Genomic DNA, 109628 nt, shown 5'->3' on the forward strand with positions numbered 1-109628 from the left:
TACATTCCGAACCCGGAAGCTAAGCCTTTCAGCGCCGATGGTACTGCAGGGGGGACCCTGTGGGAGAGTAGGACGCCGCCGAACTATTATTACGGGAAAGCCCCGTGCCCTTGTGGCACGGGGCTTTTCTGCGTTCACCGCCCACATCGGCCGCATCGGCTAGCGCGCGTTCACCATGCGGGTGTCGTACGCCAGGATGACGGCCTGGATGCGGTCCCGGGACCCCGTCTTGGCGAGGATGCGGGTCACATGCGTCTTCACCGTGGATTCGGCGAGGTGGAGGCGGGTGGCGATCTCGGTGTTCGTCCAGCCCTGGCCGATGACCGTGAGGATTTCCCTCTCCCGTTCCGTCAGTGACGTGATGCGCGGGTCTTCCGTGGCGGGTGTGCCGCCGGGTGCGGCCGGCAGGTGATGGGCGTAGGCGTCCAGGAGCCGGCGGGTGAGGCTCGGGGCGACGACCGCGTCGCCGCTCGCGACGGCCCGGATGCCGGAGAGGAGCTCCTCCGGCAGGGCGTCCTTGACGAGGAAGCCGCTCGCGCCGGCCCGGAGGCCGTCGTACGCGTACTCGTCCATGTCGAAGGTCGTCACGATGAGGACCCGGGTGGGGGCGCCGGACGTGATGATGCGGCGTGTGGCCTCGATGCCGTCGAGGCCCGGCATGCGGATGTCCATCAGGACGACGTCCGGGTGGTGGCGGGCGACCAGGCCTACCGCCTCCGTGCCGTTGGCTGCCTCGCCGACGACCGTCATGTCGTCCTGGCTCTCCAGCAGCATGCGGAAGCCGAAACGCTGCATGGCCTGGTCGTCGGCGATGAGTACCGTGGTCACGGGGGTGCGTCCTCCAGAGGAAGGCGAAGGCGGGTGTGCCAGCCGCCGGCGGGGAGCCGGGCCGCTTCGAGTGTGCCGTTGTAGAGCGAGGCGCGCTCACGCATTCCGCTGATGCCCCGTCCGGTGCCGTGGCTCTCCCCTTCCGGGGCCGGCGTACCACCGCCCGAGTCCGTGGCCCGCACTTCGAGTCCGGTGGGCGTGTACGTGAGGGTGACCTCGGCGGTGGCCTCGGGGCCCGCGTGCTTGAGGGTGTTGGTGAGGGATTCCTGGACCACGCGGTAGACGGCGAGCTGACGTCCGGGTGAGGCGGCGTCGGGCGGCGGGGTGCCGTGGACCGTGAGGCGTACGGGCAGGCCTGCTTCCCGTACGCCGGTCAGCAGGGTGTCCAGGTCCGCGAGTGAGGGCTGGGGCGCCAGGTCGGCCGCCGGGGCAGGGTCGCGGAGGACGCCGAGTACGCGACGTAGCTCCGCCAGGGCCTGGCGGCTCGTGGTGCCGATGGCTTCGAGGGCCTGGCCCGCACGTTCCGGGCTCTTGGCCGCGGCGTACGCCCCGCCGTCGGCCAGGCCGGTGATGACGGACAGGTTGTGGCCGATGATGTCGTGCATCTCGCGGGCGATACGGGCGCGTTCGGCGGCTGCCGCGAGCTGGGTCGTCTGGTCACGTTCGCGTTCGAGCCGGTGGGCGCGTTCGACGAGGGCCTCGGTGTACTCCCGGCGGGTGCGCACCACGATGGCGAGCAGTGTGACGAAGACGAATCCCCAGATGTAGGAGACGAGTTGCCGGTCCGCGGTCCCGGGAATGAGGATCGCTCCGGCGGCGGCGGGCATGCACAGCAGCAGACCTGCCCGGGCGAGGGTATTGAAGGGCAGCCGCAGGGCGATCGTGTAGGCGGGAATCAGCTGGAGCAGGGCGGCCTGCACGACTGCGCCCGTCCAGATGTTGAGCATGGAGACCGGGGCCATCAGGACGAGTACGGCCATCGGCCGGCGGCGGCGCCACAGCAGGGGCGCGGAGAAGCAGAGGCTCATCAGCAGGACGAGGGGCTCAGGTGCCTCCACGTTGCGGGCGACGTTGCGCCAGCCGCCGGTGCTGTAGTCGAGCACCGCGACGACGACCCAGAAGCCCGTGACCGCCATGTCCCAGAGCATCGGCCGACGGAGGTCGAGGGCGCGGAGCCGTTGAAGGAGGTTCTGGATGTACAGGGTCAGCGGGGCGGTGCCCGGCGTCTGGTGCCCCGGGTGCGGGTCCTTGTCGTCGCTCATCCCGTCCGCCCTCCGTCCGTCCGTCACCGTGCCTCCCGTTACGCGTCCCTGCGGCGCAGGAGCACTGCGCCCGCGCCCAGTGACGCCCCCGCCCACAGGCAGAGGGCGAGCAGAGCCGCGCCGGTGCTCGCGGCGTCCGGGAGCGGGGTGGCCGAGCCGAGCGCCCCGGCGGCCTGGGTCGGGAAGTACTTCAGAGCGCTGTCCACGGCATCGTACGGAAGCATGCCGAGGACTTCGGGAAGGATCAGGACACCGCCGATGTACGCCCCGATGCTGCCGGGCACGGAGCGGAGCGTGGCGCCCAGGCCGAGGCCGATCAGGCTGAGCAGGGTGATGGCGACGGCGTTGCCCGCGACGGCTCCGAGGACGCCCGGGTCGGTGAGCCCTGCGGCCTTGTCGGTGTCGCCCAGGAACAGTTGCGCGGCGCGGAAGGTGATCAGCGCGGTGGCGAACACCGAGCTGAAGGCGGCGACGGTGAAGACCGTGGCCTTGGCCCACAGGACGGGAAGCCGGCGCGGTACGACGGTGAGCGAGGCGCGGATCATCCCGGTGGAGTACTCGCCGGCTGTGACGAGGATGCCGAGGACCGCGAGGCACATCTGGCCGAGCTGGCTGCCGTAGAGGACGAGGACGACGGTGTCGATGTCGGCGTCGCCGCCGCCCGACGTGTAGGTGGCGCCCATGATCAGCCCGATCCCGAGCACCAGCACCGCTGCCGACAGGAGCGTGATCCAGGTGGAGCGCAGGGACCAGAGTTTGTGCCACTCGGAGCGCAGCACGTGGCGGGGGGTGACGCGGTACGGGGAGGGTGCGGTGGCGGTGGTCATGCGGTGGCTCCCGTCAGGGGTGCGGCGGTCCGGTACTCGACGGATTCCTGGGTGAGGTCCATGAAGGCCTGCTCCAGGGAGACGGTCTGCGGTGTGAGTTCGGTGAGCGGGACGGCGTGGTCGGCGGCGGTGCGGCCGATGTGCGCGGAGTCGGCGCCGTGGACGGTCAGTTCGCCGACGGTGCCGGTGGTGATGTGTACGCCGGGCCCGGTGAGCAGGGAGCTCAGCCTGTCGGCCTGGGGGGTGACGACCTTGACGGAGGCGCCGCCCGCGGTGCGGATCAGTTCGCCGACGGTGGTGTCGGCGAGGAGCCGGCCGCGGCCGATGATGACGAGGTGGTCGGCGGTGAGCGCCATCTCGCTCATGAGGTGCGAGGAGACGAGGACGGTCCGGCCCTCCGCGGCGAGGGACGTGAGGAGGTTGCGGATCCAGAGGACGCCTTCGGGGTCGAGACCGTTGACCGGTTCGTCGAGGATGAGGGTCGCGGGGTCGCCGAGGAGCGCGGCGGCGATGCCGAGGCGCTGCCCCATGCCGAGGGAGAAGCCCTTGATCCTCTTGTGGGCGGCTCCGGTGAGGCCGGCGAGGTCCAGGACGTGTTCGACGCGGCTGCGGGGGATGCCGTGGGTGTGGGCGAGTGCCATGAGGTGGTTGAGGGCGGTGCGCCCCGGGTGGACCGAGCGGGCTTCCAGGAGGGCTCCGACCTCGGTGAGCGGTGCGGGGTGGGTGGTGTAGTCGCGGCCGCCGATGGTGGACCTGCCGCTGGTGGGGGCGTCCAGTCCGAGCAGCATGCGCATGGTGGTCGACTTGCCTGCTCCGTTGGGGCCGAGGAAGCCGGTGACGGCGCCGGGGTGGACGGTGAAGTCCAGGCCGTGGACGACGGTTGAGCTCCCGTACCGCTTGGTGAGTTCGTATGCCCTGATCATGTGGTCGACGCTACGGAGCGGGCGCGTGGCGGTCGTCCGACCTCGGGCTGGACGTGGGGACGGGCGTAGTACCGGGGTACGACGCGGAGGGCGGCTCCCGGACAGAGCCGTCCCCCCTCCTTCACCTGGGCCCTCAGCCGAACCAGCGGGCGAGGGCCGTGTCGAGCGGGGTGCCGTCGGTGTCGGTCCAGGCGAGGTAGCCGTCGGGGCGGATCAGGACGGCTCCGGCGCCCTCGACGTCCTCGTCGGTCTTCGCCGTGACGTGCTCGACCCGGTCGGACCGGTCGCCCACCGCCCGTTGCCCGTCGTCGAGGGAGAGCAGCAGGCCCCGGCCGGAGTGCATCAGCCGGCTCGCCCGGGTCGGACCGTCCTGGGTGGTCAGGTCCATGTCGATCAGTCGGGTGCCGGCGCGGGGGTACTGGAGGTCCAGGCCGGACATCATGCCCGAGATGTATCGGTTGGCGTCGGGGAGGCGGAGCAGCTCGGTCACGAGCTCGCGGACCGCGCCGATCTCTTCGTCCCTGTCGACGTTCATGATCACGCGCTGGGCGCGGGTGTGGCGCAGTACGGCTGCGGCGACCGGGTGCCGCTCCTCGTGGTAGGTGTCGAGCAGACCGGCGGGCGCCCAGCCACGGATGGTGCCGGCGAGCTTCCATCCGAGGTTCATCGCGTCCTGGACGCCCAGGTTGACGCCTTGGCCGCCGATCGGCATGTGGATGTGCGCCGCGTCCCCGGCGAAGAGGACCCGGCTCTCGCGGTAGCGCTCGACCTGGCGCACGGCGTCGCCGAAGCGGGAGGCGGCGCGGAGTTCGCCCAGTTCCGCTTCGGGGCCGTACACGGCGTGAAGCGCTTCGCGGACCTCGTCGGCGGAGACGGGCGCCGCGCGGTCCGGGCTCTCCCCGGAATCCTTGCCGAAAATCATCCGGTACAGGTCCGGGGCGATGGGGTGCAGGATCGCGTAGAAGCCGTGGGCCGACCGGGTGTACTCGCTGAAGTGCCCGGGCCGGGTGGGGACCGTCTCGGACCGGGAGGCGAGGGTGAGGTCCGCCACCACGGCGGACATCCGGCGCTTCTGGCCGGGGAAGGGGACGCCGAGCAGCCGGCGGACCGTGCTGTGTCCGCCGTCGCACGCGACGAGGTAGCTGCCCCGGATCTCACCGCCTCCGAGGGGGCCGTCCGTGTGCCACTGGGCCGTGACACCTTCCGCGTCCTGTGCGACCGCCGTCACTTCGCGGCCGCGGAGCACGGGTACGCCCCGCTCGCCGAGGAGCCGTTCGAGGTGGGCCTCCAGCCGGGCCTGCGGAACCCCGACCGGGTGGGGGTACCGGGTGCGCCAGGGCCGGCAGTCCAGCTCGACCGGCAGGATGGCGAAGTGCCCGCCGTGGGTGTTCTCGAACATTTCCTGGGTGAGCAGCGGTTCCAGCAGCCCGCGCAGATCGAGCACTTCGGCGGTGCGCGGCTGGAGGCTGCCTGCCCGGGACTGGGGGTCGCGGGTGTGCTGCTTCTCCATGACGACGACCGGTATCCCGGCCAGCGCGAGCTCGTACGCCAGCGTCAGCCCGGTCGGGCCCGCTCCCACCACGATGACCTCGGTCCGCATGACAACCTCCTGAAGAGTGAGACGTAGTGCAATTATGCACTGAGTCTCCCAGGTAGACTCAGTGCATGGATCAGCGGATGGGCCTGCGGGATCGCAAGAAGGAACGCACCCGGGAGACGATCGCGGCGACGGCGATCCGTCTCTTCCTCGACAAGGGCTTCGACCGGGTGTCGATCACCGAGATCGCGGAGGCGGCGGAGATCTCCCGGCGGACCCTCTTCGCGTACTTCGCGACGAAGGAGGACCTCGTGCTGCACCGGTTCGCCGATCACGAGAGCGAGGCGGCCCGGACCGTGCGCGCCCGTCCGGCCGGACAGCCGCCGCTGGAGGCGCTGCGGGTGGCCGCCGTCGATGCCCTGACGCACCGCGACGCGAACACCGGCCTGTGCGACGACCCCGAGGTCATGGCCTTCTTCCGCATGATCCTCGACACCGAGAGCCTGGCGGCGCGGCTGACCCGCTACCTGGCGCGCGGCATCGACGCGCTGGCCCAGGCGCTGCGGGAGGCGGACGTCGATCCGCTCGCCGCGCGTCTCGTGGCCGCCCAGGTGATCGTGGTGCAGGGGGAACTGGCGGGCATGAACCAGGAGGCCCTGGCGGGCGGCGAATCCGCCGACGACCGCTACCCGGAGGCCGTCCGCGCGGCCGAGCGGGCGTTCAGCCTGCTGCGCGACGGGCTGGGCCGGCCACCGCAGGAACAGCCTGCCGCCGGACGCTGACAGCTGGCGTATCCCGTTTGCCGTGGTGGGGCGCGGCAGGGCACGATCGGCCGATGGACTACGTGGTGCGTGCGGTGCGGGCAGAGGAGTGGGAGCGGGCCAAGGAGATCCGGCTGGCTTCGCTGCGGGACCCGGTCGCCTCGATCGCCTTCCTGGAGACGTACGAGAACGCGGTGGCCAAGCCGGATGTGTTCTGGCAGGAGCGGACCGCAGGAGGTGCCGCGGGGGAGCACAGCCGTCAGTTCATCGCCGAGGCGCCCGACGGGCAGTGGGCGGGGACGGTGACGGCACTCGTCGAACGGCCGGCGGGCGAGCCGGGTTTCGGGGAGGCGGCCGAGGTCGATCAGGCCCACCTGGTGGGCGTGTTCGTACGGCCTGAGCATCGGGGGAGCGGGGTGGTGGACGCGCTGTTCCGCGAGGCCGTCGACTGGGCCTGGTCGTTGACCGGGCCGCCGCTGGAGCGGGTGCGGCTGTACGTCCATGAGACCAACGCGCGGGCCCAGGCTTCCTACCGGCGGACCGGCTTCGGGCCGACCGGGCAGACGCTGCCGATGCAGGGTGATCCGACGTCCCTGGAGCTGGAGTTCGAGCTCCGCCGCCAGAAGTAGGAGAGGCGGTCGCCGCTGTCAGCCCGGCCCGGGCGCCGGCAGGCGTTCCCGCCAGCGGGCGCGGGCCTGTTCCTCGGAACGGAGCAGGACCAGGGCGGGCATCCCCTGGTCCCGGCCGGCCGACAGGAACTCCGGGAGTTGGGGGAGCGGAGCCACGGCGGCGACGTCGTCGAGGACGAGCGACATTGGTGGGTCGAGCCGACCGTCGGTTGACCGTGCGGCCATGCGGCGGCCGTGCTCGACCACGTGCGAGGCGAGTGCGGTGAGCAGCGGCATCGCACCGGGGTGGTGGCGAGGGTCCTCGATGGGTTCACCGACCACATAGAGCGTTCCCCCTTCGCGTGCAAAAGAATCCAGTACGAGCGCATCTGCTCGGTTGGGTGTGCACGCCTCACGGATGTGGACCGAGGAGAGCGCCTCGAAAGCACGCACCGTCAGTTCCTGGGCCACCTCCCGGCGTTCCGGATAGGCGGTGAGGGCGGACTCCAGCAGCCCGGCGAGCCCGGAGGCCGCCTTGGGGTGGGTGCGGAGCACCCTGACCGGTTCGTGGCCGCCTGAGCCGGAGGCCCAGCGGTGGACCTGCCGGAAGGGGCGGCCGTCGACGGCGGCGGCGTGCAGCCAGCACTGGAGCATGGTCCCGGCGGTGTCGGCGACTGCTGTGTCGGCCCTGGCCAGGGGGCGGACCGGGGTGAGGAGCGCGGTCGCCCGGGAGGCCGCGACGGCGGGGTCCTCGCAGCCGGCGACGGGCGACCAGTGGAGCCGGGCCGGGGTGTCGCAGAGGTGGCCCGGGTCGTAGACGAGGACGGGGCCGAGCTTGCTGCGGGCGTCCTTCGTCTCCGCCCAGACGGAGGGGTCCGAGGTCACCACGAGCGCGGGGCCGTCGGCATCCCTGATGGCCTGGACGACGGCGGGGCGGTGGGTGGCGGAGGCGCCGTAGAGCACATGGGGCGTACGGGGAGTGGGGACCAGCGGGGAGGGTTCGCGCGCGTACGCGGCGGTGGCGGGCTCCGGCTCGGCAGCCGGGGCCGGGGCGGGGGCCGCAGGGGTCGGAGCCGGGGCGGCGGACGCGGGGGCCGCCTCCCCGGCCGGCGCGGTTTCGACGGGCACCGGAGCGGCCGACGGGGGCGCTTCGGCTGCCGTCGCCTGCCAGGACGGGTCCTGGACCGCCGACCGGGTGCGTACGGGATCCCGCTCGGGTTCGTACGGCGCCGTGCCCACGCTCTTCTGCTTCCGGACCAGCCGCCAGCGCGTCACCACACCCACCGCGAACACCGTCAGGACCAGCAGCACCATCACCTCGCTGATGAACAGGCCCCAGAACAGCCCGTGTCCGGAGAGCTCACCCGGCGGGGTGCCCGGCCAGGCACCCGGCAGGTCCGTCGGCGCGACGGCCAGGGCGCGCAGCGCCAGCGGCGTCCGGGCGAACGTGACGCCCTCCGGCCAGCCTCCGTGGGCGAACAGCCCGGCCAGGCCCGTCGCCGTCCACGCCAGGACCGTCACCCCGAAGAGGAAGACCAGGAGGCCGATCAGCAGCCCGTCCGGAACACCGCCCTGGCCTTCGCCGCCGCGGGCCGGACCGGATGGTGCCTGGCGTGCCATGTCATGCCACCGTTGACTCGGACGACTCGTTCAGCCGTTGCTGGTGTTCGATCCGCGCCGCCCGCTGTTCCGCCTCCAGCTCCGCGGCCCGTACGTCTTCGGGGAGCATGTCCGAGGTGGACCCCTCCGTCATCGCGCGGTCGGTGAAGACCAGGGGGCGTTCCGCCTCGGTGATCAGGTGCTTGACGACCTGCACGTTGCCGTTGACGTCCCATACGGCGATGCCCGGGGTCAGCGTCGGGATGATCTCGACCGCCCACCGTGGCAGCCCGATGACCTTGCCCGTCGCTCTGGCCTCGTCGGCCTTCTGGGCGTAGATCGTGCGGGTGGAGGCCATCTTCAGGATGGCCGCCGCTTCCTTCGCCGCGGCTCCGTCGACGACGTCGCTGAGGTGGTGGACGACCGCGACGAAGGAGAGCCCGAGGCGCCGTCCGAATTTCAGCAGACGCTGGAAGAGCTGTGCGACGAAAGGCGAGTTGATGATGTGCCAGGCCTCCTCGACCAGGAAGATGCGCTTCTTCCGGTCGGGCCTGATCCAGGTGTGTTCCAGCCACACGCCGACGATCGCCATGAGGATCGGCATGGCGATGGAGTTCCGGTCGATGTGCGAGAGGTCGAAGACGATCAGCGGTGCGTCGAGGTCGATGCCGATCGTGGTCGGGCCGTCGAACATGCCGCGCAGGTCACCGTCGACGAGCCGGTCCAGGACGAGGGCGACGTCCAGGCCCCAGGCCCGTACGTCGTCTATGTCCACGTTCATCGCCTCGGCGGACTCGGGCTTCGGGTGACGCAGCTGCTCCACGATGTCCATCAGGACCGGCTGGCGGTCGACGATGGTGTTGGTGACGTACGCGTGTGCGACCTTGAGCGCGAATCCGGACCGCTCGTCGAGGCCGTGACCCATGGCGACCTCGATGATCGTACGGAGCAGGGCGAGCTGCCCGGTCGTGGTGATCGACGGGTCGAGCGGGTTGAGGCGGATCCCGTCGTTCAGCGCGGCGGCCGGGTCGAGTCGGATGGGCGTGATGCCCAGCTCCTCGGCGATGAGGTTCCACTCGCCGACGCCGTCCTCGCCCTGGGCGTCCAGGACGACGACCTGGCGGTCGCGGAAGCGGAGCTGGCGCAGCACATAGGTCTTCTCCAGCGCCGACTTGCCGTTGCCGGACTCGCCGAGCACCAGCCAGTGCGGGGCGGGGAGCTGCTGCCCGTACAGCTGGAACGGGTCGTAGATGTAGCCCTTGCCGGAATACACCTCACGCCCGATGATCACGCCGGAGTCGCCGAGACCCGGCGCGGCGGTCGGCAGGTAGACGGCCTGGGCCTGGCCCGTCGACGTACGCACCGGCAGCCGGGTCGTCTCCACGCTTCCGAAGAGGAAACCGGTGAAGGCATCCGACAACGCGGACAGCGGATCTCGCATGGCGTGACTGCCCTCTCGTTAGCGACGGATGCCGGTGGCGAACGGCAAGGTGTTCACAAAGGCGCGGTGGTGCTCCCGGTCGCACCACTCCAGCTTGAGGTACGACTTGCCGGCCGAGGCCCGGATCGTCCGCTTGTCGCGGGCGAGTGCCTCGGGGGACCGGGACGACACGGTGATGTACCCCACCAGATTCACTCCGGCCGCGCCGCTCGCAAGATCTTCACCCCGCTGGTCGAGCCGCCCGTGGGCGGCGATGTCGCGCGGGTCGACCGTGCGGTTCATCTTGGCCTGGCGGCTCGCCTCGGCGTCGTCGTTGGTCTTCTCCGTGAGCATGCGCTCGATGGCGATCTCGGTGGGTTCGAGGTCCATGGTGACCGCGACCGTACGGATCACGTCGGGCGTGTGGACGAGGAGGGGGGCCAGGAAGTTGACGCCGACGGGAGTCATCGGCCACTCCTTCACCCAGGCCGTCGAGTGGCACCAGGGGGAGCGCGTGGTCGACTCACGGGTCTTGGCCTGGAGGAAGGTCGGCTCGACCGCGTCGAGCTCGGCCGGCCAGGCGTTGCGCTTCGTCATGGCCTGGATGTGGTCGATGGGGTGGTCCGGGTCGTACATCGAGTGCACCAGGGACGCCAGCCGGCTCTGGCCGAGCGGCTGCCGGACCCGGATGTCGGCCTCGGCGAGCCGCGCGCAGATGTCGGTCAGCTCGCGTGCCATGACGACGGCGAGGCCCGCGTCCCGGTCGACCCGGCGGCCTCCCTTGGGACGGGCGGCGCGGGCCATGGCGTTGGCCTCGGCCGCCAGGTCGCGGCTGTAGTGCATGCAGGCGACGAGGTAGGCGCGGTGCTGCTCGCTGGAGGTCGACACCATCGACTGGAGCTGGTCGTAGGACTCCTGGAGCCAGCCGGGCGCGGACCGGTCACCGCGCTGGGCGACGTCCTTGGCGTGCGCGTCGGGGTCGGCTGGCAGCGTACGGGCCAGCATCTGAAGGCGCGTCACGAAGCCGTCGCCGTTGGCCACGTGTTTGAGCAGGGTGCCGAAGCGGTCGACCAGGGCCTCCTGGTCCTCGCTGTCGCGCAGGCCGACCCCGGGGCCCTCGATCTCGATGGCGGCGGTGACCGTACGCCGGTCGGCGTGCAGGAGCACGGCGATCTCGTCGGGGCCGAAGGGCGCGGCGAGCCAGCTGATCCGGCCGATGCCGGGCGGCGGCCCGATCTCCACCTCGCGCCCGTCGGCGCTGACCCCGGCCTCCATCGCGGAGGAACGGTAGGCCGTGCCGCGGCGCAGGGTGCGCTTGAAGCTGCGGTTGATCTCGAACCATTTGTAGAAGGTGCGGCCCTTGTAGGGGAAGTACACGACGGCCAGGGCCAGCATGGGGAAGCCCACGAGCGACACGATCCGCAGGGAGAGAACGGGGACGAGGAGCCCGCTCATCATGCCGAGGAACGCTCCGGCGATGATCAGGGCGATCTCGCCCGTCTCACGGTTCTTGCCGACGATCGCGTTCGGCCGGGCCCGCCCGATGAGATACGTACGGCGGGGCGCCATCGTGTGTGACTGTGTCGTCAACGCCCTCCACCTCCTGTGCTCGTGTTACCTGTGCTGCCTGAACCGCCTCGTGGCGTGCGGCTGCTGTGGGGGGTACCGGAGGTGGGCCCGGACCCGCTACGGGGCGAGGGTGCGCTTCCTCCGCCTCCTGGGTTACGGGAGCTGTGGGCGGCCACACCGCCACTGACCGGGTTGGCGGGCCGGGCACCGCCGCCTCCGCCACCGCCTTCACCGCCGCCGCGGCCGCTGTGCGTCTTGATGCCCTGGGAGACGAGAGCGGCGGGCGAGCTGATCATCGCGGCGGCCTGGGAGCCGTCGGTGGCCTGCTTGCGGTTGGTGCGGGCGCCCTGGATCTCGTCGCCGAAGCCGGGGACGAAGCGGTAGATCATCGCGGAGGCGAAGATGGCCAGCAGGATGATGGCGAGGCCGGACACGACGGCCGAGAAGGCGTTGGGCCCGTCGTCCGCGGAGAGCGCCCCGGCGAGCCCGAGCACGATGACGATGACGGGCTTCACCATGATCACGGCGATCATGATGCCCGCCCAGCGGCGGACGTGGCCCCACATGTTCTTGTCGACGAGCCCGGAGTACACGACGACGCCCAGCAGGGCGCCGACGTAGAGCAGGGCGGCCCGGATCACGAGCTCCAGCCACAGGATGCCGGCGGCGAGGATCGACACGAGCGAGACGACGATCAGCATGATCGGGCCGCCGCCGATGTCGGTGCCCTTCTTGAGCGCCTCGGCGAACGACCCGAAGAAGACATCGGTCTGCCCGCCTGTGGCCGCGGAGATGACCTCGGTGACGCCGTCGGTGGCCGATACGACCACGTACAGGATGAGCGGGGTGAAGGCGGAGGCCAGGACCGTGAGCCAGAGGAAGCCGATGGCCTCGGACATCGCGGTGGTGAACGGGACGCCCCTGACGGCACGCTTGGCCACGGCGAAGAGCCACAGGACCAGGGTGAGGATCGTGGAGGCGGCAAAAACGACGGAGTACTGCTTCAGGAAGGTGGGATTGGTGAAGTCGACGGTCGCCGTGCCTTCGACGGCCTCGCTCAGCTTCCCGACGATGTACGCGGCGGCGTCGGCGCAGCCGCGGGCGAGGGAGGTGAGGGGGTCGAGGGCGTCGTCGGTGATGGGGGGTGTGCTGCGGGCGCCTGAACCGGCCTTTTCGCCGTCCTCGCAGTAGTCCTTGGCGAGCCCGACGATGAGGTCGCAGGGGTTGTCGCTGGTACTCGGCGACGGAGTCGGCGTGGGCTCAGCGTAGGCACGAGATGACAGGGCGACCATCGCGGCCGGGAGGCTTCCCAGGATTCCGGCAAGCGAGAGGGCTCGGAACCGGCGGCTATCGGGCATAGGTGAAGCCTCCGTATCCATCAACCGCACCGGCGATGTCGTCCGCAGTCGAGGCCCGGTTGTCGCCGCTGACGGGTGTCGGCCCCTCTGCCTGGTTCGACGACTCGATCTTCCAGTCGTCACCGACCCACTTGAGCTTCTCGCTGATGGTGAACCACGTGGCGGTGACAGGCTTGGTGGAGCCCTGGCCTGCCATACCGACGAGTCCCGTGCACCAGACCTCCACGGTCGCGGTGTCCGTTCCCTGGGCCGTCACCTTCGTCCCCACCGGAATGGTTCTGGAGACGAACGTCAGGCCGCTGGGCGTGCTGCCGTCCTCGTTCAGCCCGACGTTCGCGAGGAAACTGGGGGAATACGCCTTCCCCATGTCCACCTGGAGGGTCGCTACGACGGCAGGGTCATGCGTGGCCTGCAGGATGCCGTCCCGCTTCGTCTTGTCGAACATCTCCGCAGACCCCAGCGCCACCGCGTAATTCGCCGCAGCGCTCTGCGCCCCCTGTTCGTCATGTGCGAAGCCCGAGGCGATCGTGCCGTTCTTGCCCTGGACCGGCTTCGTGCCCGTCGCGGCCGTGGGGCCCGCCCCCGCCCCCGCAGCCTCCGACTTCTTCGCGCTGTCGTCGCCCGAGGCCCCGCCCCCGCCCTGGTTCGCGAACGCGATCGCCGCGATCAGCAGGACCACCACGCCCACCACCATGATCAGCGAGCGGGAGTTCCGGGCGGGCCGGCGGCCGTAACCCTCGCCGTCGTCGCCGCCGGGCAGGCGCGTGCGCGTCTGGCGTGTCCCGCCGAGGGTGCTGTACGCGTCGTCCGGGTGGCCCCCCGGCTCGTTGCCGCCGTATCCACGCTCGTCGCCCTGGCTCATGCCGCGTACGCCCCCTCAGCCGTGTGAAGTTCCGCGTAGTACGACGGTAGCGGTGCTGGTTTCCGCGTGGGCGCGGTGTGGTGACTCGACATCAGGGGACGCAACCTCTGCCGGTGGGCACGACGGACGGATGGTGGGGGACGGACGGGTCGGGGCCGTTGGCAGGGCGGTGGACTGACCGCCGGTCAGACAGCCATGCCGTACACAATGGTGAAGAGCGTGCCCAGTGATCCGATGATGAAGACCCCGGTCAGCCCTGCCACGATGAGGCCCTTGCCCTGTTCCGCGCTGAAGGTGTCGCGCAGCGCCGTCGCGCCGATGCGCTGTTTCGCCGCACCCCAGATCGCGATCCCGAGACAGAGCAGGATGGCGACCGCCATCACCACCTCGATCATGATGCGCGCCTCGTTGCCCAGGGTCCCGAACGGCCCCCAGTTCGGGGCGATTCCGCCGATGATGGTGGTGATGTCGCCCTTTTCCGCTGCCAGGATCATGTAAGTCACCGCCCCTGTTGGGTAGTTCGCAGCCCGCGCCGTGCGACACGGGTCAACCTCTATCTTCGCTGATGAAACCGGCATCGCACGACGCCTTCCCGGGTCTCTTTACCCGGATCTCGCACGTTTGACCGGAGAAGCCGCCCTGACCTGCGGCTCGCGTAGGGATCCATCCGCATATGCATGGTTACTCTGTGTATCACGCGCTGTGACGGCTAGCAACGACGGTGGCCATGGGTTCCGGGTGCGGTGGATGCGTTCACGGGGGCCGAAGCATTCGTACGCGCTGTTCGAGAGCCGCTCGTACGCCGGTGGCTTCCGGCCGACGCGTCATCAGGCGCCCTGTGGGGAAGGCCTCGCAGCGTCCCGGGGCGGAGCACGGTGCGTACGGGCGCCGGGCGCCGGGGCGGGGGCGGGGGCGTCCAGTGGGACGGTGGCCTGAAGTCGCTCCAGGTTCCGTCGAACGGGCACGTCCTCGACTCCGCGAGACGGACCACGCGTTCCCTCTCGGTGCGGATCGCCACCGCCTGCTCCGCCGGCCAGTAGGCGGGGTGCCCGGTCTTCTCGGCGAACGACCGCTCGTCCTTCCATCGCCGGCTGCGGTCCGCCGCGACGGTGACGTCCAGCTCGTGATCGGTCACGTCGATGTCCTCGCCGTGGTGGTTCCGGTGCTCCAGAGGCGTCGGCCCCCGCCCCGCGCTCGGGCCCGGTCACGGTGTGAGCAGGGCCAGGCCCTCGGCGCTGAGCTCCAGCGCCCCGGCGGCCACGTTCTCGACGAGGTGGTCCGGGTTGCCGGTGCCGGGGATGGCCGGCACGTGCGGCCCCTGGTGGAGTGTCCAGGCCAGCCGTATCTGTGCGGGTGTCACACCGTGGCGGCGGGCGGCGTTCGTCACGGCCTCGCTCCGGTCGCCGTTCGATCCCTGCTCACGGCTGATGCGTGGATCGTTTCCGATGGTGGGGGCATCATCGGAGTGTTCCACCCGCCGGGCTTCTCCCTCAGGCGGTCGGTTCGCCGACGGGCGGCGGATGCGGCGCGCGGAAGGTGAACGCCCCGGGTCCTTCACCGTTCTCCCGGAGCGTCGCGACGCGGTCCATCGCCTCGTCGACGCCGGGGCGGTGCCCGGCGGGGACCCACCACAGCGCGTGGTGGAAGTCGGCGAGACGCTCGAACCACTCCCGGCGGCGGGCCAGCACCTTGAGGTGCCCACTGCGATAGGTGTAGTCGCGCAGAGCCTCGACCGACTCCCAGACCGAGCAGTTGATCAGCAGGAGGGCGTCGTCGTCCTCGGGGCGCAGGCCCGTCGAGTCGGCTCCGCCGTCGTCGACCATGCGCCAGACGAAGCCGGGAGCCTGGTCGGCCAGGGCGTTGATCTCAGGGAGTTGTGCGACGAAGTCTGCCAGTTGGGGGCTGTCGAGCGGGGCGATGATGCGCCCGACGTTGACCTGGGCGAGGTGGAAGTCGTTCACGGGGCCAAGCATGCCCGGGTGAACCTTCTAAAGTCAATGGATGCTGTTTTTAGAGTTCTTCGGTCATCTCAAGAGCGACGCAGCACCCCCGCGGAAGCGGATCCATCGACGCGCTCCAGCCCTGACCGTCCGGCAGCCCGGCGAGCAGGCCCTCGATCCCGGCCAGGTTCATCCCGCAGACCAGGGCGGGGAACTGGTCCGACAGCGCGTGGAACGGGCAGTTGTTCAGCCGCAGTTTCCCGCCGTCCCAGAACGGTTCGTAGCCCCGTGCCCGCAGGACCTCGACCGGATCGGCCTCTCCGTCCGAGTCGCCGCCCTCTGACTCGCCGGCCGCCCTCGCCGCCGCCTGGAGGGCCCCGTCGAGCCCGGCCTGCTCCACCACCTCGGCGAGCAGCCGGCTCGCCGTGTCGTACGCGCGGGGCGGTACGGAGACCGCGTGCTCGCCCTCGGCCCGCCGGTACATCTTCGAGGGCCGCCCGGCCCCGGGGCCGCTGCGCCCCGAAAGCCTCCGGAAACACACCTCGAGCAGCCCGGCCTCGACCAGCTTGTCCAGGTGGAACGCGGCCAGCGAGCGGGAGATCCCGGCCGCCTCGGCCGCCTCGTTCCGCCCCATCTCGCCCGGGGTCCCGATGACGAGCCGGTACAGTCCACGCCGCACCGGATCGCCCAGTACGACCAACGCCTCAAGGGCGGAATCCTCACTGCTGCTCACGGCACGACTCTATAACCAACGGTGGTTGGTGCTCCCGGTCGGCGCTTCCGGGATGCGGCGCCCCCATGGACGGGCGAGTCCGTCAGGGCCTCTCGGTCAGCGTCGCCGTGAGGCTGCGGCCGTAGGCCTGGTGGGTCGTGACGTCGAGGCGGGTGCCGCCGGGGACATGGCGGACGCGGACTCCGGCATCGGCCGAGACGCGCCGCAGCGGCCGCCCGTGGAGGGTGACCGACACGGTGCGCCGCGTGGTCGTGGGGTCGGACACCGCGATGGAGTATGCGCCGCCTCCGGTCCGGCGCAGCATGACTGACGCAGGGCCGTCGATCGAGAGCCGTCCCGCCTGGTGCGTTCCCTGGGTGAAGGAGTTGGCGGCGGTGATGCCGAGGTGGCTGTGCACGGCGGCCTGCAGGCGGACCGTGTTGGACAGCACGGAGAGCGGGCCGTGGGCGTAGGACGCCAGCTGCCGGGCGGAGGCGTTCGGGACGAGGGCGTGTGCCATTGCGGTGGGCCGCTCGCCGGGTGCCTGTTCGTAGGACAGGGTGAAGACCTGCTTGGTCACCGCCGTGTCCGCGTTGGCGAGCCGTACGAGACGCCGGCTGCGCGTGACCGTGTCGAGTGCGGCGACCGGGGGCGGGCCGGACAGGAAGACGTAGCCGACGGCGGTCCTCTGCCCTTCGTCGGCGTACCGCAGCCAGGCCGGCGGGGCGGTCCCGGTCCTCTCCCAGGGCGATCCGTCGCGGAGGCCGCCCGTGAGGACGACGGGGGACGAGGGGTCGGCGATGCGGCTGTCGACCGTCGTGGTCACCGCGCGGCCCGCGTGACCGGTCACGCCCGCGGAGAGTACGAGGATCTCGTCGTCGAACATGAACCACGACCTGGTGGCGCCCGCCGCCCGGTAGGTGACGAAGTCCTCGGGCAGCGTGCCCGCCTGTCCGGCGGCGTACGCGGCGTCGTCGGACTGCACGAGACCGGTCACGCCGTAGGCGCCGAGGCGGGCGCCGCCGGAGAACGCCTGGGTGCCGCGGGGGAAGTAGACGTATGTGTTCTGGGACTCGGAGGACGAGGTGAAGCCGCGCTCGGGGTTGTCGTACCAGGGGGTGCCGTAGAGCTCGGGGACGGTGCGCCGTGTCTCGACGGGGGCGGTGACGCCCGCGAGGCGGTGGGGCGGGACGGCGGTGAAGTAGTCGATGCCGAACGCCTCCCGCTGGTCCGCGCCGGAGAGGTAGAGGTAGTGCGCGCCGTCCCCCTGGAACCAGGGCATCAGGTTCTCGCCGCTCATGTACTCGTACTTGCTGATGCGTTCGGAACTGCGGGCGAGAGCGAAGGCGTAGCGGGGCCGGCGGTGGACGGTCCGGCCCATGGCGTTGTACGCGGCGTGGGAGGCGGCGGGGCCGAGATCCCTGGCGGGCGCGGGCGAGTCCAGGATGTCGGCGTAGCGGGCGATGCTGACGGGGGAGACGAAGGCGGTCGTGTCGAGGCCGGCCTTCGAGGTCTCCCGGACGTGCTTGACGTACCCCTCGAGCGCCTCGGTGTCGCTGCCCGACGTGTGCGAGGAGAGGTCGACGACGGCTTCCACGACGGCGGTGACGTCCGCGTACCCGGTGCCGGTCCGTGAGACCGCCCGTCCCTTGACGATCTCCATCAGCCAGCCCTCGAAGACCAGCGGGGCGAAGCCGTCGGCGATCCAGCCCTGCACGACGCCGACGAGGCCCTCGTCGGGGAGATAGCCGGTGCCGTCGAGGATCTTGACGGTCTGGACGCTCCGGGTGAGCAGACCCTTGCCGTAGGAGCCGGTGTAGGCGACGGAGGAGTGCTGAACAAAAGAACCGTCGGCGTAGAAGCCGTCGGTGACCCCGTGGCGTGGCTGATAGGGGTCGATCGTCGAGTAGACGGTGAACTGGTCGGCGAGGGCCTTGGTGATGCGGGCCTCGTCGCCGAGCAGAGCGCCCTGGAGGATCCGGTTCGTCGTGATGTCGGCGAGGTTGGCGCCGGTGTGGAAGCGGGAGTCGAGATCGACGTCGCCGTCCTTGCCGTTGCGGAGGTAGGCGTCCATGGAGGCGATGTACGTCGCCGTGAGCTCCGGCCGGTACGTAGTGAGCTCGTCCCGGAGGAGGACCAGGGTCTTGGTCACGTAGGCCGGGATGCCGATCTCCCAGTGGAACCAGTTGCCGTAGTAGCCCTTCGACTGGTCGCCGAACCAGCCGTCGTGGAGCCGGGCCAGGCCGTCGAGGACCCGGCGCCGTACGGCTGGTCCGTCGTCCGGGCCGGGGGTGCCGGGGAGGCAGGTGGCGAGAGCGATCTCGTAGAGGTACTGGTACGACGCGCTCAGGTTGGGATCGCTGGTGCCGAGCGGCAGGCCCTCGAAGAGCTCGTCCTGCCCTGCGCCGTCCATCGCGGCGAGCCGGGCCTGCGCTGTCGCCCGCAGGGAGGCGAGCTTGGGGGCGACCTCGGGGCGGGCGTTGGATTCGGCGGTGCCGGCGAAGAGGGCGACGGTGTTGCTGAGCAGGGCGGCCGGCACCCTGTCGGCCGGACCTGGCCCGGCCGCCGCCTCCGCCCGCAGGGAGCGGGACAGCGCCCAGAGCGTGGCGGCGGGGATCACGGACAGTGCGGAACGACGCGAGAACTCCACCACTACGCTCCAAAGTCCGGCCTGTAAGCGCTTGTTCCCCGTGTGCCCCAGCCAAGCAACGGGCTCTCGCCGGTGTCAACGGCCCGGACCGTTGTGGGGCCCCGATCTTCCGTACCCGGCCCCGCGCACGTCTCATGGGGCGCCGTTACGGGCCCGCCCACGCGCTGCCGCGCCGGCCAGCAGATTCCCTGACGGTGCGGATGAGGGCGGCCCAGGCGGTGGGGCTGGTCCGGAGTGTCGCGCCGCTGGGGTCGCTGCTCTCGGTGAGGGCGACCGATCCCTGGTCGGCGGCGATGTGTATGCAGGCTTCGCCTTGCGCGCAGTACGAGGACTTCTGCCAGTCGGGTGTGGTCATCTTCGTTCCCTCACAGTTCAGCGAGGCGTACGGGTCCCGGGCCCTGACGCTTCCGTGGAGTCGGCGGCATCAATCCTGCTAGGGATTGGTTCAGTCGGCGTCGATTTCGGCGAAGTGGTCGAACTCGCCGGCCACGACGCCCTTGGTGAACGCCTCCCACTTCTCCACGGTGGTGGTGACCACCGTGTCGGGGTCGCCGGTCTCGCGGAGGTGGACGAGTTCTTCGGGGCCGAACGCGATCTCGATCCAGGGGCCGGGGCCCTGTGCGTCCTCGGGGGCGGCGCGGGTCCAGGTGAGGTCCGGTGGGAGGTCAGCCACGGTCGTGGGTCTCCTTGACAGTGCGGATGAGGGCGGCCCAGGCGGTGGGGCTGGTCCGGAGTATCGCGCCGCGGGGGTCGCTGCTCTCGGTGAGGGCGACTGATCCCTGGTCGGCGGCGACGTGAACGCAGGATTCCCCTTGCCCGCAGTACGAGGATTTCTGCCAGTGATGGGAGGGCATGTGGGTCTCCTTCACAGTTCGTTGGCCAAGTTGACGACGAAGTCCCTGGACTCCGACGGCGTGAGAGCGACTGCTTCCATGCGGCCCAGCAGGAGTCGGTATGCGGCCAACTCGGCTTCGGCGTCGACGAGGGCAGGGCCGTGGGACTGGTCCAGAGAGACGGTGTCGAGGCGGGGAGAGAATCCCTGCACATACAGGATCGTCTGACCTGAGCCGGGATAAGCGCCGATTCGGAACGGGATCACTTGGACCGTGATGTGCTCGCGCTCGCTTTGCTCCACCAGGTGGCGGAGCTGGGCCTTGGCGACGCGGGGGCCACCGACGGGGACGCGGAGGGCTGCCTCGTGAATGACTGCCTGAAAGGGAGGTGGAGTGGGGCGGTCGAGGACAGCCTGACGTCGGAGCCGGAGGCTGACCCGATGTTCGATGTCCGTGCGGGAGAACTCGGGAACGACCTGCCGGAAGATCTCGCGGGCGTGATCTGTGGTCTGGAGCAGGCCCGGGATATGGGCGGTGTTGGCCGACTGCAGCGCAGTGGCGTGGTGTTCGAGCTCGGCGATGTCGAGTAGTGGTGTGGGCAGCACTTCCCGGAAGGTCTCCCACCAACCGCCCTTGCGCTCCCCGGCGAGGTCGAGCAGGCCTTCGATGTAGGCGTTGTCCGAGCAGCGGTAGTTGCGGGCCATGGCCTGGAGGCGCTCGGAACTGACCCCGAAGCGGCTCGCTTCGATGTTGCTGAGTTGGGCTTGGCTCACGCCGAGCAGGCGTGCGCTTTCAGTGGCTGAGAGCCCAGCGCGCTCTCGCAGGCGTCGGAGCTCGGTTCCGAGGCGTTGGCGGCGGACGGTCGAAGTACCTCTGGGAGTCACGCGTCAACCCTCCTTGCCGGACACGCCTGGGGCACTGTCACCCACAAGAGTGCATACATCAAGTGATTGGCGGTATCGCAAATACTTTATGTCGCCAGGCGCTGGCTTGAGACCCAGGCCACCCGCCCGGAAGTACCCCGCTCGACGGAGCGGCCTCGTCACCGGGCCATGCGACACACACATCCCAACGCTCCTCCCTGAACGGAGACTTCCATGGCTCTGGCCACCGTAGCGCCGCCCTGGGCGTACACCCTTCAACTTCCGCAGGATCCCCGTGGGCCGGGGATCGCGCGGGCGACTCTGCGGACCGTGCTGCTGGTGCACGGGATGCGGGATCTCGTCGACACCGCCGAGCTGTTGGCGAGTGAGCTGGTCACCAACGCGTACCGGCATTCCTCAGGCCCGTACTCGCTGCGGCTGCGTGGGGCGGGGCGGAGCCGGGTGCGGCTCGGGGTGTGGGACAGCAATCCGGAGATTCCGGCACCGTTCGGCGGTGGTGTCCTGGCCGAGCCGCGCGCCCTGGCCGAGCGGGGGCGCGGGCTTCAGCTCGTACGGGAGTGCGCGGAGAGCTGGGGTGCGTACCCGATCAGGGGTGGGCTGCCGGGGCAGGGCGGGAAGGTGCTGTGGGTCGAATGTGCATGGAAAACGGAGTGCCAGTGGGAGGACCTGCCATGACACGCGGCAGTGAAAGCCCCATGGCGTCGCCATCACCGCCGCGCCGCCCTCGCGCAGCGGTAAGCACGCAGGGGCCGTCAGGCGGCTGCGCCTGCAGTTGGACCCGGAGCCGCCCACCGGCCTCGCAGCGTACGAAGTGACCTCGGTCGCGATGCCGGTGACCTCGACGACTACGCCACGCCGGATCTCATCGTGCTGCCCGAGGCGTGGGGCGACGATGACAACTGGCTGGCCGATCCTGCGGTCGTGGAGCCGGCCGTGGAGGTCATCTCCCGTTCGGAGAAGGCCAGAGACATCGCCCAGAAGTGCGACTGGTACGCGGTGGCTGGGGTGCGGATGCTTCTGGTAATGGACCCACGGCACGGCACGGCACGTGGGCGTTGCGCACGCGGCCCGGCAACGGCAGTTACCAGGAGACGCGTCGCGGCAAGTACGGGGAAGCCGGGCGTCAGCCTGCGGGGCAGAGCATGTCCTTGGCGGGCATCCGGCCCTCGACCAGGAAGCGCGTGGTGGTGTTCAGCGCGCAGGGGTTGTCGCCGAGGACGTAGGCGCCGTGCCCGCCGTCGTCGATGCTGAGCAATCGGGACCGGTCCGCGAACTTCTGGCGCAGCATCTTCCCGCCGGCGTGCGGTGTCGACGGGTCGCGCAGGTTCTGTACGAGGAGCACGTTCCGCGGTCCGTCGTCGTTGACGGCGACCGGCGGCTCGGCCGGGGCGTGCTGCCAGAAGGCGCAGGGCGTGATGTTGGCGGTGGCGGCGCCGAACAGCGGGTAGCGCTCGCGGTCCTCGGCGACGCCGTTCCGGTAGGTGCCGACGTTCCTGGGCCACTCGATGTCGTTGCAGGTCACGGCGAGGAACACCGACAGGGAGTTGTCGAGTGCGGCCGGCGCTTCGGCTGCGGTGGCCTTCTGCGACAGCAGGCGGCGGGCCGCAGTGCCGTCGCCGTCGGCCAGTGTCTGCCACTGCTGAGCCAGCTTGGGGTACTGCAGCTTCTTGAACAGCTGGCCGAAGGTGGAAAGCCGCAACAGGTTGCCGTCGATGCCTGCCACCGGGGCCTTGTCGAGTTGCTCGGCGAGCGTGAAGTAGGTCCTGCGGACCTGCGCGGGCGTGCGGCCCAGGCCGTAGCTGTCGTGCCGTGCGGCTGCCCACTTCGCGAAGTCGGGGAACGCCTGCTCCATCCCGAGGGCGTAGCGGCGCATGCCGTCGCGGTCGAGGTGGGTGTCACCGATGTTGCTGTCGAGCACGATGCGGTCGGAGCGCTCGGGGAACATCGACGCGTAGGCGGCGCCCAGTGCCGTGCCGTAGGAGTAGCCCAGGTAGCTGGTCTTCTCCTCGCCGAGCGCGGCCCGGATGCGGTCCAGGTCGCGGGCGGTGTTCGCCGTGGTCAGGTGGCTCAGCATCCCGTCGCTGTCGTGGTCCGCGCACTGCTGGGCCACCTGCTCGGCGATCTTCGCCTGCGCGGTGACCGCCGCGTCGTCGGCCGCGTAGGGCGGAATGTTGGCGAAGTAGGGGCCGTCCGGCGCGAGCCCGCACGAGACCGGTGCCGAGTGGCCGATGCCGCGGGTGTCCATGCCGATCAGGTCGTAGCTGTCCAGCACGTCGGCGGGCACCCCCTGGGCCACCAGCAGCGCGGGCAGCGCCAGTCCTGACCCCCCGGGGCCGCCCGGATTGAGCATGAGCGTCCCGCGTCGCTTGTCAGGGGCGGTGCTGGCCAGCCGGGAGATCATGAGGTCGATCCGGGCGCTCCCGGGGTCGGCGTAGTCCACCGGCACGGGCACGGTGGCGCACTGGAGCTCGGTCGGAGCCGCTTCGGTCACGACGTCATCGGGACAGGTACCCCACCGCACCTGCGGCGCACGTGGCCCGTCCGCGACGGCGGGCGCCGCGAGCAGCGAGCCGCTGAGGCCCAGGACGACCGCCAGGGCCGAGCTCCGGCCGATACCGCGTTCTCGTTTCATGTCCGGTCTCCGCATCCCGTTTACAGCTGTGGTCGCCGCCCATCGCACTCCATGCCCTTGGGGCATGGTCAAGACAGCTCGCTCGTGTGAAGGGACCGGTGCGGTCGGGGGTTGACCGTGCCCCTGGGGCACGGTCTTGAATGGACCGTGCCCCCTAGGGGCGGAGCACCTCAGGAAGGGGCTGCCGGTGGCGTGGAGCACAAGTCAGCTGGCCGAGCTCGCCGGTACGACGCTGAAGACGGTCCGGCACTATCACGAGGTCGGTCTGCTGGACGAGCCGGAACGAGCGTCCAACGGCTACAAGCGGTACGGCATCAAGCACCTGGTCCGACTGCTGCGCATCCGCAGGCTGGTCGACCTCGGCGTGCCGCTGTCGGACATCCCCTCGTTCGAGGCCGGCGACGAGAGGGGGGAGCCAATCCTGCGTGCCCTGGACGCTGAACTCGCGGCGAGCATCGAACGCCAGCAGCGGATGCGGCAGGAACTGGCGGCGATCCTGGACAACCGGGCCTCGGTCGACCTGCCTGCGGACTTCAGGGCCCTGGATCACGACCTGCCGGAGGCCCAGCGGTCTTTCCTGCTGGCGTACTCCAGCATCCTCAACCCCGCGGCGATGTCCGCACTTCAGGAGCAGCTCGCAGCGCCTCGCAGCGACGTCGCCGCCCAGTTCGAGGGCCTCGCTGCGGACGCTCCCGAGGACGTGCGGCAGCGGATCGCGGAACGCCTCGCGCCCGAGACCCGCCAGCAGCAGGAGGCCCACCCGTTCCTGAGCGACCTGGAGGCCTCCTCCCGGCGGGAAGCGGCGATCACCCAGTCGGTCGTCGTGCACGCATTGGTCGAGTTCTACAACGGGGCCCAGCTGGACGTCCTGCGACGCGTCAACGCGTTGCTTTCTGAGGACGACGCCGCCGGGGCGTGACCAGGGCCTAGACGGGCTGGATCCGGGTGCGCAGCAGGCAGAACTCGTTGCCTTCCGGGTCCGCCAGGACGTGCCAGTTCTCGTTTCCGCTCTGGCCGACGTCGGCGGTCCTGGCGCCGAGGGCGAGCAGGCGCTCCAGCTCGGCGTCCTGGTCGCGGTCGGTTGCGTTGACGTCGATGTGCAGCGGGAGCTTCGCCGCTCGCGGGTCGCTGCTGGGGCTGAGGACGAGCGTGGGCTGCGGCCCACCGAAGCCGGCGTCGGGCGGCCCGATCTCGATGCTTCCGTCGTCCTCCCGGCCGAGTTCGACGTAGCCGAGGACGTTGCTCCAGAACGTGGCGAGCAGTTCGGGGTCCGCGGCGTCGAGGACCAGCTCACTGATGCGGCATGCCATGCCCGGCAGTGTACGTAGGCGATCGTGTTCCGGCTTCCGGGCCGGCCCCGAGGCGTACGTAGAATCAGTCGACCGTGCATGACAGCCGTCGGCGCCCGGCGTCCCGCCCAGTAAGGAGGCCCTCATGAGTGAGCCCTACTCACCCGTCCCGGAACTCAACTTGCTCAAGGAGTTCTCGGACCGGATCGGCCCGGTCTACTACTCGGACGGTTTCGAACTGCGCGAGTACGGTGCGGACGCAGGTCTTCATACATGGTCGGAGCATCCTGAATTCCTGAGCCGCTTCGTCCCCTTCGCGCAGGCGAACGGTTCCGGCTCCGACTACGCCCTGTGGCGGTGCGACGATCGGACCGATCTTGCGACTCTGCCCGTCGTTCTGGTCGGCGACGAAGGCGGTCTCCATGTGATCGCGCGCAGCCTGACGGAGTTGTTCCAGCTTCTCGCCCTCGACAGTGAGCCCTTCTCGGACGGCGGATTCCTCGATGCCGAGAGCGTCGAGGAGCACAGCGACGGGCATCACGAGTTCCTCGCCTGGCTGGACCAGAACTTCGGACTCGGGCCGCCGGAGGGCCTGGACGCGCTCCGGGCTGAACAGAAGCCGCTCGACGACCGGTTCAGGACGTGGGCGAGCCGGTACGTCGATCTGGGCGATCACTGAGGGCGCGCTGAAGGCCGGCGGGGCGGGGGAGTGCCGCGAGTGCGGTGCACGGCCCCCGCCCCTGATCGGGTCCGGTCCGGTCCGGTCCGGTCCGGTCAGGTCAGGTCAGGTCAGGTCAGCCGGCGTACCGGGCTTCGAAGGTGCGGAAGGACCGCTCCTGGCGCAGCTCCAGGCCGGCCTTGGGGTTCCGGTCGGTGAACCGGGCGCAGCGCGCCGATTCCAAGGTCCGGCACTCCTCGACCGGGCGGAAGCCCTGGCGCACCGGGTCGGAGCGCCACAGACTCCGGCCAGGCAGGAAGCTGTACTCCAGGGAGGCCCGGGCCAGGTCCTTCAGCTCCGCGTAGCCGAGTCCGTACGTACGGGCCGCGCGGCGGTACTCCTGGCCGATGTCACCGCGTGAGACCCCAGGGTCGTCGGTGGACAGGACCACGGGGACTCCGTACTTCCGGTAGACGGGGAACGGGTGCTCGTCGCCCTCGACCTGGAGGATCTGCGCGTTGCTGGTGAGCGGTACCTCGACGGCGATCTGGCGGCGTGCCATGTCGCGGGCGAGGCGCTGCCAGCGGTCCTCGTGCACGAGGTCGACACCGTGGCCGATGCGCTCGGCCTGGCCGGTGCGTACGGCGTCGTCGATGTGGAAGGTGAGGTCCTCGGGCTTCACCAGGCCGGGGACGAGCTCGCCTGCGTGCAGGGTGATGTGGGCGGCGGGGTAGCGGCCGTGCAGGTAGTTCAGCATGCGCATGTGGAGGCGGTAGTCCCGCACGGAGATCTCGCCGTCCTCCGGCTGGACCAGGTTCACGGCGACGAACCGCTGGTCGCGTTCGGCCAGGCGGAGCCCCAGGGCGATCTGGGTGAAGACGCGCTCCGGGGCGCTGTTGCGTGACACCTGCGAGACCCAGCGCACCGTGATCCGGCATGCGGGACCGGGGGCGGCGGTCGCGCAGTCGGCGGTGTCGCGGAACTCGGCGTCGGCGGTGTCGGCCTCCTGCTTCGCGGTCGTCACCAGCTGGTCCAGCCGGCCGCCCGCGAGCAGCTTGCGGTGCAGGGCGGCCAGGTCGGCGTCCCAGCCGACGTCCGTGGCCAGCTGCTTGGCGCCCGCCGAGGCGGGGCTGACCATGGTCTCCAGATACGTCTGGTTCTGTGCGGCAGCGGTGCCCGCCACATCGGCCAGCATCTTCCCTCGGTTCGAGGTCGCGGCGCCGAACTTCCCGAACGTGGCGAAGAAGTGGTCATGGCCCGACTCGCCCTGCGGGAAGTCCTGCATGGACCAGGCCCGGACGATCTCCTGCCGGAAGCTGCCGTCCGTGAGGGCGTCGGCGGCCGGCCGGGTGCCGTTGCCGCACGGCGGGGCGACGGCGGTCATCGTGGCGTCGATGCAGAGGCCGTCGTCGGCCGCGAGCTTGATGAGGTACTCGGTCCTCACCGCGCCGGACAGGTGGTTGTGCAGGTCACCCCCCTTGGGCAGGTCCCGGAAGAAGCTGCCGGTCTCCTTCGGGTGTGCGTCCAGCCAGGCGGCTGTGCGGGCTTCGGCGGGGGTGGCCGTGCGGGGTTGCGGTGCGGATGCGGAGGCGGACGTGGGGGCCTGCGCCGATGCCGTCCCTGCGGGCAGAGATGCGGCCAGGGCCGCCGTGGCGAGGCCTGCGGCGGTCAACAACCGGCGGGCACGCGATGAGTTGTGGTGTACGGAGATCACGCCTTGCATGATCACGAAGAGCGGACCGCCTGACCCCGGACCGCGAGGGCGGTGCCCCGTAAACCATCCGTCCGGGGGACAAGCGGGTGCCCGGACCGGCTCGGGGGGCCCGGCTCATGCCCGTAGCTCGGGTGGGAATCCGGTCCAGCGGAGGTCCGCCGGGAGGTGGCCCATGTCGTTGACCATGACCAGCGCCGCGGGCCTGCCGGGCGTGTACCGGATGACGGTCAGCGCCGCGTTGGCGTGGTTGAGGCCCAGCCAGCGCCAGGCGGGGGCGTCGAGGGCGTCCCGTACCAGCCAGGCGGCCAGGAACGCGTGGGTGACGACCAGTTCGTGGCGAGGCTCCTCACCCTCCACCGGCCCGGTGAACCGTTCCCGCGCGGCTCCGGCCAGCCCCGGGCCCCGGCTGCGTTCGGCCTCCGGGAACTGCTCGACGAACCCGAGGAGCCGGTCCGCCGACTCCTCGGGGAGCTCCTCCCGTCGCGGGAGGTACGGAACGTAGTCCCCGGCCGGCTCCGAGACCTGGAGGGGGATGCCGGCCCCGGTCCCGAGCTGCTCATGGACCAGCCGGGCGGTCTGCGCGGCCCGGGGAAGCGGGCCGTGGTGCACGGCGGAGAAGGGCACGTCCCGTAGCCGCTCGCCGAGGAGCACGGCCTGGCGCCGGCCCCGCTCGGTCAGTTCGGTCTCGTCCGGGGACGCCTCGCCGTGCCGGGCGATGTAGAGGAAGCGGGTCGCGCGCGCGGTCATGGGGTGGCCCTGGTCCTGTGGGGTGTGGGGGCGGTGGCCCGGCCGGGCCACCTGGGGATGCCCTGGTGGACGGTGTTTCCGCTACGGCGGTTCCGGCGGGATCGCCTGGCTGGGTGGACGGTGAGCTGTCAGAGCCCTGGGGCCGGCCGTGCGTCGGCGATGCTCCGGAGTAGGGCGGCGCTGTCGGCGTCCGCCGGGTAGTAGGACTCGATCGAGATCTCGTCGAGCGTGATGTCCTGTGGCGTTCCGAACGTGGTGATGGTGGAGAACAGCCTCAACTCCCCCTCCGGGAGCCGGAAGATCATAGGAATCGCGACCTCGTCCGACGCCGCCCGAGGCTCTGGCCCGTCGGACTCCTGGCTCGCGAAGAACTCGTCGTACAGGGCCTGCACCACAGCGTCCCCGGTCCTGGCGACCTGGCGCGCCAACCGCGTACGGAAGAACGTACGGACCTCGGCCAGATTGACGATGAGGGAGGCGAGGCCGCGTGGATCGAGTCCAAGCCGCACCAGGTTGACCGGAGGGGCGAGCAGATCGGGATCGACGTGGGTGAGCAGATGCTCGACCGGGGCGTTGGCCAGCACGAGGTTCCACCGTCGGTCCACGACCAGCGCCGGATACGGCTCGTGCGCACGCAGGACTCCGGCCACGGCGTCCCTGACGGCAGCCATATCCGGACCGTCGAGAGGGCGTTCGCGGTACCGAGGTGCGAATCCCGCCGCCACCAGGAGACGATTGCGGTGCCGCAGCGGGACGTCGAGCTGGTCCGCGAGCCGAAGCACCATGTCGGCGCTGGGCCGGGACCGGCCCGTCTCGACGAGGCTGACGTAGCGCGGTGAGATCCCGGCCGTGAGGGCGAGGTCGAGCTGGCTCAGCCGCCGACTGTGCCGCCACTCGCGCAAAAGGCCGCCCACGGTCTCCACGGTTCCGACCCTAGCGCCGCCCTCGGCCGTGGTCGATGAACTCCGAGTTCATCGACATTTCCCCATCCGCGCGACCACGCTTTGCGTATGAGCAACGACCACAAGGAAAAGGTTCTCACCTGCCTGGAGCTGTTCGGCAAGGGTGACTTCGACGCCGTCGCACCGCTCCTGCGCGATGACTACATGGACCACGGGCTGCCGTTCCGGACGTCCACCAGAGCGGACTGGATCGCGGCGGCGCGCGATCTGCACCTCACCGAGATGCAGATCAAGATCAGCCGTCTGGTGGCAGAAGGCGACTACGTGACGATGTTCTCGCGGCGCCGGCTGCCCGCCGCCGGGCTGGACATTGCGGTGGCCGACGTCTTCCGCTTCCAGGACGGCCTGATCGCCGAGCGATGGGAGGTCGTCGAACCGATCCCGGCCGCCGACGCCCCGGACCCGGTGGCGGCTCTCTGAGCCGAATCGCTGGAGCGGGGCCGCCTCCCCGTCGGAGAAGTTCGCGCGTCGCACTTTCGGGTGATGTCGGCGGCAGCCGATTCCTTCCGGGGAACGGGCACCGGCATTCGTCACCGGTCCGCCGGGCGTGTCGCGGACGCCCGGTTTGACACAGTGCCGCTCCGTGATCGAGGAGCGGGGAGCGGCATGACCGTGGTGCTGGGGACGAGTGAACCGGCGGGACCGGCGAGCGGGGGCGACTGCGGCCGGAGGCTGAGGCACAGCGACGGGCCGTGGCTGCGGGCCGCCGGGGGCGCGGACGAGCTGGCGACCCACCTGGCGCCGGTACGCGGCGAGTTGGGGCTGGCGCACCAGGGGCTCATGGCGGGGGCGGGCCGGCTGACCGCGCTCGCGGAGCTGGCGGCCGTACGGGAGTCCTGGGAGCGGCGGATCCAGGCGGCGCAGGGCGAGTGCGGAAGCCTGGCGTCCAAGCTGCGGGACGTCGCGCGTACGCAGGGCGCCACGAACGAGGCCGTCAGGTCGTCCTTCGCCTCGGTCAAGCCGTGCGGGGGTGACGAACGGTGACGTCGACGCTGACCTGGGCGGAGTTACGGGACCTGAGGTGCGCCGAACTGGAGGGCGCGGCCGACGGGTGGGGCAGGTCGAGCAACCGGGCCGACGCGGCACGCGACCGCATCGAGCAGCAACTGCTCACGGGGCTCCGCGAGACGCAGGAGGGCGAGGCGGCGCAGGCGGCGGTCGCACGGCTGCGGCAGCTGGGGCGGAACTTCCAGTACGTGTACACCGAGTGCGGGCTGCTGCGTACGACGCTGAACTCCCTGGCCCACGAGATGAAGACCCAGCAGCGCGCGCTGAAGGAGGCGCTGGACGATGCGGCCGCGCTGAAGTTCACGGTGCACGCGGACGGCTCGGTGACGTACCCGGCCGCCGGCGAGGCGCTCCTCGACGGCGCGGCCGTCCGGGGCGGTACGGCGTCGTCGGGCGGGCTTCCCGGGCTGGTGCCGCCGTCGGGCCTGTCCGCGCCGAACCCGCACGTGGCCAGGGCGCAGGACATCGCGGACCGGGTGACGGGGGCGGTGCGGGCGGCGGCCGAGATCGACTGGCGGTATGCGGGGATCCTGCGTCGGCTGAAGGCGGAAGAGGGCCTGAAGGTCCCGGACTCCACGTGGAGGGACGCTGCGGGTGACGCGGCGGCGGTGCGGGGTGCGGCGGGGACGTACCTCAAGGACGCCATCCCGCACGATGCGTCTCCGGCGGAGCGGCGGGACTGGTGGGCGGGGCTGACCCAGGAACAGCGCGAGGAGTACCTCGCGGTGTACCCGGACCAGATCGGGAACCTGGACGGCATCCCGGCCCTGGTCCGCGACGCGGCCAACCGGGACAACCTGCGGCTGCTGATCGGGGAGCTGGAGGGGCGGGACGACGGGAAGTCGGTGACGCAGCTGGCGGGGCTGCGGGAGATTGACCGGCAGTTGGGGGCGGGGACGCAGCCGCCCATGTTTCTGCTCGGCATCGGGGATGAGGGGAACGGGCGGGCGATTGTCTCGTTCGGCAACCCTGATACGGCAAAGAATGTGGCGGCGTATGTGCCGGGGCTGGGGACATCGCTTGACAGGGAGTTCGCGGACGGCGACCTGAAGCGTGCCCGAGATATGGCAATCGGGGCTGCAGAGATGGACCCCGATTCTCCGACGGCATCGATCGCGTGGCTTGGGTATGACGCTCCGCAGATCGGGCTCGGCGATCCGGCGGCAAGTCTGAACGTGGCCGGAGAGGGTAAGGCAAGGTCCGGCGCGGATGGATACAACGAGTTCATGGCAGGGCTGTCGGTAACTAGCCAGTATGAGGATCCGCACGTTACAGCGGTCGGTCATTCCTACGGTTCGCTCACGGTTGGCCTCGCCGCCCAGGAGCGAGATGGAATTCCTGGCGCAGATGACATCATTTTGGTGGGGAGCCCCGGCACCGGTGCACGATCTGCGGATGAACTCGGGGTGGGGAGAGGGCACGTTTTCGTCGGAGCAGCTGAGAATGACCCAGTGACAAAACTACCCAACAGTCGGGAGGCCAGTGGTCTGGGAAGCGGTGTTGCGGGTGGAGCCTCGACCGGCTTCGTTCTCGGCGCGAGCGTCGGCCCCGCAGGCGCCGTTGTGGGCGGCGCACTGGGAGGAGTCGCGGGTGGCGCTGCTGGCTATTTCGCGCAGGATGCGCAGTCCAAGGAGAGCGACGTGTGGTTCGGTACCGACCCTGCGCATCATGATTTCGGGGCAAGCCGCTTCAAGGTCAGTGAGGGGCCGGAGCTGTTGCAACGTGGGCACGAACCCGTGGAGGCGCATTCCAACTACTTCCATCCGACCAAGGATCAGATGTCGGCAGACAATATTTCACGCATTGTTGCAGGAAAATCTGAAGATATTATTCGGGAGGGCTCGAGGTGAAAGTTCGTAATTCTGCTGCACTGATGGCCATTCTGTTGATGCCGGGGTGTGGCATGGATCGTTCGGCGGGGTCAGAAGCTAGGGATGGTGGTGGACGTATGAACATGCAGGAAGCGGCGGATAGGGCGGATGCCATCCTCGATGCGACGTTTTCTGGTATCAAGCCGGCAGTTGAGTGGGTACACGGAGAATCGACGGAGGGCAGCTGCGACATTTCACGCAGGCGAGCTGTCCTGACTGTGATTTCAGAGCAGCGGCGAGGTGGGTTTCTTGGCGTCGTGGAGCGCGGTTGGAAGGATGCCGGATACCGCCAACTTGGCGTGAACGCGAGTGTTGCGAGTCCCGCGACTTACTTCGAGACGGCGGACGGGTTTCGTGTGAGGCTTCTCATTGGCGGGGGCGGGCAGGCTTTCTTTGAGGTCGCCACGCCGTGCGTCGAAAAATCTCAGGTGGCACCGCCGAGCGTGCCGCCGGGGAACGTGAGCCGTGTCGGTGACCCCATCCCCCGCCCCAACATCCGCTCATCCTTCTGGTCCGCCGGCGCCCCCTGACCCCCCGCGTCCGCCCCTGACGCCCCCTCATGCCTCCGCCCACCCGTACACACCAGCGAATCGCGTCGTGAACCGCGCCCGAATGGGGGATGGTTGAGGCGTGCGGAAATACTGGGTGTTCGCTGGCGGTGGGATCGGGCTGGGCCTGTGCTTCATCGCCCTGCTCGTCGTCGGTACGTACTCCGCCGCCGCCGGGATCTCCGGGGCGGCGGGTGGGGCCGTCGGGCTGGCCAAGGGCGCCGTGCCCGCGAAGTATCAGCCGCTTGTGGAGAAATGGGGCAATCTCTGCCCCGCCATCAACCCCGCCCTGCTGGCGGCGCAGCTGTATCAGGAAAGTGGCTGGAATCCGCGCGCCCAGAGCCCCGCCGCCGCGCAGGGCATCGCGCAGTTCATCCCCGGGACCTGGGCCACGCACGGTGTCGACGGGGACAAGGACGGGGACCGGGACGTATGGGACCCCGCCGACGCGATTCCGTCCGCAGCGTCCTACGACTGCGAGATCGCGGGGTACGTCAAGAAGGTGCCTGGCGACCCGACCGACAACATGCTCGCGGCGTACAACGCGGGTGCCTACCGGGTGATCCGGTCGGGCGGCGTGCCCGCGATCAGCGAGACGCAGAACTACGTCAAGATCATCCGCTCCCTGGAGAAGAGCTTCGCCAAGCCGGTCGGCCGGGTCCAGCCGTCGCAGCAGGCTGCCGGGGCGATCTACTTCGCGCAGAAGAAGCTGGGCACCCCCTACCTCTGGGGCGGGAACGGGACGGCTGACCAGGGAGGCCGGTTCGACTGTTCCGGGCTGACCCAGGCCGCGTACCGGACGGTCGACATCGAGCTGCCCCGGGTGGCCAACGACCAGTACAACGCCGGAGCGCACCCTTCCAGGGAGGAGCTCCTCCCCGGCGACCTGGTGTTCTTTTCGGATGATCTGAACAACTCCAGGGCAATCCACCACGTGGGGCTCTATGTCGGTGGCGGCTACATGATCAACGCCCCTTACACCGGTGCGGTGATCCGGTTCGACAAGATCGACACACCCGACTACTTCGGTGCGACAAGAGTCACGAAGGACGGTGCCGCGGCGCTTCCCACCGCGCTCCCGGAAAGCTGACACGCAGTCGGCGATGGCCGGAACTCTCCGTGAAGCCCGGGCCCTGAGCTGCGACGATGAGTCACTCTTCGATAACGTCATGGTGATCATTCGGTGGAGAGCGGAACGTAGAGAGCTGACAGGCCGTTCCCTGGACTGGGACAGCATGCGCACATGACCATGCGCGACTGCCCGGACCGGTCAGGCGTGACGGCATCATGGCGTGGCGCGGCACTGAATCCGCACCGACCACGGGGGTCAGACCAAGGCGACGCACGCCGTTGTGCGCCGCAGCAGCAGACAAGGCAAGGGGCCGCGGCAGATGGCTGGACTCGCACTCGATGGGTCGAACCCCGATGTCAGCCTGCTCTACGACATCAATGGGCTGGCGAAGGCGGCTCCGACCTGGTTCGACCGGGTCATGGAGTTCGTCGGTGAGTTCGGGATCATGTTCGGCATGGTCCTGGCGGTCCTGTGGTGCTGGTGGAGCGTTCGCCGGCGCGGGACGGCCGAGGAATCGGTGACGGCGGTCGCGGGGCTCGTGTGGGCGCCGCTCGCCGCCGGGATCGCGTTGCTCATCAACATCCCGATCAGGGGCTTCGTGGAGCGGCCGCGTCCGTTCTTCGACCACAAGGGCCTCGAAGTCCTGGTGAAGGGCAAGACGGACTTCTCCTTCGTGAGCGACCACGCGACGATGGCGATGGCGATCGCCGTGGGTCTCTTCGTGGCCAACAGGAAGTTCGGCCTGGTGGCGATCGCGCTGGCGCTTCTCGAGGGTTTCTGCCGTGTCTACATGGGCGTGCACTATCCGACCGACGTGATCGGCGGCTTCGCCCTCGGCACGGCCGTGGCCCTGTTGCTCGCCCCGCTCGCGATGATGCTGCTGACGCCTCTGGTGGGGGCCGTGGCCCGCGCAGGAGCGGTCGGCAGGCTCGTCCGCTCGCGGAGCGCGGCCGCCGAGGCCGACGACCGGGGCGAGTCGCGCGGGATTCCCGAGCCGCGCCCGGGTGCCGGCCGTGGTGGTTCGCCGGGCGACAGGGACCTTGCCGCGTAGGCGGATGGGCAGAGCGGTTCGAGGGGGTGTCCCGGGAGGGCCACCCCCTCACGCATGTTCGGAGTGGGCCCATGGCGCTTCGTGGTCACTTCCGTCGTTCCGTTCCCGGGCCCCCGACGGCGGGGCATCATGTCCGGAGATCCGGGGGCGGTGGTGCATGTGGCCGGTCGGCGGCCGACACGGCAGGAAGTGAATCGGCGGCGCGAGCGTACGGGGTTCGTGGGGCGCCGCGGTGAGCTGGCGGTGTTCCGGGAGACGTTCGCGCGCGATCCGGAGGAGGCCGACTTCCCGTACCTCTTTCACGTGCGGGGGAACGGGGGCGTGGGCAAGTCGACCCTCGTACGGCAATGGGAGTCCACCGCCCGTGAGCAGACCTCCGTCGTCACGGCGTTCGTGGATGACGACGTGCAGGACGCGATCGAGGCGATGGAAGCCGTCAGCGCCCGGCTGGGCCGGCAGGGGCACCCGCTGAAGAGGTTCGACAAGCAGCTGGCCACCTATCGCCAGCGCCGGCACCAGGCCGAGAGCGCGGCCCCGCAGCCCGCCCCGGGAGATCCGGGAGCGGCGGCAGCCGGGCCGTCGCCGTCCAGCATGGTCGTGGCCCAGGCGGGGCTGGCCGGGCTGGGCGGGCTGGTGCCCGGCGCCGGGGCGCTCGTCGGGGCCATCGATCCGCAGCAGGTGGCGCTGGGGGCGGACCGGGTGCGGTCGATGCTCAACACACGTCTGCGCAGCCATGACGACGTACAGCTGGTGATGAATCCGCTCGCGGGCCTCGCCCCCGTGTTCCTCGACGATCTGGCCGACGTCGCGGAACGCTGCGAGCGGGTGGTGCTGTTCTTCGATGTGTACGAGAGGACCGGGCCGGCCCTCGACGCCTGGCTCCGGACCATCGCCTTCGGGGAGGAGTACGGCAGCCTGCCCGTCAACGTGCAGATCGTGCTGTCCGGGCAGCTGCGTCTGGACGCCCGGGTCTGGGGCGACCGGCTGGGCCAGGTCACCGAGGTGTGCCTGGAGGTCTTCTCCGAGGAGGAGGCCCGCACGCTGCTCGCCACCCACGGCGTCACCGACGACCCCAGCATCGACCTGGTGCTGCGGCTCTCCGGCCGGCTTCCGCTGCTGGTCGACATGCTGGCCCGGAGCGATCCGGGAGACGGCGCGGGCATCGGCGACCCGTCCGAGACGGCGGTCGAGCGGTTCCTGAAGTGGGAGCCGGACCCGGAACGGCGCGAGGCCGCGCTGGCCTGCGCGCTTCCGCTGCAGATCGACGAGGACATCTACCGGGCGGTCGTCCCCGAGGCCGCCACCGAGAGCTATTCGTGGCTGCGCGGCCTGGCCTTCGTCTCCCCGCAGGCCGGCCGCTGCCGCTACCACGACGTCGTACGCGCCGCGATGCTGCGCCTGCAGCGGACCCGGTCGCCCGCGCGGTGGCTGCAGGCACACACCCGCCTGGCCGGCCTCTTCCAACAGTGGAGGCTCGCGGTGGAGGCGGATCTCGGACCCGATCCCGAGGATCACTGGAAGGACGCCGGCTGGCGGGAGCACCAGCTGAACGAGACGTACCACCGGTTGTGCGCGAATCCTCGTACCGCCCTGCCCGACGCGCTCTGCCAGAGCGCCCACGCCGTCGGCTGCGACGCGGCCACGCTCCGCCGCTGGGCCCGGATCCTCGTCCGTGCGGGACGCGACACCGACGTGGCGGCCCTCACCTCGTGGGGGCATCGGCTCGAGGGCGCGGCGGAACAGGAGAGGCCGGGCGTGGTCGCGTTGACTCTCCTGCTGGGCGCAGCCGAGCTCAGCCCGCCCGGACGGGCGGCGGCGTACACCGTCCGCGCCGTGGAACACCGGGCATCGGGTGACTTCGAGAGAGCGCTGGCGGACTGCGCGGCGGCCGTCGCCCTCACGCCGGACGCCGCCCGCCCCTATGCGGGACTCGGGGAGACCTTCCGGCTCCTGGGCCGCTACGAGGAAGCCGTCACAGCCTGCACCCGCGCGGTGGAGATCGACCCGCTGCAGGTCATGTCCTTCGGCAGCCGCGGTGACGCCTACCGGAGTCTGGGGCGCCACGACGAGGCCTTCGACGACTTCGCCAGGGCCGTCGAGATCGATCCGCACTACGCCTGGGCCTACGGCAGCCGGGCGCGGGTGTTCGAGGCCACGGGCCGCCAGGAGGAAGCCCTGGCGGACTACGGCCGTGCCATCGGGATCGACGCGCGGTACGAGTGGGCGATCGGGAGCCGGGGGCAGCTCTACGAGCGGATGGGGCGCCATGAGGAGGCTCTGGCGGATTACGACCGTGCGATCGAGATCGATCCCCGATACGACTGGGCGATCGGAAGCAGGGCACGCCTGTACGAGGCCATGGGCCGTCAGGAGGAGGCTCTGGCGGATTACGACCGTGCCATCGGGATCGACGCGCGGTACGAGTGGGCGATCGGGAGACGGGCGCAGCTCTTCGAGCGGATGGGCCGCCACGAGGAAGCGCTCGCGGACTACGCCCTGGCCGTCCGGATCGATCCGGAGTACGCCTGGGCGTACGGGAGCCGGGCGCGGGTCCACGGGGTGATGGGCCGTCATGAGGAGGCGCTCGCGGACTGCACCCGGGCTGTCGACATCGATCCGTCCTCCGGCTGGGTTCTGAGCATGCGTGCCCAGATCCATCTGCGCCTGGGCAGGCACGAGGACGCTGCCGCCGACTGTGCCCGGGCCATCGAGTTGGGCCCGGAGGACGGCGGGGACCGGCTGCTGTACGCCATCGCGCTGCGTGGCGCGGGCAACGTCCAGGAGGCGGAGGTCCACTTCGCGCATGCCATGCGCATCATCACCGCTCTCCAGGACGAGGACGAGGACGGTGACAAGGCCGCAGAGTCCCTCCAAGGACTGCTCATCCTCTCCTGTGCCGTGCTCGACGGTGACAGGGCTGCCGCCCGGTGCGAGGAGCTGATCGCGCTCGCGCCAGGGGAGAGCGTGATCAAGGACACGATCGAGGAACTCTCGATCCTCCACGACATCTGCCCGGAGGCGTGCCCAGGCGTCGAGGCCGTCCTGCGGCGCCTTCGGGAGGCGCTCTAACGCGGTTCGCCCGGGGACGAGCGGTGCTGCTCGGCGTCGGTGCGCGCCCGGTCGCGGGCGCGCCGGGCCGGTCCCGACCAGCCGCAGACGCAGCGGGCCAGACAGAACGAGCCCCGTTCGACGGTCGTGGTGCTGTGTGCCGGAGGGGCGCTGTCGACGGGGGAGTCCGAGGAGTCCTGATACACGCGTCCACGGTACCGGCGACGCCGTACGGCAGTCAGGGTGTGGGCCGATCGGCTTCCGGAAGGGCCCCCGTGGCGTGACGAGGTGCCCCGGCCGTCGTTAGGCGAGGCGGGCGGGAACTCGGTCAGGTGCACGTCGTTGGGGGTTGGCAGGCGATGGTGGTGCAGCAGCACAGGTGCGGAGGCGGGGCACTGGCTGTGGTGGCCCTGGCTGTCGCGAGCGTGATGACGGTGGGCAGCGGATGCTCCGGCACGGGCGGTGAAGCGGCCGGTGAGCGCGTCGCACGCGCCGGCCCGGCCGGCAGCCCCGTGACCGTGGTGCACGGGGCGGCCGAGGCGCTGGCCGGTGCGGGCAGCGCCGAGACGCACACGTCGATGGAGACCGCGGCCGGCGGGACCCGGGTGACGATCAGAGGCCAGGGGGAGTACGACTTCCGCAGACAGCTGGGCCGGATCAAGGTCGTCCTGCCGAAGGACGCCGCCGGGGCCGACGAGCACCGGCCGATCACGGAGCTGCTGGCACCCGGTGCGCTGTACATGAAGAACCGTGGTGCCGGGGTGCCCGACGACAAATGGGTGCGGATCGACACGACGACGCTTGAGGACGGCAATCTGGTCACCGGTGGTGTGACCGATCCGACGACCGCGGCGGAGCTGCTGCGCGGCGCGGGCGAGGTGACGTACGTCGGGCGGACGGAGCTGGCCGGAGTGGCGGTCCGGCACTACCGGGGAACCGCGGACCTCGGGCGGGCGGCGCGGGAGGCGTCGCCGGCCTCGCGCGGGGCGCTGGCCGCCGCGGCGAAAGGGTTCAGCACGGACACGGTCCCCTTCGACGCCTATCTGGACGACGAGGGCCTGCTGCGGAAGGTGCGGCACCACTTCACCTTCGCGACCGAGGGGCCGGGGGTGTCGGTGGTCTCGACGCTGCTGCTGTACGGCTTCGGGGCGCCGGTCTCCGTGGAGCTGCCCCCCGAGGCGGACATCTACACGGGGAGGATCCAGCAGGGCGGGAGTGGCCCGGAAACGCCGTAGGGAGGGGGCCGAAATGGTCCGTCCGTGCCATGCGCGGTGCGTGCCGCGCTCCCTACGCTAGGTCCGGTGCGCCAGGGGTCGGCCGGCGATAGCAGAGAGAGGTGACGCAGGTGGTGACGCTCAGCGCTCCGAACGCTCAGGACGGTGTGGCCCTCGCCGAGATCGAACTGTGCGGCGAACTCATGATCGCGGCGGCCGGCGCCCTGGAGGACCGGCTCAGCCCTGACCGTATCGACGAGGTGCTCAACGTCAGGGTGGTCTCCCCCGAGCCGGTGCCGACGATTCCTCGGCAGTGCCGCCACCGGGGATGACGCGTCCCTCCCCGGCCCACGGTCATGTCCGCAGAAGGCGGGCGATCGCCTTGGTGGCCTCCTCGACCTTCGCGTCGATCTCCCCGCCGCCCTTGAGGGCCGCGTCGGCGACGCAGTGGCGCAGATGCTCCTCCAGCAGCTGGAGCGCGAAGGACTGCAGGGCCTTCGTGGACGCCGAGACCTGGGTGAGTATGTCGATGCAGTAGACGTCCTCGTCGACCATCCGCTGGAGGCCGCGGACCTGGCCCTCGATGCGGCGCAGGCGCTTGAGGTGCTCGTCCTTCTGGTGGTGGTACCCGTGGATGCCGCGGTCGTGGTCGGTGACGACCTCTTCCGTACCGGATGCGTCGGCGGCCTCGGTGGTGGTCATGGGGTCCTCCCGTTGTCCTCGTGGCCTGCGGTGAGCGTGCCGTTCTGTGCTGTCTGTATACCCCTGCCGGGTATATCGTAACGAATCCAGCCGAAACGTGACCGGGGGGCCGTGCTGATCACTGTGCCCGATGCGCGACACTGAAGAACGCCGGTTAGCCGTGGCCGGATGATGCACCTAGCATCAGCCTGACCGAATCCAAAGCACCCCGAGGACCCCACGTGCGCTTTCGTCTGACCCCCAGGGAGACGAGCTTCTACGACATGTTTTCCGCATCCGCGGACAACATCGTCACGGGCTCGAAGCTCCTGATGGAACTGCTCGGGGCGGATTCTGCCTCCCGAGTCGAGATCGCGGAGCGTATGCGGGCAGCGGAGCACGCGGGGGACGATGCCACCCACGCGATCTTCCACCAGCTGAACTCCTCCTTCATCACGCCGTTCGACCGCGAGGACATCTACAACCTCGCCTCGCAGCTCGACGACATCATGGACTTCATGGAGGAGGCCGTCGACCTGGTCGTTCTGTACCAGGTCGAGGAACTCCCGAAGGGTGTCGAGCAGCAGATCGAGGTCCTGGCCAGGGCGGCGGAACTCACCGCCGAGGCCATGCCGAGTCTGCGGACCATGGCCAACCTCACCGAGTACTGGATCGAGATCAACCGCCTGGAGAACCAGGCCGACCAGATCCACCGCAAGCTGCTGGCGCACCTCTTCAACGGCAAGTACGACGCCATGGACGTGCTGAAACTCAAGCAGATCGTGGACGTGCTGGAAGAGGCGGCTGACGCGTTCGAGCACGTCGCCAACACCGTGGAGACCATCGCGGTCAAGGAGTCCTGAACCTCGTGGACACCTTTGCGCTGATCGTGACCGTCGGCGTCGCGCTCGGCTTCACGTATACGAACGGCTTCCACGACTCGGCGAACGCCATCGCCACCTCGGTCTCCACCCGGGCGCTGACCCCGCGTGCGGCTCTGGCGATGGCCGCTGTGATGAACCTCGCAGGCGCCTTCCTGGGCCAGGGGGTCGCCAAGACCGTCAGCGAAGGCCTGATCGCCACGCCCGAAGGCCAGAAGGGGATGGGCATCCTCTTCGCGGCGCTGGTCGGCGCGATCATCTGGAACCTGGTCACCTGGTACTACGGTCTGCCGTCGTCGTCCTCGCACGCCCTGTTCGGTGGCATGGTCGGCGCGGCGCTGGCCGGCGGGACGATGGTGCACTGGGACGGGGTGCTCGAGAAGATCGTCATCCCGATGTTCCTGTCGCCTGTCATAGGCCTGGTCGTCGGCTATCTGGTGATGGTCGGCATCATGTGGATGTTCCGGAAGTCCAACCCGCACAAGGCCAAGCGCGGCTTCCGTATCGCGCAGACGGTCTCGGCGGCGGGTATGGCGCTCGGGCACGGTCTGCAGGACGCGCAGAAGACGATGGGCATCGTGGTGATGGCCCTGGTCATCGCCGATGTCGAGGGTCCGAACGACGAGATCCCGGTCTGGGTGAAGATCGTCTGTGCGCTGATGCTGTCCCTCGGGACGTATGCCGGTGGCTGGCGCATCATGCGGACGCTCGGCCGCAAGATCATCGAGCTGGATCCGCCGCAGGGCTTCGCCGCCGAGACGACCGGCGCGTCGATCATGTTCGGCGCGGGACTCATGTTCCACGCACCGATCTCCACGACTCATGTGATCACCTCGGCGATCATGGGTGTCGGCGCCACGAAGCGGGTGAACGCCGTGCGGTGGGGGGTGGCCAAGAACATCATCCTGGGGTGGTTCATCACCATGCCTGCGGCGGCGTTGGTGGCTGCGCTGGCCTACGGGATTGTTGTGCTGCTCTTCGGGTGAGCGGGTGGGGCGGCCCGTGGTCGCGGTGTCCTCAATCGCCGGACGGGCTGGGTTCGCCCTCAAATGCCGGGCGGGCTTGAAAAGATGCCCTCAATCGCCGGGCGGGCTTGATTTTGCCGGGCTCGGCTGAAGGTGCTGGGTCGGATTGTGCTGGCCTGGGCTTGAAGGTGCTGGCTTGGATCGTGTCGGTCCGGGTTTGATCTGCTGGGCCCGGTGGTCGGTCGCCCTGTTGTCATGGGTCCGCCCCTGCTCTCCTGTGGAGAGCGGGGGCGGGCCCTTCGCCTTGTGGTGGCACCGCCATGCAGCACCCCAAGGCCGATTGTGGTTATCCGAAGCGGCCCGAGATGTAGTCCTCGGTGGCCTGGACGGAGGGGTTGGAGAAGATCCGTTCCGTCTCGTCGATCTCGATCAGCCGGCCGGGCTTGCCCACTGCCGCGAGGTTGAAGAACGCCGTACGGTCCGAGACGCGTGCCGCCTGCTGCATGTTGTGCGTCACGATGACGATCGTGAAGCGCTCCTTCAGCTCGCCGATCAGGTCCTCGATGGCGAGGGTCGAGATCGGGTCGAGCGCCGAGCAGGGCTCGTCCATCAGGAGCACGTCCGGCTCGACCGCGATCGCGCGGGCGATGCACAGGCGCTGCTGCTGGCCGCCGGAGAGGCCGGAGCCCGGCTTGTTCAGGCGGTCCTTGACCTCGTTCCAGAGGTTGGCGCCCTTGAGGGACCGCTCGACGATGTCCGCCAGCTGGCTCTTGCGGTACGAGCCGTTCAGCCGCAGGCCCGCCGCGACGTTGTCGAAGATCGACATGGTCGGGAAGGGGTTCGGGCGCTGGAAGACCATGCCGACCGTGCGGCGCACGGTGACGGGGTCGACGCCGGAGCCGTAGAGGTCCTCGTCGTCCAGCAGCACCTTGCCCTCGACGCGGCCACCGGGGGTGACCTCGTGCATGCGGTTCAGGGTGCGCAGGAAGGTGGACTTACCGCAGCCGGACGGGCCGATGAAGGCGGTCACGGAGCGGGGTTCCACCGTCATCGAGATGTCCTCGATGGCCTTGTGGGATCCGTAGAAGGCGGAGAGGCCGCCGATGTCGATGCGCTTGGCCATGTGGAATCAACTGCTTTCTGCTTGGCCGCCTCAGCGGCCGGCCACGCGGCGGAGCCGCATATTCAGTGCTGTGGGGCCTTCCAGCGGGCGATGCCGCGGGCCACCAGATTGAGGATCATGACGAAGGCGATCAGCACCAGTGCTGCGGCCCAGGCGCGGTCGTAGGACGCGACCTCGCCGACCTTGTACTGCTCGTAGATGTAGAACGGCAGTGAGGACTGGGCGCCTTCGAAGGGGTTGGTGTTGATCAGCTGGCTGCCGAAGACCAGCAGCATGATCGGCGCGGTCTCTCCGGCGATACGGGCGATGGCGAGCATGACGCCCGTCGTGATGCCGCCGATCGCTGTCGGGAGGACCACCTTCAGGATGGTGCGCCACTTCGGGATGCCGAGGGCGAGGGAGGCTTCCCGGAGCTCGTTGGGGACGAGCTTGAGCATCTCCTCGGTGGAGCGGACCACGACCGGGATCATCAGGATGGTCAGGGCCAGCGAGCCCATCAGGCCGGAGTAGTCCAGCTCCGCCATCAGCATGATCGACAGGATGAAGAGGCCGGCCACGATGGACGGGATGCCCGTCATGACGTCGACGAAGAAGGTGACGGCCTTGGCGAGCGCGCCCTTGCCGTACTCCACCAGGTAGACCGCGGTCAGCAGGCCGAGCGGGACGGAGATCACCGTGGCGATCCCGACCTGTTCCAGGGTGCCGATCAGCGCGTGGTAGACGCCGCCGGTGTGCTCGTAGCCGAGGACACCGGCCATCGAGTGGGTGAGGAAGTAGCCGTCGAGGCGCTCGACGCCGCGGCTGATCGTGGTCCAGAGCAGCGAGGCGAGCGGGACGACGGCGACGAGGAAGCAGACCCAGACGACGCTCGTGGCGAGGCGGTCCTTGGCCTGGCGCTGGTTCTCGACCGCGGTCGTCGCGACGTACGAGATGGCCAGGAAGAACAGGGCGGAGACCAGGCCCCACTGGACGCGGCTCTGCCAGCCGGCCGCCAGGGAGATCCCTATACCGAGCGCGATCGCCACGACGGCGAAGCCGATCGGGGACCAGCGGGGGAGGCTGCGGCTGCTGAGTGGGGTCCTGCCGGGGGCCGGCGAGACCTCAGGACGGTCGTCCTGGATGTCGGTGGTGGTGGCGTTGCTCATGCGTTGGCCCCCGAGTACTCCTTGCGGCGGGCGATGATGAGCCGGGCCGCGCCGTTGACCAGCAGGGTGAGGACGAAGAGGACGAGGCCCGAGGCGATCAGGGCGTCACGCCCGACGAACTCGTCGGCCTCGCCGAACTTGGCGGCGATGTTCTGTGCGAAGGTCCCGCCGCCGGGGTTGAGCACGTGCAGGGAGATCAGGAAGCTCGGGGAGAGGACCGTGGCGACGGCCATCGTCTCGCCGAGCGCACGGCCCAGGCCGAGCATCGACGCCGACATGATGCCGGAGCGGCCGAAGGGCAGGACCGAGAGGCGGATGACCTCCCAGCGGGTGGCTCCGAGGGCGAGCGCCGCCTCCTCGTTCATCTTCGGGACCTGGAGGAAGACCTCGCGGCTGACGCTGGTCACGATCGGCAGGATCATGATCGCGAGCAGGATGCCGACGGTGAAGAGCGAGCGGGGGACGCCGATCTCGGTCTGGTCGAAGACGTACGTCCAGCCGAAGAACTGGTCGAGCCAGAGGTTCAGGCCCTCCAGATACGGGACGAGGACGAGTGCGCCCCAGATGCCGTAGATGATGCTGGGCACCGCGGCGAGCAGGTCGATCACGAAGGCGATGGGGGCGGCCAGCCTGCGCGGCGCGTAGTGCGAGATGAAGAGGGCGATGCCGACAGCGATCGGAACCGCGATGACCATCGCGATGATCGAGCTGACGACGGTGCCGAAGAGCAGGACCGCGATGCCGAAGACCGGCGGGTCACCGGCCGGGTTCCAGTCGAAGGTGGTGAGGAAGTTGCCCTCGTTCTGCGATATCGCGAGGTAGGAGCGGTAGCTGAGGAACACGGCGATCGACGCCATGACCACGAGCAGCAGAACGCCCGAGCCGCGTGAGAGGTTCAGGAAGATCTTGTCGCCTGCGCGCCCGGTGGACTTGGGGCGACCGCGTGTTTCCGGCGGAGCCGGTGGGTGATCGAGCGGTGTTGTGGAAGCCATGGTCTTTCCGGTCTGTGTGGGGGAGCGGCTGGCTCCCCTGGCGGCGGTGCACCGGATGGGTCGGGCGGTGGGGGCCGGTCCGGAGGGGTGCGCCGGACCGGCCCGCCGTGCGTGCGTGTCGTGCGGTGCCGGCTACTTCAGGCCGGCGACGGTCTCGCGGACCTTGGTGTTGATCGCCTCGGGGATAGGGGCGTAACCGGCGTCGGTCAGGACCTTCTGGCCGTCCTCGGAGGCGGTGTAGGTCAGGAAGGACTTGACCGTGCCGAGGGTGTCGGCCTTGTTGCCGGTGTCGCAGACGACCTCGTACGTCACCAGGACCAGCGGGTACGCGCCCTCGGCCTTGGTGGTGTAGTCGAGGTCGAGCGCCAGGTCCTTGCCGGTGCCCTTGACCTTGGCGGCGGCGATGGCCTTGGAGGCGTTCTCCGAGGTGGCCTCGACCGGGGCGGCGCCACCGGTGTTGATGTCGACGGTGGTGACGTCCTGCGACTTGGCGTACGACAGCTCGAAGTAGCCGATGGAGCCGTTGACGGCCTTCACCTGGCTGGCGACGCCGGAGGAGCCGGACGCGGCCTGGCCACCGGGGGCGGGCCACTTCTTCTCGGCCTCGTACTTCCAGTCGCTCGGCGCCGCGGCGTTCAGGTACTTGCCGAGGTTCTGCGTGGTGCCGGAGTCCTCGGAGCGGTGGAAGGCCTGGATGTCCGTGTCCGGCAGCTTGACGCCGTCGTTGAGCTCGGCGATCGCCGGGTCGTTCCACTTCTTGATCTTGTTGTCGAAGATCTTGGCGAGCGTGGAGGCGTCCAGCGTCAGCTTGTCGACGCCCTCGACGTGGAAGCCGACCGCGATCGGGCCGCCGACCATCGGGAGGTTGATCCCCTGGCCGGTCTTGCAGATCGCCTTCGACGCGGTGACCTCTTCGGGCTTCAGGGCGGAGTCCGAGCCGGCGAAGCCGACGGTGCCCTGGTTGAACGCGACGATGCCCTCACCGGAGGAGGAGGAGCTGTAGTTGATCTCCACGCCGGAGCAGGCGGCCATGTAGTTCTTGACCCAGAGGTCCATGGCGTTCTTCTGGGCGCTGGACCCGGAAGCGCGCAGCTGGCCCTCGGCGCCGTCGCACTTGATGTCCGACGCGGCGGCGGTCGTCTTGCCGCCGTCCGCGTCGGCGCCGGTGTTGTCGTCCGAACCGCACGCCGTGAGGACCAGGGCGCCGGAGACGGCGAGGGCACCGAGCGCGGTGGCACGAAGCCGGTTCTTGCGCTGAAGCTTCACTTTCGGGGTGTTCCTTCCAGGAGCCGCCGCGGCTGGTGGGGACGAGGCGGCGTGCGATGAGGAGTGGTGCGGCGGCTTGGCGCCGCGCACCGTGTACGTCCGAAATTAGGCAGAACAGGTGAAGCGGCCTACGGGGCAGGATGAACGGAAGGTGAACCGTGTCGGGCGGGCTGGTTCCACGGGTCCGCCGCGGCATGCCAACGGTGGTGAGGGCGTGCCTGAGGGGCGTACTCACAGGTCCGGAGCGTGGGACGGGCCCCGGTGACGGCCCCTCGGACGCTCAGGCGCCGTGCTCCAGGAAGGCGTCCAGCTGGACTCGGTCCCCGGGGCGGCTCAGGCGGGCCCGGGCGGAGCCGGGGGAGAGCCACGCCAGCCGGTCGACCTCGTCGTTGGGCACGAACGCGCCGCCGGCCGCCTCGGCCGCCCAGTAGCTGACCTCCTTGGGCCGCCCGTTCGCCGTGTACAGGGCCGTCGGCAGAACGGCGCCCGGCACGCAGCGGTGGCCCGTCTCCTCCAGGACCTCGCGCAGCGCGCCCTCCAACGCCGTCTCGCCGCGCTTCAGCTTGCCTTTGGGGAACGACCAGTCGTCGTAGCGGGGTCTGTGGACCAGGCAGATCTCCAGGCCGCCGTCCGCGGACCGGCGCCAGAGCACACAGCCGGCGGCCAGGACGGGCGTATCGCTCATGGCGCGGTCACGGCCGCGGCGTACGGCCAGCTCTCCCGGAACACTGCGCGCGACGCCTCCACCTCGTGCCGTTGGTCGGCGTGGAGCACTCCCAGGGCGTACGCCGTCGCGGGCGCGATGCGCGGGGTGCGCGCCGCCGCCGCTGCTGCCTCCGCTGCCTCCGCGGCGTCCCGGTGCAGGTCCAGCGCGTGGCCCGGCCCGGCCAGCACCGGATCGGGGGCGCCCCGCAGCATCTCCTGTGCGTACCGGTGGAGCCGCAGCAGCAGGCGGGCCTGCTGCCAGAGGGCGTCGTGGCCCTCGTTGTAGGGATCCACCGCCTCGTCGGGCGGCAGCGCGGCCACCGAGTCGAGCATCAGCTGTTCGGCCAGCTCGGCCGGGGCGTGCAGCACCTCGTCCGCCGGTCCCGCCGCCGCGGACGACAGGGGGACCTCCGAGGCGAGCAGCGCGACGGCGTCGGCGACGGCGTGGAAACGGGAGGAGCCGAGCGCCTGGAGCGCCGCCGAGTGGGCGCGGGTCCGGGCGAGGGTCAGCCGGCGCTCCAGGAGTGCTCCGGCCCTGGCCGCGCCGACGCCGAGCGCCGCCCGCTCCTTGTCGGCCCCGTCAGGGCCGTCCCCGGGGGCGGGCCGGGCCGCCGGGAGCGAGGCGCCGGAGAGCTGGTGCAGTGCCTCCAGGAGCCGGCCGAGCCGGGTGGCGTACGCGTGCTCGCGGGCCAGGGTGCCGGAGAGCCAGGCCAGTTCGGCACGGAGCTGGTCGGCCCAGGCCGGATCGAGCGCTCCCCGGAAGGTGTGCAGCGTGCCGCTGATCCGGCGTGCCGCGTGGCGCAGCGCGCGGGCGGCGTCGTCGGCGCTCTGCGTGCCGGCGTCCGCGGGGGCGCTGTGCTCGCGGTGCAGCCGCAGGCCCCGCAGGAAGCAGGCGGCCTGTTCGCGCAGGTAGGGCGCGAGGACCGCTTCCGCGGAGAGGGTCGTCGTCTGATGGTCAGGGCGTCGCACGCCGGCGCCTCCGGGCGTCAATGAGCATCTCTTGTACGTGCCGCAGCGGCTGCCCGTCCGCGTCCGTGGAGTGCCGGGTCCAGTTTCCGTCGGGGCCCAGGTGCCAGGAGGTGGTGGTGTCGGACATCCCTGTTTCCAGGAGCCTGCTGAGGGCTGCGCGATGCGCGGGGTCGGTGACGCGGACCAGTGCTTCGATCCGGCGGTCGAGGTTACGGTGCATCATGTCGGCGCTGCCGAACCACACTTCGGGCTCGCCTCCGTTGCCGAAGGCGAAGACCCGGGAGTGTTCGAGGAAGCGGCCGAGTATCGAGCGGACCCTGATGTTCTCGGAGAGGCCGTTGACGCCGGGGCGGATCGCGCAGATGCCGCGCACCCAGATGTCGATGGGCACGCCTGCCTGTCCCGCCCGGTAGCAGGCGTCGATGACCGCTTCGTCGACCATCGAGTTGACCTTGATGCGTACGTAGGCGGGCCTGCCCGCGCGCTGGTGGGTGACCTCCTTGTTGATACGGGCGATCAGCCCGTCGCGCAGGGACTTCGGTGCGACCAGCAGCCGTCGGTAGGTCTCGCGGCGGGAGTAGCCGGAGAGCCGGTTGAAGAGGTCGGAGAGGTCCGCCCCGACCTGCGGGTCCGCGGTCAGCAGACCGAGGTCCTCGTAGAGCCGCGCCGTCTTGGGGTGGTAGTTGCCGGTGCCGACGTGGGAGTAGCGGCGCAGGGTGTCGCCCTCCTGGCGGACGACGAGCGACAGCTTGCAGTGGGTCTTGAGGCCGACGAGGCCGTAGACGACATGGCAGCCGGACTCCTCCAGCTTTCGGGCCCACTTGATGTTGGCCTGCTCGTCGAAGCGCGCCTTGATCTCGACGAGGACGAGGACCTGCTTGCCGGACTCGGCCGCGTCGATGAGGGCGTCCACTATCGGTGAGTCGCCCGAGGTCCGGTACAGGGTCTGCTTGATCGCCAGTACGTCCGGGTCGCCCGCCGCCTGTTCCAGGAAGGCCTGGACGGAGGTGGAGAAGGAGTCGTACGGGTGGTGCAGCAGCACGTCGCGTTCGCGCAGCGCGGCGAATATGTCGGGCGCGGACGCGGACTCGACCTCGGCGAGATCGCGGTGGGTGCCGGCGACGAACTTGGGGTACTTCAGCTCGGGCCGGTCCAGCGAGGCGATGCCGAAGAGCCCGGTGAGGTCGAGCGGGCCCGGCAGCGGGTAGAGCTCGGTCTCGGAGATCTTCAGCTCGCGTACGAGCAGGTCCAGGACGTACGGGTCGATGGACTCCTCGACCTCCAGGCGGACCGGCGGGCCGAAGCGGCGCCGCATGAGCTCCTTCTCCAGGGCCTGGAGCAGATTCTCGGCGTCGTCCTCCTCGACCTCCAGGTCCTCGTTCCTGGTGACCCGGAACATGTGGTGGGCGAGGACCTCCATGCCCGGGAAGAGCTCCTCGAGGTGGGCCGCGATGATGTCCTCTATCGGGACGTAACGCTGCGGGGACGCCTCCAGGAAGCGGGTGAGCAGCGGCGGCACCTTGACGCGGGCGAAGTGCCGGTGGCCGCTGACGGGGTTGCGCACGACGACGGCGAGGTTGAGCGAGAGCCCGGAGATGTACGGGAACGGGTGCGCCGGGTCGACGGCCAGCGGGGTCAGCACGGGGAAGACCCGCTGCCGGAAGAAGGTGAACAGGCGGGCCTGTTCCTTCTCGGTCAGATCGGGCCAGCGGACCAGCTGGATGCCCTCGTCGGACAGGGCCGGCGCGATGTCCTGCTGGTAACACGCGGCGTGGCGGGCCATGAGCTCGCGGGAACGGGTCCAGATCAGGTCGAGGACCTCGCGCGGCTGCATTCCGGACGCGGAGCGGGTGGCGACGCCGGTCGCGATACGGCGCTTGAGACCGGCGACCCGGACCATGAAGAACTCGTCCAGGTTCGAGGCGAAGATCGCGAGGAAGTTAGCCCGTTCGAGCAGCGGTGTGGCGGGGTCCTCGGCGAGCTCCAGAACGCGTTCGTTGAACGCGAGCCAACTGCGCTCCCGGTCGAGGAACCGTCCCTGCGGCAGCTCGTCGCCGTCCGCCTCGGGCTCGTAGGCGTCCGGGTCGTTGTCCAGATCGGGGTCCAGGTCGGCGGCTGTGGACAGACCTACGGGTACCGCGCCCGCGACCGCGTGGGGCCGGTGGGCGGCCAGGGAACCGACCGACGGCTGGGTGGGCTGGACCGGGACCTCGGAGCTGGGCTGCTGGCTCATGGACCTATTCTTCCGCGCGTTCGGCTCCTGGGGCGCGTCGGAGCCCGTAAAGATCGCGGAAGGAGCGGAAGTGGCCCCTGGACCGGGGCCACTCCCGTTACGGGGGGTGGGCACAGCTGGCTGCATCCCGTGAGGGTCGCAAGCCCGTCTGAATGGCCGGTAACGGTGACATGACGTACAGGAAGCGGTGTGGCTGCGGGTGCCGTCCTCTCCTCACCGTAGGTGAGCCTTCCGCCCGGGGTCCCCCGGGGCCCGGGCGGAAGGCAGCCCTCAGGCGGTGCGGCGGCGCAGGACGCGGAACGCGACGGTGACGGCCAGGGCGGTGAGGACGAGCACGATGCCCGTCTCGACGAGCTGGAGGGGCCAGAGGTGGGAGGGCGGGTGGTGGTCGACGAACCAGCCGGTGATGTCGCGCTCGGCCATGCACCGGCCCTCCTGCGCCTCGCTCGCGCCGCCCCGCCAGCACACGTCGGTGGGCAGCCGGTCGCCGCTCGCGGTCACGCGGCCGAGGTCGAGCACCCAGGAGTCCATGGGGACGTCCAGGTGTCCGTCGGTCGTGCCGATCGTGGTCCGCAGGGGCCAGAGGCTGCTTCGCAGGGTCACGAGCACGGCCATCACCGCGCCGGTGACGACGACGGCCACCGCCATCGCGGCCACGGTGCGGTGCACGAGCAGGCCCGTGAGCGCGCCGACGGCGATGCCGAGCAGGGTGTAGCCGATGACCATGGGGAGCGTCGCGCCGAAGACCGGGGCGTCGAACCAGTCGACCGTGTAGTCGGTGGCCGTCCGCGTCTGTGCCCAGGCGAGGACGGCGGACAGCACGGTCACGCCGGCGACGAGGAGCACGGTGGGCACGGCGAGCTTGGCCACCAGCCAGCGGGTGGGCGTGACGGACTGCGTCCAGGCCACGCGGTAGGTGCCGCTCTCCAGCTCCCGGGCGATCAGGGGGCCGGCGACGAACGCGCTCACGACCCCGGGCAGGACCGTCAGGACCAGGGCGGCCCACGTGAGCCCGCGCTGGAAGAAGGACATCGACCCGCTGAAGTCCACGATCCGCTGGTCGCACGCGGGGCCTGAGAGGCCCGAGGCCTCGCAGGAACCGGCCTCGAAGCTGTCGATGACGTGGGACGCCCACAGAGCGAAGCCGATGACGGCGACGGCTCCCGCCAGGGCGAGCAGCCCCGCGACGCGCAGGGTGCCGCGGTGCTGGCGTACGACGACGCGGGCGGGGCCGCGCAGGGGGGTGAGAGTGCTCATGCGGCTGCCACCGTCCGGGCCGGTTCGTTGGACGCGCTGGGGGTGAGCAGCGGCGGTGCCTCCGGGGAGCGGAGGTGGGCGAGCAGCAGCTCCTCCAGGGAGGGTTCCGTGACCTCCCAGTCGGCGAGGTCCACCGGGCCCTCCCTCCTGACCAGCGCGGTGAGCTGACGTCCCGTCGTGCGGGACTCGACCACCGTGTGCGGGGCGAGCTCGCGGACCTGGCCGGTCACCAGGGCGTGCGCGGCGACGATGTCCTCGCTCTCACCGCCGAGGCGGACCCGGCCGCCGTCGACGAACAGCAGGTAGTCGCAGGAGCCTTCCAGCTCGGCGAGGATGTGCGAGGACATCACGATGGTGGTGGCGTTCTCGGCCGCCTCGGCCATCAGGATGCCCATCAGCTCGTGCCGGGCGAGAGGGTCGAGGTCGGCCATCGGCTCGTCCAGCAGCATCAGTTCGGGTCGCTTGCCCAGTGCGAGCGCGAGGGCGAGCCGGGTGCGCTGCCCGCCGGAGAGCGTCCGGACCTTCGCGTCCTGCGGGAGCGGTCCGGCGACCCGGCCGGCGGCCGCGCCGTCCCAGGTGGCGGGGTTGAGCTGCCGGCCGGCCCAGAGGGTGTCGGCCACGGTGAGCTGCGGGTACAGCGGCTTGTCCTGGGAGACGTACGCGATGCGGGGCCGCGCCTCTCCGGGGGCGGTGCCGAGTACGCGTACGGAGCCCTCTGCGGGCCTGAGCAGGCCGGCTGCCAGGGCGAGAAGCGTGGACTTCCCTGCCCCGTTGGGCCCGACGAGGGCACAGATCCGTCCGGCGGGCAGCCGGAACGAGCAGTCGCGCAGGGCCCACCCGCGCTTTCGTCCGTACGTCATGCCGAGGCCGTTCGCCTCGATCGCGGCGCCTGTCATCAGTCCTGGTCCCCCTTGAATGTGCTGTCCAGTACGTCGGTGAAGAGCGCGCGCACGTCGTCCTTGTCCAGTCCGGCGGCGCGGGCCCTGCGGGTCCACTCGGTGAGTTCGGCGCGCAGGGGCGCGTCGGTGGTGACCGCCGCGCTGCCGAGGGTGCGGCGGACGAAGGTGCCGAGGCCCCGGCGGGCCTCGACGAGGCCTTCGCGTTCCAGCTCGCGGTAGGCCTTGAGCACGGTGTTGGGGTTGATCGCGGTGGCCTCGACGACCTCACGGGCCGTGGGCAGCCGGTCCCCGGGCTCCAGCACACCGAGGCGGAGCGCCTGCTTGGTCTGCTGCACGATCTGGAGGTAGGTGGCGACGCCGCTGCGCCGGTCGATACGGAACTCGACAGCTGCGGATCCTGCCATGTGCACCACCCTTTCACTAATTGAGTAGTGAAAGGGTGGCGTAAGGATGGGGCGGCGTCAAGTGACGCCGCCCCTGCGTGGGCCGGATGCGGTCAGGACTCCGTGCGGTACATCAGGTCGGTCTCGTGTGTGGCGAAGCCCATCCGCTCGTACACCGCCAGGGCCGCCGGGTTGTCGGCGTCCACGTAGAGCATCGCCGTCGGCAGTCCCCGGGAGGCCAGATACCGCAGCCCGATCGCGGTCAGCGCCTTGCCGAGGCCGCCGCCCTGGGCGTCCGGCCGGATGCCGACGGCGTAGACCTCGCCGAGCTCGTCGTCGGCGTGCACCTTCGTCCAGTGGAAGCCGATGATCCCGCCGTCGCGCTCCGCCAGGAAGAAGCCCTTCGGGTCGAACCAGGGCTCGGCCTCGCGGTCATCCAGATCCCGCTGGGTGAGGGACCCCTGCTCGGGGTGGTGGGCGAACGCGGCGCTGTTCACGGTGAGCCAGGCCGCGTCGTCCTGCCCCGGGACGAAGGTGCGGACGGTGACGCCCGGAGGAAGCGCCGGTTCGGCGATGTCGAGGTCGGTCAGGGAGCGGCGGAGCTGGCGCAGCTCGCGGAAGAGGGAGAGGCCGAGCACCTGCGCGAGGTGCCGGGCCGCGGACTTGCCGCCGTGCGCCCACACCCGCAGCCGCTTCCCGGTCGCGGCGAGCAGGGCGGCGCCCAGGGCGCGTCCGTGTCCGCGTCCGCGGTGGGAGGGGTGGACGACGAGTTCGGCCGCGGGTGCCTCGACCGGGTCGGTGTCCTCCAGCTGCGCGTATCCGGCGAGGGCCCCGTCGGCGATGAGCAGGAAGTGCCGGACGCCCTCGCGCTGCCCACCCCGGAGCTGGAGCCGCCCCTGCTCCGAGACCGCCTGCCGGCCGTCGGCCTCCGCGGCTTCGGCGAGGAGGGCGGACACCGCCTGGGCCTGCTCGGCGGTGAGCGCGTCGAGGGTCTCGATCTCGCGCCCGGGGGAGGGGAGGGGTGCGTCAGTCGTCATGGGTACGAGCGTACGGCGCGGGGGCGGAGCGCGGTCCGCGCCGTCAGCCGGAGCCCGGCCCCGCCGCGCGGTGCAGGACTTCACGGGCGACGCGGGAGAGGTCGTCCGAGGTGGGCATCAGCTCCCGTACGCCTGAGGGAAGGGCTGCGTACGTGCTGACCGCGAGGGGTTGGTTCTGCGACTGGAGGGCGAATTCGACGGTCGTCTCGTCCTGGCTCTCCGCGATGAGGATGCCGAGTGTCCGGTCGTCCCGCTCCGGGTCGCGGAGGAGGCGGTCCACCGCTGTGACGTAGAAGCTGAGCTGCCCGAGGTGGGAGGGCTGAGCCTTGGTGGTCTTCAGCTCGACCACCACGAAGCGGTGCAGCCTGAAGTGGTAGAAGAGCAGGTCGATGCGGAACTCCGTGTCTCCCACGGTGATCGGGTACTGGCGTCCGACGAAGGCGAAACCGAAGCCGAGCTCGGTGAGGAACTGCACGATCCTGGCCGTGAGCGAGTCCTCGAGTTCGCGCTCCGCGGCGGTGTCCGACAGCTGGGTGAACTCCAGGCGGTACGGATCCTTGAAGATCTGCGTGGCGGCCTCGGACTGCTCCGGGATGGTGACGTCGAAGTTGTTGGCGGCCGCGCCCTGGGCCAGGTGGAGTCCGCCGCGGATGTGCGTCGTGAGGCGGTCGCGGGACCAGCCGTGGTGGACGGCGTGCTGGGCGTAGAAGTCCAGCTCGAAGCGGGTTTTGCACTTGTCCATGAGGAGCTGGAGATGGCCCCAGGGCAATTGTGCAGCAGCTTGCTGCGCAAACTGTTCGGTCCATGTTCGAGCCATCTGCTGCATGTACTGCAGATTGCGCGCGCCGAACCCCCGCTGATTCGGGAACTCGGTCCGCAGCTCTGTGGCGATCCGGCCGACGACCTTCGTTCCCCACTTCTCCTCTCCCTGGCGCTTCAGGATCGTCCGCCCGATCTCCCAGTACATCTGGAGCATCTCGGTGTTCACCTTGAGCTGTGCGCGCACATGTGCGCTCCGCACGATCGACTTGAGGTCGTCGAGCATCTCGTAGAAGCCGGCGGGCAGTTCGGTCCGTTGCTGGGCCGGCACCACTGCCCCGACCGTGAGTTCCTTGTCCACGAGGTACAGGCTGCCGGTGCGTATGCGCGCGGTGACGTTTCTGCTCGCATATGTACTTCCAACGGGTGATCAGACCCTTTCTGAGCGCGCGGCAACCAGTTCGTAACCCCGGAGATCTGTCGCGCTACGCGCGTTGACTCTAGGCTGCGGCACGCAGGATTTAGAGACTCGAAAGGGACCGATGTCAGCGACTCCGCATCCGCAGAAGAACCGTGCGCCCCGGCGTGTGCTCGCCGCCGCGGCCGGGCTGGCCACCGTCGGCGCGCTCGTCGCCGCGATGCCGGCCGGTGCCCACGACCGGGGGCACGGGCACGGCAGGCCCTCCCGCACCGTCGACGTGCAACTGCTCTCCTTCAACGACCTGCACGGCAACCTGGAACCGCCGGCCGGTTCCGCCGGTACGGTCAGTGAGACGCAGGCGGACGGCACGGTGACCTCGGTCCCGGCCGGAGGTGTCGAGTACCTCGCCACCTCACTGCGCACCGCGCGCAAGGGCAACCCGTACTCCGTCACCGCGGCCGGCGGCGACATGGTCGGCGCGAGCCCGCTGCTGTCGGGGCTCTTCCACGACGAGCCGACCATCGAGGCGCTCAACGGGCTCGACCTCGACGTCACGACCGTGGGCAACCACGAGTTCGACGAAGGGGCCACGGAGCTGGCCCGCCTCCAGAACGGCGGCTGCCACCCGGTCGAGGGCTGCTACGAGAAGGGCAAGAAGTTCAAGGGCGCGGACTTCCCCTACCTCGCGGCCAATGTGACGGACGAGAAGACCGACAAGCCGATCCTCAAGCCGTACACGGTCTGGAAGAAGAACGGCGTCAAGATCGGCTTCATCGGGGTGACCCTGGAGGGCACGCCGAACATCGTCACGGCCAACGGCGTCAAGGGCCTGAAGTTCCACGACGAGATCGAGACGGTCAACAAGTACGCAAAGGAGCTCGACCGGCAGGGCGTCAAGTCCATCGTCGCGCTGATCCACGAGGGCGGCGACCCGGCCTCGGCCTCGTACAACTACGACTGCGACAGCCCCGGTGCCGGTGACGGCATCTCCGGGCCGATCACCGACATCGCCAAGGGCATCACGCCGAAGGTCGACGCCCTGGTGACGGGCCACACCCACCAGGCGTACGTCTGCACGATCCCGGACCCGTCGGGCAAGCCGCGCTTGGTCACCTCCGCGTCGTCGTTCGGCAAGCTCTACACGGACACGACGCTCACCTACGACCGCCGCACCAAGGACATCGTGCGTACGTCGGTGGAGTCGGCCAACCACGTCGTCAGCCGGGACCAGGCCAAGGCCACCGACATGACGGCGCTGATCGCCCGCTGGAACACCCTCGCCGCCCCCATCGCGGGCAGGCCGCAGGGCTTCATCTCCGCCGACATCAACGGCCGCGGCTCCACGGCCATCGAGAAGCCGCTCGGCAACCTGATCGCCGACGCGCAGCTGGAGGGCCTGGCACCTGAGGACAAGGGCGGGGCGGACGTCGCCTTCATGAACCCGGGGGGCATCCGCTCGGACCTGGTGTACGGGGCGTCCGGCAGTGAGGGCGACGGGGTGGTGACGTACGGCGAGTCGTTCACCGTCCAGCCGTTCACCAACATGATGAACGTCGTCGACCTGACCGGCGCGCAGCTCGTCGCCGCGCTCCAGCAGCAGGTCAGCGGCTCCAACGAGGCGTCCCCGAAGATCCTCCAGGTCTCGAAGGGCCTCACCTACACGCTGGACATGACGAAGTCGGGCGCCGAGCGGGTGGTCGCGGACACGATCCGTCTGAACGGTGAGGCGATCGACCCGGCGAAGACGTACCGCGCCGCGATGAACGAGTTCCTCGCGGGTGGCGGCGACGGCTTCGCGGCCCTCGGCGAGGGCACGAACAAGCTGGTCGGCGCGTCCGACCTGGACGTGTTCAACACCTACCTGGCGGCACACTCCACGGCCGACGCTCCGCTGGCCCCGCCGGCCACGGACCGGATCACGATCGTGCAGTAGGACCCCTACGCGCCGGCGCCGTCCGCCCGGACGGGGCCCTGAGGCCAACGGCCCGCCACGCGAAGTGGCGGGCCGTCGGCTTGTTCAGGCCGGTCCGGGGACGAAGATTTCGTGTCCCCCCACGCGGCGCCACAGGATGTGCGTTTCCCCTGGACGGACTTCGTCCCCGTACTGCCAGGTGGCACGACCGTCGGGCGCCCACGTCATCTCCATGACGGGGCGTGCGCCCCGAGGCATGGAGATGCCCTGAACCGGCTTGACCCGGAGCCCGGGTCGGAACTGCCCTCGCTCCACATCCGGGACGAACTTCTTCCGGATGACTTCTTCGAAGCGCTTCTGCTCCTCAGGCTTGAGGGCCTTGAAGTCGCGCTTGAAGTGGGCAGTCGTCTCAGAAGTCGGCAATCGGGCCTCCCGGGGTCAGGGGTCAGTCTTCTTCGAGGTGCGCGAACATACTGTCCGCGTCCTCGTGGACGGCGGTGCGCCCGGCAGCGATGTCCTCGCTGGCCCTGCGCTCGCCCTCCTGCCACTCCGGTGTCCAGAACCAGGCCTGGTCGGAGCGGATCTTGGTGAGTCCGTGCACCGTCACTTCGCCGGCGCCGGTGATCTCGAACTCGAGCTCGTCGCCCTGGTCCACTCCGAGAGCGGCCCGAATGGCCTTGGGCAGTGTGACCTGTCCGTTCGTGCGCAGTGTGGCCGTAGTGCCAGCCATGTGATGACCTCCTACCTCTGTCGCCATCCTCGCCAAGGTATCACGCATTAGTGTAAATTGTAAGTTTGCGAAATTCGTAATCTTCGCCGTGACGAGTCTGCTCTGCCGGACGGGGGTGGAGGGGGGTGGAGGGGGGTGGAGGGGGGTGGAGATGGCGTGCGTGGACCGTCAGTGGTGGCAGGGACCGGGCCCTGTTCCAGTTTTGAGGTGTGCGCGACATAATCCAGGCCTCCCCCACAGCCGACGGAGGCCTTTCCCGTATGAGCCCGTACACCACCACGCGCCGGACCTTCCTCACCGGCGCCCTCGCAGCCACCGCCGGAGTCCTGATCGGCGGGACGCCCGCTCTCGCCGCCTCCGCCCAGGTCCTCGGCACCCAGGACTGGATGGGCGCCATCCCCGACGGCACCCCGCTGCAGCGCCTCACGATCCCAGGAACGCACGACTCCGGGGCGCGCTTCGGCGGTCCCTGGACGGAGTGCCAGAACACCACGATCGCCGAGCAGCTCGACAGCGGTATCCGCTTCCTCGACATACGCTGCCGGATCAGCGGCGACGCGTACGCCATCCATCACGGGGCCTACTACCAGCACCTGAACTTCGACGACGTCCTCGGCGCCTGCCGGGACTTCCTGGCACGGCGGCCATCGGAGACCGTGCTGATGCGGGTCAAGCAGGAGTACTCCGAGGAGAGCGACGCCGCGTTCCGGCGGATCTTCGACATCTACCTCGACGGCAAGGGCTGGCGCTCACTCCTCCGCCTCGACTCCACGCTCCCGGACCTCGGCGGGGCACGCGGCAAGGTGGTGCTGCTCGCGGACAACGGCGGGCTCCCGGGCGTCCGGTACGCCGACTCCGCGCTCTTCGACATCCAGGACGACTACATGGCGGAGCCGTTCGCCAAGTACCCAAAGGTCGAGGCGCAGTTCCGCAAGGCGTCACAGCAGCCCGGCAAGCTGTTCATGAACTACGTGAGCACCGCGGCCCTGCTGCCGCCCCGCTCGAACTCGGACCGGCTCAACCCGCAGGTGCACGCGTTCCTCGACGGGTCGGAGGCCTCGGGCTGGACCGGTCTCGGCATCGTCCCGCTGGACTATCCGGCGACCCGTTCCGGCCTGGTGGAGTCCCTGATCCGGCACAACCCGGCGGGCTGAGGCGCCGGTCCTGGCCGCCCCGGGATCAGGTGGTGCATGCTGCCCGCTTGACGGCGTATGCGCACAGCAGGGTTCCGTAGAGGTCCAGGGCGTCGTCGGGGTCGGCGTCGTAGTGGGCGGCGACCTCGGCCCACTGGTCCCACGCGTAGAGCCGGGCGTGGCGGCGGTCGTCGTCCGTACGTGCCGGGGCGTCGGCCCGGCGGCTGTCCAGCCACTGCTGCCACGCCCGGTGAGCGGCGGGGTCGGCCGTGAGCTCCTCGTCCGTCCGGCGGGCGGCTTCGGGCCGTCGGTCCCGGGTGAGGGCGGCGGTGATGTACGCGGCCGGCCGTGCGGGACGCCAGTCGACGGCCAGGCCGATGAGTTCGGCGGCGATGTCATGGGCCTCAAGACCCCGGTCGATCAACGGGCGCAGCGCGAACGCCAGACGGCGCAGCCCTTCCCCCTGGGCCCAGCCGACGAGCGGCCGGACCTGCCGGGCAATCCTGATGTCGTGGGCCACCTGCCACGGGCTTCGGGCCGACGAGGCTCTTCCGCAGCTGGCCCTCCTGGCGCCCCGGCGCGCCCGGCCGCCGCTTCCGTGGCTGCTCTGCGACACGTGCGTCGACGCCTTTGCGCGCGTCGCGCGCTGTCGCGTTGTGTAGTTGAACTCCCCACTCATATCAGCTGTAGGTACGAGGGGGTGGGGCCCAGGAGAATGGGGTGCACGCTTGCTGTCCACGGGGCCTGCCTGCTTGTGGACGGTAGCCTCGTCGAACACGGCCGGGATCGTCGCCGCGTAGATGGTCGCCGTAGCTGTGTACGGGCGCCCGGGGAGCCGAAGGTTCTTCTTCGTTCCATGCCGGTGCCACGCCAGCGCACCGAGCTCCCGCAGCACCCGGACGTGACGCTTCACCGTCCCCGTCGACACCGCGCAACGGGCGGCGGTGCCTTCGAGGTCGTACAGGACGAATCCCAGTCGGTAGTCCATCCGCGCCGCGAGGTCCCGGGCCACGGTCAGCGTCGTCTCCCCTGCGCGCGGGTGCAGGCCTGCGCCGACCAGCCACGTCACGGCGCGCAGCCACGCGCGCGGCTGGGCGCGGCGAGCGGAGGTCGCGTCGACCTCCTGGAAGGCGCGGGGAACGGGGGCCCACGTCGGATCAGGGCAGGCCGGAGAAGCGCAGCGCGAAGCTGCGCCGGTGGTACGGCGCATCAGGGTCCGTAGAGGTGGGGCGGGCCGTTGGCAGGGCCTGCCGGTGCATCACGGCGAGCGGTCAGGCCTGCACCGCCGTACGGGCGTGAGAGAGCCGAGCCCTACGCGGCGACCCTCGCGTCAGCGGTGAGGGTGAACCACACCGCCTTGTGGCCGGGGTTGCAGCAACGGCAGACGTCCGACCCCCACGCCAGGGCGAGCTCCTCCAGGAGGAGCAGCCCCCGCCCGCACTCCTGCGCGGGACCGGTACGGATCCCGCCTGGTGCGGGCACGCTCCAGGGGGCGTCATCGGCGACGGAGACGGTCACCTGCTCCAGGCCGACCGTCACATGGACCCGGATCAGTGAAGTGCGTGTGTGGCGATGGGCGTTGGCCACGACCTCGGTGACACAGAGACGGGCGTCGTCGACGATGCCGCTGTGCGGGGTGCCGGTGAGCAGCGACGTGACGAAGTGCCGGGCGATCCCGGCGGAGCGCGCGGTGTTGGGCAGGGAGAGCCGGTAGTCCTCGCCGCCCTGATCGTGCGGTGATGCGGAGGGTGCGGTCGTGCTGGCGCTGGTCATGTCGTTCTCCCCACGTGATGCGATCCGAACTGGCGCGGTGCTCGTTGACCGTGGTGGCACCAGTACGGGCATGCCTGTATCAAGGCGTGGCCGTGCGAACGCACTTCAAGTCGATGGCAATGCGGCACGGTGATCGAGTACCGCTTCCGATTACCTCACGTGTTGGGTCGATGTGGGTAACGTGATGGGTAAAGTGAACCCTGTCGGGTGACGGGTCACACTGAGGCCCGATAGGGATGGGGATCTGATGGCGTCGAGGAAGGCACCCACAGCGCGCCAGCGCAGATTGGGCATCGAGTTGCGCAAACTCCGGGAGCGCACCGGCCTGTCACTCACTGAGGCGGCTGCCGTGCTGGGCACGGACCGCACCACTGTCAGCAACAGTGAGGCAGGACGATTCGGAGTGAGCGCTGTGCGGGTGCGCACGTGGGCCGGTATTTACGAATGCCCGGACGCCGCATATGTCGACGCCTTGGCCGGCATGGCTGAAGAACGTACGAACGGGTGGTGGGAGGACTACAGGGGTGACCTTGTCAGTGGGGCGCTCGATCTTGCGGAACTTGAGCATCACGCCGTGGCCATCAGATCGGTGCAGATCATGCATGTGCCGGGGCTGTTGCAGACCGAGGAGTACGCTCGTGCCGTGTTCTCAGAGGCCGTACCGCCTCTGAGTCCGGAACGCCTCCGCCGCCTGCTCTCGCACCGGCTGCGACGCCGCGATGTGCTGGACAGCGAGCAGGCGCCTGCCTGCGCGTTCCTCATCCATGAGGCCGCGCTGCGGATGACGTACGGAGGCTCCGGTGTGGTCCGCAAGCAACTCGACCACCTGCTGGCGGAGTCGGAGCGCGCCAATGTCACAGTCCGGGTGATCCCCTTCGAGGCGGGTGGTTTCCCAGAGGTCGGCAGTTCGGCACAATACGTCCACGGTCCAGTCCAGCAGCTCGACACCGTCCAGACGGACACGGCGACGGGCCCCGCGTTCGTCGATGCCGAAACTCGCCTCGTGAACTACAGGGCCGTGTTGGACCGGGTCGAGAGCCGTTCCCTCGATCCGGAGAGCTCGCGGGACTTCATTCGCGGAATCGGACAGAACGTGAAGGCGTGAGGATCATGGAAATTCAGTGGCGCAAGTCCTCGAAGTCATCCGGCGCCGAGGGCAACAACTGCCTCGAACTCGCCGAGCACGACGGCGAGATACTGCTCCGCGAGAGCGATCACCCGGATGTGGTCGTCCGCACCACCCGTGGCAAGCTTCGTGCCTTCCTCGGTGGCGCGAAGGAGGGTGAATTCGATGATCTGGCCTGAGCGGCGCGGTGTCCACGACCCGTGCGGAATGTGTCCGCGCGCCGCGTGACCTGCATGGTCTGCTGGACAGGCTGGATGCCGGCGGCGCCCCGCAGTTCGCTGCCGAATACCGTCGCCGACTCTGAGCTGCCCCGCCCTCACAACCCCGGCGGCGGCGTCGGCGCCCCCGGCACGCGGATCGAGGCGACCGTGCCGCCGCCCTCCGCCGGGAGCAGGGTGATCTCGCCGCCGGCCTGCTGGACCGTGCGGGCCACGATCGACAGGCCGAGGCCGGAGCCCGGGAGCTGGCGGGCCGAGGGGGAGCGCCAGAAGCGGTCGAAGACGTGCGGGAGCTCCTCGGCGGGGATGCCGGGCCCGTGGTCCCGCACCGTCAGCTCACCACGGTGCAGGGCGACCTCGACCGTCCCCCTGTCGGGGCTGAACTTCACCGCGTTGTCCAGGACGTTGACGACCGCCCGCTCCAGCGCGGCCGACTCGGCGCGTACGTACCAGGGGGCCAGCTCGGCCGTGATGGTCAGTTCCGGTCCCCGCAGCCTGGCGCGTTGCAGTGCGGTACGCGCGATGTCGTGCAGCGCGACCACCTGGAGGGGGCCGGGCTGGGCGGCGTCCGGGCGGGAGAGCTCCTGGAGGTCGCCGATGAGCGCGGCCAGCTCCGTCATCTGCGCCTTGACCGAGGACATCAGGGCCTTGCGGTCGTCGGGCGGGATGGCACGGCCGGTGTCGTCGCTGCGGGCGAGCAGCTCGATGTTCGTACGGAGTGAGGTGAGCGGGGTGCGCAGCTCGTGCCCGGCGTCCGCGATGAGCTGGGACTGGCGGTCGCGGGATATGGCCAGGGAGCTGGTCATGGAGTTGAAGGAGCGGGAGAGCCGTGCGATCTCGTCCTCGCCCTCGGCGGGGATCCGGATGGTGAGGTCCTCGGTCTCGGCCACGTGCGCGACGGCGTGCGCGAGGTCGTCGACCGGGCGCAGCCCGGTGCGGGCGATCCACAGGCCGGCGGCACCGGCACCGACGACGCCGATACCGGCGACGAGGACCAGCACCCAGGCGAGGGTGGAGAGCGGGTCGGTGACCTCGCTCATGGGGCGGGCGAAGGTGACTGCCAGGCCCCCGGGCCCCGAGCCGGGGGACCGGCGGATGTCCAGCGGGGAGGTGTAGACCCGCATGTCCGCGCCGTCCTCATCCGTTTCCGAATGCAGGGTGTAGGAGCGCTGCCGCTCGGTCACCTCCAGGTCCTTGCCACTCACCGGCAGCTTGGCCGTGTCGGGGGCGATGCAGACGGTGCCCTGGGAGTCGATCAGCTGGACCGTCCCGCCGGTGAAGGGCGGGGGCGGCAGCGAGGTGCCGCCCTTGCAGTACGTGTACAGGGTCGTCAGGTACTGCTCGTCCACCTTGGAGCCTCGCAGAGACTCGTCCAGCTGGTGCTCCAGCTGCTCCCGCGTCACGAACCAGCACGCCGCCGCGACCGCCGCGACCGCCACCGCGACCGCCATGGCGACCAGCAGGGCGAGCCGTGAGCGGAGCGGCAGCGCGCGGAGCCGGCGGGGGAGGCCGGTCACCCGTCACCGCCGCCGGAGCGCAGGGCGTACCCGACGCCCCGGACCGTGTGGACCAGGCGTGGTTCGCCGCCCGCTTCCGTCTTGCGGCGCAGGTACATCACGTACACGTCCAGGGAGTTGGAGCTGGGCTCGAAGTCGAATCCCCAGACCGCCTTGAGGATCTGCTCCCGGGTCAGGACCTGCCGGGGGTGGGCCAGGAACATCTCCAGGAGGGTGAACTCGGTGCGGGTCAGCTCGACCCTGCGGGTGCCACGGGTGACCTCGCGGGTGTTGAGGTCCATGCGGAGGTCCGCGAAGGACAGCACGTCGTCGTCGGGGAGGGGGCCGCCCGCCGCGACCGCGTAGGAGCTGCGGCGCAGCAGGGCGCGGATGCGGGCGAAGAGCTCGTCCAGTTCGAAGGGCTTGACGAGGTAGTCGTCGGCGCCCGCGTCGAGTCCGGTGACACGGTCGCCGACGGTGTCGCGGGCGGTGAGCATCAGGATGGGCGTGGTCGACCCGGTGGACCGGATGCGCCGGGCGGCGGTGAGGCCGTCCATGCGGGGCATCTGGATGTCCAGGACGATCAGGTCGGGGGCGTACGACTCGGTCTTGGTGAGGGCGTCGTAGCCGTCCACGGCCACCTCTGTGCCGTACCCCTCGAAGGCGAGGCTGCGCTGCAGGGCCTCGCGCACGGCGGGCTCGTCGTCGACGATCAGGACACGCTGCGGATCGTCTTCGGCGGGGCTCATCGCTTCTTCGTCCTCTTCCTTCGTACCGGGTGCTGCCTGCTCGGCTCTCAGCCTCGCACGGCCGCCGCACGGCGTCGCGCGGCGCGGCGCTCGCGGCCGGTGCCGGTGGTGCGGACCTCCGGCGGGCGGGGCCCGGCCGTGGTGGCGGCCGAGGCGGCCAGCTCGGCGGCCAGGGCGAGAGGGAGTGCCAGGCCGGAGGGGCCGGCGGCCACGGGGGCGGTGTCGGGGTTCATGGGTACCTCCTCGTCAGGAGCCGTCGCCGGAGCGCAGGGCGTCCAGGTCGGCCTTGACCGTGTCGACCGGGATGGCGAAGCCGAGGCCCACGCTGCCCGCTGCCGAGCTGCCCGAGGTGCTGGACGAACTGGGGGAGTACATAGCGGAGTTGATGCCGATGATCTCTCCGTTCATGTTGATCAGCGCGCCGCCGGAGTTGCCCGGGTTGAGCGAGGCGTCGGTCTGGATCGCCTTGTACGTCGTCTGGGACGAGCCGGTGTCGCCGTTGAACTGCTGGCCGCCGAACTCGAAGGGCCAGTTCTGGTCGCCCTGTTGCTGCTGTTGCTGTTGCTGCTGTTCCTGCCCGTCTTCCTTGGCGACCGTGACATCGCGGTCGAGCGCCGAGACGATACCGCTGGTGACCGTGCCGGTGAGGCCCTCGGGCGAGCCGATCGCCACGACCTGGTCGCCGACCTTCACGGAGGAGGAATCACCGAGCGAGGCGGTCTTCAGCCCGCTCGCGCCCTGGAGCTTGATGAGGGCCAGGTCCTTGTCGGGGTCCGTGCCGACGGTCTCGGCGGTGTACGTCTTGCCGGTGCTGAGGGTCACCTTGATCTCGGAGGCACCCGAGATGACGTGGTTGTTGGTGACGATCTCGCCGTCCGCGGTGATGACGACACCGGAACCGGTGGCCTCGCCCGCCGAGGACGTCGCGCTGATCTCGACTATGGCCGGCGACACCGCCGTCGCCACACCGGAGACTGTGCCGGCGCTGCTCTGCGAGACGGTGGTGCCGCTGACGACGCCGGAGCCGGAGCTGCCGGACCCGCCGTTCGCGAGCTCGCCGATGAGGGTGGCGGTGCCGCCGCCGATCGCGGCGGCGGCGATCGCCACGGCCGCGAGCAGTGCGAGAGGCCGCTTGACGCGGCGCTCGGCCTTCGGGGCCTCCGCGGCCGGGACGGGCTCGGGGGCCGGCGCCGGCCAGGCGTAGGAGGGGACCACGGCGGTCGGCTGCCCGGGTCCGTAGGCCGGCGGCGGCGGGTAGGCCGCCTCGCCACCGCCGTACGAGCCACCGCTGTACGAGCCACCGCTGTACGAGTCGGTGCCGGGTGAGCCGGTGCCGTACGAGTCCGTGCCGTACGAGCGGTTGCCGTACGAGCCGGTGCCGTAGGAACCGTCGTCGTGCGTACCGTTGTCGTGCGAACCGTTGTCGTGTGAGGGGGACATCGGGTACTCGCCGCTCGGGCGGTGGCTGTCGGTCATGTCTACGAGAGTGGCCAGCGAACATGAGAGCAGCCTGAGTACCCGCTGAGAAGCCCGGCAGAACCGCGTATGCCCGATATAAGCAAGCGCCCCGCTACGGCGCGGTGACCGTCGGTTCGCCGCAGCCGCAGGACCGGCGCACGACCAGTGCCGAGGGGAACTGCTTCAGCCGCTCGCGCCGCGACCCCGAGACCCGCAGCGAATCGTCCAGGACCAGGTCCACCGCCGCCCGGGCCATCGCCGGACGGTCCGAGAAGACCGTCGTGAGCGGCGGATCGGTGAGACCCGCTTCCTTCACGTCGTCGAAGCCCGCGACCGCCAGCTCACCCGGTACGTCGATCCGCAGCTCGCGCGCGGCCCGCAGCACCCCGATGGCCTGGTCGTCCGTGGAGCAGAAGATGGCCGGGGGCCGGTCGGGCCCGGCGAGCAGCTTCAGAGCCACCTGGTAGGCGTCGTAACGGTTGTACGGGGCGTGGAAGAGCCGGCCCTCCGTGGGCCGCCCGGCCTCCTGCATCGCCCGGCGCCAGCCCTCGATGTGGTCGGCGACCGGGTCACCGACGACCGGCGTCGACTCCATGCCGCCGAGGCACGCCACATAGGCGTTGCCGTGCTCCAGGAGGTGGCGGGTGGCGAGCTGGGCGCCGCCGACGTCGTCGGTGACGACCGCGACGTCGTCGATCGCCTCGGGGCGCTCGTGCAGCAGGACCACGCGGGCGTCCCAGGCCTCTATCTCGGCCGCCGCGCGCTCACTCGGCCCCTGGCTGACCAGGATCAGACCGGAGACCCGCATGCCGAGGAAGGCCCGCAGATAGTGGACCTCGCGCTCGTCGCGGTAGTCCGAATTGCCGACGAGCACCATTTTCCCGCGCTCCGCCGCCGCCTGTTCGACCGCGTGGGCCATCTCGGCGAAGAAGGGCTGCCGGGCGTCCGGCACGATCATCCCTATGAGGTCGGTGCGCCGCGAGGCCATCGCCTGGGCGACCCGGTCGGGCCGGTAGCCCAGCTCTTTGATCGCGGCGAGCACCCGCTCGCGCGTGGCCGGGGCGACCGGCCTGGGTCCGTTGTTGATGACGTAGCTGACGACCGCTGTCGAGGTCCCCGCCAGTCTCGCCACATCGTCCCGCGTCACCTTGGCCACGCGCGGCAGTCTACGCGGATCGACCTACCGCTTGGCAGGCCGGACCGGGCCCTCTTCCGCGATCTCGGCCCTCACGGGCTGCTCCGAACGGGTGACCTCCTCGTCAGCGGGCTCCGACGCGGCCTTTGCCCTGGCCTCCTCGGCTCCCCGGTCGCTCTTCTCGGCTCCCCGGTCACCCTTCTCAGGGGTGACGAAGCGGTAGCCGACGTTGCGGACGGTGCCGATCAGCGACTCGTGCTCGGGGCCGAGCTTGGCCCGCAGCCGCCGCACGTGGACGTCGACCGTGCGGGTGCCGCCGAAGTAGTCGTAGCCCCAGACCTCCTGGAGCAGCTGGGCGCGGGTGAAGACCCGGCCCGGGTGCTGCGCGAGGTATTTGAGCAGCTCGAACTCCTTGAAGGTCAGGTCGAGGACCCGGCCCTTGAGCTTGGCGCTGTACGTCGCCTCGTCGACGGACAGATCGCCGTTGCGGATCTCCATGGGGGAGTCGTCGGTGGTGATCTGCTGACGGCCGGTGGCCAGCCGCAGCCGCGCCTCGACCTCTGCTGGACCCGCGGTGTCCAGCAGGACGTCGTCGATGCCCCAGTCGGCGGTGACGGCCGCGAGGCCGCCCTCCGTCACGACGAGTATCAGCGGACAGCCGGGCCCGGTGGACCGCAGCAGCTGACAGAGGGAGCGCACCTGAGGGAGGTCACGCCGTCCGTCGATGAGAATGACGTCGGCACCAGGGGTGTCGACGAGGGCTGGTCCCTCGGCGGGGGCGACCCGCACGCTGTGCAGCAGAAGGCCGAGGGCGGGGAGCACCTCCGTCGACGGTTGAAGGGCATTCGTCAGAAGCAGCAGTGAACTCATCGCCGCCCACCTGCCTGGGTCGTCGGTCGATCGTGCACGTTCAGCTCGCCCATTACGTCGGTCCTCCTCGTTCCCTGCGAGAGGGGCACTCCCGGGTCGGACCCGGGGGAGTATGCGGCACTGCTTCGTACGCCCGTACGACCATGATTCGCGACGGCCGTCATACGGTTTTTACTGTGCGGTCCCGCGCCCGGAGACCGCTGAGCTTGTGGAAACGCTGCCGTAACAACGCTCGGAAAGCACAAAAGGACCCGGGGGCTGCTTTGCCCGGATCCTCTTCGCAGCAGAATAGCCCACATGAGTTCTGTGTCCGAGGGTCGATTCCCGAGTTCTTCTGTTCCCTCGATCACGCCGACCCCGCGGCGCACCACGTTGCTGACCGGTGACGGGGTCCGTATCGAGGCGGTGTACACCCCGTGTACGGCGGGTTCCGGGGCTGTCGGAGGCGGTGCGCCGGAAGGGACCGCCGTCGTCCTCGCGCACGGTTTCACCGGCTCCGTCGACCGGCCGGCCGTACTGCGCGCCGCAGAGGTGTTCGCCCAGCGTGCGGCCGTGATCACGTTCTCTTTCCGGGGTCACGGAAAGTCCGGCGGACGGTCCACCGTGGGCGACCGCGAGGTGCTCGATCTGGCGGCTGCGGTCTCCTGGGCGCGCTCTCTGGGACACCGGCGCGTCGTTACGGTCGGCTTCTCGATGGGGGGTTCCGTGGTGCTCCGCCACGCCGCGCTGTATACGGCGCCGGAAGCCGGTGAATCCATGAACGAGGAATCGGAAACACCGGGGGCCGAACGGGTGGAGCGGCGCACTGGGGCGCATAAGGCGCACGGGGAGCGCGCGGAGGCGCATACAGGCGCGCATACGGATGCGGTCGTCTCGGTGAGCGCGCCCGCCCGCTGGTACTACCGGGGCACGGCCCCCATGCGCCGCCTGCACTGGGTCGTCACCCGGCCCACCGGCCGGCTCGTCGGCCGCTACGGCTTCCGCACGAGGATCCACCGCGAGGACTGGGACCCCGTGCCCCTCTCCCCGGTGGAGGCGGTCCCGCTGATCACCGTGCCCCTGCTGATCGTGCACGGCGACCAGGACCCGTACTTCCCCGTCGACCACCCGCGGATGCTGGCAGGGGCCGCGGGGGACGGGGCGGAGCTCTGGCTGGAGCACGGCATGGGCCACGCGGAGAACGCCGCGGACGAGAAGCTGCTGACCCGTATCGCCGACTGGACGGACTCGGCGTGATCCATGATGGACAGCCGACGTACGACGAAAGGGGTGCCGCCATGGCAGCGGGGACCATCCGCTACTGGGCTGCGGCCAAGGCCGCCGCGGGGACCGCGGAGGAGCGGTACACGGCGGAGACGCTCGCCGAGGCGCTCGACGGGGTGCGCGAGCGGCACCCCGGTGAGCTGTCACGCGTACTGCTCAGATGTTCGTTCCTGATCGACGGGAATCCTGTGGGGACCCGTGGTCATGAGACCGTACGGCTTGCCGAGGGCGGCACGGTCGAGGTGCTCCCGCCGTTCGCAGGAGGGTGAACCGCAGACCATGAGCAACAGCGATCAGCAGTATCCGTACGACCCGGGACACGGGCAGCAGCACCAGGGGCAGGAACCCTACGACCCGGCGTACGCGCAGCAGCCGTACGACCCGGCGTACGGACAGCAGGACCAGCAGCCGGCTTACGGACAGCAGCAGCCCGTGTACGGGCAGGAGCCGGTGCAGCCGGGCTGCGGGCAGGGGCCTGTGCCGCCCGCGTACGGGCAGCAGCAGCCCGCCGTGTACCCGGAGCAGGGCGCACCGCAGGCGCCCGCCGGCCAGGGCGCGACCCAGACGTGGCAGGGGCAGACCTGGGACACCCAGTACCAGCCGACGATCCAGTCGCAGCACCAGGCCGAGCCCGCCCCGGCGCAGGGGACCGGGCAGAGCGCCCCGGGCGCCTACCCGCTGCCGCCCGAGGCCCCGGCGGCCCCCGCTGCCCCGCCCGCCCCGGATGCTCCGGCAGCCACGCCCGACGGCTCCGGCTACAGCGCGCCCACCACCGTGGGCAACACCCGGGTCACCGACGCCCAGCGGGCCCGTGCCGAGGGGCGTTCGCCGATCATCGCACCGGGGATGCAGCCCGCCGCGATCACGGCGGGCCTGGGCCTGCTCCTCGCGCTCGGCGCCGCGATCGGCCCGTACGCCCTGCTGGTGCCCCTGGTCCTGCTCCAGGCCGTCACCGCCGCGGGGTGGTTCCGGCTCAACGGCATGTGGCCGGCCAGGCAGGGCATCGCCCTCGCGTTCGCCGGCGGTGTGGTGGCCGATGCCGTGCTGCTCGCGGCCGGCCGGAGCAACGCCCCGGCGGCCATCCTCGGCACGCTCGGTGTCTGGGTACTGCTCACCCTGGTCCTCCAGCTGCGCAGCCGTGCGGGTGCCGACGAGCGGATGTACGGCCTGACGGCCACCGTCGCCTCGGCCGCGCTCGCCGTGCTGGCCGCCGGACACCTGGCGGCCGTCCCGGACGCGGTGACGGTGGGCGGCATCGCGGTCGCCGTGGCCGTGCTCGTCAGGGCCCTGCCGCTGAACGGACCGGTCTCGGTCGTCGTGGCGCTGCTCGCCTCTGCGGGCGCAGGCCTGGCCGCCGGAGCGTTCACGGACTTCGGTGCGCAGGCCGCGTTCCTCGGGTTCGCGGCCGGCGGCTGCGCACTGATCGGGCTGCGGGTCGCGAGCTACGACTACCCGTCCCGCTTCGTGCACATGACGGCAGGAGTGGCGCTGCCGCTCACGGCCGCGGCGCCCGCCGTCTATCTGATCGGCCGTGCGATCGCCTGACGTTCCGGGACGTTCCTGACGTTCCCTCACTCGCACTCCCCGCACCGGGGAACCGGCGGGGCCTTCCGCTCGTCGATCACTCCGGGCCCGCCGCACAGCGGCAGTAGGCTCACACGCACGGGGGTCCGGGTCCGAGTGGGGGAACAACAGGCATGCGAGCACTGCGAATACTGCTGATCATCGCCGTGGTGCTGGGCGGCGTCTTCGTCGCCGCGGACCGCGCCGCCGTGTATTTCGCGGAGACGGAGGCCGAGGACCGGATCGCCTTCGGCGGCGCCGAAGCAGGTTCGATCAGCATCTCGATAGACGGCTTCCCGTTCCTGACCCAGGTGGCCAGGTCGGAGTTCGACCAGGTCGACGTCACCGTCAAGGACGTCGAGGCCGGAGCGGCCGGGCGGCAGATGCGGATCAGGGAGATCCAGGCCCAGCTGCACCAGGTGAAGGTGGGCGACGGCTACACCACCGCGACGGCCGCCCGCGCCACCGGGACGGCCTTCCTGTCGTACGAGGCCCTCACCGCGGTGGCCGACGAGGACGTCACGGTCGCCTACGGCGGCGACGGCAAGGTCAAGGTCACCGGCTCGGTCCGGATCCCGCTGACGGACCAGGCGGTCACGCGCAGCGTGCTCTCCACGGTCACCCTGGTCGACGGCGACACCGTCAAGGTGCACGCCGACGAGGTCCCGGGCGAGGGCATCCCCGGCCTGGAGGGCCTGGTCAGGAAGAAGACCGACTTCGAGCGCGGGATCGGCGAGCTGCCCGGGGGCCTGAAGATGGAGAAGATCGAGGTCGCGCCGGCCGGACTGGAGATCTCGATGACCGGATCCGACATCCGGCTCGCGGGATGACGACCCGGCGCCGGCGGTCATGGATAGCCGCGGGCACGGTGGGGTATGGGTCCGCGAGGGTGGGGCCGGACACCGGATCCAGATAATGAGACGAGTGCGTCCGTCCCGCAGATGACCGCTGCCCGTGAGCCGCCCGGTTCCAGGCCCCGGGAGGGTCCGGCGACACTCTCGTCCCACATCGCGGACGATCGTGTCTCATTATCCGAAACGACGGTGGCATCTCCGCCCGTACCTCCCTACGATCGGACGCATGAAGCGACAGGCGGACCTCACGAAGCGGCGGGCAGTAGACCTGTGCCGCGTCGCCGCCATGCTCTGTCGCACCTTCTGAGCGGGACCTTCTCCCGTTTTCCCCGGCCCTTCGACGATGTCAGGGCCGAACCCGTGCCTTCCGTACGCGTTCCGCTCCAAGCACCTGCGCGTACACCTCGCACTCCGCACACCGCACCACCCCGCCGCAGACTGCCCCGGAGGAGAAACACATGAGCCGCGCAGACGTTCTGGTCGACGCCGACTGGGTCGAGGCCCACATCGACGACCCGCAGGTCGCCATCGTCGAGGTCGACGAGGACACCTCGGCGTACGAGAAGAACCACATCAAGAACGCGATCCGGATCGACTGGACCAAGGACCTCCAGGACCCGGTCCGCCGTGACTTCGTCGACCAGGCCGGCTTCGAGAAGCTCCTTTCCGAGAAGGGCATCGGCAACGACACGCTGGTAGTCCTCTACGGCGGCAACAACAACTGGTTCGCCTCGTACGCGTACTGGTACTTCAAGCTCTACGGCCACGACAACGTCAAGCTGCTCGACGGCGGCCGCAAGAAGTGGGAGCTCGACTCCCGCGACCTGACCGACGCCGTCCCGGCGCGCCCGGCCACCCAGTACAAGGCCAAGGCCCAGGACGAGTCGATCCGCGCCTACCGCGACGACGTCGTGAAGGCCATCGGCAGCCAGAACCTCGTCGACGTGCGTTCGCCCGACGAGTTCAGCGGCAAGCTGCTCGCCCCGGCGCACCTCCCGCAGGAGCAGTCGCAGCGCCCCGGCCACGTGCCGAGCGCCCGCAACATCCCGTGGTCGAAGAACGCCAACGACGACGGCACGTTCAAGTCGGACGACGAGCTCAAGGCCCTCTACGAGGACGAGCAGGTCGACCTGGCCAAGGACACCATCGCGTACTGCCGCATCGGTGAGCGCTCCGCGCTCACCTGGTTCGTCCTGCACGAGCTGCTCGGCCAGGAGAACGTCAAGAACTACGACGGTTCGTGGACCGAGTACGGCTCCCTCGTGGGCGTGCCGATCGAGCTCGGCGCCAACAAGTAAGAGGGCCCGGCAATTGGGGGGCGGCGTCGCGGGGTTGGGCACGCACATCTGCGGCGTTGTCGTCAGTCAACAACGCTCCGCGTTGCCTCCCTCCTCCGCCTTGCAGCTGCACGCACCCAACCCCGCTCCTTCACCCACCCCCCAATTGCCGGACCCTCTAATTCCGCAGGACCCGATCAGCAGGACCCCGACCAGAAGGACAGAACACCATGTGTGGAGCACAGGCCGGCGGCCCCGACGCTTCGACGATCAAGCCGGGCGAGACGACCATCCAGGGCAGCGTGACCCGCGACGGCGAACCCGTCACCGGCTACGTCCGTCTGCTGGACTCGACCGGTGAGTTCACCGCCGAGGTCCCGACCTCGGCGACCGGGCAGTTCCGCTTCTACGCGGCCGAGGGCACCTGGACGCTCCGCGCCCTGGTTCCGGGCGGCACCGCCGACCGTACGGTCGTGGCGCAGACCGGTGGCCTCGCCGAGGTCGCCATCGCCGTGTAGTTCACGCACGTATACGGCCGGAGGGCCGCACCCCAGGGGGTTGGACGCCACCTGAACAGGGGTGCGGCCCTTCGTGCCGTCCGCGTTCGCGTCCGCGCCGAGGAGTTCTACCCTGGAGACATGTACGCCCGGCGCAGGCGCGTGTATTTCCTGATGATGGGCGGATGCCTTTTCCTCTTCGTGTCCGCCTGGGCCTTCGTGCGCCTGTGGTCCGTCCCGGCCGCCGTGGCGATGTGTGTGGTCGCCATGGTCATACCGCCCGTCGCGGCGATCGTCGCCAACCGGCGGGGCCCGGAGGACCGTTGGTGGGACGATCCCTCCCGGCCGTCCCGGCAGCCGGAACCCCGTGACCGCGGCGAACGGCCCCGCCCGCGCCGTGAGCAGCGTACGGGCGACCGGACGTCGGACGAGTGGTGGGACGAGCTCGACGGCGGGGACCACCGCCGCTGAGGCTTTCGTCCCGGGCGCGCCGGATCAGTAGACGAGGGCCTGTGCGCCGTCCGCCATGGCCTCCTGCACGAAGACCTGGGCGCCCGCGATCCGTACGCCCTCCAGGACGTCCTTCTCCGTGATGTCGCGCCGTGCCGCGCACTGGGTGCAGAGCGTGATCCCGCCACCCGCCAGGATCGAGTCGATGAGATCGGGCAACGGCGCGGAGTGCGGCAGTTCGAATTCGGCGGCGCGCCCCGGCAGGGCGAACCAGGCGGACTCGCCGGTCAGCCACAGCGACACCTCGACCCCGCTGGCGACGGCCACGGCCGCCACGGTGAAGGCCTGCGAGCAGCGCTCGGCTCCATCGGCCCCGGCGGTCACCTTGATCACGAGCTTCTTCGGCATGTACCGAACTGTAATCCTCGGCCGAGCAACCTCCCCTGTGAACTGTGGGTCAGTTGTGTGCGCAGGTAATGGAACCCGCGCCTCAGGTCTCTTGGGGGACCCGCTTTGGAATTGCACGACACGATTTGCGGCGCGCCGGCCGGGGCGGAATCCACCACGACGCACGTGTACTCCGAGCCGGCGTCCTACGGCGCGGAGCAGGTACGTCACGCGTACGTGCTGGCCGGGGACACCGTCGCCCTGGTCGTCCACGCGCGCAAGGGCGAGGCCGGCACGGAGACCGTTCCGTTCCACCGGAGCGTCGTCCTGCAGAACCAGCTGCTGGGCTGAGCGGCCGCGCCCGGGAAACCCCGGGCCGCCACGCCGGGCCCCCACCCATTAGGCTGGGGGCCCGGCCGCCTGCTGCCGTCATGTCGTTCGTTCCGAGGAGCTCCCGTGCTTGAGGCTTTCTTCTCCGCCCTGCTGGTCCTGGTCTGCGTCGGCGTGCTCGCCTTCGCCGCCGTGACCGTGAAGAAGCTGTACCAGGGCCAGCGCTGACCCTCGCCGAACACCTTCCGTACACCCTCACAGATCGTCTGAGCCGCTCATGATCGAGATTCCGTCCGACCTCCACCCGGACCTCGTGCCGCTGGCCTTCCTCCTCGGCAACTGGGCGGGTGCGGGCGTCTCCGACTTCCCCGGCGCCGAGAAGTGCAACTTCGGCCAGGAAGTCACCTTCAGCCACGACGGCCGCGACTTCCTCGAGTACGTCTCGCACTCCTGGGTGCTGGACGCCGAGGGCAAGCAGATCAAGCCGCTCGAGTCCGAGTCCGGCTACTGGCGCATCGACAAGGACCGCAAGGTCGAGATCGTCATGGTCCGTGACCAGGGCGTCGTCGAGATCTGGTACGGCGAGCTGGCGAAGCAGAAGCCCCAGATCGACGTCGTCACCGACGCGGTGGCCCGCACCGCCGCCTCCGGCCCGTACAGCGGCGGCAAGCGTCTCTACGGCTATGTGAACAGCGACCTGATGTGGGTCGGCGAGAAGGCCACCCCCGACGTGGAGCTGCGGCCGTACATGTCGGCGCACCTGAAGAAGGTCGTCACCCCGGAAGAGGTCGCCGAGATGGCGAAGAGCCTCGGGGACATGCCGGACGACGGCATCGCGTTCTTCAAGTAGGCCTCCCCGGGCCGCCCCGCCCGGCCCCGGCGGCCCGGTGCTCGCCCCGCCCTACACTGGGCGTGTGGTGAGCACCGACTGGAAGACCGATCTGCGGCAGCGTGGCTACCGGCTGACGCCTCAGCGCCAGCTCGTCCTGGAGGCCGTCGACACCCTGGAGCACGCGACACCCGACGACATCCTCTGCGAGGTGCGCAGGACGGCGTCGGGGGTGAACATCTCCACCGTCTACCGGACCCTGGAGCTCCTGGAGGAGCTCGGGCTGGTCAGCCATGCCCACCTCGGGCACGGCGCCCCGACGTACCACCTGGCGGACCGCCACCACCACATCCACCTCGTCTGCCGGGACTGCACGAACGTCATCGAGGCCGATGTCGGCGTGGTCGCCGACTTCACGGCGAAGCTGCGGGACACGTTCGGTTTCGAGACCGACATGAAGCACTTCGCGATCTTCGGACGCTGCGCCGACTGCGCGGTGAAGGCCGGTGCACCGGAGGAACCCGGCAGCGCCCGGTAGCCGGGGCCGCGCGGGTCGTAGGCTGGTCGCATGAAGAGCCCCTTGCTGTCCCTGCCCGGCGCGGTCCCCGCCGAGGGGCGCGACGAAGGCGTCGCCGCGCACTACGGCGGCCTGTTCCCTGAGCAACGCGCACTCGCCGACGGCCGCGGCCTCGTCGACCTCTCGCACCGCGCGGTCGTCACGGTCACCGGCGACGACCGGCTGGCCTGGCTGCATCTGCTGCTCACCCAGCACGTCAGCGACCTCGCGCCGAACCAGGCGACCGAGGCGCTGATCCTCTCCGCCAACGGTCACATCGAACACGCCCTCTATCTGGTCGACGACGGCACGACGGTGTGGATGCACGCCGAGCCGGAGAGCCAGGGCGAGCTGATCGCGTACCTGGAGTCAATGAAGTTCTTCTACCGGGTCGAGGTCGCCGACCGCACCGAGGACATCGCCCTCGTGCACCTCCCGGCCGGTTCCATCGCCGAGGTCCCGGACGGCGCCGCCGTACGGGAGACGGCCCACGGCCGCGACCTGTTCCTGCCCCGGGCCGACCTGGAGACGTATGCCGCCGAGCACGGCCCGGTGGCGGGGATCCTGGCGTACGAGGCGCTGCGCGTCGAGGAGCACCGCCCGCGCCTGGGCTTCGAGACCGACCACCGCACCATTCCGCACGAGCTGGGCTGGATCGGCAGCGCCGTGCATCTCCAGAAGGGCTGCTACCGGGGGCAGGAGACCGTCGCCCGTGTCCACAACCTGGGGAAGCCGCCGCGCCGTCTCGTCTTCCTGCACCTCGACGGCAGCGAGGTCCATCTGCCCGGCCACGGGACGCCGGTCAGGCTCGCCGCCGACGGCCAGGAGGGCCGCCAGCTCGGTTTCGTCACCACCTCCGCCCGCCACCACGAGCTGGGCCCGATCGCCCTGGCGCTGGTGAAGCGGAACGTCGCGGTGGACGCGCAGCTGATCGCGGGTGACACCGCGGCGGCCCAGGAGACGGTCGTCGAGCCGTAGGCCGTGTCCTGAAGGGCCCGCTACACCTCGACGAGCACGGTGAACGGGCCGTGGTTCGTGAGTGAGACGCGCATGTCAGCTCCGAACCGGCCCGTCTCCACCTGCGCGCCCAGCGCGCGCAGCTGCGCCACCACCTCGTCGACCAGCGGCTCGGCGACCTCGCCCGGCGCGGCGGCGTTCCATGTGGGCCTGCGGCCCTTCCTGGCGTCCCCGTAGAGAGTGAACTGCGAAATGACCAAAAGCGGTGCATTCACGTCCGAGCAGGACTTCTCGCCCTCCAGGATCCGCAGGGTCCACAGCTTGCGGGCGAGCTGCGCCGCCTTCTCCGCGGTGTCGCCATGAACGACCCCCACCAGCACACACAGCCCTTCGCCGACGATCTCGCCGACCGTTCCGGTCCCCGACGGATCGTCCGTGGCGCCGGCGACGGTGACGCTCGCACCGTCCACTCTCTGTATCACTGCACGCATACAGACCAACCTATCTTGGGCTGAACGGGTACAGAGCACCTGCGTGAACACCGTGCGTAGTGGCACCATGCACGGTGTCGGTGTGCCGACGCACCGGTCGAGGGGACGGAACATCATGACGACACATGGAACCGGGCCATCACCCGGCGCCGTACCAGTGACACGTACAGCCGCCGGCTTGCGGCCGCCGGTCCAGCGCACCGGTACGGTGCCGCCCGGACCACTGCCCGCCGCGCCGTCCGTACAGCTGCCTGGGGCGGTGTCCGTGCCAGGGCAGACCGGGGGCGGTGCGGTCGAAGCACTGGCCTCCGCCCGCCCGCAGCCCGAATTCGGCGGGCTGCGGCTGACGGATCTGCGTACCCTGCGCCGTGACGCCCAGCGGGACGAGGCGGATCTCAGCTACGTACGCCGTCTGGTCCAGGGCCGGATCGACATCCTGCGGGCCGAGCTCGCCCGCCGTGTGGACCCCGAGTCGCCTGTCGTGGACCGGCTCTCGGAGATCCTCGCCGACACCCCGTCCGTGCACCGCTCCTCGGTCCGGCACGTCACCCTCACCACGCCGCGCAGCGACGAGTACCGGCAGCTGGCCGAGGACACGTTCGCGGAGGTCGAGCTCTCCGACCTCGACGCCCGGACGGACGAAGAGCTGCTCAGCGCCATGGGGCGGCTCGTCCGCTACGAGCGGCAGGTGTCCCGGCGCCGCCACCGGCTCCAGCGGACGGTGGACGGGTGCAGCGCGGAGATCGCCCGCAGGTACCGTGACGGGGAAGCACAAGTAGAGGACCTGCTCGCCTGAGGTGATCCCTCCGGGGGCGGGTCACGCCCGCCCCTGGAAGGCCACCAGCCCATGACCTCCTCCATAACCCCGTCCTCGTCGCCCGTGCCTCCGGTACTGGCCGAGGTCGTACGGTCCGGATTCACCGAGGGCCACCACAGGGGGTCGCTGGTCGTCCTCGCCGCGGACGGAAGTGTGGAGCTCGCACTGGGGGATCCGGCGGCCCCGGTCTTCCCGCGCTCGTCCAACAAGCCGATGCAGGCCGCCGCGATCCTGCGGGCCGGTCTCGACCTCTCCGGGGAACGGCTGGCACTGGCCGCCGCGAGCCACTCGGGCGAGGCCTTCCACCTCGACCTGGTGCGCACCATGCTCGCCGAGCACGGGCTGAAGCCGGACGATCTGCAGACGCCGCCCGATCTTCCGCTGGACCCGGTCGAGGCGGAGGCCTACCTCGCCGCCGGGGGTGTGCGGGAACCGCTCACCATGAACTGCTCCGGCAAGCACGCGGCGATGCTCGCGGTCTGCGTACGCAACGGCTGGGACACGGCGACCTGTCTCGACGCCTCCCATCCGCTGCAGCGCCTGGTCGGCGAGGTCGTCGCGGAGGCGGCGGGCGAGCCCGTGGCGGCGATCGGCACGGACGGCTGCGGGGCCCCGCTGATGGCGATCGGTCTGGTGGGTCTGGCCCGCGCGTTCCGGGCGTTCGTGCTGGCGGAGCCGGGCACGGCGGAGCGCCGGGTCGCGGACGCGATGCGGGCGCACCCGGAGTACGTCGCGGGCACGCGGCGGCCGGACACCTGGCTGATGCGGGAGGTGCCGGGCACGCTCTCCAAGATGGGGGCGGAGGCGGTCCAGGCGCTGGCCCTCCCGGACGGCAGGGCCCTGGCCTTCAAGATCGACGACGGCGCCACCCGCGCGCTGGGCCCGGTGCTGGCCCGTTCCCTCGAACTGCTCGGCGTCGACGCCCCGGTGGTGTCCCGCATCGGACGGGCACCGCTGCTGGGCGGCGCCGCGGAGGTGGGCGAGATCCGGGCGGCGTTCTGAGGCGAGGGAGCCGGGCAGCGGCGGCGGCAGCCGGAAAAGCGAGCGACATCCCGGACGCGTTCTGCCTAGCGTGGGCCGTATGAGCCTTGATCCGCGTACCGTCTCCGAAGCCGAATACCCCGACTGGCTCCGCGCCGTGGGGACCGGGTTCCTCCGGGCATCGGCTTCGGTGCCGGCGGAGGAGGTCGCGGTGCGCTTGGCCCACATCGACCTCTCCCGTGTCCAGGGGGTGTTCGACGCCGGGCGCTGTGTCGCCACCTTCACGTCGTTCGCGCAGGAGCTGACCGTCGTGGGCGGCGCGAAGGTGCCGGCCGACGCGATCACGGCTGTGACGGTGACCCCCACGCACCGCCGGCGCGGGCTGCTCAGCGGGATGATGGCCAAGGATCTGGCGGCGGCGAAGGAGCGCGGCGACGTGGTCGCCTCGCTGATCGCGGCCGAGTACCCGATCTACGGACGGTACGGATTCGGGCCGGCCGCCTGGACCACCGAGTGGGAGATCGACGTCCCCCGGGCGGGCCTGGACCCGCGCGGCCGGGTCCCCTCCGAAGCGGACGGCGGCCGCATCGAGCTGGTGGACGGCGCGGACGTACGCGAGCTGGGCCCCGAACTCCACAGCCGGCTCGCCGGGTGCCGGCACGGCGTGGTCTCCCGGAACGAGCGCTGGTGGGAGCGCCAGACGGGCGTGGACGTCCCGGCGTCCGACAAGTGGACGGAGCCGTTCTACGCGGTGTACCGGTCGGCGGACGGGGAGACGGACGGGCTGATCGTCTACCGCGCCGACGACAGCTGGGGCGACCGGAAGCAGCCGCTCAACGCGGCGAAGGTGGCCGGACTGATCGCGACGACCCCGGCGGCGGAACGCGCCCTGTGGCACTTCGTCTGCTCCATCGACTGGATCACCACGGTCCGCTCGGGCTACCGCGCCCCCGACGACCTGCTCCCGCTGCTGCTCCCGGACCCGCGAGCCGCCCGCGTCGTGACCCAGGCGGACTGGCTGTGGCTGCGCGTCCTGGACATCCCCCGGGCGCTGGAGGCACGTACGTACGCGACCGAGGGCGCCCTGGTCCTGGACATCACGGATGCCACGGGACTGGCGGGGGGCCGCTTCCTGCTGGAGGTGTCACCGTCCGGCGCGTCGTGCACGCCGACGACGCGGACTGCTGACCTCGCCCTGGATGTAAGGGAGTTGGCGGCGCTGTATCTGGGCGACGAGTCGCCGGTGCGGCTCGCCGCGCTGGGACGGGTGGAGGAGGGCCGGGCGGGGGCGGCGGCCTCGGCGGACGTGATGTTCCGTGCGGCGCGGCGGCCCTGGTGCCCGGATGTGTTCTGAGAGATTCCGAGAATGCCCAGGTGCCTCCAACCGGGGTAAGTGCATGACCAACTGGGGAGCACGTCCTCTGAACGGTGTGAAGCTGTTGCGTCCTGTTGCGACCCCTGGAGCGCAGAGCTGTGAACGGCACCGGAAAACCCCCCGGCGTCACCGCGTCCGCATCCTGAAGAGCACCCCCGACAGGGCCACGGCCACCAGCAGGATCCCGGTCGCCCACGAGAGCGCGATCCAGGGGGCGTTGCCGACGGGCTGGTCCAGGAGGAGGCCGCGGAGGGATTCGATGGCAGGGGTGACCGGCTGGTGGTCGGCGAAGCCGTGCAGCCAGCCCGGCATGCTGTCGACCGGGACGAACGCGCTGCTGGGGTAGGGCAGAAACGACATGAAGAAGGTGAATCCGCCGGCCGCCTCCGGTGTGCGCGCGAGCAGGCCGATCGCCGCCGAGATCCAGGACAGGGCCACGATGTAGGCGAGCAGCACGGCGGCGACGGCGAGCCAGCCGGCCGGGGTCGCGGCGGGACGGAAGCCGATGAGCAGGGCGACGCCGAAGACCAGCGTGGTGGAGACGAGGTTGCGCACCGTGCTCGCCACGACATGGCCGGCCAGCACCGGCGTCCCGCCGATGTCCAGGGAGCGGAAGCGGTCGATGATTCCGCTCTTCATGTCCTCGCTCACCGCGACGGCGGTGGTGGCCGAGCCGAAGCCGGCGCACAGGAACAGGACGCCCGGGACGACGTACATGACGTACGAGTCGTAGGCGCTGCCCGTGTCGATCGCGCCGCCGAAGAAGAAGACGAAGATCAGCATCAGCATGATCGGCAGCATCATCGACGTGATGACGGCGTCGATGTTGCGGCGGCTGATGAGCAGGCTGCGACCGGTCATGACCGTGGCGTGAGTCAGGGCTCCAGGGGCGTCAGACACGGGACGGTACCTCCGTCTTCTCTGCGGTGAGGGCGAGGAAAACGTCGTCGAGGGTCGCGCTGTGCACGGAGAAGCGGTCGACGTCGGTGCGGTGCGGATCGATCTCGTCGAGCAGGGCCCGGGCGTGCGCGGCGGTGCCGTCCGTGGGGAGGCCGAGGGTCAGGGTCTCGGGGGAGTGGTGGACGGCGCGGACGGCGAGCCGGAGGTAGGCCTCGCGGCTGCCGAGCACGAGGTCCAGGCGGTGTCCGGAGACGCGTGACTTCAGCTCCTCCGGGGTGCCCTCGGCGACGCTTCCGCCCTTGTCGAGCACCGTGATGCGGTCGGCGAGCTGATCCGCCTCCTCGAGGTACTGGGTGGTGAGCAGCACGGTGGCGCCCCGGCCGGCGAGGTCGCGGACCATCTGCCAGAGCTCGCGGCGGCTGCGCGGATCGAGCCCGGTGGTGGGCTCGTCGAGGAAGAAGACGCCCGGCTCGGGCGAGCCGACCAGTCCCGCCGCCAGGTCCAGGCGACGGCGCATCCCCCCGGAGTACGTACGGGCCAGGCGGCGGGCCGCGTCGGTGAGGTCGAAGCGTACGAGGAGTTCCTCGGCGCGGCGCCGGGCCTGGGCGCGGGTCAGGCCGGACAGCCGCGCCATCATCCGGAGGTTCTCCTCGCCGGTCAGCGTCTCGTCCACGGCGGCGAACTGCCCGGTCAGGCTGATGGCGCGGCGTACCCGGCGCCGGTCGGTGACGACGTCGTACCCGGCGACGCGCGCTGTGCCGGAGTCGGCGGTGGTGAGGGTGGCGAGGATCCGTACGGCCGTGGTCTTGCCCGCGCCGTTGGGGCCGAGCAGTGCGTGGATCCCGGAGCGGGCGACCTGGAGGCCCACCCCGTCCAGGACCCGGACGCGGGCGCCCGCCTTTCCGTAGGACTTGGTCAGGCCGTGCGCCTCGATCATGACGTCGTTCATGGCTGTGCCCATGACGATCCCCCTTCTGCGTATGCCACACGCGTTACTGTGTAAGCATTACGCAAACCTAGGATGGTGGCAAGCCATTACCGCGGAAGGGCGGCTTCGGGTGACGGAGAACAGCAGCGCGTCGGGCGGTACGGGCCTGCCGGCCAGCATCGAGGCCGCATGGGGACTGCGTGAGCGCCCCGCCAAGGGGCCGAAGCCCGGTCTGACGCTGGACCGCATCGTCGGCGCGGCCGTGGAGGTCGCCGCTTCGGAAGGGATCTCGGCCGTCTCGATGGGCCGGGTCGCCAAGGAGCTCGGCGCCTCCACGATGTCCCTCTACCGCTACGTATCCGCCAAGGAGGAGCTCTACGTCCTCATGCAGGAGGCGGCCATGGGTATCCCCGAGCCGCTGCCCGCGCTGGAGGACGGAGCGGGCTGGCGGGAGGCGCTCGCCCAGTGGGCGTGGGCCCAGCGCCGGATGTTCCACCGCAACCTGTGGTCCCTGCGCATCCCGATCTCGGGTCCGCCGGCCAGCCCCCATTCGATCGCCTGGTGGGAACAGGGCCTTCAGGCGCTGGAGGGCAGCGGACTGGACGAGGGTGCCAAGATCTCCGTCATCCTCCTGGTCTCGGGCTTCGTGCGGAACGAGGCGCTGCTGATGAGCGATCTCGCCGCCGCCGTCGAGGCCAAGGGCGTCTCCGCCCGGGAGGTGATGGCGCAGTGGGAGAGGACGTTGCGACGGCTCGTCGACCCCGTCCGCCATCCGGCGCTGTCCAGGCTGTTGACCATCGAGGGCATGAGCGAGCCGGACGAGGCCGACTACGAGTTCGTGTTCGGTCTGGAACGCGTGCTCGACGGTGTCGAGGTGCTCATCCGGAAGGACGCGCCGTCGTGAGCGTCGAGAGGGTCAGCCCGCACGGCTCGTGGTGGGCCAGGTCATCGCCGTAGGCGAGGTCATGCCTCACCGCTCGGCCCCTTCCGTCACGTCCAGCGCCGCTCCGTACAGTCTTGAGACCCGGATCCGGATGACCACGCGGTGTTCGGCCACCGCCTGTTCCAGGAAGGCCTGTTCAGCCTCTCGGCTCTCGAACCCTGGTGCCAGGGCCAGGAGTTCCCGTCCGATGTCGTCACCGGCGGACACGGTCGGCTCCGAGACCTCCGCCGGCCCTTCTGCCACGGCGAACGACCAGACGTCGCCGCCGTCGACATGCAGGGAGGTGTGCGGATTCCGCCGCAGGATGCGGGTCTTGAGACGGTCCTCGGTGGACGAGACACGCAGGACGCGCTCTTCTGCGTCCCAGCGGTAGAGCACGGTCGACAGGTGCGGATGCCCTGTGGAGCGGACGGCTGCCGGCACCCTCCTTCAGGGGCGTGTTGCGGACGCGGTGGGGCGCAGGACGAGGAACGCCACGGCGAAGGCGGTGACGAGCAGGCCGGTGCCGACGGTGAACGCGAGCTGGTAGCCGCCGGCCAGCGCCTCCGCCCGGGGGCGGCCGTCGTCGAGCAGCAGGTCGGTCCTGCCCGCCGCCAGTGTGGTCAGGACCGCGACGCCGGTGGCCATGCCCACCTGCTGGGCGGTGTTGAAGACCCCGGACACGAGCCCGGCGTCGTCCTTGCCCGCACCGGACATCCCGAGTGCCGTCAGTGCGGGAAGCGCCAGCCCGAAGCCGGACGCGAGGAGCAGCACGGGGAGCACGTCGGTGACGTACCGCGCGTCCAAGGGGATCCGGGTGAGGAACCCGAGGGCGCCGGTCAGCAGGACGATCCCCGCCAGTAGCACGGTGCGCTCGCCGAACCGGGCGTTCAGCCGGGCCGAGACGCCCAGGGAGGTGCCGCCGATGACGGCGGCGGCCGGGAGCATGGCGAGACCCGTCTCGGCGGCCCCGTATCCGAGGACGTTCTGCAGATGCTGCGCGAGGAGGATCTGGAACGAGAACAGTGCGGCGACGATGAGGACCAGGACCAGGTTGGCCCCGGCGACACTGCGCGAACGCAGGACGCGCAGCGGCATGAGGGGGATCCGGGCGGTGGCCTGGCGGACGGCGAACGCTCCGAGTAGCGCGAGGGAGGCCGCCCCCAGGCCGAGGGTGGGCCCGGAGCCCCAGCCGTACTCCTCGACCTTGACCACGGTGTAGATCCCCAGCATCAGGCCCGCTGTCACGAGAGCGGCCCCGATGACGTCGGCGCCGGCGGCGGTCCCGGTGCCGCGCCCTGCGGGCAGGACCCGGCGGGCGACCAGGAGGGACACCACGCCGATCGGCAGGTTGATGAAGAAGATCCAGTGCCAGCTGAGGGCATCGGTGAGAATTCCGCCGAGCACCTGTCCGATGGAGGCGCCCGCCGCCCCGGTGAACGAGAACACGGCGATGGCCCTGGCCCGTTCGCGGGGTTCGCTGAACAGAGTGATGAGGATGCCCAGTCCGACGGCGGAGGCCATCGCGCTGCCGACCCCCTGGAGGAAGCGGGCGGCGATGAGCGTCGCGGGGGTCGTTGCCGCACCGGCCAGCAGCGAGGCGACGGTGAAGACGGTGGTGCCGGCCAGGAACATGCGGGTGCGGCCGATCAGGTCGCCGAGCCGGCCGGCGAGCAGGAGCAGGCTGCCGAAGGCGATCAGGTAGGCGTTGACCACCCAGCTGAGACCGGCGGAGGTGAACCCCAGGTCGCGCTGGATGGTGGGCATCGCCACGGTCACGATCGAGCCGTCGAGGGTGACCGTGAGCATCCCCGCGGCGATCACGGCCAGGGCGAGGCCGCGGTGGCGGGTCGTCGGGCCGGACGGGGGCGGCGGTGCGGGGGCAGCGGGTTCGGATGTGGCGGTGGGTTCGAATGTGCCGGAAGTGTCGCGCGGGGCATCAACAGCCATCGGTCTTCTCCTGTCGGACGGGCAGACAAGAGAGACCGTAACAGATGGTTTTGTTGCGGACTATATTTAACGGTCTCGTCCCGGGTGGTTACCTCTGCCCCTGACGGGCCCGCCGGACCGGTCGGGGGTTCTCGGAGGGGGTGGCCAGATGGTCCGTGGCCAGCTGGTTCAGTGCGCGCAGCAGCACCTCGCGGTCGCCTTCGGGGAGCGCCCCCAAGGCCTCCTGGTGTACCCGGTCGACGATTTCCTGGCTCCGCGCGGCGACCTGGGCGCCCTCCTCGGTGACGGCGATGATCCGGGCGCGCCGGTCGCGGCTGGAGGGGCGCCGCTCGGCGAGCCCCGCGCTCTCCAGGGCGTCCACGGTCACCACCATCGTGGTCTTGTCCATGTCGCCGATCTCCGCGAGCTGGATCTGGGTGCGTTCCTCCTCCAGGGCGTGGACCAGGACGCAGTGCATGCGCGCGGTCAGCTCGATCTCGGCGAGCGCGGCCGCCATCCGGGTCCGCAGGACGTGGCTGGTGTGGTCGAGGAGGAAGGACAGGTCGGGTGCCGTACGGGCGGCCGGGGTGAGGGCGGTCATGCCGCCCAGCGTAACAATTCGTACTGTGGCAGATCGTCCGTAAGGGGACGTTACTGTGGCAGCTCGTACCTGAGCAGCGATTTCGCGAAGGGCTCCCCGGTGCGCTCGGCGTACGCCATCCGCTCCTTCACCTCGCTCAGGGTGCGCGGGCGGTAGCCGGGGCCGCCGCAGCAGCTCTTGTGGAAACGGACGCCCGCGTTCAGCAGCACCGAGAGTGTGCGCCACGCGTCGGTGTCCCGCCGCTTCGGCGGCGCGAAGGCGGATCCGACATGGACCAGCGCCCCGGCGCACCGGGGGCAGACGCGGTTGTCCCGCTCTCTGTCGTAGGGCTGCTTGTACGAGGCCCGGCACGGCAGACAGACGTATGAGGTCCTGGAGGGCGGCATGCGGCCAGGGTAGGGCGTGAGCCCCAGGCGTTCGACCCGTTTACGCCGCTCCGGCCCGGCGGTCACGGGCGGAGCGCGGGGAGAGGCGGGAGGTCGCTCATGGGGCCGACGCCACGGGGCCGGCGGCTTCGCGGGCAGCGCGCTCCAGCCGGCTCCGGTGGTTCTCCCACCATGCCGCGTCGCCCGGCGGGACGCCGTCGTTGCCCTTGCTCATCCCCACGGCGCCGTCGAGGAGTTCCCGGAGGATGTCGGCGTGCCCGGCGTGCCGGTGCGTATCGGCGATCACACGTACCACGGCGTGATGCAGCGTTATCCCGGCCCGGTGGTCCGGCCACCACGGCACCTTGCCGACCGTGTCCAGGGGCAACGCGTCGATCGTCGCGTCCGCGTGAGCCCAGGCCCGGTGGTAGAACCCCGCCATCTGCTCACGTGACTCGTCAGCGGTGGCCCACATGTCCGCGTTGGGCTCGGCCCCCTCCTCGATCCACGGCAGGGGTTCGCCGGACGGCCGTCCGAAGATGTCGCCGAGGTAGCCCAGTTCCACGCTTGCCACGTGCTTGACCAGACCCAGGAGGTTCGTGCCGGTCGGCGTCAGGGGGCGTCGGGCGTCGTACTCGGAGAGCCCTTCGAGCTTCCACAGCAGGGCGTCCCTGGCCGACTGCAGATAGAAGTGGAGGTCGGCCTTGGCGGCGGGTGAAGTCATGGGCCAAGTCTGCCGCCCGGGCGGCCCGCCGAGGTGTGCGTCGCGTAAATCCACTCGTCGACCCGGAGGTCTCATGGCCCTGCTGCCGGAGCGCGGGTTCGCACCTCAGGGCGGCGCTGGGAGGTTACAAACGAGTGGCAGTCTCATATGTCCGGTATGGGTGTCCGTGACTTCCCAGTGGCCTGTCTCGCTGGATGCGCGAGCGGGCGGATACGCCGGCGTCGTCGGATGACATGGAACACTTTTGCAAGCGGGCGCTTGCAATAGTTAGCAAGGGTGATGCAGTATCGGGTCATGGCATCACTCAACGTCGGCAATCTCGGCGAGTACCTGCGAGAGCAGCGGCGTACCGCGCAGCTCTCCCTGCGGCAGCTCGCCGACGCCGCCGGGGTGTCCAATCCGTATCTCAGCCAGATCGAACGCGGTCTGCGCAAGCCGAGCGCCGAGGTGCTGCAGCAGGTCGCCAAGGCCCTGCGGATCTCGGCCGAGACGCTCTATGTGCGGGCCGGGATTCTGGATGAGCGGGAGCGGGAGGAACTGGAGACGCGGGCGGTCATACTGGCCGATCCGTCGATCAACGAGCGGCAGAAGAGCGTGCTGCTGCAGATCTACGACTCCTTCCGCCGGGAGAACGGATTCGATGTCGCGCCCGACACCGGCGCCGAGTTCCACGGTGCCGCCGACGCGAAGAGCAGAATCGATGCCGACGCGGAAAGCGGTACCGGCGCGGACGGTGCCGGTCCGGATGCCCGCGGCCCCCGCACGGCCGGCGGCAGTGATGCAGACCCACCAGCGAACTGACTTCTGATGATCCGGGAGGACCACAGTCATGGCCATCACCGATGACCTGCGCAAGACCCTCACCGACCCCACCCCCCTCTACTTCGCCGCCGGCACGGCCGATCTCGCCGTGGAGCAGGCGCGCAAGGTCCCGGCGCTGATCGACCAGCTGCGGGCCGAGGCGCCCGAGCGGATCGAGGCCGTGCGCAACACCGACCCGAAGGCCGTGCAGGATCGGGTCACCACGCAGGCCAGGGAGGCTCAGGCCACCGTGCAGGCGAAGGTGACCGAGGTCTTCGGCGCGCTGGACACCGACCTCAAGAAGTGGGGCGAGACCGCCCAGGACCTGGCGCTGCGGAGCGTGGGTGTGGCCGCCGAGTACGCGGTCCGCGCCCGGGAGACGTACGAGAAGGTCGCCGAGCGCGGCGAGCAGAGCGTGCGGACGTGGCGCGGCGAGACGGCCGAGGAGATCGTCGAGATCGCCGCCGTCGTCGAGGCGGAGCCGAAGTCCGTGCCGAAGCAGAAGTCCGAGGCGGCGACGGAGCCGGTGGCCCCCGCCAAGCCGGTGGCCCCCGCCAAGCCGGTGGCCCCCGCCAAGCCGGTGGCCCCCGCCAAGCCGGCGGGCTCCCCGAAGCCCGTGGCCCCCGCCGCGAAGAAGCCCACGCCGAAGTCCGTCGAGTCCAAGTCGGCTCCTGCCGCGACGGCGAAGAAGACGGCGCCCGTGCGCAAGCCCGCGGCGAAGAAGACGACTCCGCCCTCCGCGAAGTAGAGCGGTTCCGGGGGTTGCCGGAAGAGCGTCCCGGGCACCTTTGAGGGTGCCCGGGACGTTGTCCCGGTACCTTGGCCGCGAGGCGCTCATCCACTGACTAGGCGGTGCTCACCGTGTTGCTCGAAGCATTCGGCTCGATTCTCCAGCTGTTGTACCTGGCCATGCTCGTCCTGGCCGTGGTCGCGCTGGTCTTCGCCGTGACGGCGCGCGAGGACGCCTACCGGGCCGCGGACAAGCAGAAGAAGTCCTTCTGGCTGATCATCCTCGGCGTCACCGTCTTCGTGAACCTCGTCATCCCGATCCTGTTCCTGCAGATCGCGGGCGTGATCGCGTCCATCGTGTTCATGGTGGACGTGCGGCCGGCGATCAAGGCCGTGTCGGGTGGCGGCGGCCGTAGCGGAGGATCCAGCAGCGACGGGCCGTACGGCCCCTACAACGGCGGGCGCTGAGCGCCCGTCTTCGAGGCGGCACCGGGGCGGGAGCGCGTTGCGCTTCCGCCCCTTCGCCGTATCCGGGCCTCGTCGCGTTCCAGCAGCAGGACCGCCACGTCGTCGGTCAGCTCGCCGCCGTTCAGTTCCTGTACCTGGGTGACCGCGGCCTCCAGCAGGGCCTCGCCACCGAGTCCCTGGTCCAGCCGGCCGTTGACCATCGCGACCATGCCGTCCTGGCCCAGCCGCTGGGTCCCCTCCTGCCCGACGCGGCCCTCGATCAGCCCGTCGGTGTACATCATCAGGCTCCAGGAGCCGCCGAGCTCGACCTGCCGGCGCGGCCAGCGGGCGTGCGGCAGCAGGCCGAGGGCCGGGCCGCCGTCCTCGTACGGGAGGAGGTGCGCCGCCCGGCCCTGGCGGGCGATCAGCGGCGCGGGGTGGCCCGCGATGCACAGGCCGGCGCGGCGGCCGTCCGGAGCGATGTCGATGGTGCAGACCGTCGCGAAGATCTCCTCGCTCTGCCGTTCGTGCTCCAGGACCTGCTGGAGCGTGGAGAGCAGGGCGTCGCCGCAGAGCCCGGCCAGCGTGAGCGCCCGCCATGCGATACGCAGCTCGACGCCCAGCGCGGCCTCGTCCGGGCCGTGCCCGCAGACGTCGCCGATCATCGCGTGGACTGTGCCGTCGGGCGTGCGGACCGTGTCGTAGAAGTCCCCGCCGAGCAGGGCACGGCTACGGCCCGGCCGGTAGTGGGCGGCGAAGGCGAGATCGGAGCCGTCGAGGAGCGGCGTGGGCAGCAGCCCGCGTTCCAGGCGGGCGTTCTCCTGGGCGCGCAGCCGGGACTCGGTCAGCTGGTGCTGGGCGGTGTCCGCGCGCTTGCGCTCCACGGCGTACCGGATGGCGCGGCTGAGGAGGCGCCCGTCGAGCTCGCCGCGGAAGAGATAGTCCTGGGCCCCGACCCGTACGGCTTCGGCGGCCCGCTCGGCGTCGTCCTCCGCGGTGAGGGCGAGGACGGCGTGGCGCGGCGCGATGCGCAGGACGTGCTTGAGGGCGGCGAGCCCCTCCGGGTACCCGGGCTCGTCGTCGCGTGCGCCGGTGGGCAGGGCGGCCGCCTCCAGGTCGAGGTCGAGCAGGATGCAGTCGACGTCGTCGGTGAGCAGCCGGCCGGCCTCGGTGAGGTTACGGGCGGTACGGACGCGGACCCGTGCCCCGGTGGTGGACGACAGCTCGGGAACTGCGAAGGTGCCCGCAGGGTCGTCCTCGATCACCAGGAGTGTGAGGTCGGCGCCATGAGTGGTCTCCGCAGCGGGAACGGCACGTTGCTGCGGTACGGGTACGGGCATCGGTTCGGGTTTCCTTCCCTCCCCCCGAGGGCGCGGCGGGACGACGATCGACGACCCGCCGACGGGGACGATAGCGGTCCGCAGCAGGGGAACGGAATGGCGTCTGCTGATCATCCTTTGTCATATGCGCGCCCATAAGCCGCTTCCCGCCACGGATCCGGCGTGATGGGCGCGCACGAAACGGGCATGAGGCCATGACAAACATCACGCGCCCGACACGCACCGCGCACAATCGGCCCGGGCCGGCTGTCCCTCGCCGCCCGGCCCGCTCCCGTCGCCTACTTGTCCGGCCGGACCACGCCCAGGATCTGCATCGAGCCCGCGCCCGTCAGCGTGACATCCCGGCCGGGCCGGGGGGCGTGCACGATCGAGCCGTCACCGACGTACATCCCGACATGGCTGGCGTCGCTGTGGTAGATGATCAGGTCGCCGGGGCGCATGTCCTCGATGTCGATGTGGGACAGCTGACGCCACTGCTCCTGCGACGTCCGGGGGATCGGCCGCTTCGCCGCCGCCCAGGCCTGTGAGGTCAGCCCCGAGCAGTCGTACGAACCGGGGCCCTCGGCTCCCCATACATACGGCTTGCCTATCTGGGCGGTCGCGAAGGCCACCGCCTTCTTGCCCGCGGCGCTCGCATCGCGGTTGATGTCCTTGAGCGCGCCGGACGACAGCCAGGCAGCCTGCGCCGTGGACGCGTCGTCCTTTTCCAACTCGATGAGCCTGGCGCGCTCCTCCTTCGCGAGCTGGGACTCGATCTTCTCCGCCGCCGCGATCTGCGCGTCTATGCTCTTCTTCGCCTTGGCCTGCTTGGCCCGGCCGGCCTCGATCTTCTCCCGGTTGAGGCTCGCGTCCTTGGTGTACGTCTCCAAGTCCTCCTGGGCCTGCTCCAGTTCGGTCAGCATGCCCTTGGTGGCCTGCTGGCCCTGCCGCGCCTGGTTGATGCCGTCCATGAAGAGGTCCGGACTGCCGCTCAGCATCAGCTGCGCGCCCGGGGGGAGTCCGCCGGTGCGGTACTGCTCGCGGGCCGCGGCGCCCGCCTGGTCCTTCAGCTCGGCGATCCTCGCCTGGCCGTCGGCGATCGACTCGGTCAGCCGGACGATCTCCTTGGACTGCTTCTTGGACTGCTCCTCGGCGAGGTTGTACGCGTCCGTGGCCGCCCCTGCCTTGCGGTAGAGGGTGTCGATCTCCTCGCGGACCTCTTCGAGGGTCTTCCCGGAGCCGGGGGTGGCCGAGGCGGAGGGTGTCGGGCTGGGCTCGGGGACCGGAGCGGCCATGGCCTGGACCGGCGCGGTCAGCAGGGCCAGTGCGCAGACCAGAGTGATCGCGGCAGTGGCACAGTGGCGTCGGTTCACAAGCTCCCCCTCCGGGCGAAAGGCAACGTAAGCCGTATCGCGCACATGTGACTTACCGTCAGTAACATTTCGGTGACGACGCGATCGTGCCATGTTGCCCGGCAAAGCAACAGAGGTCCGCGCCGGCCTCCCCGTCACACAAGGGGACGAACGGTGATCCGGCGGTGTTCCCGGATCCGGGAACGTTGCCGGCCGACTTGTCGCGGCCCGGCACCGTTCACCCCGCGGCCGGCCGCAGTGCGGACCAGCGCACTGTGATCTCGCCCTGTCGCCACCGGCGTACGCCGTCCGTCACGGGCCAGTCCGCGGAGACCGCGCGGACCGCGGTGATCCAGCGCTGCCGCGCTCCCAGCGACGCGTACGGGGAGGCCGTGGCCCAGGCCCGGTCGAGGTCCCGCAGGAACGCGTGGACGGGCTCGCCCGGCACATTGCGGTGGATCAGCGCCTTCGGGAGGCGTTCGGCGAGGTCCGAGGGCCGCTCCAGCGAGCCGAGCCGGGTCGCGAAGGTGACCGTGCGCGGGCCCTCCGGGCCGAGGGCGACCCACACGTGCCGGCGGCCGATCTCGTCGCAGGTCCCCTCCACCAGCAGTCCGTCCGGGGCGAGCCGGGCGCACAGCCGCTGCCAGACCGCGGCGACCTCGCCCTCGTCGTACTGGCGCAGCACGTTCGCGGCCCGGATGAGGAGGGGCCGGCGGGCCGTGGGGATCTCGAAGCCGCCGTGCACGAAGGTGAGGCCCTGGCGTTCGTACGGCTCGGCCGCCGCCACCCGTGCGGGGTCGATCTCGACGCCCACGACGGCCGTACGCGGCGCTTCGGTGCGCAGCCGCGCCAGCAGTTCGACGGCGGTCCAGGGGGCGGCTCCGTAGCCGAGATCGACCGCGAGGGGGGCGTCGTCGCGGCGCAGCGCGGGGCCGTGGGTGGCGGCGATCCAGCGGTCCATGCGGCGCAGCCGGTTGGGGTTGGTGGTCCCGCGGGTCGCGGTGCCGATGGGGCGCTGGTGCATGCAGGGGAGCGTATGCGAAGGCCCGGGGGGCAGCCGCAGGAGCAGCGGGACAGGGGAGCCGCCGTCCGGCACGCCGGAGGGATCGCAATGTTTTGGCAAAGTGGAAATGAAAGGCGAGGTTCCGCTGTTTTGGCACTTCGAAGGGGTCGTGTGCCCTGTACGTGTCATGCCCTGAGCGAGGAGGAGCGGACCCGTGAGCCAGTACGTCTCCCGGCTCGGCAGCAGCCGTGCGGCACCCCGTATCCGCTTCCCGGGCACGTTCGCCGGGCCCCGTAAGCCACGCCGCGTCGCGATGCTCTCCGTGCACACCTCTCCGCTGCACCAGCCCGGTACCGGCGACGCGGGCGGCATGAACGTCTACATCGTGGAGCTGGCCAGGCGCCTCGCCGCGATCGGCATCGAGGTCGAGATCTTCACCCGGGCCACCACCGGCGGGCTGCCCCCGACGGTCGAACTGGCACCCGGAGTCCTGGTCCGGCACGTCGACGCGGGGCCCTACGAGGGTCTCGCCAAGGAAGAGCTGCCGGCCCAGCTGTGTGCCTTCACCCATGGCGTGATGCAGGCCTGGGCAGGCCAGCGCCCCGGGTACTACGACCTGGTCCACTCCCACTACTGGCTGTCCGGCCAGGTCGGCTGGCTCGCCGCCCAGCGCTGGGGCGTTCCCCTCGTCCACGCCATGCACACCATGGCGAAGGTCAAGAACGCCGCGCTCGCCGAGGGCGACACCCCCGAGCCCGCCGCCCGTGTCATCGGCGAGACCCAGATCGTGCACGCATCCGACCGGCTCATCGCGAACACCGCGGGCGAGGCCGACGAGCTCGTCCGCTTCTACGACGCGGACCCGGAGTCCGTCGCCGTCGTGCACCCCGGCGTGAACCTGGAGCGTTTCCGCCCCGGCGACGGCCGCGCAGCCGCCCGCGCACGCCTCGGCCTGCCGCGGGACGCGCTGATCCCGCTGTTCGCGGGGCGCATCCAGCCGCTGAAGGCCCCGGACGTGCTGCTGCGCGCCGTCGCCGTGCTCCTGGACGGTGACCCCTCGCTGCGCTCGCGCATCGTCGTACCCGTCGTCGGAGGCCCCAGCGGCAGCGGGCTCGCCAAGCCGGAGGGCCTCCAGAAGCTCGCCGCGCGCCTCGGCATCGCCGACGTCGTACGGTTCCATCCGCCGGTCGGGCAGGACGAGCTCGCCGACTGGTTCCGGGCGGCGTCCGTACTGGTCATGCCCTCGTACAACGAGTCCTTCGGGCTCGTCGCCATAGAGGCCCAGGCGGCCGGCACGCCCGTCGTCGCGGCGGCGGTCGGGGGCCTTCCGGTCGCCGTACGGGACGGAGTCAGCGGCTTCCTGATCCCGGGCCACGACCCGGCGGCGTACGCACAGGCGCTGGGCCGGTTCGCGGACAGCGCGGAGCTGGCCGGCCGGATGGGCGAGGCGGCGGCCGAGCACGCCCAGTCGTTCGGCTGGGACACGGCCGCGTCGGCCACCGCCGACGTGTACGCGGCGGCGATGCACGACCACCGGCGCCGCGCCCGCGCCCACCACGGCTGAGCGGAGGCGTCCGGCTGAGCGCGCGGACGCGTTGTCGTACGCTCGCACCATGGCTGACGTATCCGACGAGGCAGCAGCGGCGCAGGTCATCGAGGCGACGCTGAACGACGCGGAGCTCGAATGGGAGAGCCCCGAGCCCGGCAACTACGTCGTGAAGCTGCCCGGCACGCGCAAGCTGTCCACGACCTGTTCCCTGATCGTCGGGCAGCACTCCCTCTCCCTCAACGCGTTCGTCATCCGCCACCCCGACGAGAACGACGCGGCCGTGCACCGCTGGCTCCTGGAGCACAACCTCCGGCTGTTCGGAGTGAGTTACGCCATCGACCAGCTCGGCGACATCTACCTCGTCGGCCGGCTCCCGCTCTCGGTCGTCACCCCCGACGAGCTCGACCGGCTGCTGGGCGCGGTCCTGGAGGCGGCGGACGGCGCGTTCAACCCGCTGCTGGAACTGGGCTTCGCGAGCGCGATCCGCAAGGAGTACGCCTGGCGGGTGGAGCGCGGCGAATCGACCCGCAACCTGGACGCCTTCACGCATCTGACGCAGCGCCCGTCCTGAGGCCGGGACCGGCGCGCTACCTGAGCTCCTCCAGCGCCGCGTCGAGCCGCGGCGCCACCTCCCGCCAGGTCATGCCCACCACGTCGGGCGCGGCGCCCCGGGGCACCGTCTCGGTGAGCATGATCAGGTAGAGGTAGCTCCGGCAGAGGTCGATCCGGCGGCGTACGGACGGGGTGAAGTCGAGCGGTACGCCCGTCGCGGCCGCGTACCCCGCGAGGAAGTCCAGGTCCGTCTCCGGGTCTCCGAAGAGCGACGTGGAGACGAGATCGGCGAGCGGGTCGCCCCAGAACATCCGCTCGCCGTCGACGATCCCGCCGATGCGCCGGGCGCCGGGCTCCCCGGTCACCAGGAGGTTCCCCTGCCAGAGGTCGAAGTGGACCAGGGCGGGTCGCGTCACCTCGTCCAGCACGTCCGACGCCCCTGCGAGCACCTCGCGGATCCGCTCCGCCGGATACGGCAGCCTCGCCCCGTACCTCTCGGCGTCCGCGAGCACCGCTTCGGTCATCGCGGTGAACGCCTCGCACCAGGTGGAGGAGAGCGGCCCCAGGGGCTCGGCGGGGTACCCGAAACCACCGGGTCCCGTGACGCCGTGCAGCCGTCCGACGATGCTCCCGAGCTCGGTGCGCAGAGCGCGTGTCTCGTCGGCCGTCAGGTCACCGGCGACGGAGCTCCAGGGCCGTCCGGGGCGCGCGGTCATGACGACGTACGCCCCGGTCGGCGCCCAGGGGTCGAGCTCGCTGTGCACGACCTGCGGGATCGTGGCACCGCCCTCGGCGGCTCCGGCGCCGTAGAAGGTGACCTCGTTGACGAGCAGGCGCTGTTCGTAGCTCAGCCCGCCGGTGTGCGCCGGGGGAATCTTCACCACCCAGTCCCTGCCATCCCCGAAGGTCACACGGCTGACGGTGTTGTACGTGCCCCCGGCGAGCGGCTCGACGGACGCCGGCTCCCCGGCTCCCACGGCTCGGAGTACGGCTGTTGTGGCGTCGACGGACACGGGCGGCCCCCTCATGGCTGCGCCGCGGAGTGCGGTCGCCCCCACAGCGGCTTCACAGAATGATCACATCGGAGTCACGATCACGCTCCGCGGCCGTCGGGGGCGGTCATCGGACAGGTGTCCGATCGTAGAGTGTCCCGTACTGCGACAGCCCTGCCCTGCCGGCCCTGAATCACGCCCAGGGGCGGGGGTGTTGCTCCTTCGGACCGAGAGATGAACGAACCATGCGCGCCACCGCAGTCCGCCGTACCGCCCTCACCGCCGCCGTGGCGTCCCTGACCCTGTTCGCCACCGCCTGCAGTGGCTCGGACTCCGACGCCAAGGGGGACGGCGGCACCTCGGGCGGCAAGGACGACGCCTCCTCCAAGCCCGCGGCGGTCAAGGCGCTGACGTCGGCCGAGCTGGAGAAGGTGTCGCTGGAGCAGGGTGACGTCGCGGGCCACAAGGTCTCGAAGACCGGCCCCGAGGACATCGCACAGCCCGGGGAGGTCACCGTCGACAAGAAGGAGTGCGAGCCCATCGGCTTCGCCTTCTACGGGGTGAAGCGGGGGGCCCCGGTCGGCAACGCCGGGCGCAAGGTCGTCCAGGAGCCCAAGACGGACGAGTCCGCCGACCCCGAGGACGCGCTCGCCGGCCTGCTCGACATGACGTCGTCCCTGGTCACCTTGGCCTCGTACGAGGGCGACGGCGCGGCGACGAACATCGAGGAGCTCCGCACCTCCGCGGCCGAGTGCGCGACCGGCGGGTTCACCCTGTCCATGAAGGGCTCGAAGCAGAAGATCACCAAGCTGACCGAGGAGAAGGCCACCGGCGGCGAGGAGGCTCTCGCCTGGCGCGTGCAGATGGGGGAGGGCGACGAGGTGGCCCCCTTCAAGCTGGTGACGGTGCGTCAGGGCGGGACGGTCGCAACGTTCTTCTCCTTCAACCTCGGTAAGACGGGCGCGGACTCCGACTTCGCGCAGCCGACCGCGGTGATCGACGCGCAGGTCAAGAAGCTCGGCTGAGGCCCACGGTCGTTTCTCCGGGTCACGGCAGCGGTACGAGCCTGACCACGGTGACCGTCAGCACGGACCCGGAGACGTAGTAGAGGACGATCGCGCCGTAGACCGTCGCCTCACGCCGGTCGCGTTCCCGCTTCACGGCGGACGAGGCGTGTCCGTACGGGTCCAGGCCCAGGGTGCGCGCCATCTCGTCCCGGAACGAGTCGCCGTCGCGCATCTTGGCAAGAGTGTCGTCGGCGGGCGGTGCGTAGGAGATGCGGAAGCTCAAGCGACGTTCCGCCTCTCGGCCTCGTCCTGCGCCAGCCGGTCCAGAATCTGTTCGGCCTCGGGGTCGGGTACGGACTCCAGCATCCAGTGCCGCATGACGGCCTGGATCTCGTGCACCCCGGCCTCGTTGATGGCCTGGTCGAACTCCTCGCGTCTCTCCTCGGGCAGCGCGGCACGGATCGCCGGAATGCTGTTGGGCACCTCGACCTCGGTGCCGCTGACGAAGGTCTTCAGAGACTCGCCCATGATCGCTCTCCCCGATCTCCTTGCTCTCCGCGCCCCGCCTGCCCGCACTGCTGGGGGTGTGCACCTGGGCAACAGGCAGGTGTGGGGGCCACGTTAGCGGGTGCCCGCCCGGGCGGGGGGTAGGCTCCCCGCCGCGCCGGGCGAGGCATCCGCGGCCTGTACGGGCGGGGATGAGGCCGGGGCCCGTCAACGGGGCGGGCGCTTCCTGCCGTTGGGCCCGGGCCGTCACGCGGTGTGCGGGGGCTGCCCTTGAACAGGGCGCTCGGCGAGCGTCGTTGCCCGGGCGCCCGCCGGCGGGTCATCATGACCTGTGACCGGAGCCTTGCCGACGCCGCCCGTCATCGCCTCCGGCTCACTCGCCGACTCTGCGCAGCCTGTGATCGAGACGGCCCGGGGGCTTCTGCTGCGTCCGTGGGAACGAGCCGACGCACCCGTGTTCCTCTCCCCCTACCAGGACGGCGAGATCCGGCGCCGGCACACGCGCCGCCCCTCGACCGGGAGCCAGGTCCGGGAGTGGTTCGACACCTACGGGCAGGACTGGCAACGGGAGAAGGGCGGCCACTGGGCGATCACCGGCGACGGAGGCTAGGTGCTCGGCCGGATCGCCCTGCGCGGCCTGGACTTCGACGACGGAAACGCCGACGTCGCCTACTGGGCACTCCCATGGGCGCGCGGCACCGGCGTGGCATCCCACGCCCTCATGGGGCTCAGCACCTGGGCCCTGGACGAGATCGGCTTCTGCCGTCTGGAACTGGACCACTCGACACGGAACCACGCCTCGTGCCGGGTCGCCGAAAAGTGCGGCTACGCCCTGGAGGGCACCAAGCGCAGCGCCGCCCTGCATGACGACGGCCGGCACGACATGCACCTGCACGCCCGTGTCCGAGTCCACTGAGTACCTTCGAACCTGCACCAAGAAGCCCCCCACTCGCGGAGAATCCGCAGGTGGGGGGCCATTTCGGCTCTGCTTACTTCTTCTTGCCCTGGGTCTTGCGGGAGATCTCGGCGACCAGGGTTTTCGCAGGTGGGGACGCTGATCGCCTGCGGGTGAGTAGTCGCCATTGGGTGTCATCGAGTGCCCTTGAGCAACCTCGGACGGCCCAGAGACGGCCCAGCCTCAGGCTCCCCGAGCACCCCTTCAGAAGCTCACTTGCACCCGACACGGTTCCACGTGGAGACACATTTCCTGTCGGGCGTAGCCCCCGGGAACGCCTACGCCAGCGGCATCCCAGATGGGTTGGGATTCATGGAAGTGCCCGTTCCCCTGTGTGGGTCGACGGCAGACGGTATGGGAGCAGGAGCGAGTTTTGGGCGGGACCGGGAGATCGAAGCCTGAGGTCCCGCTCAAAACCACTACCTACCTGCCGGCGCGAACTCGCGCCTAGAGCGCTTCTACGTCAAGCACTTCAAGGTCATCGGCAATGGCTCGAAGGAGCGCAGCCTGGACTAGAGGGAATCGTTCGGGAGCTAGCGCGCCAGGCGTCGTCTCCCCGGAGGCGTAGCGGGCAAAGGCTTCGCCAATTTTCCTCCGTTTACTCGCAACTGCTCCCGTCTTGCCATGGTCGACGTCGTGCTGGAGGCCAGTGCGCAGAAGATTTACATCGACGAATGATGAAGGTGCGACATCGTTAGGGAGTCGACTGCCCGGCCCTTCCCGCAGAGTGAAATATAGATCTCCGATGAGATTCGCATACGCCTCGAAGTTCTCGATTGGCTGACGAATTGAAGTCATCGCACCAAAGGTTCTATTCGTGGGCTTAAAGAAATCTGAACCGTTCTTGGCGGAGTACTGATCGTTTTTGAGTGAAATGAGACTGCTAATTCGCTTCCCGAGGTTATCAATTTCCTCACGCAGGGTGGTTGTGGATGTCTCCTGTAGGGACAGAGTGTTCATCCATGACGGATCGGAGATCAGCAGCTTTCGCAGCAGGATCTCATGCCGCTCTTTGGCGCCTGACTTGACGTTAGCGGACAGCGTACGCTGATATTTAAGGTACGAAGTATCTGTCGCCTTCGTGCCCAGTTCATTCTGCTTGGCCAGCTCCGTGATGAAGTCATTGCAGAATTCGTGGAGCTTCTGCTCGGTTCCCGCAGACTTCCCCCTTGCCACGATTGCGGCCGCCAAGGTTATAAACGATTGAATGGTGCTCCTGTTGCGAAGTGAGGAACTCTTTTCAGGGAAAGTGCGGTTAAGGTAGTCGAGCGTACTGAGAAGCCTCTTGGCTACTTCGGAGGTCTCCCCGAAGTAGCTCTGCGAATCAGAGAGAGCCTTGAGTTCATCGTAGCGCAGGCTCACACCGAATCCCTCGAGCTCGAGAGCGAGGGCCTTCAGCGACATGTCGAAGTAGGCCTTCCGCGTGTTATTGCTCGCCACTTTTTTGAAAAAGAATTCATGAGTGGCCAACTTGCGTGCGAAACGCGTCAGGTTGCTATTTACCGAGTTGAGCCGTTCGGCGGCCGTAAGGCTCTTTCCGGCCTGGAGCCGCTGGAAGAACTCCTGGATGTCGTCATCGGTGGCATCGGTAATCTCGTCGTACTGGATCTCGAAATCATCAAAGTCGTCGGTAATTGCGTCAGGGAGGTCTGAGTAGGTGGATCCTCCGAAACGCTTAGCAGACTCATCCGAGAGTTGCAATTTACCCTCGAAGAACTCCCAGATTGTAGCAAGACGCTGCTGCCCATCTACAACATCGAACTCGTCGGGATCGCTAGACGTCTTGGCGAAGTAGAACTTCGGGAGCTTCCAGCCGTTCAGGATGGAGTCGATAAGCAGCCTCTTTTGCTGGGGTGCCCACACCTCATCCCGCTGCCAATCAGGAATGTCGTATCGGCCACGGCGCTTAAATACCTTATCGAGCGCCATACTGCGCGGCTCCATCTTCATTTACTTTCCCCACCTTCAAGGCGCGTTTGCAACCTGTGCGACTGATCCGATGGGTGAATCGTAGTCATCCAGGGAGAAGCTCGCAGGTAGTTAATGAATCCAGTCTGATGACTTGTCTTCCTGCACTGCCCCCACCTTCGAACTACCGGCTGATCGGGATCTCGTACACGATCTCGCAGTGCGCGGCGGGCACCACGATGTCCGCTGTCTCCACGGGACGGCCCCGGTCGCTGTAGTACGTCCGCCGGATGTGCGTCACGAGCGCGGCTTTCTGGATACCGAGTAGCGATGCTTCCTCGGCGGTCGCGTGCCGCGGTTCGGGCTGCTCCACCGCGTGGCTGACGGTGACTCCGATCGTGGCCATGCGGTTCACGACACCTGCCCCGGCGTGCGGCCCTCCCTCGGGGAGGACGACGAGTGTGCCGGCGGTGAGGTCGTAGGGCTCCCAACTCGTCGACAGCTGCACCGGCCTGCCGTCCGCCAGGAACTCGTACGTCGTCTTCACGCACAGCTCGCCCTCGGCGATCCCGAGCCGCGCCGCGATCTCCGCCGGGGCCGGCACCTTCGCGTCGGTCCGGCTCTCCCGACCTCGGACATCCACTCGGTGACCTCGTCCGGCGTGAGCCAGCCGACCGCCGTCGATTCGCTGGACGTGCGCTCGCTTCCGCCGGCGGGCTTGCATCGGAAGACCAGGGCCACGATGCCTCGGGTGGTGTTCTTGTAGACCCCGGTGAGCTCGACCACCTCGACGTGGATGCCCGTCTCCTCCAGGACCTCGCGCCGAACGCCCGCCTCTGGGGTCTCGTCGAGTTCGAGTACGCCGCCGGGGAGCTCCCAAGTGCCGTTGTCGGCACGGCGGATCGCCAGAAGTCGTCCGTCCTCGCGCACGACCACTCCGGCTACGGACATGGCGTCGGAAGCGAACCGGACCCCGCGGCTTCCGCGTCGGCCGGCACCTCCGCTTCGACCCCGACGACGTACGGGTCTGGGTCGACTCCCGACGAAGCGAGGCGGCTGCCTGATGGCCGGACACATCCAGGACCGCTGGTTCGTGACAGTGACCGGTCCTGACGGCAAGCCGCGCAAAATGAAGTCGGATCGCTACGGAGTGGGGTCCCGCTACCGCGCGCGCTACGTCGGGCCGGACGGCACGGAGAAGTCGAAGAGCTTCCCGGACCGACAGAAGCGGCTCGCTGATCAGTGGCTGGCCCATACCGAAGCGGACATGGCGCGGGGACAGTACATCGATCCCCGCGCGGCCCGGACCACCTTCCAGCAGTACGCGGAGGGCTGGGTGTCCAGCCAAGGGGCGGACCCCAACACCCAAGCCTCGATGGAGTCGCAGCTCCGGCTGCACGCGTTCCCGTACCTCGGCACGCGTCCGCTCGGTTCGTTCCAGCCGGCGCACATCCGCTACTGGGTGCAGCAACTCCAAGCGAACGGTGTGCGTGGCTCGTACGCCCGGACGATCTACTCCAACGTGCGGGCGGCTCTGAGTGCGGCCGTGGACGACGGACACCTTTCCCGTAACCCTTGCGCTGCCCGCTCGGTCCGGGCTCCGACCGTGGACACGAAGCGCGTCACGCCGTGGACGCCGGAACGGCTCTTCGCCGTGCGTGCGGGCATGCCCGACCGGTACCAATCGATGGTCGACCTGGGCGGCGGCTGCGGCGTGCGGCAGGGCGAGATCCTGGGCGTCGCGGTGGACGCGATCGACTTTGACTCGGACACGCTGCACGTCGTCCAGCAACTCAAGCTCAGCCGCAGCAAGCCCGTCTTCGCCCCGCCCAAGGGCGGCAAGCTCCGGGATGTGCCGCTCCACGGCCCCGTCGCGGACTCGCTGCGGGCCCACATGAAGCAGTACCCGCCGGTCGAGATCACGTTGCCGTGGAAGGTCGCGGGCGGGCCGCCGGTGACCAAGCGGCTCATCTTCACGGGCCCGCGCGGTGGCCACGTCTGGCGAACTTCGCTCAACGAGGAGGCGTGGAAACCGGCTCTGGCCTCGGCCGGCGTCATCCCGGTGCCTGAGGACGGCGCGTCGTACGCGGAGTCACGCGAGAACGGGATGCATGCGATGCGGCACTTCTACGCGTCGGCACTGCTGGACGCCGGGGAGAACATCAAGGCGCTGGCCGAGTGCCTCGGGCACTCGGACCCTGGGATGACGCTGCGGGTGTACGCGCACCTGATGCCGTCCAGCCAGGAGCGCACCCGCAAGGCGATCAGCGCGATCTTCGGATCGCAGAGTTTCTAGCTGCCGACCACTAGCGCCAAGGGTGGCAGAGCCGGATCCTCACACTCCAGGTTTCATTTCAAAGCTCTGCCATCTTCGCTACAGGGTTCACTGCAAAGTTCCCTATTGGCGTCACTATGAGACTAGCTATCGGTTTCCCTATTGGCGTCACTATGAGACTAGCTATCGGCTTCCCTGTCAGGCTAACTATCGGGTTCCCAGGTCACACCCCATGCCGTGAGCGACGCAGCGAGGCGACTACCGCGATCAACCGTCCCTAGAGGTCAACACCCGACCAAGAGACTGGACACCTCCGAAACACTCGTCTGGAGTTCCACCATCTGCAGCGCTGCATGAAAATGAGGGACTTGTCGAGGCTCTCATCTGCAGACTTTCCATTTCCCCATTCGGCCGCTAAGGTCCACTACACCATCGCGGGAAACAAGAGGGGCCGCCCACGGGAATGGGCGGCCCCTCACCCCGTCGGCGCAATTATTTCCACTCTTACAGGAGAACTCATGGAACCAACGGAGAACGCCATGGTGCCACGCCCTGGTCTACGTATCGACCTTCTCCCGCGTGAGCTGCAGGTCGGCATCATCGGCGTCGGAGGCGCGACTCTGGCCCTCTGGATCGGAGCCGAACTGCTTGCCGTCCTCCCGTTGGCCTTCCTGGTGTCAGTCCGCGTGAGGATCCGCCGCATCTGAGCGCGACGGCCCACAGACGGCCCCGCACAGCAAAGAGCCCCCTACCTACGGGAGAAATCGCAGGTGGGGGGCTTGTTCGTGCGTGCTTACTTCTTCTTGCCCTGGTTCTTCACTGCCTCGATCGCGGCCTTCGCCGCGTCCGGGTCGAGGTAGGTGCCGCCCGGCTTCAGGGGGCGGAAGTCGGCGTCCAGCTCGTAGGCGAGCGGGATGCCGGTCGGGATGTTGAGGCCCGAGATGGCGTCGTCGGAGATGCCGTCCAGGTGCTTCACCAGGCCACGCAGGCTGTTGCCGTGGGCGGCGACCAGGACGGTCTTGCCGTCGAGGAGGTCCGGGACGATGCCGTCGTACCAGTACGGCAGCATGCGCTCGACGACGTCCTTGAGGCACTCCGTGCGCGGGCGCAGCTCCGACGGGATGGAGGCGTAGCGCGGGTCGTCGCTCTGCGAGAACTCGGTGCCGTCCTCCAGGGCGGGCGGCGGGGTGTCGTACGAACGGCGCCAGAGCATGAACTGCTCCTCGCCGAACTCGGCGAGAGTCTGGGCCTTGTCCTTGCCCTGGAGGGCGCCGTAGTGGCGCTCGTTCAGACGCCAGGAGCGGTGCACGGGGATCCAGTGGCGGTCCGCGGCTTCCAGCCCGAGCTGGGCGGTGCGGATCGCGCGCTTCTGGAGGGAGGTGTGCACGACGTCGGGGAGCAGGCCGGCGTCCTTGAGCAGCTCACCGCCGCGGACCGCCTCCTTCTCGCCCTTGTCGGTGAGGTCTACGTCCACCCATCCGGTGAACAGGTTCTTCGCGTTCCATTCACTCTCGCCGTGGCGGAGCAGGATCAGCTTGTACGGTGCGTCGGCCATGGGTCCGAGCGTAATCGAACCCGCGCGCCCTCCGCGCGCTCGGCCAAAGGGCGGACCGGGCGGGGCCGGGACGCGACGTTTGACGGGTGGCGTCAATCGAGTGGCGGCGGGAATTCCGCTTACGTAACGTCCGGACAGCCGAAGGGCCGCTTACACAGGCCCGCGCCTCATCCGTACACGCACGTCCCGGGGGAGCCCTATGCCGGTCGCCGGTCTCAGAAAGGCCGCACACGAGACGGTCGCCGGTCTCCCCAGGGAGTTCTGGTGGCTGTGGACCAGCACGCTCGTCAATCGCCTCGGGGCGTTCGTCGCCACGTTCATGGCGCTCTATCTGACCCTGGACCGGGGCTACTCGGCCTCGTACGCAGGTCTCGTCGCGTCCCTCTACGGGCTCGGCGGTGTCGTGTCGTCCCTGGGCGCAGGGGTGATGACGGACCGGCTGGGGCGCCGGCCGACGATGCTGATCGCGCAGCTCTCGACCGCCGTCTCCGTGGCCGTGCTCGGTTTCATGATCCATCCGGTGGCGATCGCCGGCGTGGCCTTCGTCGTGGGTATGGCGAGCAACGCGTCCCGGCCGGCCGTGCAGGCGATGATGGCCGACATCGTCCGGCCCGAGGACCGGGTACGGGCCTTCTCGCTCAACTACTGGGCCATCAACATGGGGTTCGCCGTCTCGTCGACCGGGGCGGGGTTCATCGCGGAGTACAGCTATCTGGCCGGTTTCATGGGCGAGGCGGCCCTCACGCTGCTCTGCGCCGTCGTCGTCTTCCTCAAGGTGCCGGAGTCCCGGCCCGAGGTGGTGCCCCGGCCCGAGGGTGCCCCGGCACCGGACGACGTGAGGATGGGTACGGTCCTGCGGGACGGGCGCTTCATGGGGGTCGTCGGACTGTCGTTCCTGGTCGCGCTGATCTTCCAGCAGGGCTACGTGGGCCTGCCGGTGGCCATGGGCGTGGACGGGCTGTCCAGCTCCGACTTCGGCACGGCCATCGCCGTCAACGGCGTGCTGATCGTGGCCCTGCAGATCCCGGTCACCCGGCTCATCCAGGATCACGATCCGCGCAGGCTGCTGATCCTCTCGTCCCTGCTCGCGGGCTACGGCTTCGGGCTGACCGCCTTCGCGGGGTCGGTCGGGGTCTACGCGCTGACGGTCTGCGTCTGGACCCTGGCCGAGATCGTCAACGCGCCGACGCAGACGGGCATCGTCGTGCAGCTGTCCCCGGTTCACGGGCGGGGCCGCTACCAGGGCATGTACACGATGTCCTGGTCGGTGGCGGGTCTCGTCGCCCCGCTGATGTCCGGCTTCATGATCGACCACTACGGCGCCGTCTGGCTGTGGGGGACCTGCGCGGTGCTGGGCACAGTGGCCGCGTTCGGATACTGGCTGCTGATGCGGAACCTGAGCTTCCAGGACCCGGCCGCGGCCGTGACGGCCGCGCCCGTCGCACCGCCCGTCGCACCGCCCGTCGCCGGGGCACCACCCGCCGCCGTCGCACCGTCCGTCGAGCGGGCCGCGACCGAGCCGATGGTCTGAGGGCAGGCGGCAGTGGCGCCCCGCGGCGGACGCGTGTCCGCCGCGGGGCGCACCCGTGCTCGGCCCTACTCGGCCCTACTCAGCCACCGCGACTCAGCCACCGCACTGGCACGGCGCGCCGGACTGGCAGCCGCACCCGCAGCCCGAGCCGCAGCCGCAGGCCCCCAGCACGGTCAGATGCACCACTTCGGTCGGGGGCTCCTGCTGGGGTTCGGTCACCGGGGAATCGGCCATGGTCCCTCCTCAGGGCGTAAGACGGGGGTACGACGCGATGGCGCACACCCATGCCGCACGGCGCGTGTGTGTCGCGCACATGCGTACGACGGGGTGTACGGCATGGAGTGCCGCTCCCCGCACCCATTGCATGCCCAGCCCTGAGGGCGCATCAACGGCGCATGAGCGCTGGAACAGATGCGCGACCGTCGAGACGTCCGCGCCCCCTACGCCCCCTCCACCTACGCCCCTTCCACCTGCGACCCGGCCTGGATCTCGTCCGCGTGCTCACCCGTGACCAGGTAGACGACCCGCTTGGCGACCGAGACGGCGTGGTCGGCGAAGCGCTCGTAATAGCGGCCGAGCAGGGTGACGTCGACTGCGGTCTCGATGCCGTGCTTCCAGCGGTCGTCCATCAGGTGCTGGAACAGCGTGCGGTGCAGCAGGTCCATCTCGTCGTCGTCCTGCTCCAGCTGAAGTGCCAGGTCGACGTCCTTCGTGATGATCACCTCGGCGGCCTTCGCCATCAGCCGCTGGGCGAGCTGCCCCATCTCCAGGATGGTGGCGTGCAGGTCGTGCGGCACCGCCGACGAGGGGAAGCGCAGCCGCGCCAGCTTGGCGACGTGCTGGGCGAGGTCGCCCGAGCGCTCCAGGTCGGCGCTCATCCGCAGCGAGGTGACCACTATCCGCAGATCGGTGGCGACCGGCTGCTGGCGGGCCAGCAGCGCGATGGCACGGGCCTCCAGGTCGTGCTGGAGGTCGTCGACCTTCTGGTCCGCGGCGATCACGCTCTCGGCGAGCTTGAGATCGGCGTCGAGCATGGACGTCGTGGCCCGCCCGATCGCCGAACCGACGAGCCGGGCCATCTCGACCAGGTCCTCGCCGATCGAATCGAGTTCCTCGTGATAAGCGTCGCGCATGGAAGTCCCTCTCCAGATCCTTGGCCCGACCTGCGATCGGGGGCGGGCTTACTGAGGCCGGGGTCTTGGGGCCCGGCCCCCACGCTGCCACGGTGCGGGGCCAACGCGTCGGGATCCGGCCTCCTAAGTGAACCGGCACTATCCCCTCGGTGAACTCTGGGCGACGAGTGTTCGAGATAGCACCCGGATGGCTGGGAGAGTGTCGGCGCGCCCGCATAACCTTGAGGCATGGACGTGAACGCGGCGGTCGCCGCAGCTGCCGCGATCGCCGGGCTGTGTACCGGTGTGATCGCGATGCTGGCGTTCCGCTGGAGCGAACGCGAGCAGAAGCGGCCCACGCGTACGTCCCTGCGGCCCGACGGCAACGCCGCGCTTCCCCCAGGGGTGGACACGGTCCTCTCCGTGCTCAGCTCGTCCGCCGTGGTGCTCGACGAGAGCGACAGCGTGGTCAAGGCCAGCTCCGCCGCGTATGCGCTGGGCCTGGTCAGGGGCGGACGCCTGGCGGTCGAGCCGATGCTCCACATGGCCAGGGACACCCGGCGCGACGGTGAGATACGGCAGGTCGAGCTGGACCTCCCGCGTCGAGGTACGGGCAGGGGCGAGGCGCTCGCCGTCTCGGCCCGCGTCGCCCCGCTGGGCTCCCGCCTGGTCCTCCTGCTGGTCGAGGACCTCACGGAGGCGCGTCGCATAGAAGCGGTGCGGCGTGACTTCGTCGCCAACGTCAGCCATGAGCTCAAGACCCCGGTCGGTGCGCTCTCCCTGCTCTCCGAAGCGGTCATGGACGCCTGCGACGACCCGGAGGCGGTGCAGCGGTTCGCGGGCCGTATGGAGATCGAGGCGACCCGGCTGACCAACCTCGTCCAGGAGCTCATCGACCTCTCCCGGGTGCAGAACGACGACCCGCTGGAGGACGCCGAGCCCGTACGGGTGGAGGACCTGGTCGTCGAGGCCGTCGACCGGTGCAGGCAGCAGGCCGGTTCGAAGCAGATCACCATGGCTCCGGGCGGCACCGCGGACCTCTTCGTCTGGGGTAACCGCAGCCAGCTCGCGGCCGCTCTCGGCAATCTCGTGGAGAATGCCGTCAACTACAGCCCCGCCCGCACACGCGTCGGCATCGCAGTCCGGAAGCTGGCTGCTCCCGGCGGGGATCTGATCGAGATAGCTGTGACCGACCAGGGCATCGGCATCTCCGAGAAGGACCGTGAGCGTGTCTTCGAGCGGTTCTACCGCGTCGACCCGGCCCGCTCACGGGCCACCGGTGGCACCGGTCTCGGCCTCGCCATCGTCAAGCATGTGGCCGCCTCGCACGGCGGGGAGGTCACCGTATGGAGCTCGGAGGGACAGGGCTCCACGTTCACCCTGCGACTGCCCGAGTCGGGCGTCGTACGGGGTCGTACCACCGGCGGACCCCTCGTCGTCAACGGTGCTGTTGACGACGACGGGCCGTACGAGACCGATTCCTTTGAACCATTCCCTGCCCCGGAGGCCCTTCCGTGACCCGAGTGCTTGTCGTCGAGGATGAGGAATCCTTCAGCGACGCCCTGTCCTACATGCTCCGCAAGGAAGGCTTCGAGGTGGCCATCGCGGCCACCGGCCCGGACGGCCTCGACGAGTTCGAGCGCAACGGCGCCGACCTCGTGCTGCTCGACCTGATGCTGCCGGGCCTGCCCGGCACGGAGGTCTGCCGGCAGCTGCGCGTCCGGTCCAACGTCCCGGTGATCATGGTCACCGCCAAGGACAGCGAGATCGACAAGGTCGTGGGCCTGGAAATAGGAGCCGACGACTATGTGACCAAGCCCTTCTCCTCGCGGGAGCTGGTGGCCCGCATCCGAGCGGTCCTGCGCCGTCGCGGCGAGCCGGAGGAGGCCACCCCGGCGGCGCTGGAGGCCGGTCCGGTGCGGATGGACGTGGACCGCCACGTCGTCACGGTCTCCGGCGGCAAGGTCGACCTCCCGCTGAAGGAGTTCGACCTTCTCGAGATGCTCCTGCGCAACGCGGGGCGGGTGCTGACGCGCATGCAGCTGATCGACCGGGTCTGGGGTGCGGACTACGTGGGCGACACCAAGACGCTGGACGTCCACGTCAAGCGGCTGCGCGCCAAGATCGAGCCCGACCCCGGGGCGCCGCGTTACCTCGTGACGGTGCGGGGCCTGGGTTACAAGTTCGAGCCGTAAACCGAAGACCGCGGGTCACGTGGGGGTGTCTCCGCCGGAGACACCCCCACGCGCGCGATCAGTGGGTGGCGGCAGCGTCGTCCGCCGTGGCCGCCTCGTCCGAGGCGGACGGGTCGGTCGTTGTACCCGACGGGCTCCCGGAATCCGAGGGCTCGCCCGTAGTCCCGGACGCGGAGTCCGAGGGGCTGGGCGTGGGCTCGGCCGACGGCAGTGCGCTCGGGCCGAAGTCCTTGAAGAAGCTGGTCGCCGGGACGATCGCGGCGCCGAGCTCGATGTCCCCGGTCTCGCTGAACGTGAAGGCGACGTTCTGCACGTTGCCGTTCGTCCCTGCCTGACGGCCGTTCTCGATCACGGCCGAGGCGTTGTTCTTCCCGCCGATGACCAGCCGGCCGCCGGCCGGGACCTCGAGCGGCCCCTTGCCCTTGGCGGGCTTCAGCTCCACCGTGGTGTCGGTGCCCGGCAGGGTGACCTTCTCCACGGTCTCGGGCTTCGGGCCGTCGTTGAAGAGGGTGGCGGCGATGACGGCCGGGCCCTCGGCCTCCGGCTCGGGCTGGGTGATGATGTTCAGGTTCTGGATCTTGATGGAGTCCACAGCGGTGGCTGCGTTGTCCGGCCTGACCTGAAGCGTCTGCGCGTCATTGCCCGCACTGCATGCGGACAGCGCGGCGATCGAGAACACGACGGCAGTGGCGGCGAGGGCGCCGTGTCGAAGGCTGCGGCTCACGGCGGCGGCAACTCCTTGAACGTTCGGACTGCGGACTTCGGACTCTGCGGACAGGAAGGCCCGAGCGGCCGTAAAGCCGCCCTAAGTGTGTGTCAGCGGGCTCAGGTTACCGAGCCGCAGTCCCGGGCCCGCACCCGACCCGCCTCTCGGGCCGCCCGACCTGTCGGCGGCACCCCCGGCCGCGGCGCGGACATCCCCCGGCCCTGTCCCGGCCCTCTCCCCGGGCGTGACGATTCGCACGGCGTTCACAAAGCGCGGGTGAGCAGTGCGTTGACCGGCCGAAGATCGATTTCCGGGTGGTGGCGCATTTCCCGTGCATAATCCACCCGGTCCCGGCTCGTTGATCAATTCAATGGCCACGGACGCTAAGAGCCGTACGGGTGATCGAGGTCCGAACGGAGTACGAAAGTTCACCATCCGGAATCCGGCAAAACGGGACGTTCGGCCCCTTCTTGAGGGCTTCCGGCACCTGTGACGCGCATGTTTCGGCTCGGTCGCACGCCCGCTCCGACCTGCGAATATCGCCTTCCGGAAGGCTCCCGCAGCACGTTCCTGTTGCAGTTGTCAAGCCCCGAGATATGCCCTGACCTGCGAAAACGCCATTCAGGAGAAGCGGTTCTCGTGTTACTCTGGATAGCCACGGAAGGGGTACCTGTCACATGACGTTCAAGGTTGGCGACACCGTGGTCTATCCCCATCACGGGGCCGCGCTGATCGAGGCTATCGAAACTCGCCAGATCAAAGGCGTGGACAAGACCTACTTGGTGCTCAAGGTCGCCCAGGGCGACTTGACGGTTCGTGTACCGGCGGACAATGCGGAGTTCGTCGGTGTGCGCGACGTAGTCGGGCAGGAAGGGCTGGACCGGGTCTTCGAGGTGCTGCGCGCGCCGTACGCCGAAGAGCCGACGAACTGGTCCCGACGCTACAAGGCAAATCTTGAGAAGCTCGCCTCCGGCGATGTCATCAAGGTCGCCGAAGTGGTGCGTGACCTGTGGCGTCGCGAGCGCGAGCGTGGACTCTCCGCAGGTGAGAAGCGCATGCTCGCCAAGGCCCGCCAGATCCTGGTGAGCGAGCTCGCTCTCGCGGAGAACACGAACGAGGACAAGGCCGAGGCCCTGCTCGACGAGGTCCTCGCGTCCTGAACCGGACAACACCGGTGACCGGATGAAACCGGTGTCCGGACTTCGCCGGTGACCGGATGACGCCGACGAACCGGATCCGGGCTTGAGAAAACTGCCGCGGTGCCCGCTGACCAGCCGTCTTCACGGTAAGTCGTCGGGCGCTGCGGCATGTTCGGATCCGGACAGGAATCCGTCCGGAAAGATCAAGGGATCCGTCCGGAACGCCGCCGACGCGCCCTGCTGCCGTCCCCTCGGCAACCTCCGCCGGGCCCTGCTGCGGCTTGGCCGACCGGGG

Annotated in this window: 117 protein-coding genes, 1 rRNA gene and 4 pseudogenes; 51 read left to right on the forward strand and 71 right to left on the reverse strand. The window is 70.0% G+C overall.

What is annotated here, in order from left to right; translation table 11 throughout:
- Positions 1-84, forward strand: a 5S ribosomal RNA gene (rrf, locus tag ACIREO_RS32605); the annotation flags it as partial.
- Positions 85-159: 75 nt separating this feature from the next.
- Here the strand turns inward: rrf and ACIREO_RS32610 are convergent.
- From ACIREO_RS32610 to ACIREO_RS32630, 5 genes are all read right to left on the reverse strand, one after another.
- On the reverse strand, positions 160-828 hold the full coding sequence (locus ACIREO_RS32610; RefSeq protein ID WP_404116755.1) for a response regulator: 669 nt from the start codon (positions 826-828) through the stop codon (positions 160-162).
- On the reverse strand, positions 825-2090 hold the full coding sequence (locus ACIREO_RS32615) for a sensor histidine kinase (RefSeq protein ID WP_404116757.1): 1266 nt from the start codon (positions 2088-2090) through the stop codon (positions 825-827). The genes ACIREO_RS32610 and ACIREO_RS32615 overlap by 4 nt, the downstream gene beginning before the upstream one ends.
- A gap of 38 nt (positions 2091-2128) precedes the next feature.
- Entirely contained in the window at positions 2129-2917 is a 789-nt protein-coding gene (locus ACIREO_RS32620; RefSeq protein WP_404116759.1) for an ABC transporter permease, read from the reverse strand.
- Entirely contained in the window at positions 2914-3840 is a 927-nt protein-coding gene (locus tag ACIREO_RS32625) for an ATP-binding cassette domain-containing protein (protein WP_404116761.1), read from the reverse strand. The genes ACIREO_RS32620 and ACIREO_RS32625 overlap by 4 nt, the downstream gene beginning before the upstream one ends.
- A 133-nt stretch (positions 3841-3973) precedes the next feature.
- Positions 3974-5440: an FAD-dependent monooxygenase gene (locus tag ACIREO_RS32630; RefSeq protein WP_404116763.1), complete on the reverse strand. Its 1467-nt coding sequence runs from the start codon at positions 5438-5440 to the stop codon at positions 3974-3976.
- Positions 5441-5505: 65 nt separating this feature from the next.
- Between ACIREO_RS32630 and ACIREO_RS32635 the strand changes: the two genes are divergently transcribed.
- Together ACIREO_RS32635 and ACIREO_RS32640 are read left to right on the forward strand one after the other, a co-directional pair.
- Positions 5506-6159 (forward strand): TetR family transcriptional regulator, encoded by a 654-nt coding sequence (locus tag ACIREO_RS32635; protein ID WP_404116765.1) that lies wholly within the window; start codon positions 5506-5508, stop codon positions 6157-6159.
- Between the two features lie 53 nt (positions 6160-6212).
- Positions 6213-6767, forward strand: a complete 555-nt coding sequence (locus ACIREO_RS32640) for a GNAT family N-acetyltransferase (protein ID WP_404116767.1) — start codon at positions 6213-6215, stop codon at positions 6765-6767.
- 18 nt (positions 6768-6785) lie between these two features.
- Here the strand turns inward: ACIREO_RS32640 and ACIREO_RS32645 are convergent, their stop codons facing one another.
- From ACIREO_RS32645 to ACIREO_RS32715, 15 genes and pseudogenes are all read right to left on the reverse strand, one after another.
- A complete protein-coding gene (locus tag ACIREO_RS32645; protein ID WP_404116769.1) occupies positions 6786-8366 on the reverse strand; it encodes a type IV secretory system conjugative DNA transfer family protein in 1581 nt (526 codons plus the stop codon).
- 1 nt (position 8367) lies between these two features.
- Entirely contained in the window at positions 8368-9786 is a 1419-nt protein-coding gene (locus ACIREO_RS32650; RefSeq protein ID WP_404116771.1) for an ATP-binding protein, read from the reverse strand.
- An 18-nt stretch (positions 9787-9804) separates the two neighbouring features.
- The gene (locus tag ACIREO_RS32655; RefSeq protein WP_404116773.1) at positions 9805-11355 is read right to left on the reverse strand and encodes an SCO6880 family protein; all 1551 of its coding nucleotides are present in this window, start codon (positions 11353-11355) and stop codon (positions 9805-9807) included.
- Positions 11352-12692: a hypothetical protein gene (locus ACIREO_RS32660; RefSeq protein ID WP_404116775.1), complete on the reverse strand. Its 1341-nt coding sequence runs from the start codon at positions 12690-12692 to the stop codon at positions 11352-11354. Before ACIREO_RS32660 ends, ACIREO_RS32655 begins: the two co-directional genes overlap by 4 nt.
- Positions 12682-13554 (reverse strand): hypothetical protein, encoded by an 873-nt coding sequence (locus ACIREO_RS32665; protein ID WP_404116777.1) that lies wholly within the window; start codon positions 13552-13554, stop codon positions 12682-12684. The genes ACIREO_RS32660 and ACIREO_RS32665 overlap by 11 nt, the downstream gene beginning before the upstream one ends.
- 185 nt (positions 13555-13739) lie before the next feature.
- Positions 13740-14048, reverse strand: coding sequence for a hypothetical protein (locus ACIREO_RS32670; protein ID WP_014047394.1), 309 nt, complete (start codon positions 14046-14048; stop codon positions 13740-13742).
- A 215-nt stretch (positions 14049-14263) separates the two neighbouring features.
- Positions 14264-14689: a hypothetical protein gene (locus tag ACIREO_RS32675; RefSeq protein ID WP_404116779.1), complete on the reverse strand. Its 426-nt coding sequence runs from the start codon at positions 14687-14689 to the stop codon at positions 14264-14266.
- 69 nt (positions 14690-14758) lie between these two features.
- Positions 14759-14977 (reverse strand): annotated as a pseudogene (locus ACIREO_RS32680) (aldo/keto reductase); the annotation flags it as partial.
- 67 nt (positions 14978-15044) lie between these two features.
- A complete protein-coding gene (locus ACIREO_RS32685; RefSeq protein WP_404116781.1) occupies positions 15045-15515 on the reverse strand; it encodes a DUF3291 domain-containing protein in 471 nt (156 codons plus the stop codon).
- A 49-nt stretch (positions 15516-15564) separates the two neighbouring features.
- A complete protein-coding gene (locus ACIREO_RS32690; RefSeq protein ID WP_404116783.1) occupies positions 15565-16227 on the reverse strand; it encodes a helix-turn-helix transcriptional regulator in 663 nt (220 codons plus the stop codon).
- Between the two features lie 82 nt (positions 16228-16309).
- Positions 16310-18856: a polysaccharide lyase family 8 super-sandwich domain-containing protein gene (locus ACIREO_RS32695; protein ID WP_404116785.1), complete on the reverse strand. Its 2547-nt coding sequence runs from the start codon at positions 18854-18856 to the stop codon at positions 16310-16312.
- A 145-nt stretch (positions 18857-19001) separates the two neighbouring features.
- On the reverse strand, positions 19002-19211 hold the full coding sequence (locus ACIREO_RS32700; protein WP_404116787.1) for a DUF397 domain-containing protein: 210 nt from the start codon (positions 19209-19211) through the stop codon (positions 19002-19004).
- Positions 19212-19301: 90 nt separating this feature from the next.
- A complete protein-coding gene (locus tag ACIREO_RS32705) occupies positions 19302-19529 on the reverse strand; it encodes a DUF397 domain-containing protein (RefSeq protein WP_404116789.1) in 228 nt (75 codons plus the stop codon).
- A complete protein-coding gene (locus ACIREO_RS32710; protein ID WP_404116791.1) occupies positions 19522-19710 on the reverse strand; it encodes a DUF397 domain-containing protein in 189 nt (62 codons plus the stop codon). The genes ACIREO_RS32705 and ACIREO_RS32710 overlap by 8 nt, the downstream gene beginning before the upstream one ends.
- An 11-nt stretch (positions 19711-19721) precedes the next feature.
- On the reverse strand, positions 19722-20573 hold the full coding sequence (locus ACIREO_RS32715) for a helix-turn-helix transcriptional regulator (RefSeq protein WP_404116793.1): 852 nt from the start codon (positions 20571-20573) through the stop codon (positions 19722-19724).
- Between the two features lie 213 nt (positions 20574-20786).
- Here ACIREO_RS32715 and ACIREO_RS32720 point away from each other — a divergent pair, with 213 nt between their 5' ends.
- Both ACIREO_RS32720 and ACIREO_RS32725 read left to right on the forward strand, forming a co-directional pair.
- Entirely contained in the window at positions 20787-21248 is a 462-nt protein-coding gene (locus ACIREO_RS32720) for an ATP-binding protein (protein WP_404116795.1), read from the forward strand.
- A 192-nt stretch (positions 21249-21440) separates the two neighbouring features.
- Positions 21441-21560 (forward strand): annotated as a pseudogene (locus tag ACIREO_RS32725) (Uma2 family endonuclease); the annotation flags it as partial.
- A gap of 136 nt (positions 21561-21696) precedes the next feature.
- On the opposite strand, the gene ACIREO_RS32730 reads toward ACIREO_RS32725, so the two are convergent.
- On the reverse strand, positions 21697-23205 hold the full coding sequence (locus ACIREO_RS32730; RefSeq protein WP_404116797.1) for an alpha/beta hydrolase: 1509 nt from the start codon (positions 23203-23205) through the stop codon (positions 21697-21699).
- 187 nt (positions 23206-23392) lie between these two features.
- Between ACIREO_RS32730 and ACIREO_RS32735 the strand changes: the two genes are divergently transcribed.
- Positions 23393-24124 (forward strand): MerR family transcriptional regulator, encoded by a 732-nt coding sequence (locus ACIREO_RS32735; protein WP_404116799.1) that lies wholly within the window; start codon positions 23393-23395, stop codon positions 24122-24124.
- Positions 24125-24131: 7 nt separating this feature from the next.
- Here ACIREO_RS32735 and ACIREO_RS32740 read toward each other — a convergent pair whose 3' ends face one another.
- Entirely contained in the window at positions 24132-24515 is a 384-nt protein-coding gene (locus ACIREO_RS32740) for a VOC family protein (RefSeq protein ID WP_404116800.1), read from the reverse strand.
- Between the two features lie 124 nt (positions 24516-24639).
- On the opposite strand from ACIREO_RS32740, the gene ACIREO_RS32745 reads away from it, so the two are divergent.
- Positions 24640-25173, forward strand: coding sequence for a hypothetical protein (locus ACIREO_RS32745; protein ID WP_404116802.1), 534 nt, complete (start codon positions 24640-24642; stop codon positions 25171-25173).
- Positions 25174-25288: 115 nt separating this feature from the next.
- Here ACIREO_RS32745 and ACIREO_RS32750 read toward each other — a convergent pair whose 3' ends face one another.
- From ACIREO_RS32750 to ACIREO_RS32760, 3 genes are all read right to left on the reverse strand, one after another.
- Entirely contained in the window at positions 25289-26875 is a 1587-nt protein-coding gene (locus ACIREO_RS32750) for an adenosine deaminase (RefSeq protein ID WP_404117135.1), read from the reverse strand.
- A 105-nt stretch (positions 26876-26980) separates the two neighbouring features.
- Positions 26981-27613, reverse strand: coding sequence for a histidine phosphatase family protein (locus tag ACIREO_RS32755; RefSeq protein ID WP_404116804.1), 633 nt, complete (start codon positions 27611-27613; stop codon positions 26981-26983).
- A gap of 128 nt (positions 27614-27741) precedes the next feature.
- Positions 27742-28536, reverse strand: a complete 795-nt coding sequence (locus ACIREO_RS32760) for a helix-turn-helix domain-containing protein (RefSeq protein WP_404116806.1) — start codon at positions 28534-28536, stop codon at positions 27742-27744.
- Between the two features lie 87 nt (positions 28537-28623).
- On the opposite strand from ACIREO_RS32760, the gene ACIREO_RS32765 reads away from it, so the two are divergent.
- The 7 genes from ACIREO_RS32765 (at position 28624) to ACIREO_RS32795 (ending at position 37194) form a co-directional block, all read left to right on the forward strand.
- Positions 28624-28995, forward strand: a complete 372-nt coding sequence (locus ACIREO_RS32765) for a nuclear transport factor 2 family protein (protein WP_404116808.1) — start codon at positions 28624-28626, stop codon at positions 28993-28995.
- 186 nt (positions 28996-29181) lie between these two features.
- Positions 29182-29559, forward strand: a complete 378-nt coding sequence (locus ACIREO_RS32770) for a hypothetical protein (protein WP_404116810.1) — start codon at positions 29182-29184, stop codon at positions 29557-29559.
- The gene (locus tag ACIREO_RS32775) at positions 29556-31433 is read left to right on the forward strand and encodes an alpha/beta hydrolase (protein ID WP_404116812.1); all 1878 of its coding nucleotides are present in this window, start codon (positions 29556-29558) and stop codon (positions 31431-31433) included. The genes ACIREO_RS32770 and ACIREO_RS32775 overlap by 4 nt, the downstream gene beginning before the upstream one ends.
- A gap of 98 nt (positions 31434-31531) precedes the next feature.
- On the forward strand, positions 31532-31984 hold the full coding sequence (locus ACIREO_RS32780) for a hypothetical protein (protein WP_404116814.1): 453 nt from the start codon (positions 31532-31534) through the stop codon (positions 31982-31984).
- A gap of 100 nt (positions 31985-32084) precedes the next feature.
- Positions 32085-33092: an NlpC/P60 family protein gene (locus tag ACIREO_RS32785; protein WP_404116815.1), complete on the forward strand. Its 1008-nt coding sequence runs from the start codon at positions 32085-32087 to the stop codon at positions 33090-33092.
- 301 nt (positions 33093-33393) lie between these two features.
- Positions 33394-34125: a phosphatase PAP2 family protein gene (locus ACIREO_RS32790; RefSeq protein ID WP_404116817.1), complete on the forward strand. Its 732-nt coding sequence runs from the start codon at positions 33394-33396 to the stop codon at positions 34123-34125.
- A 189-nt stretch (positions 34126-34314) separates the two neighbouring features.
- Positions 34315-37194 carry a tetratricopeptide repeat protein gene (locus ACIREO_RS32795; RefSeq protein ID WP_404116818.1) on the forward strand — a complete coding sequence of 960 codons (2880 nt, stop codon included), beginning with the start codon at positions 34315-34317 and terminating at the stop codon, positions 37192-37194.
- Here ACIREO_RS32795 and ACIREO_RS32800 read toward each other — a convergent pair.
- Positions 37191-37379 carry a hypothetical protein gene (locus tag ACIREO_RS32800; RefSeq protein WP_404116820.1) on the reverse strand — a complete coding sequence of 63 codons (189 nt, stop codon included), beginning with the start codon at positions 37377-37379 and terminating at the stop codon, positions 37191-37193. The two genes, ACIREO_RS32795 and ACIREO_RS32800, sit on opposite strands and share 4 nt — an antisense overlap.
- 153 nt (positions 37380-37532) lie before the next feature.
- Between ACIREO_RS32800 and ACIREO_RS32805 the strand changes: the two genes are divergently transcribed.
- On the forward strand, positions 37533-38408 hold the full coding sequence (locus tag ACIREO_RS32805) for a hypothetical protein (protein ID WP_404116822.1): 876 nt from the start codon (positions 37533-37535) through the stop codon (positions 38406-38408).
- A 101-nt stretch (positions 38409-38509) separates the two neighbouring features.
- Positions 38510-38719, forward strand: a complete 210-nt coding sequence (locus ACIREO_RS32810) for a hypothetical protein (protein WP_404116824.1) — start codon at positions 38510-38512, stop codon at positions 38717-38719.
- A 22-nt stretch (positions 38720-38741) separates the two neighbouring features.
- Here the strand turns inward: ACIREO_RS32810 and ACIREO_RS32815 are convergent, their stop codons facing one another.
- Positions 38742-39089 (reverse strand): metal-sensitive transcriptional regulator, encoded by a 348-nt coding sequence (locus ACIREO_RS32815; protein WP_404116826.1) that lies wholly within the window; start codon positions 39087-39089, stop codon positions 38742-38744.
- 221 nt (positions 39090-39310) lie between these two features.
- Between ACIREO_RS32815 and ACIREO_RS32820 the strand changes: the two genes are divergently transcribed.
- Both ACIREO_RS32820 and ACIREO_RS32825 read left to right on the forward strand, forming a co-directional pair.
- Positions 39311-39931 (forward strand): DUF47 domain-containing protein, encoded by a 621-nt coding sequence (locus tag ACIREO_RS32820; protein ID WP_404116828.1) that lies wholly within the window; start codon positions 39311-39313, stop codon positions 39929-39931.
- A 5-nt stretch (positions 39932-39936) separates the two neighbouring features.
- Positions 39937-40935 carry an anion permease gene (locus ACIREO_RS32825; protein ID WP_404116830.1) on the forward strand — a complete coding sequence of 333 codons (999 nt, stop codon included), beginning with the start codon at positions 39937-39939 and terminating at the stop codon, positions 40933-40935.
- Positions 40936-41260: 325 nt separating this feature from the next.
- On the opposite strand, the gene pstB is transcribed toward ACIREO_RS32825, so the two are convergent.
- From pstB to ACIREO_RS32885, 12 genes are all read right to left on the reverse strand, one after another.
- Positions 41261-42037: a phosphate ABC transporter ATP-binding protein PstB gene (gene pstB, locus ACIREO_RS32830; protein WP_404116832.1), complete on the reverse strand. Its 777-nt coding sequence runs from the start codon at positions 42035-42037 to the stop codon at positions 41261-41263.
- A 62-nt stretch (positions 42038-42099) separates the two neighbouring features.
- Complete coding sequence (pstA, locus tag ACIREO_RS32835; protein WP_404116834.1) at positions 42100-43182, reverse strand: phosphate ABC transporter permease PstA; 1083 nt, start codon at positions 43180-43182, stop codon at positions 42100-42102.
- Complete coding sequence (gene pstC, locus ACIREO_RS32840; RefSeq protein ID WP_404116836.1) at positions 43179-44174, reverse strand: phosphate ABC transporter permease subunit PstC; 996 nt, start codon at positions 44172-44174, stop codon at positions 43179-43181. The genes pstA and pstC overlap by 4 nt, the downstream gene beginning before the upstream one ends.
- 132 nt (positions 44175-44306) lie before the next feature.
- Positions 44307-45440, reverse strand: a complete 1134-nt coding sequence (gene pstS, locus ACIREO_RS32845; RefSeq protein WP_404116838.1) for a phosphate ABC transporter substrate-binding protein PstS — start codon at positions 45438-45440, stop codon at positions 44307-44309.
- A gap of 280 nt (positions 45441-45720) precedes the next feature.
- Positions 45721-46125 (reverse strand): NUDIX hydrolase, encoded by a 405-nt coding sequence (locus ACIREO_RS32850; protein ID WP_404116840.1) that lies wholly within the window; start codon positions 46123-46125, stop codon positions 45721-45723.
- Positions 46122-47114 (reverse strand): CHAD domain-containing protein, encoded by a 993-nt coding sequence (locus tag ACIREO_RS32855; protein ID WP_404116842.1) that lies wholly within the window; start codon positions 47112-47114, stop codon positions 46122-46124. The genes ACIREO_RS32850 and ACIREO_RS32855 overlap by 4 nt, the downstream gene beginning before the upstream one ends.
- A complete protein-coding gene (locus tag ACIREO_RS32860; protein ID WP_404116844.1) occupies positions 47101-49347 on the reverse strand; it encodes an RNA degradosome polyphosphate kinase in 2247 nt (748 codons plus the stop codon). Before ACIREO_RS32860 ends, ACIREO_RS32855 begins: the two co-directional genes overlap by 14 nt.
- A gap of 270 nt (positions 49348-49617) precedes the next feature.
- Entirely contained in the window at positions 49618-50604 is a 987-nt protein-coding gene (locus ACIREO_RS32865) for a hypothetical protein (protein WP_404116846.1), read from the reverse strand.
- Entirely contained in the window at positions 50601-51500 is a 900-nt protein-coding gene (locus tag ACIREO_RS32870) for an ABC transporter ATP-binding protein (RefSeq protein ID WP_404116848.1), read from the reverse strand. Before ACIREO_RS32870 ends, ACIREO_RS32865 begins: the two co-directional genes overlap by 4 nt.
- Positions 51500-51907 carry a GntR family transcriptional regulator gene (locus ACIREO_RS32875; RefSeq protein ID WP_404116849.1) on the reverse strand — a complete coding sequence of 136 codons (408 nt, stop codon included), beginning with the start codon at positions 51905-51907 and terminating at the stop codon, positions 51500-51502. Before ACIREO_RS32875 ends, ACIREO_RS32870 begins: the two co-directional genes overlap by 1 nt.
- 92 nt (positions 51908-51999) lie before the next feature.
- A complete protein-coding gene (gene mshD / locus ACIREO_RS32880) occupies positions 52000-52923 on the reverse strand; it encodes a mycothiol synthase (protein ID WP_404116851.1) in 924 nt (307 codons plus the stop codon).
- Between the two features lie 43 nt (positions 52924-52966).
- A complete protein-coding gene (locus ACIREO_RS32885) occupies positions 52967-54043 on the reverse strand; it encodes a YhcG family protein (protein WP_404116853.1) in 1077 nt (358 codons plus the stop codon).
- 181 nt (positions 54044-54224) lie between these two features.
- Between ACIREO_RS32885 and ACIREO_RS32890 the strand changes: the two genes are divergently transcribed.
- A complete protein-coding gene (locus ACIREO_RS32890) occupies positions 54225-56036 on the forward strand; it encodes a bifunctional metallophosphatase/5'-nucleotidase (protein WP_404116855.1) in 1812 nt (603 codons plus the stop codon).
- Positions 56037-56120: 84 nt separating this feature from the next.
- Here ACIREO_RS32890 and ACIREO_RS32895 read toward each other — a convergent pair whose 3' ends face one another.
- Together ACIREO_RS32895 and ACIREO_RS32900 are read right to left on the reverse strand one after the other, a co-directional pair.
- The gene (locus ACIREO_RS32895) at positions 56121-56438 is read right to left on the reverse strand and encodes a hypothetical protein (protein WP_404116857.1); all 318 of its coding nucleotides are present in this window, start codon (positions 56436-56438) and stop codon (positions 56121-56123) included.
- Between the two features lie 22 nt (positions 56439-56460).
- Positions 56461-56745 (reverse strand): AbrB/MazE/SpoVT family DNA-binding domain-containing protein, encoded by a 285-nt coding sequence (locus tag ACIREO_RS32900; RefSeq protein WP_404116859.1) that lies wholly within the window; start codon positions 56743-56745, stop codon positions 56461-56463.
- 260 nt (positions 56746-57005) lie between these two features.
- On the opposite strand from ACIREO_RS32900, the gene ACIREO_RS32905 reads away from it, so the two are divergent.
- On the forward strand, positions 57006-57899 hold the full coding sequence (locus ACIREO_RS32905) for a phosphatidylinositol-specific phospholipase C (protein WP_404116860.1): 894 nt from the start codon (positions 57006-57008) through the stop codon (positions 57897-57899).
- Between the two features lie 25 nt (positions 57900-57924).
- On the opposite strand, the gene ACIREO_RS32910 is transcribed toward ACIREO_RS32905, so the two are convergent.
- Both ACIREO_RS32910 and ACIREO_RS32915 read right to left on the reverse strand, forming a co-directional pair.
- A complete protein-coding gene (locus tag ACIREO_RS32910; RefSeq protein ID WP_404116862.1) occupies positions 57925-59088 on the reverse strand; it encodes a cell wall protein in 1164 nt (387 codons plus the stop codon).
- A gap of 101 nt (positions 59089-59189) precedes the next feature.
- Positions 59190-59651, reverse strand: a complete 462-nt coding sequence (locus ACIREO_RS32915) for an ATP-binding protein (protein ID WP_404116865.1) — start codon at positions 59649-59651, stop codon at positions 59190-59192.
- 247 nt (positions 59652-59898) lie between these two features.
- On the opposite strand from ACIREO_RS32915, the gene ACIREO_RS32920 reads away from it, so the two are divergent.
- Positions 59899-60756, forward strand: a complete 858-nt coding sequence (locus ACIREO_RS32920) for a helix-turn-helix domain-containing protein (RefSeq protein ID WP_404116867.1) — start codon at positions 59899-59901, stop codon at positions 60754-60756.
- Positions 60757-60761: 5 nt separating this feature from the next.
- Positions 60762-60956 (forward strand): DUF397 domain-containing protein, encoded by a 195-nt coding sequence (locus ACIREO_RS32925; RefSeq protein WP_404116869.1) that lies wholly within the window; start codon positions 60762-60764, stop codon positions 60954-60956.
- 137 nt (positions 60957-61093) lie between these two features.
- On the opposite strand, the gene ACIREO_RS32930 is transcribed toward ACIREO_RS32925, so the two are convergent.
- The 6 genes from ACIREO_RS32930 to ACIREO_RS32955 form a co-directional block, all read right to left on the reverse strand.
- Positions 61094-62512, reverse strand: coding sequence for a sensor histidine kinase (locus tag ACIREO_RS32930; protein ID WP_404116871.1), 1419 nt, complete (start codon positions 62510-62512; stop codon positions 61094-61096).
- Positions 62509-63240 (reverse strand): response regulator transcription factor, encoded by a 732-nt coding sequence (locus ACIREO_RS32935; protein ID WP_404116873.1) that lies wholly within the window; start codon positions 63238-63240, stop codon positions 62509-62511. The genes ACIREO_RS32930 and ACIREO_RS32935 overlap by 4 nt, the downstream gene beginning before the upstream one ends.
- 47 nt (positions 63241-63287) lie before the next feature.
- Complete coding sequence (locus tag ACIREO_RS32940) at positions 63288-63473, reverse strand: hypothetical protein (protein ID WP_404116875.1); 186 nt, start codon at positions 63471-63473, stop codon at positions 63288-63290.
- 13 nt (positions 63474-63486) lie between these two features.
- Complete coding sequence (locus tag ACIREO_RS32945; protein WP_404116877.1) at positions 63487-64716, reverse strand: S1C family serine protease; 1230 nt, start codon at positions 64714-64716, stop codon at positions 63487-63489.
- 94 nt (positions 64717-64810) lie between these two features.
- Entirely contained in the window at positions 64811-65854 is a 1044-nt protein-coding gene (locus tag ACIREO_RS32950) for a LacI family DNA-binding transcriptional regulator (protein ID WP_404116879.1), read from the reverse strand.
- A gap of 24 nt (positions 65855-65878) precedes the next feature.
- Positions 65879-66703, reverse strand: a complete 825-nt coding sequence (locus tag ACIREO_RS32955) for a winged helix-turn-helix domain-containing protein (RefSeq protein ID WP_404116882.1) — start codon at positions 66701-66703, stop codon at positions 65879-65881.
- Positions 66704-67000: 297 nt separating this feature from the next.
- On the opposite strand from ACIREO_RS32955, the gene ACIREO_RS32960 reads away from it, so the two are divergent.
- From ACIREO_RS32960 to ACIREO_RS32990, 7 genes are all read left to right on the forward strand, one after another.
- The gene (locus tag ACIREO_RS32960; protein ID WP_404116884.1) at positions 67001-67939 is read left to right on the forward strand and encodes an alpha/beta hydrolase; all 939 of its coding nucleotides are present in this window, start codon (positions 67001-67003) and stop codon (positions 67937-67939) included.
- A 41-nt stretch (positions 67940-67980) separates the two neighbouring features.
- On the forward strand, positions 67981-68235 hold the full coding sequence (locus ACIREO_RS32965) for a MoaD/ThiS family protein (protein WP_404116887.1): 255 nt from the start codon (positions 67981-67983) through the stop codon (positions 68233-68235).
- 10 nt (positions 68236-68245) lie between these two features.
- Positions 68246-69511, forward strand: coding sequence for a hypothetical protein (locus ACIREO_RS32970; RefSeq protein WP_404116890.1), 1266 nt, complete (start codon positions 68246-68248; stop codon positions 69509-69511).
- Positions 69512-69663: 152 nt separating this feature from the next.
- Positions 69664-70359, forward strand: coding sequence for a DUF2993 domain-containing protein (locus ACIREO_RS32975; protein WP_404116893.1), 696 nt, complete (start codon positions 69664-69666; stop codon positions 70357-70359).
- A 482-nt stretch (positions 70360-70841) separates the two neighbouring features.
- Positions 70842-71681, forward strand: coding sequence for a sulfurtransferase (locus ACIREO_RS32980; protein ID WP_404116896.1), 840 nt, complete (start codon positions 70842-70844; stop codon positions 71679-71681).
- A 209-nt stretch (positions 71682-71890) separates the two neighbouring features.
- Complete coding sequence (locus tag ACIREO_RS32985) at positions 71891-72178, forward strand: DUF1416 domain-containing protein (protein WP_014154938.1); 288 nt, start codon at positions 71891-71893, stop codon at positions 72176-72178.
- 120 nt (positions 72179-72298) lie between these two features.
- On the forward strand, positions 72299-72628 hold the full coding sequence (locus ACIREO_RS32990) for a DUF3099 domain-containing protein (RefSeq protein WP_404116898.1): 330 nt from the start codon (positions 72299-72301) through the stop codon (positions 72626-72628).
- A 24-nt stretch (positions 72629-72652) separates the two neighbouring features.
- Here the strand turns inward: ACIREO_RS32990 and ACIREO_RS32995 are convergent, their stop codons facing one another.
- Positions 72653-73015 (reverse strand): DsrE family protein, encoded by a 363-nt coding sequence (locus ACIREO_RS32995; protein ID WP_404116900.1) that lies wholly within the window; start codon positions 73013-73015, stop codon positions 72653-72655.
- A 111-nt stretch (positions 73016-73126) separates the two neighbouring features.
- On the opposite strand from ACIREO_RS32995, the gene ACIREO_RS33000 reads away from it, so the two are divergent.
- The 4 genes from ACIREO_RS33000 (at position 73127) to ACIREO_RS33015 (ending at position 75687) form a co-directional block, all read left to right on the forward strand.
- Positions 73127-73345 (forward strand): hypothetical protein, encoded by a 219-nt coding sequence (locus ACIREO_RS33000; RefSeq protein WP_404116903.1) that lies wholly within the window; start codon positions 73127-73129, stop codon positions 73343-73345.
- Between the two features lie 256 nt (positions 73346-73601).
- On the forward strand, positions 73602-74174 hold the full coding sequence (locus ACIREO_RS33005; RefSeq protein WP_404116905.1) for an FABP family protein: 573 nt from the start codon (positions 73602-73604) through the stop codon (positions 74172-74174).
- A gap of 64 nt (positions 74175-74238) precedes the next feature.
- Positions 74239-74691 carry a Fur family transcriptional regulator gene (locus ACIREO_RS33010; RefSeq protein WP_404116908.1) on the forward strand — a complete coding sequence of 151 codons (453 nt, stop codon included), beginning with the start codon at positions 74239-74241 and terminating at the stop codon, positions 74689-74691.
- A 30-nt stretch (positions 74692-74721) separates the two neighbouring features.
- Positions 74722-75687: a YgfZ/GcvT domain-containing protein gene (locus tag ACIREO_RS33015; RefSeq protein ID WP_404116910.1), complete on the forward strand. Its 966-nt coding sequence runs from the start codon at positions 74722-74724 to the stop codon at positions 75685-75687.
- Between the two features lie 20 nt (positions 75688-75707).
- Here ACIREO_RS33015 and dtd read toward each other — a convergent pair whose 3' ends face one another.
- A complete protein-coding gene (gene dtd / locus ACIREO_RS33020) occupies positions 75708-76157 on the reverse strand; it encodes a D-aminoacyl-tRNA deacylase (protein WP_404116913.1) in 450 nt (149 codons plus the stop codon).
- Between the two features lie 115 nt (positions 76158-76272).
- Here dtd and ACIREO_RS33025 point away from each other — a divergent pair, with 115 nt between their 5' ends.
- The 3 genes from ACIREO_RS33025 to ACIREO_RS33035 all read left to right on the forward strand — a co-directional run bounded on the left by ACIREO_RS33025 (position 76273) and on the right by ACIREO_RS33035 (position 79309).
- Complete coding sequence (locus ACIREO_RS33025) at positions 76273-76953, forward strand: ABC transporter substrate-binding protein (RefSeq protein ID WP_404116915.1); 681 nt, start codon at positions 76273-76275, stop codon at positions 76951-76953.
- Positions 76954-77004: 51 nt separating this feature from the next.
- Complete coding sequence (locus ACIREO_RS33030) at positions 77005-77976, forward strand: asparaginase (RefSeq protein WP_404116917.1); 972 nt, start codon at positions 77005-77007, stop codon at positions 77974-77976.
- A 79-nt stretch (positions 77977-78055) separates the two neighbouring features.
- Positions 78056-79309 (forward strand): GNAT family N-acetyltransferase, encoded by a 1254-nt coding sequence (locus tag ACIREO_RS33035; RefSeq protein ID WP_404116919.1) that lies wholly within the window; start codon positions 78056-78058, stop codon positions 79307-79309.
- A 147-nt stretch (positions 79310-79456) separates the two neighbouring features.
- On the opposite strand, the gene ACIREO_RS33040 is transcribed toward ACIREO_RS33035, so the two are convergent.
- Together ACIREO_RS33040 and ACIREO_RS33045 are read right to left on the reverse strand one after the other, a co-directional pair.
- Complete coding sequence (locus ACIREO_RS33040) at positions 79457-80230, reverse strand: ABC transporter permease (RefSeq protein WP_404116921.1); 774 nt, start codon at positions 80228-80230, stop codon at positions 79457-79459.
- Entirely contained in the window at positions 80223-81191 is a 969-nt protein-coding gene (locus ACIREO_RS33045; RefSeq protein WP_404116923.1) for an ATP-binding cassette domain-containing protein, read from the reverse strand. Before ACIREO_RS33045 ends, ACIREO_RS33040 begins: the two co-directional genes overlap by 8 nt.
- A 97-nt stretch (positions 81192-81288) precedes the next feature.
- On the opposite strand from ACIREO_RS33045, the gene ACIREO_RS33050 reads away from it, so the two are divergent.
- On the forward strand, positions 81289-82062 hold the full coding sequence (locus ACIREO_RS33050; protein WP_404116925.1) for a TetR/AcrR family transcriptional regulator: 774 nt from the start codon (positions 81289-81291) through the stop codon (positions 82060-82062).
- A gap of 66 nt (positions 82063-82128) precedes the next feature.
- Here ACIREO_RS33050 and ACIREO_RS33055 read toward each other — a convergent pair whose 3' ends face one another.
- From ACIREO_RS33055 to ACIREO_RS33075, 5 genes are all read right to left on the reverse strand, one after another.
- Entirely contained in the window at positions 82129-82524 is a 396-nt protein-coding gene (locus ACIREO_RS33055) for a pyridoxamine 5'-phosphate oxidase family protein (RefSeq protein ID WP_404116929.1), read from the reverse strand.
- Positions 82525-82530: 6 nt separating this feature from the next.
- Positions 82531-83889: an MFS transporter gene (locus tag ACIREO_RS33060; protein ID WP_404117137.1), complete on the reverse strand. Its 1359-nt coding sequence runs from the start codon at positions 83887-83889 to the stop codon at positions 82531-82533.
- Positions 83890-84118: 229 nt separating this feature from the next.
- Positions 84119-84610, reverse strand: coding sequence for a MarR family winged helix-turn-helix transcriptional regulator (locus tag ACIREO_RS33065; RefSeq protein ID WP_404116931.1), 492 nt, complete (start codon positions 84608-84610; stop codon positions 84119-84121).
- A gap of 50 nt (positions 84611-84660) precedes the next feature.
- Complete coding sequence (locus tag ACIREO_RS33070; RefSeq protein ID WP_404116934.1) at positions 84661-84996, reverse strand: deoxyxylulose-5-phosphate synthase; 336 nt, start codon at positions 84994-84996, stop codon at positions 84661-84663.
- A 97-nt stretch (positions 84997-85093) separates the two neighbouring features.
- Positions 85094-85699: a DinB family protein gene (locus tag ACIREO_RS33075; protein WP_404116936.1), complete on the reverse strand. Its 606-nt coding sequence runs from the start codon at positions 85697-85699 to the stop codon at positions 85094-85096.
- A gap of 294 nt (positions 85700-85993) precedes the next feature.
- Between ACIREO_RS33075 and ACIREO_RS33080 the strand changes: the two genes are divergently transcribed.
- The 3 genes from ACIREO_RS33080 (at position 85994) to ACIREO_RS33090 (ending at position 87697) form a co-directional block, all read left to right on the forward strand.
- Positions 85994-86500, forward strand: a complete 507-nt coding sequence (locus ACIREO_RS33080) for a helix-turn-helix domain-containing protein (protein ID WP_404116938.1) — start codon at positions 85994-85996, stop codon at positions 86498-86500.
- A 28-nt stretch (positions 86501-86528) separates the two neighbouring features.
- Entirely contained in the window at positions 86529-87248 is a 720-nt protein-coding gene (locus ACIREO_RS33085; protein ID WP_404116940.1) for a hypothetical protein, read from the forward strand.
- Positions 87249-87361: 113 nt separating this feature from the next.
- The gene (locus ACIREO_RS33090) at positions 87362-87697 is read left to right on the forward strand and encodes a DUF2516 family protein (RefSeq protein WP_404116943.1); all 336 of its coding nucleotides are present in this window, start codon (positions 87362-87364) and stop codon (positions 87695-87697) included.
- Here ACIREO_RS33090 and ACIREO_RS33095 read toward each other — a convergent pair.
- The 3 genes from ACIREO_RS33095 to ACIREO_RS33105 form a co-directional block, all read right to left on the reverse strand.
- Positions 87679-89016 carry a PP2C family protein-serine/threonine phosphatase gene (locus ACIREO_RS33095; RefSeq protein ID WP_404116945.1) on the reverse strand — a complete coding sequence of 446 codons (1338 nt, stop codon included), beginning with the start codon at positions 89014-89016 and terminating at the stop codon, positions 87679-87681. The genes ACIREO_RS33090 and ACIREO_RS33095 overlap by 19 nt on opposite strands.
- 278 nt (positions 89017-89294) lie before the next feature.
- Positions 89295-90368 (reverse strand): NlpC/P60 family protein, encoded by a 1074-nt coding sequence (locus ACIREO_RS33100; RefSeq protein ID WP_404116948.1) that lies wholly within the window; start codon positions 90366-90368, stop codon positions 89295-89297.
- A 217-nt stretch (positions 90369-90585) separates the two neighbouring features.
- Positions 90586-91371: a class I SAM-dependent methyltransferase gene (locus tag ACIREO_RS33105; RefSeq protein ID WP_404116950.1), complete on the reverse strand. Its 786-nt coding sequence runs from the start codon at positions 91369-91371 to the stop codon at positions 90586-90588.
- 193 nt (positions 91372-91564) lie between these two features.
- Between ACIREO_RS33105 and mshA the strand changes: the two genes are divergently transcribed.
- Positions 91565-92914, forward strand: coding sequence for a D-inositol-3-phosphate glycosyltransferase (mshA, locus tag ACIREO_RS33110; RefSeq protein ID WP_404116952.1), 1350 nt, complete (start codon positions 91565-91567; stop codon positions 92912-92914).
- Positions 92915-92963: 49 nt separating this feature from the next.
- Positions 92964-93470 carry a YbjN domain-containing protein gene (locus tag ACIREO_RS33115; RefSeq protein ID WP_404116954.1) on the forward strand — a complete coding sequence of 169 codons (507 nt, stop codon included), beginning with the start codon at positions 92964-92966 and terminating at the stop codon, positions 93468-93470.
- Positions 93471-93486: 16 nt separating this feature from the next.
- On the opposite strand, the gene ACIREO_RS33120 is transcribed toward ACIREO_RS33115, so the two are convergent.
- Entirely contained in the window at positions 93487-94464 is a 978-nt protein-coding gene (locus tag ACIREO_RS33120) for a phosphotransferase family protein (RefSeq protein ID WP_404116957.1), read from the reverse strand.
- 224 nt (positions 94465-94688) lie between these two features.
- On the opposite strand from ACIREO_RS33120, the gene ACIREO_RS33125 reads away from it, so the two are divergent.
- Positions 94689-95468: a hypothetical protein gene (locus ACIREO_RS33125; protein WP_404116960.1), complete on the forward strand. Its 780-nt coding sequence runs from the start codon at positions 94689-94691 to the stop codon at positions 95466-95468.
- A 22-nt stretch (positions 95469-95490) separates the two neighbouring features.
- Here ACIREO_RS33125 and ACIREO_RS33130 read toward each other — a convergent pair whose 3' ends face one another.
- Together ACIREO_RS33130 and ACIREO_RS33135 are read right to left on the reverse strand one after the other, a co-directional pair.
- Positions 95491-95733: a hypothetical protein gene (locus ACIREO_RS33130; RefSeq protein WP_322984222.1), complete on the reverse strand. Its 243-nt coding sequence runs from the start codon at positions 95731-95733 to the stop codon at positions 95491-95493.
- A complete protein-coding gene (locus tag ACIREO_RS33135; RefSeq protein WP_404116963.1) occupies positions 95730-95978 on the reverse strand; it encodes a hypothetical protein in 249 nt (82 codons plus the stop codon). The genes ACIREO_RS33130 and ACIREO_RS33135 overlap by 4 nt, the downstream gene beginning before the upstream one ends.
- 310 nt (positions 95979-96288) lie before the next feature.
- On the opposite strand from ACIREO_RS33135, the pseudogene ACIREO_RS33140 reads away from it, so the two are divergent.
- Positions 96289-96873, forward strand: a pseudogene (locus tag ACIREO_RS33140) (GNAT family N-acetyltransferase).
- A 486-nt stretch (positions 96874-97359) separates the two neighbouring features.
- Here ACIREO_RS33140 and ACIREO_RS33145 read toward each other — a convergent pair.
- The 3 genes and pseudogenes from ACIREO_RS33145 to ACIREO_RS33155 form a co-directional block, all read right to left on the reverse strand.
- Complete coding sequence (locus ACIREO_RS33145; RefSeq protein ID WP_404116966.1) at positions 97360-98862, reverse strand: DUF262 domain-containing protein; 1503 nt, start codon at positions 98860-98862, stop codon at positions 97360-97362.
- Between the two features lie 142 nt (positions 98863-99004).
- Positions 99005-99448, reverse strand: a pseudogene (locus tag ACIREO_RS33150) (UTRA domain-containing protein); the annotation flags it as partial.
- Positions 99364-99750, reverse strand: a complete 387-nt coding sequence (locus ACIREO_RS33155) for an NUDIX hydrolase (RefSeq protein WP_404117139.1) — start codon at positions 99748-99750, stop codon at positions 99364-99366. The pseudogene ACIREO_RS33150 and the gene ACIREO_RS33155, both read right to left, overlap by 85 nt.
- Here ACIREO_RS33155 and ACIREO_RS33160 point away from each other — a divergent pair.
- From ACIREO_RS33160 to ACIREO_RS33170, 3 genes are all read left to right on the forward strand, one after another.
- Positions 99657-99884, forward strand: coding sequence for a DNA-binding protein (locus ACIREO_RS33160; RefSeq protein WP_404117142.1), 228 nt, complete (start codon positions 99657-99659; stop codon positions 99882-99884). The two genes, ACIREO_RS33155 and ACIREO_RS33160, sit on opposite strands and share 94 nt — an antisense overlap.
- On the forward strand, positions 99884-101116 hold the full coding sequence (locus ACIREO_RS33165; protein ID WP_404116969.1) for a tyrosine-type recombinase/integrase: 1233 nt from the start codon (positions 99884-99886) through the stop codon (positions 101114-101116). The genes ACIREO_RS33160 and ACIREO_RS33165 overlap by 1 nt, the downstream gene beginning before the upstream one ends.
- A 497-nt stretch (positions 101117-101613) precedes the next feature.
- Positions 101614-101802 carry a hypothetical protein gene (locus ACIREO_RS33170; RefSeq protein WP_404116971.1) on the forward strand — a complete coding sequence of 63 codons (189 nt, stop codon included), beginning with the start codon at positions 101614-101616 and terminating at the stop codon, positions 101800-101802.
- A gap of 86 nt (positions 101803-101888) precedes the next feature.
- Here ACIREO_RS33170 and ACIREO_RS33175 read toward each other — a convergent pair whose 3' ends face one another.
- Positions 101889-102650: a phosphoglyceromutase gene (locus tag ACIREO_RS33175; RefSeq protein ID WP_404116973.1), complete on the reverse strand. Its 762-nt coding sequence runs from the start codon at positions 102648-102650 to the stop codon at positions 101889-101891.
- Positions 102651-102849: 199 nt separating this feature from the next.
- Here ACIREO_RS33175 and ACIREO_RS33180 point away from each other — a divergent pair, with 199 nt between their 5' ends.
- Complete coding sequence (locus ACIREO_RS33180; protein ID WP_404116975.1) at positions 102850-104181, forward strand: MDR family MFS transporter; 1332 nt, start codon at positions 102850-102852, stop codon at positions 104179-104181.
- 93 nt (positions 104182-104274) lie between these two features.
- Here ACIREO_RS33180 and ACIREO_RS33185 read toward each other — a convergent pair whose 3' ends face one another.
- Positions 104275-104415 (reverse strand): hypothetical protein, encoded by a 141-nt coding sequence (locus tag ACIREO_RS33185; protein WP_327116189.1) that lies wholly within the window; start codon positions 104413-104415, stop codon positions 104275-104277.
- A 221-nt stretch (positions 104416-104636) separates the two neighbouring features.
- Positions 104637-105314 (reverse strand): phosphate signaling complex protein PhoU, encoded by a 678-nt coding sequence (gene phoU / locus ACIREO_RS33190; protein ID WP_404116977.1) that lies wholly within the window; start codon positions 105312-105314, stop codon positions 104637-104639.
- Between the two features lie 228 nt (positions 105315-105542).
- Here phoU and ACIREO_RS33195 point away from each other — a divergent pair, with 228 nt between their 5' ends.
- Together ACIREO_RS33195 and ACIREO_RS33200 are read left to right on the forward strand one after the other, a co-directional pair.
- Positions 105543-106811: a sensor histidine kinase gene (locus ACIREO_RS33195; RefSeq protein ID WP_404116980.1), complete on the forward strand. Its 1269-nt coding sequence runs from the start codon at positions 105543-105545 to the stop codon at positions 106809-106811.
- The gene (locus tag ACIREO_RS33200) at positions 106808-107488 is read left to right on the forward strand and encodes a response regulator (RefSeq protein ID WP_404116982.1); all 681 of its coding nucleotides are present in this window, start codon (positions 106808-106810) and stop codon (positions 107486-107488) included. The genes ACIREO_RS33195 and ACIREO_RS33200 overlap by 4 nt, the downstream gene beginning before the upstream one ends.
- A 58-nt stretch (positions 107489-107546) precedes the next feature.
- Here the strand turns inward: ACIREO_RS33200 and ACIREO_RS33205 are convergent, their stop codons facing one another.
- Entirely contained in the window at positions 107547-108212 is a 666-nt protein-coding gene (locus ACIREO_RS33205) for a DUF461 domain-containing protein (RefSeq protein ID WP_404116985.1), read from the reverse strand.
- Positions 108213-108871: 659 nt separating this feature from the next.
- On the opposite strand from ACIREO_RS33205, the gene ACIREO_RS33210 reads away from it, so the two are divergent.
- On the forward strand, positions 108872-109354 hold the full coding sequence (locus tag ACIREO_RS33210; RefSeq protein WP_006380568.1) for a CarD family transcriptional regulator: 483 nt from the start codon (positions 108872-108874) through the stop codon (positions 109352-109354).
- The last annotated feature ends 274 nt before the right edge of the window (positions 109355-109628 follow it).

The sequence above is a fragment of the Streptomyces sp. NPDC102441 genome, assembly GCF_044765585.1.
In the GTDB taxonomy this organism is placed as follows: domain Bacteria; phylum Actinomycetota; class Actinomycetes; order Streptomycetales; family Streptomycetaceae; genus Streptomyces.

Excerpts from the sequence above, each read along its gene's own strand:
- ACIREO_RS33165 (WP_404116969.1), top strand. The coding sequence starts at position 99,884 with ATGGCCGGACACATCCAGGACCGCTGGTTCGTGACAGTGACCGGTCCT.
- pstA (WP_404116834.1), bottom strand. The coding sequence starts at position 43,182 with ATGAGCAACGCCACCACCACCGACATCCAGGACGACCGTCCTGAGGTC.
- pstC (WP_404116836.1), bottom strand. The coding sequence starts at position 44,174 with ATGGCTTCCACAACACCGCTCGATCACCCACCGGCTCCGCCGGAAACA.
- ACIREO_RS32875 (WP_404116849.1), bottom strand. The coding sequence starts at position 51,907 with ATGGCAGGATCCGCAGCTGTCGAGTTCCGTATCGACCGGCGCAGCGGC.
- ACIREO_RS32700 (WP_404116787.1), bottom strand. The coding sequence starts at position 19,211 with ATGACCACACCCGACTGGCAGAAGTCCTCGTACTGCGCGCAAGGCGAA.
- ACIREO_RS32815 (WP_404116826.1), bottom strand. The coding sequence starts at position 39,089 with ATGACCACCACCGAGGCCGCCGACGCATCCGGTACGGAAGAGGTCGTC.
- ACIREO_RS32860 (WP_404116844.1), bottom strand. The coding sequence starts at position 49,347 with ATGAGCCAGCAGCCCAGCTCCGAGGTCCCGGTCCAGCCCACCCAGCCG.
- ACIREO_RS33080 (WP_404116938.1), top strand. The coding sequence starts at position 85,994 with ATGGCATCACTCAACGTCGGCAATCTCGGCGAGTACCTGCGAGAGCAG.
- ACIREO_RS32960 (WP_404116884.1), top strand. The coding sequence starts at position 67,001 with ATGAGTTCTGTGTCCGAGGGTCGATTCCCGAGTTCTTCTGTTCCCTCG.
- ACIREO_RS32665 (WP_404116777.1), bottom strand. The coding sequence starts at position 13,554 with ATGAGCCAGGGCGACGAGCGTGGATACGGCGGCAACGAGCCGGGGGGC.
- ACIREO_RS32670 (WP_014047394.1), bottom strand. The coding sequence starts at position 14,048 with ATGATCCTGGCAGCGGAAAAGGGCGACATCACCACCATCATCGGCGGA.
- ACIREO_RS32890 (WP_404116855.1), top strand. The coding sequence starts at position 54,225 with ATGTCAGCGACTCCGCATCCGCAGAAGAACCGTGCGCCCCGGCGTGTG.
- ACIREO_RS33185 (WP_327116189.1), bottom strand. The coding sequence starts at position 104,415 with ATGGCCGATTCCCCGGTGACCGAACCCCAGCAGGAGCCCCCGACCGAA.
- ACIREO_RS32615 (WP_404116757.1), bottom strand. The coding sequence starts at position 2,090 with ATGAGCGACGACAAGGACCCGCACCCGGGGCACCAGACGCCGGGCACC.
- ACIREO_RS33035 (WP_404116919.1), top strand. The coding sequence starts at position 78,056 with ATGAGCCTTGATCCGCGTACCGTCTCCGAAGCCGAATACCCCGACTGG.
- ACIREO_RS33005 (WP_404116905.1), top strand. The coding sequence starts at position 73,602 with ATGATCGAGATTCCGTCCGACCTCCACCCGGACCTCGTGCCGCTGGCC.
- ACIREO_RS33195 (WP_404116980.1), top strand. The coding sequence starts at position 105,543 with ATGGACGTGAACGCGGCGGTCGCCGCAGCTGCCGCGATCGCCGGGCTG.
- ACIREO_RS32745 (WP_404116802.1), top strand. The coding sequence starts at position 24,640 with ATGAGTGAGCCCTACTCACCCGTCCCGGAACTCAACTTGCTCAAGGAG.
- ACIREO_RS32730 (WP_404116797.1), bottom strand. The coding sequence starts at position 23,205 with ATGAAACGAGAACGCGGTATCGGCCGGAGCTCGGCCCTGGCGGTCGTC.
- ACIREO_RS32990 (WP_404116898.1), top strand. The coding sequence starts at position 72,299 with ATGTACGCCCGGCGCAGGCGCGTGTATTTCCTGATGATGGGCGGATGC.
- ACIREO_RS32645 (WP_404116769.1), bottom strand. The coding sequence starts at position 8,366 with ATGGCACGCCAGGCACCATCCGGTCCGGCCCGCGGCGGCGAAGGCCAG.
- ACIREO_RS33025 (WP_404116915.1), top strand. The coding sequence starts at position 76,273 with ATGACGACACATGGAACCGGGCCATCACCCGGCGCCGTACCAGTGACA.
- ACIREO_RS33060 (WP_404117137.1), bottom strand. The coding sequence starts at position 83,889 with ATGCTCACGGTCACCCTCGACGGCTCGATCGTGACCGTGGCGATGCCC.
- ACIREO_RS33170 (WP_404116971.1), top strand. The coding sequence starts at position 101,614 with ATGGAACCAACGGAGAACGCCATGGTGCCACGCCCTGGTCTACGTATC.
- ACIREO_RS32710 (WP_404116791.1), bottom strand. The coding sequence starts at position 19,710 with ATGCCCTCCCATCACTGGCAGAAATCCTCGTACTGCGGGCAAGGGGAA.
- ACIREO_RS32790 (WP_404116817.1), top strand. The coding sequence starts at position 33,394 with ATGGCTGGACTCGCACTCGATGGGTCGAACCCCGATGTCAGCCTGCTC.
- ACIREO_RS33065 (WP_404116931.1), bottom strand. The coding sequence starts at position 84,610 with ATGACCGCCCTCACCCCGGCCGCCCGTACGGCACCCGACCTGTCCTTC.
- ACIREO_RS32740 (WP_404116800.1), bottom strand. The coding sequence starts at position 24,515 with ATGGCATGCCGCATCAGTGAGCTGGTCCTCGACGCCGCGGACCCCGAA.
- ACIREO_RS32650 (WP_404116771.1), bottom strand. The coding sequence starts at position 9,786 with ATGCGAGATCCGCTGTCCGCGTTGTCGGATGCCTTCACCGGTTTCCTC.
- ACIREO_RS32765 (WP_404116808.1), top strand. The coding sequence starts at position 28,624 with ATGAGCAACGACCACAAGGAAAAGGTTCTCACCTGCCTGGAGCTGTTC.
- phoU (WP_404116977.1), bottom strand. The coding sequence starts at position 105,314 with ATGCGCGACGCTTATCACGAGGAACTCGATTCGATCGGCGAGGACCTG.
- ACIREO_RS32910 (WP_404116862.1), bottom strand. The coding sequence starts at position 59,088 with ATGCGCCGTACCACCGGCGCAGCTTCGCGCTGCGCTTCTCCGGCCTGC.
- ACIREO_RS32750 (WP_404117135.1), bottom strand. The coding sequence starts at position 26,875 with ATGCAAGGCGTGATCTCCGTACACCACAACTCATCGCGTGCCCGCCGG.
- ACIREO_RS32940 (WP_404116875.1), bottom strand. The coding sequence starts at position 63,473 with ATGAACCCCGACACCGCCCCCGTGGCCGCCGGCCCCTCCGGCCTGGCA.
- ACIREO_RS32640 (WP_404116767.1), top strand. The coding sequence starts at position 6,213 with ATGGACTACGTGGTGCGTGCGGTGCGGGCAGAGGAGTGGGAGCGGGCC.
- ACIREO_RS33015 (WP_404116910.1), top strand. The coding sequence starts at position 74,722 with ATGAAGAGCCCCTTGCTGTCCCTGCCCGGCGCGGTCCCCGCCGAGGGG.
- ACIREO_RS32995 (WP_404116900.1), bottom strand. The coding sequence starts at position 73,015 with ATGCCGAAGAAGCTCGTGATCAAGGTGACCGCCGGGGCCGATGGAGCC.
- ACIREO_RS33045 (WP_404116923.1), bottom strand. The coding sequence starts at position 81,191 with ATGGGCACAGCCATGAACGACGTCATGATCGAGGCGCACGGCCTGACC.
- ACIREO_RS33145 (WP_404116966.1), bottom strand. The coding sequence starts at position 98,862 with ATGAAGATGGAGCCGCGCAGTATGGCGCTCGATAAGGTATTTAAGCGC.
- ACIREO_RS33115 (WP_404116954.1), top strand. The coding sequence starts at position 92,964 with ATGGCTGACGTATCCGACGAGGCAGCAGCGGCGCAGGTCATCGAGGCG.
- ACIREO_RS32920 (WP_404116867.1), top strand. The coding sequence starts at position 59,899 with ATGGCGTCGAGGAAGGCACCCACAGCGCGCCAGCGCAGATTGGGCATC.
- ACIREO_RS32970 (WP_404116890.1), top strand. The coding sequence starts at position 68,246 with ATGAGCAACAGCGATCAGCAGTATCCGTACGACCCGGGACACGGGCAG.
- ACIREO_RS33095 (WP_404116945.1), bottom strand. The coding sequence starts at position 89,016 with ATGCCCGTACCCGTACCGCAGCAACGTGCCGTTCCCGCTGCGGAGACC.
- ACIREO_RS33075 (WP_404116936.1), bottom strand. The coding sequence starts at position 85,699 with ATGACTTCACCCGCCGCCAAGGCCGACCTCCACTTCTATCTGCAGTCG.
- ACIREO_RS33180 (WP_404116975.1), top strand. The coding sequence starts at position 102,850 with ATGCCGGTCGCCGGTCTCAGAAAGGCCGCACACGAGACGGTCGCCGGT.
- ACIREO_RS32755 (WP_404116804.1), bottom strand. The coding sequence starts at position 27,613 with ATGACCGCGCGCGCGACCCGCTTCCTCTACATCGCCCGGCACGGCGAG.
- ACIREO_RS32720 (WP_404116795.1), top strand. The coding sequence starts at position 20,787 with ATGGCTCTGGCCACCGTAGCGCCGCCCTGGGCGTACACCCTTCAACTT.
- ACIREO_RS32620 (WP_404116759.1), bottom strand. The coding sequence starts at position 2,917 with ATGACCACCGCCACCGCACCCTCCCCGTACCGCGTCACCCCCCGCCAC.
- ACIREO_RS32965 (WP_404116887.1), top strand. The coding sequence starts at position 67,981 with ATGGCAGCGGGGACCATCCGCTACTGGGCTGCGGCCAAGGCCGCCGCG.
- ACIREO_RS32955 (WP_404116882.1), bottom strand. The coding sequence starts at position 66,703 with ATGAGTTCACTGCTGCTTCTGACGAATGCCCTTCAACCGTCGACGGAG.
- ACIREO_RS32770 (WP_404116810.1), top strand. The coding sequence starts at position 29,182 with ATGACCGTGGTGCTGGGGACGAGTGAACCGGCGGGACCGGCGAGCGGG.
- ACIREO_RS32625 (WP_404116761.1), bottom strand. The coding sequence starts at position 3,840 with ATGATCAGGGCATACGAACTCACCAAGCGGTACGGGAGCTCAACCGTC.
- ACIREO_RS33070 (WP_404116934.1), bottom strand. The coding sequence starts at position 84,996 with ATGCCGCCCTCCAGGACCTCATACGTCTGTCTGCCGTGCCGGGCCTCG.
- ACIREO_RS32905 (WP_404116860.1), top strand. The coding sequence starts at position 57,006 with ATGAGCCCGTACACCACCACGCGCCGGACCTTCCTCACCGGCGCCCTC.
- ACIREO_RS32865 (WP_404116846.1), bottom strand. The coding sequence starts at position 50,604 with ATGAGCACTCTCACCCCCCTGCGCGGCCCCGCCCGCGTCGTCGTACGC.
- ACIREO_RS33030 (WP_404116917.1), top strand. The coding sequence starts at position 77,005 with ATGACCTCCTCCATAACCCCGTCCTCGTCGCCCGTGCCTCCGGTACTG.
- ACIREO_RS33175 (WP_404116973.1), bottom strand. The coding sequence starts at position 102,650 with ATGGCCGACGCACCGTACAAGCTGATCCTGCTCCGCCACGGCGAGAGT.
- ACIREO_RS32900 (WP_404116859.1), bottom strand. The coding sequence starts at position 56,745 with ATGGCTGGCACTACGGCCACACTGCGCACGAACGGACAGGTCACACTG.
- ACIREO_RS33210 (WP_006380568.1), top strand. The coding sequence starts at position 108,872 with ATGACGTTCAAGGTTGGCGACACCGTGGTCTATCCCCATCACGGGGCC.
- ACIREO_RS32935 (WP_404116873.1), bottom strand. The coding sequence starts at position 63,240 with ATGAGCCCCGCCGAAGACGATCCGCAGCGTGTCCTGATCGTCGACGAC.
- ACIREO_RS33105 (WP_404116950.1), bottom strand. The coding sequence starts at position 91,371 with ATGCACCAGCGCCCCATCGGCACCGCGACCCGCGGGACCACCAACCCC.
- ACIREO_RS32660 (WP_404116775.1), bottom strand. The coding sequence starts at position 12,692 with ATGCCCGATAGCCGCCGGTTCCGAGCCCTCTCGCTTGCCGGAATCCTG.
- ACIREO_RS33135 (WP_404116963.1), bottom strand. The coding sequence starts at position 95,978 with ATGGGCGAGTCTCTGAAGACCTTCGTCAGCGGCACCGAGGTCGAGGTG.
- ACIREO_RS32630 (WP_404116763.1), bottom strand. The coding sequence starts at position 5,440 with ATGCGGACCGAGGTCATCGTGGTGGGAGCGGGCCCGACCGGGCTGACG.
- ACIREO_RS32780 (WP_404116814.1), top strand. The coding sequence starts at position 31,532 with ATGAACATGCAGGAAGCGGCGGATAGGGCGGATGCCATCCTCGATGCG.
- ACIREO_RS33085 (WP_404116940.1), top strand. The coding sequence starts at position 86,529 with ATGGCCATCACCGATGACCTGCGCAAGACCCTCACCGACCCCACCCCC.
- ACIREO_RS32925 (WP_404116869.1), top strand. The coding sequence starts at position 60,762 with ATGGAAATTCAGTGGCGCAAGTCCTCGAAGTCATCCGGCGCCGAGGGC.
- ACIREO_RS32850 (WP_404116840.1), bottom strand. The coding sequence starts at position 46,125 with ATGAGCGATACGCCCGTCCTGGCCGCCGGCTGTGTGCTCTGGCGCCGG.
- mshD (WP_404116851.1), bottom strand. The coding sequence starts at position 52,923 with ATGACGACTGACGCACCCCTCCCCTCCCCCGGGCGCGAGATCGAGACC.
- ACIREO_RS32870 (WP_404116848.1), bottom strand. The coding sequence starts at position 51,500 with ATGACAGGCGCCGCGATCGAGGCGAACGGCCTCGGCATGACGTACGGA.
- ACIREO_RS32945 (WP_404116877.1), bottom strand. The coding sequence starts at position 64,716 with ATGACCGACAGCCACCGCCCGAGCGGCGAGTACCCGATGTCCCCCTCA.
- ACIREO_RS32915 (WP_404116865.1), bottom strand. The coding sequence starts at position 59,651 with ATGACCAGCGCCAGCACGACCGCACCCTCCGCATCACCGCACGATCAG.
- ACIREO_RS32980 (WP_404116896.1), top strand. The coding sequence starts at position 70,842 with ATGAGCCGCGCAGACGTTCTGGTCGACGCCGACTGGGTCGAGGCCCAC.
- ACIREO_RS33125 (WP_404116960.1), top strand. The coding sequence starts at position 94,689 with ATGCGCGCCACCGCAGTCCGCCGTACCGCCCTCACCGCCGCCGTGGCG.
- ACIREO_RS32805 (WP_404116822.1), top strand. The coding sequence starts at position 37,533 with ATGGTGGTGCAGCAGCACAGGTGCGGAGGCGGGGCACTGGCTGTGGTG.
- ACIREO_RS32985 (WP_014154938.1), top strand. The coding sequence starts at position 71,891 with ATGTGTGGAGCACAGGCCGGCGGCCCCGACGCTTCGACGATCAAGCCG.
- dtd (WP_404116913.1), bottom strand. The coding sequence starts at position 76,157 with ATGCGTGCAGTGATACAGAGAGTGGACGGTGCGAGCGTCACCGTCGCC.
- ACIREO_RS32635 (WP_404116765.1), top strand. The coding sequence starts at position 5,506 with ATGGATCAGCGGATGGGCCTGCGGGATCGCAAGAAGGAACGCACCCGG.
- ACIREO_RS32975 (WP_404116893.1), top strand. The coding sequence starts at position 69,664 with ATGCGAGCACTGCGAATACTGCTGATCATCGCCGTGGTGCTGGGCGGC.
- pstB (WP_404116832.1), bottom strand. The coding sequence starts at position 42,037 with ATGGCCAAGCGCATCGACATCGGCGGCCTCTCCGCCTTCTACGGATCC.